Origin of the sequence: Paenibacillus sp. SORGH_AS_0306, assembly GCF_030819345.1 — a bacterium.
In the GTDB taxonomy this organism is placed as follows: domain Bacteria; phylum Bacillota; class Bacilli; order Paenibacillales; family Paenibacillaceae; genus Saccharibacillus; species Saccharibacillus kyungheensis.
In genome coordinates this window covers 2,652,886-2,768,228 of record NZ_JAUTBP010000001.1, presented here as the reverse complement: position 1 = coordinate 2,768,228, position 115,343 = coordinate 2,652,886, and the positions used below count along the sequence as shown (strand labels likewise).

Here is a 115,343-nt window from a genome sequence, read left to right as displayed (position 1 = left end):
AGACGGTGTTAATTGTGGATCAAGAGTAATCGTTATTGGACGCTGTTCTTCATCATAGAAGTTAATCAATTCGATCTGCTTGTCACCACGTTTTAGTTCATGGAGAGAAGCAAATAATAGTTCTCCTTGAATACGGAACTTTTCAGCGCCTTCAGCTTCTTTAATATCTTTTTGCAAGTTATCCAATTTTTTAATATTTTTGCTACGTTCATTTTGGAGAAAACGCAACAGATCGCTTGTTTTTTGCTTAACCGTATCGCGTTCGGCTTTGTCACCATAATAAGCTTCGATACATTGACTGATCGAATCATAGTGCTTTTCTTCTTCTTGAATCAATGTTAAAGGAACTGCTGAAAATACAATTTTGCCTTGTGCATTGAGACCGCTCACCGGAGCAAATTCCCCTTTGGATACTTGCTCCATTAAGCTGGAAAATGCTTGCCAGATATACGGTACATCTGGATAAGTGTTTTCATTTTCTCCATTAGCGCTAATATCAGCTTGTTGAGCACGATATACAATTTCTTCGGCAATCAATGGGCTTAGACCGCTAAATGTATTCAATAGAAAACGAGCAGGAGGATCGATATTTTCACGATGCTTCTCCATGAATTGTTGTTCACTGGTTTCTAAAGGATTTAATTTGTGCTGATCTGGTGGTTCTACATAGCTAAAGCCGGGCATAATCACACGATAGCTACTGATTGCTGGTGTAATATGATGAATTCCGTCCAGTATCGTATTGGTTGCAGGATCGATCACAATCATATTACTATGACGACCCATAATTTCAATAATCAATCGTTTGAAAGAAACATCGCCTAATTCATCCCGCTGACGTACATTGAAATGAATTACACGTTCCATACCTACCTGTTCAATCGATTCAATAATAGCACCTTCACAATGCTTGCGAAGCAACATACAGAACATAGGTGCTTCTTGTGGATTCATAAAGGATTGCTCGGTAAATTGAACACGTGGATAGGTAGGATTAACGCTTAGAATTAATTTGCGATTCCCGCGCTGTGCACGAATCTGAAAAACAATATCATTACCTGTCGGTTGGTGAATTTTATTAATACGTGCGCCTTGCAGAGATTGAAGCTCATGAACAATCGCACGGGTAACAATGCCATCTAATGCCATATCGAGTATTCTCCTATTCTTACTATCATAATCATCTTCTATCATGCCACAAAGCCATAGCAATTTATAGTGCCATCATGTATGCTTACCCAATAGAACGTGTTTTTCGGAGGAGAGAATCAATATGGAATTTACAAAAATGAATGGTCTGGGCAATGATTTTATCATCGTCTATGGAGAGCCATCCTTACCAGCAAATGTAGCAGAATTAGCGATTAAGCATTGCAATCGTTACTTTGGTATTGGTGCAGATGGATTGGTTTATATTTTGCCGTCTGCAAATGCAGATTTTATGATGAGAATTATTAATTCAGATGGATCAGAAGCAGAACAATGTGGGAATGCGATTCGTTGTGTTGCCAAATATGTGTATGATCGTGGGTTAACGCCTCATACTGAAATCACGATAGAAACGATGGGTGCAGGAGTTCAATCGGTTACTGTGCAAGCTGAAGACGGGATAGCTCATACAGTTCGTGTCGATATGGGAGAGCCTATTTTGGATAGTACGTTAATTCCTGTAGCAATCGAAGGCAATCCAGTAATCAATCAAGAGATAGAAGTGGAAGGTCAGATTTTCCATTTTACAGCGGTATCTATGGGTAATCCTCACTGCGTTATTTATGTAGAAGATGCTGTGAATATCGATCTGAATAAATGGGGACCACTACTTGAAAATCATCCATTATTCCCGCGTAAAGTCAATGTAGAATTTACAACGGTGCAAAGTCGTGATCGAATGGACATGCGTGTATGGGAACGAGGAGCAGGGCCGACACTTGCTTGTGGAACAGGAGCTTGTGCGACATTGGTCTCTTCTGTACTGAATGGATATTCTGATCGTACTGGTTATGTCTCGCTTAAAGGTGGAGACTTATATATTGAATGGGATGAGTCCAGTAACAAAGTATATATGACCGGCCCTGCGGCTACTGTATACACTGGAGAAACAACCGAATAATATGCTTGTTACGCGTCTGGTTATATAATTTAACTATACCACCGTTCAGACGTCTTATAGATCGTTTTTATATGATACATTAGAACGTAAATGACATACAGTGGGGTGGACTATACAATGAAGCCAGATTTGCGTTCCAAATGGACAGATCATGTAATTATAGGCGATGGAGCAATGGGAACCTATTTGTACCAATTAGGATTTCCTGTAGGTATTTCTTATGAAGAATTGAATTTGATTCGTCCACATATTATAGAAGATGTACATCGTCAATATGTAACTGCTGGTGCTCAAATGATCGAAACGAATACATTTTCTGCTAATTATGACCGATTATCTAAATATGGGCTTGAACATAAAGTAGATGAAATTAATCGCGCAGGTGTACGGATCGCCCGGGCAGCAGCTGGTGATCAAGCTTATGTTGTCGGTTCAGTAGGTGCGATTCGCAATGGTAAACGAACCAATATTCCGCGGTCTGAATTACGTCAGCATTTTAGACAACAAGTATCGTCTTTGTTAGAAGAAGGCGTAGACGGAATTTTGTTGGAAACGTTTTTTGAAGTAGAAGAGCTGGCGATTGCTTTACGGCAAGTACGCAAACTGACTGATATTCCGGTGATGTGTCAATTAACGGTAGAAGATGCGATTCGGACGCTGGATGGGTTTGCTTTGCCAGATGCGTTTGCTTTACTGACTGATGCGGGTGCAGATATGGTAGGGCTGAACTGTCGTGTAGGCCCTAACGGAACACTTCATGCACTGGAAGCAGTTCAAGGTAAAGTATCTTTGCCATTATCAGTGTACCCTGATGCAGGAGTAGCAGATTATGTAGATGGTGAATATCGCTATGGAGCAAGTCCGGCTTATTTTGGCCAGCGTAGTATTCGATTTGCCGAATTAGGAGCACGAGTGATTGGCGGATGCTGTGGAACAACACCTGAACATATCGCCGCTATTGCCAGAGCGCTAGAAGGATATGTACCGGAGAAGTTAGACTTTTCCAATGTCCAGACACCGACTCCTCAAATTAGTGTAACGATAGAGAACGCGATTATGGATGAAAGTGATCGTAATGGAGAAGATGTACCACCGACACTGGTAGATCTGGTGCGTGAACGTCCAACAGTGATTGTAGAACTTGATCCACCTCGTGATCTTGATATTACACGCTTTCTCAAGGGAGCAGCCGCACTTAAAGAAGCTGGAGTAGATGCGCTAACTCTAGCAGATAATTCGCTTGCGGTGACTCGTATGAGTAACATGGCGCTCGGACATATTGTGCAACGTGAAGCAGGGATTCGTCCGTTGATTCATATCGCTTGTCGTGATCGTAATATGATTGGTAGTCAATCTCATATGATGGGATTCGATGCTCTCGGTATTGATCATGTACTGGCTGTGACCGGCGATCCGTCTAAATTTGGTGATTTGCCTGGAGCAAGTTCTGTCTACGATATGACTTCATTTGATATGATCAAAATGATTAAGCAATTGAATGAAGGTATCGCATTCTCAGGCAAACCGCTCAAACAACGTGCCAAATTTGTAGTAGGCGCCGCTTTTAACCCGAATGTCAAACATCTGGATAAAGCAGTTGTTCGTCTGGAAAAGAAAATTGCGGCTGGTGCTGATTATATTATGACTCAGCCTGTCTATAATGTGCAGTTGATCGCTGATATTCGTGAAGCAACCAAACATTTAGATATTCCTATTTTTATAGGTATTATGCCTCTCGCTAGTGGACGTAATGCAGAATATCTTCATAATGAAGTACCTGGTATTCAATTATCCGATGAAGTACGCGGACGGATGGCAGGGCTGGAAGGCGAAGAAGGCAGAGCCACAGGCGTAATCATCGCCAAAGAATTGCTGGATGTCGCTATGGAACATTTTAACGGAATTTATATTATGACTCCGTTTATGTTTTATGATATGAGTGTACAGCTAACTGAATATATATGGGCAAAAGCAAAGCGCCGTCCAAACCCCTTGTTTCACAATAGATAATCAATTACAATAGGATAACGGATGTGATGCCGATGTCATTCAGTATGACCGGATACGGTCAGTCCGCCGTGCAATTTGGCGGCTACAAAGTCCAGATTGAAGTCAAATCCGTCAACCATCGTTATTGCGAAATTATGATGCGTTTACCACGTGAATGGGGTCAAATGGAGGACAGTCTCAAAAGGCTGATTCAAGATGCGATCAAGCGTGGACGGATAGATGTATTTATGAACAAAGAGCAAGATACAGGGCAAGTTCCGTCTTTGAAGCTCAACCATGCTAACGTTCAGTCTTACTTACAAGCCGGTCAAGAGCTTACAGAGCGTTATGGTGTGAATGGAAATTTGGATATCAATCAATTGCTTGCATTACCAGGAGTCATGACTACCGAGCAACCTTCGGAATTGGCAGATGAAGAAGAACAAGCACAGTGGCAACAGATTCTTGGACAAGGACTACAAGAAGCACTTCAAAATTTACTGCAAATGCGTGCACGAGAAGGGATTCATTTAGCTAACGATTTGCGGGAGCGGCTGAATCTGCTAGAGCAGTATTATCGCAGTATGTGTGAATTGGCGCCTACTGTAGTAGAAGAACATCGCATACGTCTAAAACAGCGATTATCTGAACTTCAGGATGGAAGTTATCATTGGGACGATTCCAGAATTAGCATGGAGATAGCTGTATTTGCAGATCGTTCTAATATTGACGAAGAATTGACGCGTTTGAATAGTCATTTTCAGCAGTGCAAATTATTGCTAGAAAGTAATGATGCAATCGGGCGTAGGCTTGATTTTTTGATTCAAGAAATGAATAGAGAAGTGAATACGATTGGTTCCAAAGCGAATCATCTGGCTCTCGTGAATCATGTCGTCGAGATGAAAGCGGAACTGGAAAAGATCCGTGAACAAGCCGCAAATTTGGAATGAATGCAAGTCAGCGACCTCATTTCGGCGTAAATGAGTCAAATGTATAGGGGGAAAAACCTGAAGATGGCCATCAAACTTATCAATATTGGCTTCGGAAATATTGTATCCGCGAATCGGATTATTTCTATAGTAAGCCCTGAGTCTGCACCAATCAAAAGAATTATTCAGGAAGCACGCGATCGTCATATGCTCATTGATGCCACATATGGTCGTCGTACCCGTGCTGTTATCATTACAGATAGCGATCATGTGATTCTTTCCGCAGTGCAACCGGAAACTGTAGCACATCGCTTATCGACTAAAGATGATGATCACGACGAATAAACAAAAAGAGGCTGTTGATCAATCCACTATGTACCGGACGACGCAACAGCCTAAAATGGAGTGTACCATGTCTAAAGGATTATTATTTGTGTTATCCGGCCCTTCCGGTGTCGGTAAAGGAACGGTATGCAGTGCTCTTCGGACGCGTATGCCTGAATTGATCTATTCTGTATCTGCAACCACACGTCAGCCTCGTGCAGGTGAAGTGGATGGAGTGAACTACTTTTTCAAAAGCCATGAGCAATTTCAAGAAATGATCTTAAACGATCGTTTGTTAGAACATGCAGAATATGTAGGCAACTTTTATGGAACACCACGTGATTTTGTAGAAGATACGCTGAATGCGGGTAACGATATTTTCCTTGAAATCGAAGTGCAAGGTGCTTTGAAAGTCATGGAGAAGTTTCCAGAAGGCGTATTTATATTTTTGACTCCACCTTCGTTTGAAGAATTGGAACAACGTCTGCATGGACGTGGAACCGAAACCGTAGATACGATTATGAATCGGATGACGGTAGCTGCTGACGAGTTGGAATTAATGAAGCATTATGATTACTCTGTAGTCAATGATGAAATTGATCTAGCGTGTATGCGAATCCAGAGTATTATTGTCGCAGAACATTGTAAGATTACAAAATAAGTCCTGTGAAATAAATTTCGCAGAACACGAAGAGGTGTGTGTATCTAATGTTATATCCTTCTATTGATGAAATGATGACTAAAGTCGACAGTAAGTACTCGCTTGTTGTTGCAGCTTCCCGTCGTGCTAGACAACTACGTGAAGGTAGTGTTAGTGAATTGAAAGATGCTCATGCGAGCAAATATGTAGGGATTGCATTAGAAGAAATCTATAACGATATTCTTCGTATCGAACGCAGAACTGAAACAGAGTATGACGACGAAAAATAAGTAACAGGCTACGGTAAAGGGGCCCGCTATAGAAGCTTAATTAAATACGGACCCCTGCGCCACTTGCTAACAACCGAAAGGTTGTTATTTTTTTTGAAAATATACTAAAACGATGGAATAGATTCCCCTTTTACGATAAAAAGCGGTATAATAAAGGGATGAATAATTGCAAAAATTAAACGAAAGCGGGGAAATAGAGATGCTGCAAGGTAAAAAGATTGTGCTGGGGATTACTGGCGGAATCGCTGCTTACAAAGCGGCAGCGTTGTGTAGCGGATTGGTAAAACAAGGGGCAGATGTGCATGTCATTATGACACGTTCTGCTTCCAAATTTATTACCGAACTTACATTACAGACGCTCTCTCGTAACCCGGTTCATATAGATACATTTGACGAACGTGATCCAGAAGTAGTCACCCATATTAACCTGGCTGATCTAGCTGATCTGGTATTAATTGCTCCAGCCACTGCCAATACAATTGCTAAAATGGCACATGGATTAGCAGATGATATGCTGTCTTCCACATTGCTTGCCACAACAGCTCCAATCATGGTCGCACCGGCAATGAATGTGCATATGTATCAGCATCCAGCAGTTGTACAAAATATGAATACACTGGTTAGTCGTGGTGTGTTGATGATTGAGCCAGGAAGTGGCATGTTGGCTTGTGGTTATGTCGGCAAAGGGCGTTTGGAAGAACCGGAGACGATTATTAAAGTAGTACAAGATTTTTTTCAAGCTCAAGCACACCGCAATCAGTTACGTCAGGTGTTAGCAGGTAAAAAAGTGACCGTTACCGCAGGTGCAACAGTAGAACGGATCGATCCTGTTCGTTTTATTACCAATGATTCCTCTGGCAAAATGGGAATTGCGATTGCCAAAGCTGCTCGTGATATGGGGGCATCGGTACGATTGATTGCAGGAACAGTACAAGTACCTTTACCTGAAGGCATAGAAACGGTGCGTGTTCAATCTGCTCAAGACATGTATGAAGCGGTATTAGGCGAATGGAATCATACTGATATTATGATTCAAACAGCAGCGGTAGCTGATTATCGCCCGCGAACTGTGTACGAGACCAAAATGAAGAAAAAAGACGAAGGACTTACACTAGAATTAGAAAAAACAGTCGATATTCTGGAAAGTCTAGGTCAACGTAAACAGGGGCAATTTTTGATTGGCTTTGCCGCAGAAACGAATGATGTCGCTGAACATGCTATGGGCAAATTAAAACGTAAAAACTGTGATCTATTAGTCGCTAATGATGTCACCGCAGTTGGAGCTGGATTTGGCACAGATACGAATCTTGTTCAGATTTATGATGCACAGGGATTAGTAGTGGATCTGCCGTTAATGAGTAAAGATGAAGTTGCCATCCAATTGCTAAGTATTGTAGCCAAACGGTTGAATGGAGTGTCTACCTTATGACTCTTATTGCTCAGGTGATTGTTGATGTACCTAGCCGGGGCACAGATCGTCCATTTGATTATATCGTGCCAGAATCGATGCGAGGATGGTTAGAAGTAGGAAGTCGTGTAGGTGTTCCTTTTGGCCCGCGTACATTGCAAGGATTCGTGATTGGATTAAGTGGAACATCTGAGACACCAGCAAATAAGCTCAAATCATTACAAGAATTACTGGATCTTGTACCTCCATTGTCCGAAGAATTGGTTGAATTGTCTGAATGGATGAGTGCCAAATATGCGTGTCACCGAATTACTGCACTTCAATCCATGTTACCTGCGGCTTTGAAAGGAAAAGCAGAACGGTATATTCGAGTCGCTGAACGTGAATCTTGGGTGGGAGAAGATTCTCTTTTTGATGCTACAGAGTCATTATTAACCGACGAAGAAGAACAGATTGTCTCTCATATTCAAAAGCAACAAGAAGTGCGGATGGAATTGTTAAGTCGTCGGTTTGGCGAACAAGCGCATATTATTAAATCGTTGTTGCAACGTGGCATTTTATTAGAAAGCCGTAGTATACGCGATAAAGTGCAAAAGAAAACTGTGAGAACTGTTTCTTTGCATTTGCCAGAAGATGAGATTCGTACCATTATTGAAGAATTTCCAGCCAAAGCCAAGCGTCAGCAAGAAGTACTGACTTATATTGCAGATACCGGTGGCGATGTACCACTCAAAGAGATCATGACAGTACTTGGCGTCACAGCCAGTACAGTGAAAGCTCTGGCAGACAAAGGGTATATCGCTATTATGGATATGGAAGTGTACCGTGATCCTTATCAAGATCGCAACTTTACACCGAGTACACCATTTACGCTCACAGATGAACAACAGCAAGTATATAACTCGATTATCAGCCGTATTAATAAACGTGAACAAGGCGAATATTTAATTCATGGGATTACAGGCAGTGGGAAAACAGAAGTGTATTTGCAATGTATTCAGCGTGTGATCGAACAAGATCGACAAGCGATTATGCTTGTGCCTGAAATTGCACTAACTCCGCAGATGGTTGAGCGGTTTAAAGGTCGTTTTGGTGATCGTGTAGCCGTGATGCATAGCCGATTGTCTAGTGGTGAACGTTATGATGAATGGCGCAAAATTCGTGAAGGTAAATCTCAAGTCGCGATTGGTGCGCGTTCAGCGATCTTTGCTCCTTTTTCCAATCTAGGCTTAATTATTATGGATGAAGAGCATGAGACGTCATATAAGCAAGAAGAAAGTCCCAAGTATCATGCGCGTGATGTAGCGATTCATCGTGCTCACCAGCATAATGCTGTTGTCATTCTAGGTTCAGCTACCCCTTCACTGGAAAGTTATTATGCAGCTCGATCGCAAGCGAATGATGAATTTATGCCAACATTATTGGAAATTCATGGACGGGCACTTGGAAGCGAACTTCCAGCCGTAGAGATTATTGATATGCGTGAAGAGTTAAAAGAAGGCAATCGCTCGATGTTCAGTCGACCTCTTCATCAAGCGATAGAAGATCGGCTGGAGAAAAAGCAACAGATTGTTTTACTGCTTAATCGGCGTGGACATTCTACATTTGTGATGTGTCGTACGTGCGGTTATGTCGCGGAATGTCCGAATTGTGATATCTCGCTCACCTATCATCAGCGTTCTAATAGTCTGCGTTGTCATTATTGTGGTCATGCTGAACCTGCTCCGCAAATATGTCCGGAATGTGGTAGTGAACATATTCGTTATTTTGGCACAGGAACACAGCGTGTCGAAGAAGAATTGGCGAAATTATTTCCCGGTATTCGAGTAGTGCGAATGGATGTTGATACAACCACGCAAAAAGGATCACATGAGAAATTATTAAATCAATTTCGTGATAAAAAAGCAGATTTACTGTTAGGTACGCAAATGGTAGCCAAAGGATTGGATTTTCCAGATGTTACGTTAGTAGGTGTCATTGCAGCCGATTCAGCGCTACATTTACCTGATTTTCGTGCAGCTGAGAAAACGTTCCAACTACTGACTCAAGTAGCAGGACGAGCAGGTCGTCATCATTTACCAGGTGAAGTGATTGTACAGACGTATAATCCAGAGCATTATTCAGTAATTCATGCGAGCCGTCACGATTACGGGTCTTTTGTGCGTGAAGAATTGAAGCATCGTCAGACACTAGGGTATCCACCCTATTGTCGCTTAGCATTGATTACTTTTTCACATGAAAAATTAGCCTTATTAGTACGTATCGCTGAAAATTATACACAGATGATTAAAGATCAAGCTTCTAAATTAGGTTGGTTAGGGAGTCTAGAACGATTTTCAAATGAAGCATTGGATGTATTAGGTCCTGTCGCTTCGCCAATACCACGCTTAAAAAATAGATACCGATTCCAATGTATGATAAAATGGCGTGGAGATATGGACGTTGCCAAGCTTGCTGAGCATGTGGCAGAACAATTGCAAGATAGTGTACGTGATAAAGAGTTATTAATCAGTATTGATGTAGATCCACAAGTATTAATGTAACAAGATCGAATGTACATGTAGAGAGATAATATAAAGGACGGGATAAAGAATGGCTATACGTATTATTGTAACGGAACCGGATGAAGTGCTTCACAAAAAAGCAAAAGAAGTGACCAAAATTACACCGAATGTACAGAAGTTGTTAACCGATATGGCAGACACAATGTATGATGCAGACGGGGTAGGTCTTGCTGCGCCACAAGTTGGTATTTTGAAACGTTTGATCGTAGTAGATGTAGGCGATGATAACGGATTAATCGAACTTATTAATCCTGAAATTATAGAAAGTAACGGCGAGCAGCTAGGTTCAGAAGGCTGTCTTAGTATTCCCGGTCTTAACGGTCAAGTTCGTCGTGCTTTGGAAGTAACGGTCAAAGGATTAGATCGCAATGGTGAAGAAGTGACAATTACAGGTCGTGATCTATTAGCACGTGCTTTTCAGCATGAGATCGATCACTTGAACGGTGTACTATTTACTGATATCGCAGAGCGTGTCTATGACCGTAAGCTAGACGAGGAAGGGGAATAAGTCTATCGTGAACATTGCATTTATGGGAACACCTGATTTTGCTGTGCATAGCTTAAATGTTCTGATTGAAGAAGGCATGAACGTAGTCTGTGTAGTGACTCAACCGGATCGCCCTCAAGGTCGTAAAAAAGTATTAACACCTACTCCTGTCAAAGCAGCAGCGGTAGAACATGGTATTCCAGTACTTCAACCGCAACGGATGAGAAATCCTGAATCTATCGCTCAACTTGCAGCATATAAGCCAGATTTGATCGTTACGGCGGCTTTTGGTCAGATTTTACCGAAAGCTGTATTGGATCTACCACGCTTAGGTTGTGTAAATATTCATGGATCATTATTGCCCAAATATCGCGGTGGTGCACCGATTCAGCGTTGTATTATCAATGGTGAAACGGTAACAGGCATTACGCTTATGTATATGGCAGAGGGTCTAGATACAGGAGATATGATCTCGAAGATCGAAGTGCCGATTACAGATGAAGATACATCTGGTACTTTATTTGCCAAAATGAGTGAAGCAGGAGCAACGATTCTGCGTCGAGAATTGCCACGATTGCTAGAAGGTAAAGTAGAAGCAGAGCCGCAAAATGATGAAGAATCCACCTATGCTCCGAATCTGACTCGTGAAGATGAACAATTGGATTGGTCGAAAACCAGTCGTGAATTATATAATCAAGTTCGTGGTCTTGTACCATTCTCTGGTGGATTTACATTATGGAATGGCGAAGTATTCAAAGTATGGAAAATAAGCAAGCCTACAGCGGATGCTACATTAAAAGGGGCAGCACTAGAAGCTGTACCGGGAACAGTTCTGGAATTATTGCCAGAAGGTATTGTAGTTCGTACAGGCGACAGCACAGTTACATTGACAGAGATTCAACCTGCGGGTAAAAAAGCACTACAAGCGTCTGACTTTGTACGTGGCACGTCAATGACTAAAGGTACGGTGCTCGGGTGAATAATCAAAATAATAGTCATAACAACAAATCCAAACGTCAACCGAATGCAGATAGCCCGTTAGCGAATAACACTAAGACCAAGTCTGATCCGAAAAGTAAATCGGTTCGTCCAACTACTGCTCGTGAAGTTGCGCTCGAAGTATTAACAGCAGTGGAAGAAGAAGGTTCTTATAGTAATCTTGTATTGAATCAAATGCTCAATCGTATTCGTCTAGAACGTGCGGATATTGGACTGGCTACAGAGTTAGTTTATGGTACCATTTCACGTCTGAATACGATTGATTATTTTCTTGGGCAATTTGTGGCGAAAGGCTTAAATAAGCTTCAACCGTGGGTACGTAATTTGTTACGGTTTAGCTTTTATCAAATTTATTATCTTGATCGCATTCCTGCGCATGCGGCTGTCAATGAAGCCGTTAATATCGCGAAGCGTCGTGGACATCAAGGCATATCAGGTATGGTAAATGGCGTATTGCGTAATGTAATTCGTCGCCGGGAAGAATTAGTGATTCCTCAAGATTTGCCACCTGCGAAAAGAATAGCATTGCAACACTCATTCCCTGAATGGATGGTAGCACGCTGGATCAAGCAATATGATGAAGCAACCGCTGAACAAATCTGTATTTCAAATAACGAAGCACCATCGGTAAGTATTCGTGTGAATACGCATCGTACTTCTCGTACAGCGATGTTGGAATTGCTGCAAGGTGAAGGATATGATGTAGAAATTTCTCCATTATCTCCAGATGGTATTCTGGTGCATGGTGGCGGGAATATGGCATTAACATCATGGTATCAAGACGGATTAATTTCAGTACAAGATGAAAGTTCTATGCTCGTTGCTGAAGCAGTGCAAGCGGAATCTGGTATGAATGTATTGGATTGTTGCGCGGCTCCTGGTGGGAAAAGTGTACATCTAGCTGAAAAAATGAATAATAGTGGTCATATTATTGCGAATGATATTCATGAACATAAGCGTCAGTTAGTGGATGATCAAGCAGAACGATTGCAACTATCTATTATTGAGACAACCGTTGGGGATGCGTTAACATTAACAGAACGTTATCCTGCCGAGTCTTTTGACCGAATCTTGTTAGATGCTCCATGTTCAGGTCTAGGGGTTATTCGTCGTAAACCTGATCTTAAATGGAATAAAAGTATGGCGGATATCAAAGAAATCGTACAATTACAACAACAACTGTTGCAGAATATTTCTACATTACTTAAGCCAAATGGCATTATGGTGTACAGTACATGTACGATTGAACGTAGTGAGAATGAATCGATTGTAGAATCTTTTTTACAGCAAAATAAACAGTTTGAATTGGTTCCTTTTGCACCTGTAAATACGAATCATGCTCAAATAGGGATTCAAATTTTACCGCAAGATTTCCATTCAGATGGATTCTATATTGCTGCACTACGTAAAATCAGTATGTAATCTAGTTTATTCTGATCTTCTAAATAGACACGATAAAAGTGGCTTGTTACTTATGGAGAGTATAGTTATCCTGAGTAAAGCCACTTTTGCTGTGTTTAGGAATAAATGCTAATCTATAATCAACCGATATAAAAAATATAGTAACAAATAGTAACGATATCTTAATGAACAGACCCTTTAGGGTTTGATTGTTTTATGCTAGAATAGTAAGGATGAAATTCAATGTTGACCGTCATATGATCCGTTGTATCAAAAAAATGAAAAGAATTTGAGAATAGGTGTGATAATTGTAATGAAACCTTTTATATATGATTATGCTTTGGAAGATCTACAGAACTGGGCAAAGGAAAATAATGAGCCTGCTTTCCGCGCAGGACAAATTTTTGACTGGCTGTATGTGAAGCGTGTGACTTCGTTTGAGGAAATGACTAACCTTTCCAAGGAACTTCGCGCTAAACTAAACGACCAGTTTTCTTTTGTTATGTTAGATGAGATTACTAAAATGCAGTCTAAAGATGGTACGGTTAAATTTTTGTTTGGTCTGCATGATGCTCATGCGATCGAGACCGTTATTATGCGTCACAACTACGGAAATAGTATCTGTGTAACCACACAGGTAGGTTGCCGTATCGGTTGTACATTCTGTGCATCTACATTGGGCGGATTGAAACGTAATCTTACCGCAGGTGAGATTGTGGCTCAGGTTGTTCAAGCACAGAAGATTTTGGATGAAACGAATGAGCGTGTAAGCAGTATTGTAATCATGGGTTCAGGTGAACCGTTTGAAAATTATGAAGCAACAATGACTTTTTTACGGATTATGATTCATGAAAAAGGATTGAATATCGGGCAACGTCATATCACTGTTTCTACAAGTGGAATCGTGCCGAATATTTATAAATTTGCAGATGAAGATACACAGATTAACCTAGCGATTTCTATTCATGCACCGAACGATAAATTGCGTTCTAAATTGATGCCGGTTAACCGTCGTTTTCCTTTTGATGATGTGATGGAATCTCTTCGTTACTATTTGAACAAAACCGGTCGCCGGATTACGTTTGAATATGCGTTGATTGGTGGCGTTAATGATCAACCTGAACATGCAGAAGAATTAGCAGATGTTCTCAAAACTATGATGTGTCATGTCAATTTGATTCCTGTTAACTATGTTCCAGAACGTGATTATGTGCGTACCCCGCGCAAAGATATTTTTGAATTCCAGCGTATTTTATCTGACAAAGGTGTGAATGTAACGATTCGTCGTGAGCAAGGACACGATATCGCTGCTGCTTGTGGACAGTTACGAGCGAAACACATGGAGTCGACTGCGAGGTGATCACATTTGATTAGAACAGCGCAACATAGTGATAGGGGACACGTTCGACAAGTGAATGAAGATTCAGTATGGATCGGTTCTATTCAACAGGAATATACACTAGGTATAGTCGCAGATGGTATGGGTGGACATCGTGCAGGCGATACAGCAAGTCAACTGGCTGTGCAGACCATTATCGGTGATCTGCAAGGGCTAGAAGCTGGCTTATCGCTGGAAGCTTGTCGTGCTGCTTTACATGATGCGATTTTACATGCGAATAATGTTGTTTTTCATACTGCTCAAATGGACGACAGTTACCACAATATGGGAACGACTGTTGTAGCTGTATTGCTACGCGGTGATAGCGGCATTATCGGTCATATCGGTGATAGCCGCGCTTATTTGGTAGGCGAAGAAGAATTACGTCTATTAACGCAAGATCATACACTGGTCAATGAATTACTCAAAAATCATCAGATTACTCAAGAAGAAGCAGCTGTGCATCCTCGTCGCAATGTGTTAACACGTGCACTGGGTACAGATGCAGAAGTCGTTGTAGAAATAGACGATATTCAGCTTAAAATCGGTGAAGTGCTTTTGCTATGTAGTGATGGATTAACGAATATGATTGGTAATCAACAGATCGAAACGGTTGCTCTGGCAGGTATTGCACTTGAAGAACGTGCGAAGCATCTAGTAGCTCTAGCACTTGAAGCTGGTGGCGAAGATAATATTACTGTTGCCCTATTCGAAATGGATGACTCTACGGTAGAGTTGAGCACGAAGGGGTGGGAACAATGATCGGACATACGCTAGGCGGCCGTTATGAAGTCATCGAGGAAATCGGTGGCGGCGGTATGGCGCTTGTATACAATGCGCGTGATGTGCTGCTTAATCGTCATGTTGCCATCAAAGTTTTGCGCCAGCAATTTGTATATGATGAAGAATTTATTCGCCGTTTTCGTCGGGAAGCTCAATCAGCGGCGTCCTTATCACATCCTAATGTGGTTAGCATCTATGATGTTGGACAAGAAGGCGATATTCACTATATCGTGATGGAATATGTACAAGGTTACAATTTGAATGAAGTGATCAAAGAACGTGCTCCTTTGCCTGTGGATGAAGCGATCCGAATTGCTTCTCAGATTTGCGATGCACTTGATCATGCACATCATAATCAGATTATTCACCGTGATATCAAGCCACATAATATTTTGATCGGTCGTAATGGACGGGTGAAAGTAACTGATTTTGGTATTGCTCGTGCGGTGACATCTACCACGATTACACAGACAGGTTCTGTTGTCGGTTCAGTGCATTATTTTTCACCTGAACATGCCAAAGGTGTAGCTACTGGTGAAAAGTCTGATTTGTATTCGCTTGGGATTGTGTTGTATCAAATGCTGACTGGGCGACTTCCTTTTCTCGGTGAAAGCCCGATTAGTGTAGCGCTTAAGCATTTACAAGATGAATTCGAAGAACCGCGGTTAATCAATCCGTTGATTCCGCAAAGTGTAGAAAATATCATTTTGAAGTCAATGCGTAAAAGCCCTTCAGAACGATACAATTCTGCTCATGAAATGTTACAAGATCTAGATACGTGTCTGTTACCAGAACGTCGTAGTGAAACGAAAGTATATTTCCCAACAGTAGACGATGAAGAGCAGACACGCGTCATATCAGCGATTCGTCCGACTTCGATTCCTGTAGGAGATGATGATCGTAAGTCAGATCGTGAAATGTCACGATCTTCTGCTCCTGCGAAGCAACAGCGTAAATGGGTAAAACCAACCATCTGGATATCGGCGGTTGTGATTCTGTTGGTATTGATGGGTCTTGCAACAATGTATGTACGTTCTACTCTCGATGTAGCCGAGGTGGCTGTACCCAATATAGTTAACCAAACGCAAGCTAGCGCTGAAAGTATGCTAGAGGCGCAAGGATTAGTTAGAGGTCAAGTAACAAGTGAATACAAAGAAGGACAGCCTGCTGGTATCGTTATCGCCCAGAGTAAAGACGCGGGAACGATGGTCAAACAAGGAGCTTCTATTGATATTACAGTCACCGCTGAAAAAGAATTATCCAAAATGCCTGATCTAAATGCCAAAACGTATGAAGATGCACGTAAGTTGTTGCTAGCAGAAGGATTTAAAGAAGATCAGATTACACGTGTCGATGAAAATAATGATAGTGTCGATAGTGGAACTGTATTTGATCAGACACCTGGAGCGAATGCAGATGTGGATCCTGCAACAACAACAGTCACTGTAACTGTAAGTAAAGGAACAGCGACGGCTTCTGTACCGGATCTCACAGGAATGAGTCAGTCTGATGCTCAATCCAAATTATCTTCAAATGGATTTACTGTAGGAGATGTAGGACAAGAGACAAGTTATACCGTAGCTAGCGGTAAAGTAACTCGTCAAAATCCGGCTGCTGGTAATTCATTAAGTAAAGGAAGTAAAGTATCGTTCTGGGTGAGTTCTGGATATCCACCAGAAGCATTTGACTTTACGTATTCTGTATCTATTCCACCAGCAACAGCAGGCAAATCTAGTAAAATCAATATCAAATACACCGATGCTACTGGTGAAAATAAAGATTGGGGAACCAAAACAATCAGTTCACGTCAATCTCTAAAAGTGAATATGGTGTTAGGACCGAATCGTGATGGTGCAGTATCGATCTATCGTGATGGCGAATTTATTGATACGTATGCGATTGGATACAATGAAGCGAAGCAAAGGCAGTGTACAGGAAACAGTTATCGAACCAGACGCTCCTGTTGAAGTTCCACCGGTTGATAATAGTGGAAATACGGGCACAGGAACAGGAACTGATGATCCTGCTGTAGATCCACCAACAGACGGTCAAGGAACTACACCAACAGATCCAGCGACAGATGGAACTACTCCGACAGATCCGACAACAGAAGAAGGATCAACAGATGGTGGAACGACCAGTACACCGTAATGTAGTGATCATTCATAAAAGATTAACAATTAATGAACAAACAAAAGAAATAAGCTTTATCCATGAGGGGACGGAATCACATGCTACAAGGCTTAATCGTCAAAGCTTTAAGCGGCTATTATTATGTGCAACAACAAGTCGATGATATAGCCTCGGGCGGGGATCACCGGAAAACAGTTCAGTGTCGTGGACGCGGTATTCTTAAGAAAAAAGGAATTGCGCCGTTAGTTGGCGATCAAGTACTGTATTCGTTAACAGAAAATGGAGAAGGCACAGTAGAAGAAATATTGCCTAGAAAAACAGAGTTGATTCGTCCACCTGTAGCTAATATTGAGCAAGCTGTGCTCCTTTTTTCGGTCAAAGAACCTGATTTGAGTCTGCATTTATTAGATAAATTTCTTGTTCATGTAGAAGATGCGAATCTAGAACCTTTGATTTGTTTTAGCAAAATGGATCTAATTGATCCAGAAGATACGCAAACGTTGACTGAAGTAGAGCAAGCACGTCAACTGTATGAACAAATTGGTTATAAAGTGATTTTAACCAGTGCTGAAGATGGCTCCGGTACCGCAGCAATTCGTGCCGAATTATCAAATCGACTGAGTATGTTTGCAGGACAATCCGGTGTGGGTAAATCTTCTTTACTGAATGCTATTATTCCGGGAAGTACAATCAATACAAGCGAGATTAGTATGCGTCTAGGACGTGGACGGCATACGACACGCCATGTCGAGCTCATTGAGCTGGATGGTGGCGGTTATGTAGCAGATACTCCGGGATTCAGTCAAATGAACTTTACACAGCTCGGTGTGGACTTAGAAGACCTGGGATCATGTTTCCGTGAGTTCAATGAATACTCGGATGGTTGTAAGTTCCGAGGCTGTACTCATTTGCATGAACCGGGCTGTAAAGTAACCGAAGCTTTGGCTAACGGTGAAATTGCAGAAAGTCGCTATAAGCACTATCAATTATTTTATCAAGAAATGAAAGATGAAAAACGGAGGTATTGAACTATGAATCCTATCAAAATCGCGCCTTCGATCTTGTCAGCTGACTTTGCCAAATTAGGTGCCGAAATCGCAGAAATCGAACGCAGTGGAGCAGATTGGTTACATGTTGATGTTATGGATGGACACTTTGTACCTAACATTACATTTGGTGCTCCTGTATTACAGGCTGTTGCTCCACATACAGGATTATTTGTAGATGTTCATCTTATGATCGAAAATCCAGAGAATTATATTGCTGATTTTGTAAAAGCAGGCGCACATATGATTACGGTGCATGCAGAAGCATGTGTACATTTACATCGTGTAATTCACTTAATCAAAGAACATGGTGTAAAAGCAGGGGTAGCTTTGAATCCTGCAACTCCAGTCTCTGCGATTGCAGAAGTGTTGGATGATTTGGATATGGTGCTTGTTATGACAGTGAACCCGGGATTCGGGGGACAAGCGTTTATCCCGCGTATGGTGGATAAAGTAAAACAACTACGTGATTGGGCTAATGCAAAAGGTCATACTGCTTTTCATATCGAAGTGGATGGGGGCATCTCGGCCACAACTGCGAAATTAGTAGTTGATGCAGGTGCAGACGTATTGGTAGCAGGAAGTGCGATATTTGGAGCTCCTGATCGTGCCAAAGCGATTCAAAGTATTCGAGATAGCTTGAATTAAATCATCCGCATTTATCATTAAGATCGATATTGATCTGATACTAAAAAAACCAGTAATCCGTATCGTATAGATATGAATTACTGGTTTTTTGTATCTATAAATTTAATCTTGTATTGTGATAGTGAAAAGACAACTGAGACATCAAAAAAAGACATCAAAAAAAGACATCAAAAAAACACCCCTATCGCTAGAGATGCTTTTCATCATTACATATAATACTTAATGTATTAGCCGTAAATTATACGCGAGTCACTTTACCGGATTTCAAAGCACGGGTGCTGACATATACGCGTTTTGGTTTACCGTCTACCAAGATGCGAACTTTTTGAACGTTCACGCCCCAAGTACGACGATTGCGGTTATTAGCGTGAGAAACAGTATTACCACTACCAGGTTTTTTACCTGTTACATAACATTTGCGAGCCATAGTTACACCTCCTATTTCCAAAAAAACTGCATGAAAACAACACTTCTACCATATTAGCATAACGATTTGGCTATAGTCAACAGTGTCAAATACTTTATTTATTTCTATGGTAGGTTATAGTACAATGTAAAATAGTTCGACGTGTATCTTTTTGTCGGCTATTAAAGGGAATGAACTTGATGATTTCAGAAGGCTTGAGAAGAAATCGTCTATTCTTTATACCTTCTCGCCTATTTTTGGTACTTGGTACAAGGACAAGGTTCTAATTTATAGGTATGGTGGTAATGGATAGAGTGGCATCTGTAGAGGCTAGTCTGTTATAGTCCATATGAAATACAAATATTGCTTTTTGACAAACTTAACTACAAATAAAAATGAATATCCTGACCGAAATATGAACCGGCAGGATGTATAGGTATGATGAGGAAGGGGAATTTTCATTGAGTAAGCGTTTTTTAAATGGGACTGATTTCACCGCTATGGTGCTTGCTGGAGCAGAGCGATTGCAACAACATGCAGAACACGTCAATTCCCTCAATGTGTTTCCGGTACCTGATGGAGACACAGGAACGAATATGAATTTGACTATGACTGCGGGTGTAACTGAATTAAAACGTAATCATTCAGCAGTAATAGGCTCCACTGCAACTGTATTATCGAAAGGGTTATTAATGGGCGCACGCGGTAATTCTGGCGTTATATTATCACAATTATTCCGCGGATTTAGTCGCTCTGTAGCTTCTTATGAAGAATTAAATGCTAATCAATTTGCCGCAGCACTTCAAAGCGGAGTAGAATCTGCGTATAAAGCGGTAGTCAAGCCAGTAGAAGGAACAATCTTAACTGTTGCCAAAGAAGCAGCCAAGCATGCGTTATATTATTCACGTCGCACGACTGATATTACCGAGTTGATGGGCGAAGTACTTAAACGTGCTCAAGAAACATTAGCACAGACACAAGAAATGTTACCAATCCTGAAGCAAGTAGGCGTTGTCGATTCAGGTGGACAAGGATTAGTCTACATCTATGAAGGATTCTACAATTATTTGCAAAACGGTTATGAAGTTAATCAAGATCAAGCAGATATCTATGCAAATATCGGAGAAAGTGTGCCTATACATGGTTCGAGTGTCGCTTTGGATAAAGCAAAAGGATTAGCGACGACTACAGATGCACATCTATCCACTCACGATCATTCTGCTCAATCACGCATCGAAACTGAAGATATCGAGTTTTTGTACGATATGGAGTTTTTTATCAATCGTCAGATCGGTGATATCAAAAATGCTCCTTTTCATGAAGAATCATTCCGTCAGGAACTTTCAATTAATGGAGATTCGATTATTGTGATTGCAGATGATGAAGTGGTCAAAGTACATGTGCATTCCAAAGCACCGGGTGAAGTATTGAATCTAGCATTACGTTATGGTGAAATTACACAGATTCATATTTTGAATATGCGCGAGCAACATCGTGATCTATTGTCAGCAGGGTTAGATATTGCTCCATCTCCAGATGTATTTGCGGAAATGCCAACTCAACCTTTAACTGCGCAAGAAACAGCGACACCGCCTGCGGAAGAAGTAGCACCTTATGGATTTATAGCGGTATCGTCAGGTGATGGTATTTCTGATATTTTCAAAAGTCTAGGTGTAGATGTTATCTTATCCGGTGGACAGACGATGAATCCAAGTACAGAAGACTTTGTAAAAGCGGTCGAAAGTATGTCCGCAGATCATATCTTTATTCTGCCGAATAACTCTAATATTGTACTGGCGGCTCAACAAGCTAAAGACTTATTAGAAGAAACGCATCAGATCACGGTTATTCCAAGTAAAAGTATTCCACAAGGTATAGCGGCTGCATTTGCTTTTCAAGAAGATGAAGAGGTCAGTGTGAATCAGAGCAATATGAATGAAGCTTTGCAACATGTGAAGTCTGGTCAGGTAACCAATGCTGTACGTGATACAGTGATTGAAGATATGAATATCAAAGAAGGACAATATATCGGGATTTATAATTCCAAAATTGTAGCTGCTAGTGATCTGATGCTTACGACCTGTCAGCAACTATTGTCCAAAATGATTGAAGAAGGACAAGAAGTAGTTACTGTATTGGTTGGTAACGATGCAGATGATCAAGACACGACTGCTCTGATGAGCTGGCTTGAAGAGACTTATCCTGATGCAGAGATTGAGATGCATGAAGGTGGTCAACCGGTATACCATTATTTATTCTCGGTGGAATCTTGAGAATAGGAACGATAGGAGGGAGAAACGATGGCACATACGATAATCGTGACTGATAGTACAGCAGATATTCCAGCTGCTCTAGCAGAACAGTATGGTATACGGATTATCCCGTTAAGTTTGTTTTTCGGTGAAGAAACGTTTGAAGATGGTGTAGATATTCAGGCGAATGAATTTTACCGTCGTCTGGTGTCTGTATCTGTATTGCCGACTACATCACAACCGGCTCCTGCCAAATTTGCAGAAGCGTACCAATCCATTCATGAGCAATATCCTGATGCTTCGATCGTATCTATCCATTTATCATCAGGACTTAGCGGGACGTATCAGTCAGCATTAATCGGCAAATCGATGATCGATCAAGATGATCATATTACGATACTGGATTCCAAGTCGGCTTCGTACGGGTTTGGAATGGCTGTAGTACATGCAGCTAGACTGGCTCAGCAAGGAAAAACAGTCGATGAGATTATAGACGGTGTAGAACATATTTTGAAAAGTCGTTCATTGTACTTTATCGTAGATGATCTGGAAAATCTGCGTAAAGGTGGACGGATTGGACGAGCATCAGCAGTTCTCGGAACATTACTGAATGTAAAGCCTATCTTATCGATTGATGAACAAGGTCAAATCTATGCTGTTGAAAAAGTAAGAGGTCAGAAAAAGGCAATGGCACGTATCGTAGAAATGATGCGTCAAGAATTAAAAGTAGATAAAATCAATCTAGCTTTGGGACATACAGCTGATCCACAGTCTACCGAGCCACTGTTAGCGTTGTTCAAAGAACATTATGAGATTGGTGAGCTGGTGCTACCAGACATTGGATCTGTAGTGGGAAGCCATACAGGAGCGCGTACACTTGGAATCTTCGCGTGGCCGGATCAGCCATAAACGAGGGATGAACATGAATATCAGTCTAGAACAGATTACAGTTCGGCAAGTGAACGGCGTGAGTGCTCTCAAAGAAGGAGAGCTTCACGCCTTTGGCGTCTATACGATACTTGATTTACTGGAATATTTTCCTTTTCGATATGAAGATTACCGTCTGCGGTCACTGATAGAAGTGAAAGATGGAGAAAAAATTACGGTACAAGCCAAAATTGTAGGTCTACCTGTACTACAACGATATGGCAAAAAGTCACGTCTAACCTGTAAAATGATGGTGGATGATTGGATGGTAACAGCCACATGGTTTAACCGTCATTATCTAAAAGAACAATTAACATCAGGTCGTGAAATTATACTTACTGGAAAATGGGATCAACGTCGTTCACAAATGACTGTACTTGATTCCGAATTTCCCGATAAAGGTACACAGCGTAGTGGTAGTCTTCAACCGGTCTATTCGGTAGGAGGCAATATTACACAGGGCTGGATGCGCAAAACGATAGGCAAAGCTTTGGATCAATATGGCGAAATGATTCCTGAGATTTTGCCACAAGAGATTATGCAACGTTATAAGCTTGTATCACGCAAACAAGCGATTCGTCATTTGCATCAACCGGGTGATACCGATGAAGGTAAGCAAGCACGTCGCCGGATGGTCTATGAAGAGTTGTTTCTATTTCAATTAAAATTACAAGCCTATCGCAATATTAACCGTAAGCGAAATGGTGGGATTGTGCATACGACAGATAACGCAACGATTCGGGAATTTGTTCGTAGCTTGCCTTTTGAATTAACCGATGCACAGAAACAGGTTGAATTGGAAATTCTGAAAGATATGCGTGCGCCGTATAGTATGAATCGTCTGCTTCAAGGCGATGTAGGTTCAGGTAAAACCGTCATTGCTGCCATCGCTTTATTTGCAACCGTACGTTCTGGTCATCAAGGCGCATTGATGGTTCCGACCGAGATCCTTGCAGAACAGCATATGCGTTCGCTCCAGCGTATGTTTGAGCCATTTGGGATAACTGTAGGGATGTTAACGAGTAGTGTCACTGGACGCAAGCGGAAGGATCTACTGGCTTCACTGCAAATGGGGATGATCGATATTTTGGTCGGTACTCATGCTTTGATTCAAGATGAAGTGTATTTTCGCAGTCTAGGGGTGGTTGTCACCGATGAGCAGCATCGCTTTGGTGTGAATCAGCGAAGTATTTTAAGACGTAAAGGCTTTGATCCTGATGTACTAACGATGACAGCTACACCTATTCCGCGGACATTGGCAATTACTGCTTTCGGAGATATGGATGTGTCGACGATTGCCGAACGTCCTAAAGGGCGCAAGCCGATCAATACGTACTGGGTAAAACATAATATGATGGATCGTGTCAAAGGATTTATCGCTCGTGAAATTGATCAAGGACGACAAGCTTATCTAATCTGTCCACTGATTGAAGAATCTGATAAATTGGATGTGCAGAATGCGATTGATCTATATATACAGATGGATCAAGATTTTCCGAATTACAAAGTAGGACTGTTACACGGACGTATGAGTGCAGCAGAAAAAGAAGAAACGATGCGTCACTTCTACAGTAATGATATTCAATTGTTAGTGTCTACAACAGTTGTAGAAGTAGGTGTCGATGTTCCGAATGCGACACTGATGATTATTATGGATGCAGATCGTTTTGGATTATCACAACTTCATCAGCTACGTGGACGTGTCGGTCGAGGAGAACATGCTTCGTTCTGTATATTGATAGCCGATCCCAAATCGGAAACAGGGCAAGAACGAATGCGTGCCATGACTGAGACTGAAGATGGATTTGAAGTTTCCCGGCGCGATCTAGAAATTCGAGGACCTGGTGAGTTTTTCGGTACTAAGCAAAGTGGACTGCCAGAGTTCAAAGTAGCGGATATGATGAGCGATTACGAAGTGTTAGAGATTGCTCGTGTAGATGCTGTAAAATTAGTGAGTAATGAATTTTTCTGGACTTCACCAGAATATGCTGCTTTACGGGATTATCTTGAAAAACAGCAAGTTTTTCAAGGCGAGTTAATGGATTAAATCTAGATCATAGCAAAACATCACAAACAAAAGGAGAGTACGATTATCGTGCTCTCCTTTTGAGTATACGTTATAACATACATATGAAAAAAGTGGATAAACAAGCGCTTTGGTAGCAAATTATTTTTTTACACATGTATATCTAATTATAGATTGACTTCCCATAGTCCAGCGCTTTAATATAGATTCAATATACATTTTCCCTATCACTTATATTCTTACATAGCACTGTTAATGATCCTCTGTGCTTGATTTTCAGCCTCTACCATATATTGTTCATATTGAGATTGTGTAATTTGACCAGCAGCTCGTTGTTGCTGCCAGATGATACTTATGTTAGTGATCAACACATCAGCAATTTTCGTTTGTTCCATACCTTGATGCTCGGCGATTTGAGCAATCGTATCTCCATCCTGCAAATGTTGCTTCAGTTCATGATTTGTCATTCCAAGTAGACTGGCTATCTCATCGAATAAGTTGCCCATACTCCATAATGAATGAGTAGATAGCAGACTATTTGGAGCCGATGAAGTGATCGAAACCGATGGTTTATATTGTTCTTGAATAAGCTGTTGCATATCACGCTTTGGAGTCTGATTATCGGATAACGGAGTAGCGATAGTGCGTTCCAGTCGACTAGGAATGATTTTGCTAATCGTTGATGCATGAGCTTGTGGACTAATGATTGCTGTTCCACTGATAGCTAGCGCCATCGCTATCGAACTGGTCGCTACGATTTTTTTCATATCCATTCAGGCTCTCCACCTTTCTCAATTGATGCTTTACGTTGAGGATACCGACTTAGCATAATCGATGTAGATGAGAATACTCTTAAAAGTAAATTAAAATACGCTAAGAATATTTCACCGAATGTGAAGTATAAAAAGATTCCTTTTTTTATACTCTTACTTTCATTAAGTAAAGTTGCAACGCATTCAAACGGCATTGTAGTTTGAATGATGCAGTTCAGTTTACTGAACATATACAGCTTAAGACTAGAGATGAGAGGGGTTACACGTCAATGAATTTGAAGCAGAAATGGATTTTACCTCTAAGTATGGTAATGATGATGTTGACAGCAGTAGGATGTAGCAGTAATGCAAATGAAGGTGCTTCTTCAGGAGATACAGGTAGCACAGATAGCAAATCGTACAAAATTGGTATCTCGCAAATTGTAGAGCATCCGTCTTTGGATGAGACACGTAAAGGTTTTCTAGCAGCTTTAAAAGATGCAGGGATTGTAGAAGGTCAAAATTTAACAGTTGATTATAAAAATGCCCAAGGTGATTCTACTAATAACTTATCTATTGCACAGACATTATCGCAAAGTGACAATGATCTGGTATTGGCGATTGCTACTCCTTCAGCGCAAGCAGTAGTAAGTCAGGTGAAAGATACACCGGTTTTATTTGCAGCAGTTACTGATCCATTAAGCGCCAAAATCGTAAGTGATCTACAAAAGCCGGGTAGAAATGTATCTGGAGCATCGGATACCAACCCAGAAGCGATCACAGAATTAGCTGACTTTATCGGTACAGAATTGCCTGATATCAAAACGATTGGTCTGGTCATCAATGAAGGTGAACCGAATGCTGTTATTATGGCACAGCGTGCAGAAGAAGCTTTCAAAAAACATGGTATTACATTAATCAAAGCAGCAGTAACAAATACTTCTGAAGTTCAACAAGCAGCACAATCGTTAGTCGGTCGTGCAGATGCTTTTTATATTACGCTGGATAATTCGGTCGTAAGTGCTGTTGATACAATTATTCAATTAGCGAATGAGAACAAAATGCCTTTCTTTTCAAGTGATCGGGATACTGTAGAAAAAGGCGCTTTTGCTACAGTAGGCTTCAAATATTATGATCATGGTTATCAAGTAGGGCAAATGGCTGTCGATGTATTGAAAAATGGCAAAAATGTAGGTGACTTACCTGTAGCGATGCAAGAAAAATTAGATTTGATCTTAAATCTCAAAGCCGCAGAAGCTCAGGGAATCAAAGTGACCGATGAAATGAAAGCCAAAGTGAAAGATCCAGAGAATAATTTGATTCAATAAAAAGATAAAACAGTGATATTAGATGCTAACACAATAAAATAAAGCTATAAGATCACATCGTATGGCCCTATTGCACCAGTCGTCAAAAGCAAATAAGATCATGCAAAATGGGATGAGCTTCTTTGGAGTTCATCCTATTTTGGTACATGATGTTGGATAAGATAAGCGTAACCAACAGCGATTAGCAATAGGCAGCATGAAGAAGAAAGGGGCGAGCTTATTTTATGGACTTAGTTTTGAAAATAGGTGAGGGATCGTTACAACTAGGGTTGTTGTATGCGTTGCTCGCATTAGGAGTATATATTACATTTCGCATTTTGGATTTTCCTGATTTGACGGTAGATGGAAGTTTTACAACAGGTAGTGCAATTACAGCCGTTATGATTGTGCATGGATATTCCCCATGGCTTGCCTGTTTAGGTGCTTTTGCAGGAGGGCTGGCAGCAGGAGCATGTACAGGCTTACTTCATACGAAAGGCAAAATTAATGGATTGTTATCCGGGATTTTGATGATGATCGCATTATATTCGATCAACTTGCGGATTTTGGGAAGTCCTAACGTATCTATTTTTGGCAATGCCATGGTATTTGATCATATTTCTCCGATTGCACTAATGTTGATAATTGTGATCGTATGCAAATTGTTATTAGATGCTTTTTTGCGTACCGATATGGGATTAGCATTGCGAGCGACTGGCGACAATAAGCAGATGATTCGTAGTCTGGGGGCGAATACTGACACTACTACTATTATTGGTGTGAGTCTGTCCAATGGATTAGTCGCTTTATCAGGTGCTTTTGTTGCTCAGACGTCTACCTTTGCAGATGCAACTTCAGGAATCGGGATGATTGTGATCGGACTTGCTTCTGTCATTATAGGCGAAGCGATATTCGGTGCCAAAACAGTATTTAGAGCTACTTTAGCTGTTATTTTAGGTTCGATTGTGTACCGAATTGTGGTTACAGCCGCTTTACGAATTGAATGGTTTGAAGCATCTGATCTCAAATTAATCACAGCAGTTATCGTTATTATTGCGCTTGTATTCCCGGCTATTCGTAGTAAAGTGAAGCAAAAAGGATTAGCTAAAAAGCGTTCTGCAGAATTACTAAGCAATATCCAGACCACTCCTTATTCCAAACCAACCGGAGGTGAACAGTAATGCTACATATCGAAAATGTATCTAAATTGTTCAACCCTGGTACAGTCGATGAAAAAATTGCTTTAATAGGAATTCAGCTTCATTTGAACCCTGGTGATTTTGTAACGGTCATTGGTAGTAATGGTGCTGGTAAATCAACTCTGATGAATATTATTTCCGGGGTAATAAAACCAGATACAGGTCTGGTGAAGATCGAAGGGCAATCTGTAGGGCATTTAGCAGAATATCAGCGTAGTCGCTGGATCGGACGTGTCTTTCAAGATCCTATGGCTGGAACAGCTCCTCATATGTCGATTGAAGAAAATTTAGCAATGGCTTATCGTCGTGGCAAAAATCGTGGCTTTGCTTTTGGAGTGACTTCGGCAAGACGTAATCTATTCAAGCAGGAATTATCACGTCTGGGGATTGGACTGGAAAATCGATTACGCGCCAAAGTAGGAATGTTATCCGGTGGAGAACGTCAGGCACTGAGTCTATTGATGGCAACATTTACCCGTCCACAGATTCTGCTACTTGATGAACATACAGCAGCGCTTGATCCTGCACGTGCAGATTTGATTACTTCACTTACCAAAGAAATTGTACGTGATATGAATCTAACGACATTGATGGTTACTCATAATATGGAGCAAGCTATCCGTCTTGGTAATCGTCTGATTATGATGGATAAAGGTAAAATTATTTTGGATATTGATGAAGAACGTAAAAAGGATCTTACGATCGAACGACTAATGTCTGAATTCGAACAGATTAGCGGAACTAAAATGGCAGATGATCGTGTTGTGCTTGGTTAACTGTACTCTCTAATATATTTCAATCTAAACCCAATGATTCTGTGATTAGCAGAGTGATTGGGTTTATTTTGAAAGGTGTCACAATCCATAGTCGCAAAATAGTGTACACTAGAAAAGATGTAGTAAATGAACATATGATCTAGCTTATACTTTGTGAAATTGATATTGGAGGAACAGATGCTTACCCATAACGTGACTGTGATTATTTTATTACAACTGTTTGAACGAGCAGCTTTGCTGTTGATCTGTTTATATTTTTTGACCCGTCTATCTCATTTTAGACAGATTTTTCAGAAAGATATTTTATTTAAAAAAGATTTATTGATTATTTCGATTATTTTTAGCGGTTTTGCTGTATTTGGAACCTATACCGGTATTAACGTCGAAGGATCACTGGTCAATGTACGTATTATCGCTGTGATGGCAGGTGGTATCCTTTTTGGTTGGCCTGTAGGTATCGTGACCGGGGTAGTGTCAGGGCTTCATCGTTATTTGATCGATATTGATGGAGTGACTTCGTTACCGTGCCTTATTACCAGTATTATTGCAGGGATTGTCTCAGGTTATATTCACAAAAAAATAAAACGCAATCGACGCTGGATTGTCGGAATTATCGCAGGTATGTTTTGCGAAGCGTTAACCATGTTTTTGATTCTAGTAATGGCAGAACCTGCTCAATTGGGTAGAGAAATTGTATCGATTATTGCTTTGCCGATGATTCTCGGTCAGGTGAGTGTAGGGTTGATTGTGTTATTTGTACAAGGAGTCGAAGGGGAAAAGGAAAATATAGCAGCAAGGCAAGCCAAATTAGCCCTTGATATTGCGAACAAAACGCTTCCTTATTTCCGATCGATAAACAGTGAATCTTTGCGCAAAATATGCGGTATTATCAAAGAAGATATTCAAGCAGATGCGGTAGCTATAACCGATACAAAGCTGATTTTAGCTTATGTAGGGCTTGGTGAAGATCATTATAATATTGGGCATGAAATTATAACCGATGCGACCAAGCAGACGATTCGCAGTGGCGAGATTATGATCAGTAATAACGATGCAGAAGGTAAAGTGCCTAATATCCAATCGTTAATTATTATTCCTTTAACCGAAAAAGGAGTCGTCACCGGTGCGCTCAAAATCTATTATCGTAAAGCTCATAAAATCACGTATTCTTTACAAACTTTAGCTGTCGGTCTGTCACAGATTATTTCAACATTGATGGAAGTATCCCGCATCGAACAGATGAAAGAAATGGCAAATAAAGCAGAGATCAAAGCGTTACAGACCAGTATTAATCCTCATTTTCTGTTTAATGCGCTGAATGCGATTGCTTCCTCTATTCGTATTGATCCGAATTATGCGCGCGAGATGATTATTAACCTTTCCGGTTATCTTCGTCATAGTTTGGAATGGAGTGACCAATTAATCGATATTAATAAAGAACTGGGTCAAGTAGTGAATTATGTAGAGATCGAAAAAGCACGATTCGGTAATAAATTGACTGTAATCTATGACGTGGATGAAGAAGTAGAAGTGAAAATTCCTAGTCTTATTATTCAGCCATTAGTTGAAAATGCGATAGTTCATGGTATTTTGAAAGGGAAGGGTTCTGGTACAGTGACCTTATCTGTAAAAGATCACGGCGATCAAGTGCTGATTAGTGTTGAAGATACAGGAGCAGGTATCGATCCAGAAATTATTCAAAATGTCTATAATGGTAAAATGCCTGAAAATCGAATCGGATTGTCTAATGTACATCAACGGGTTAAATTAATCTATGGTGAAGGATTACAGATTCAGCGTCTGGAACGAGGCACACGTATTCAGTTTAAAGTGAAAAAGGAGCTATCATGAAAGCAATCGTAGTGGAAGATGAATTTCTGGCAAGACAAGAATTAGAATATTATATTCGCACGTATAGTCAGATCGAGATTGTAGGTAGTTTTGACGATGGAATGGATGTATTGAAATATGTACAGGATCATGAAGTCGATGCTATTTTTTTAGATATTAATATCCCTTCGTTAGACGGGGTATTTTTGGCACATACGATTAGCAAATTTTCACGTAAGCCTTATATTATTTTTATTACAGCATACAAAGAACATGCGGCAGAAGCTTTTGAAATTGAAGCTTTTGATTATATTTTGAAGCCGTATAGTGAATCACGTATGACTTCGATGCTACGCAAGTTGGAAAGTACGTATGAACGTGATCATGGTGCACAGCCGATATTTTCACAGCCGATCGACAAAGAACCAGCTGATCATTCTTCAGAAGATTATGATGCGCATAAAGCACAACCATTGTTGGGACAATCAACAACAGCAAGTACCACTCATGTGCCGCATCATTCTCATGTGCTTCAAGGCAAAATCAGCTTATGGAAAAATGACAAAATTCAGGTGATCCCTGTAGATGATGTCTATTATGCATCTGCTAGTGAGAAAGTAACCAATGTATTTACCAAGCGAGCCGAATATACAGTGACATCCAGCATTTCAGAATTTCAAAATACGTTGCCAGACGAATATTTTTTCCGTTGTCATCGTTCATATATCGTTAATATTACCAAAATCCGTGAAATTGTACCGTGGTTTAATAACACTTATTTACTGCGTTTACATGATCTGGATTATGAAGTTCCTGTGAGCCGAAGTAAGGTCAAAGAGTTCAGGCAGATCATGAGTATCTAAAGGCATTTCATTCCGTATATACTGCATTTCATTCCTTTTTTGGAATGTGACATTAAAGGTAGGGTTATAATTTGGTCATAGGAAACAGAGAATTCTCCGAACCATATAACACTACAATTTGCGGTCCTTACGGAAAGGAACATCAATCATGAAAAACGTATCCAATCAAGCAGGCACAACTAACTTACAATCTACCAAACCTCCAGTCAATCGTTGGTTGATTGCACTCGGTACAATTATTGTACAAATGGGTCTGGGGACGATTTATACATGGAGTCTTTTTAACCAGCCTCTTGTTGATAAATTCGGTTGGGGTCTAAGTTCAGTAGCGATTACATTTTCGATTACCAGTTTTGCATTAGCATTTTCCACTTTATTTGCTGGGAAATTACAAGAAAAATGGGGTATCCGTCGTCTGATCGGTATAGCAGGTATTGTACTTGGTCTAGGCTTAATGCTTAGTTCGCAAGTTTCCTCTTTACCTTTACTGTATATGTTAGCAGGGGTGATCGTCGGATTTGCTGATGGTACAGCATATATCACTTCACTTTCTAATTTGATCAAATGGTTCCCGGAACGTAAAGGATTGATCTCGGGGATATCGGTCGGCGCATATGGAACAGGAAGTCTTATTTTCAAATACATTAATGGTGCATTTATCGGTTCTGTCGGTGTATCGGCAACCTTCTTATACTGGGGCATTATCGTATTGTTAATGATTGTGATCGGTTCTCGTCTGATTCGTGAAGCGAATGTATATGGTGCAACTGCTCCACAAGCTAAAGGTGCAGAACAACGTGTAGGGAATAGTCAGCCATCCGCAATCAAACCAACAACAGTTGTTGCTCATGATTACACAGTAAAAGAAATGCTCAAAACAAAACAAGTATACTTACTATTTATTATGTTCTTCACAGCTTGTATGAGTGGGTTATACTTAATTGGTATTGTCAAAGATATCGGTGTACAATTAGCAGGCCTGGATCTAGCTACAGCCGCAAATGCCGTTGCTATGATCGCTATTTTCAACACAGCAGGACGTATTATTTTGGGAGCTTTGTCTGATAAAGTAGGACGTATGAAAGTCATCTGCGGTACATTTATCGTAACAGCCGCTGCGGTTGCAGTCCTTAGCTTTATCCCGCTAACCTATAGTATTTTCTTTGCCGCAGTAGCTGCAATTGCTTTCTGCTTCGGTGGTAATATCACTGTATTCCCTGCAATTGTTAGTGATTTCTTTGGACTCAAAAACCACAGTAAAAACTATGGTATCGTATATCAAGGTTTCGGTATTGGTGCTTTAGCAGGTTCGTTTATCGCCGCTTGGATGGGTGGATTCAAACCTACATTTATCGTTATCGGTATGTTGTGTATCGTGTCCTTCTTGATTGCACTATGGATCAAACCTCCAGTAGCTGGTGCAAGCGAAGAAAAACAAACAGCAGACGAGAAAAAATGGACTGCCAAACCTCATACAGCACGTAGTTAATATGTTCTAAAAGCGAATACGTGCAAAGTTCATTCATAATCTAACTATATTATAAAAATCAACAGCTTCTCTTACACACTAAGGGAAGCTGTTTCTATATTACTTTTTCTTACATTTTTTAGCAAAATGATTCGTTTGTAGGCGGATATCGTTATACTTTAAGTAAGACTAACTCTATCCCATGATGTAAAGGAGGAGGTATTCGTATGAAAGATATTCGTTTATGTACCAAACCTAATCTACTTTTTCTTCATATATTGGAAGCGTTATCAAATTTACCGTATATAGCTAGGCTAGACATCAAACAAGATACCCATGAATATGCGACAGCAGAATATTTTACATTTGTGATGGAAGACCAGTCGACACTTGTTCATTTAATTAACGATCAATCTACCAGTATTCCGTATTTGTTGATTTCAGGACCTGCTTGCCAACAATTAGCTTATGATTTATATCAAAGTGGACTTGTATATTCAAGTAAAGATATTGTATATCGCTGTCTGCATGATCAACATGTCGATCAGAAAATTGATGCGATTTGTCGTCTTGGTATTGCTTCTTACGGAGAACCGTCTGCTGAAGTATTGCACATTTTTGAATTATATCTTCGTGATCCAGATGTACGTGTACGTCAATCCGCTGTATTTGCTACCAGCTTTATCGGATGGCAAGAGTTCGAGAAGATGTTAGTCTATACGGCTAGTCATGACCCTGATTCGCGAGTTGCTGAAATTGCAGAAAGTGCTATTCAGATTATGCGTGATAGTGATTGGCTATCTGAACGTGCGTAACCGATGTAAGATGAAGCTTGATTTGGGTATGCTGGAGTAACGTTGATAACGTTTATAAAATGGGAGATACTATAAATAAATGTTGATATTAGTCAGCAAAACAGCAAATATTCTGGGATTATGCAAAAAAACCAGAGTATTTGCTGAAATAAGTGAAATTTGTCAGAGAAATTGCTCACATTTGTTAAGTTTCATGCTAAAATGTCTGTGTAGACAGCCATATCTATGACTGTTATCCATATTCTTCACCGGCAGGGCGCATACATGGGGGAACCGCTATGCTGTGGGAAGGTGCGAAGGGGTGTAGAATGAATAAAATAATAGTCAATCCGGCCCTTGCCCGAAACCATACACTTGCGAATACATACCAGATTCGCAGGACATTATCGGTTAGTGAACTATCTATCGTCTATGTAGCAAGGCATATCGAGCAGGGTACACTTCATGTGGTAAAAGAATTTTTTCCAAGTGCAGTAGTACAACGTAAAAGAGATCGTCGAAATATTGATTGTCATGAACCAGGTCTGGGTTCTAAATATAGAGAAATGCTGGAAACGTTTCGATCTGAAGCTGAGATTCTAAGTCAGATTGATCATCAAGGGATTGTGCGTTATGTGCAGTATTTTGAAGAAAATGGTACGGCTTATTTAGTGACAGAGTATTGCAAAGGTATGACATTGGATCAATTTATTGAAGAACATCCTACAGAAATTACTAACGACTTTTTGTTAGAACGGCTTGGTCTGGTTATTCGTGCTCTAGAATACATACACAGTCTCGGTTATATTCATCGTGATATTCGTCCAAGTAATATTTTGATTGGGGAAGATGGACAGACCAAGTTGCTTGATTTTGGTTCGGCTGTACGTTATCAAGAAAAGACGCATACGATCCTTACGACAGCAGGATACTCACCGATTGAATTTTATTCGGGTCGTTCGGTGCAAGGCCCTGTATCTGATATTTATAGTTTAGCGGCTACCATGTATTTTTGCTGTCAGGGCAAAGCACCTATCGATGTGCCGAAGCGTTTGTTCCATGATACGTTAGAACCTTTGCGTGATATGACTAAAGTCTCTCCTATTTTAACAAGAGTGATTCATTGGGGACTTGCTGTATCCGCAGACAAACGTTGTGCTTCTCTCAAATGGTTCAAAGTCGCAATGCGTGCTGAACGTCTATGGGAGCGCAAATTTATTCTAATGAATGGTAAAAAGAAGCTGGCTAATCACCAGAAGCCAACTATTAAAAAGTAAAAATGTGTAAAGCCTGCACATGTATATGATGCAGGCTTTTTGTGTATTATAGTGATATATCCTATAAAGACAGAAATAGACAAGTACATTCATTTTTATCGTAATATCAATTGGAGGAATAAAAGTAGATGCTCAAAATTACACAGAAATTTATAAATGAATTGTATTCTAAACAAGATATTAATTATGAGAAATTTCAAGGGTATATAGGTACAATTATTCGTTATGGCGATCAACAAGATGCAGAAGCTTTATATTCTGTTTTTATCCAAGATCCTTTAGCTTATGAAAAAACTCAATTAATCGAGCCTATTATGAGATTAGGCGATAATTATCTAGCTCAAACATTATATGAATTTTCTATTGTAGATAATGACCTGACAGAAGAAGTGCCTTATGAAGTATTACATGCTTTGGGCTATATGGGATTAGAGCAAGTTGCACCTGTATTAATAAAATATGTGTTAGAAAGTGAACTTTGGGATACTTGTACAGTCGCTTGTCTGGGATTAGTTCATTTATCTATTGAAAAATACCAGCAAGAATTAAAAAATAGATTAGAACAATCTATCAATAAATCTCTATTTAATGAATTTTTGCCAATATTTAGTTTCCGTTTATATGATGATACTTTTGTCGAACGTTTGTATGAATGGGGAGATAAACATGCTTCTATCGATTGTAATGCAGGACTGATTCTAGGGATTGCTTTGTATGGCAAAGAGCAGAAAGAAACGATAAAGAACATCATTTGGAGCTCGAATTGGCAAGCTCATGATATGGGTACAGGCACAGGGAAATGGACTTATCAAGCAATGGGATATGTGGGTTTAACATTTGAAGAATTGATCGACGATATGAAGCGATTTTTGGTAGAGATTACATCTAATCGCGAATTAGAATATCGTTTAGATGTTCTACATTTTCTGTTAACGTTTAATTTAACGTACTTTTCCAAAGATATTAAATTTACTAATACTGATCATGATAATATTGAACTTCTCTATAAATTATTGTATTCAAGTAATAATGAAGGTACAGACGAATCCATATTGGAATGTTTAAAGAAACGTTTTGATCAGGATGAGCAGTTCAGTATTATTGAAAGCTATGAGCGACTAGAAATACAAATGAGTATGCAAATTCGGTTTGAAGTAGAACGTGAACAGCTACTTTTTTAACACAGAATATACATTCCCAGAAAATCTTTACACAAGCAAGCTGTTTAGCATTGCTGTTCCTGTGGTATAATTAATTTAGCTTTAGAATCTATTAACGAAAGGATCAGGATACCATGGGTCCCCGAAGGATACTTCCCCAAAGGACGGTTTGGAAACGTTATGATCTCTCTTATACTTAGCTCTTCCGTAGAGAACAAGTCACTATAGACCAACTCGAACGGAAGAGGGAATCATGTATGCGAAGGACAAAGTCCTCCAAGTTTGCCTCACGTAAGAGTCGGTCGATATCGATCAAACTTACGAGAAATAGAGGGAGCTTGTATGAGGAGAAAACAAATGGATAAAACAGTATTAAGGCAGATTGCCATAATACTGCTTGGAACTTTGATTTTAGCGTTTGCTTATTATCACATTAATGTTCAGAATCAATTATCAGAAGGCGGATTTGTAGGATTAGCCTTATTAGGAAAATATGCATTTGGATGGTCGCCGGCTTGGACAGCTTTACTGCTGGATATACCAGTGATATTACTTGCATGGTGGTTAAAAGGCCGCCGATTTATGCTATTTACACTGATTGGAGCACTATCGTTTTCACTATTTTACTCATTATTTGAGCAATTATCGTTGTTTGTGGTGGACCTGCACGGTAACCTGCTAGCAGCCGCTGTATTATCTGGGTTGTTAACCGGTCTAGGAGCAGGAATCGTTCTACGATATGGTGGGGCGACCGGAGGCGATGATGTGTTGTCCAAATTGATCAGTGACTGGAGCGGTTGGAAAATCGGTAATGTATTTTTTGCAAGTGATGCGATTGTATTGTTAATCTGTCTGTTCTATTTACCGCTTAAAGAAACCATATATACCGTTTTGGCGGTATGGATTGCAGGTAAAGTGATCACATGGACGATGACAACAACATGGCAAGTACGTCACTTATTGCCGATCAAACGTACATCCACATTAGCTGTATCTGTAAGTAAAGTAGCCGTCAAACCAATAACATCTACTCCGCAATCACTACAAATCAATCATAAAAGTATCAAAGTATAAAATAAAAGCCGTCAGGTAGATCATTAAGATCAACCGAACGGCTTTTTTTGTTATATCGTTTTGGTACCAGCTCTTTTTTCAACAAGATAATAACTAAGAATCGATCCCAAAATGCCAACTACAGCTACAGCACCACCGATCAGTGGTACATAAGGTAATCCAAGATGTGTAATCACCACACCCCCGAGAAAAGCACCACCTGCATTGCCCAAATTCAGTGCAGAGTGACTGGAAGTCGCTGCAAGTCTTGGTGCTTCATGAGCCAGATTCATAATTCGAATCTGGATACCTGGCATAATCCCGAATGCGGCTGCACCCCAGAGAAAAACAAATACTAACGTTAAAATCTGATTGTGAAGTACGCTTGATAGAATAACCAATAAGATCACAAGAATAGTAAACGTCGCAATCAGAGAAGGCATTAGCTTCCAATCTGCTAACCTACCGCCTATAATATTACCTAACGTTACACCTACACCGAACATCACCAGAATCCATGTTACACTATGTTCTTGAAATCCGCTCACATCTGTGAGTAAAGGGGTAATGTATGTAAAGACAGTAAACATACTCCCACAACCAAAAGCACCGGTGAATAGAATAAGCAGCACTTGTGGATTGATTAGACTACGGAATTCTTTGGCAAGACTCGAAGGTCCAGACTGCTCAATCTTCGGAATTAAGAAAAAGATACCGATTAGTGAGATCATACCCATAATCGTAATCGCACCGAATGAAGAACGCCAGCCCAAATACTGTCCGATAAATGTTCCAAAAGGAACCCCGATAATGTTGGCGATCGTAAGCCCGGCAAGAACCATAGAGACGGCACTGGCTCTTTTCTCCGGTCGTACCAGTCTAGCCGCTATAAGTGAGCTTGCTCCCAAAAAAGTACCATGTGCTAGAGCAGTCACTAACCTTGAAGCCATTAATAATCCATAGTTAGGAGCAATCACAGCCAGAGCATTACCCAGTATAAAAATAATCATTAACAAACACAGTAATTGCTTCTGCGGAATACGATGGGTTAATACAGTTAAGACAGGTGCTCCTACAGCTACGCCAAGTGCATAGCTCGTAATCAATTGCCCTGCTTGTGGAATCGTGACATGAAGGTCGTTAGCTACATTAGGTAGCAGTCCCATAATGACGAATTCAGTCATACCAATAGCAAAAGCACCAGCAGTCAGGCAGAACAGAGCTGCTGGAAAGCGGTCATTTTGAGGTGAAACTTGTTCTTTTGTTACAGATGGTTGCATACATGATCTCCTATTTTCTGAAATGAACTATTTTTCTCTAAAATGCTTGTACAATTTTCTGTATGTACATAGTAACATTTAAAATTCAAAGTGAGTATACACTTACTCAAAATTCATACTAAAGGAGCTTGGCGATGTTAACATCCAAACAAGAAGTACAATTAAGTAAATATATGAGTCTGATTTTGCGTCATACGCCTGAAGAATATGGAATCCTCTTAGATGCTCGTGATGGTTCGTGTACATTGGAAGAGTTAGTCCATGTGTTACGTGAGCAAAAAGGATGGAGCGAGATTACAGAAGGTGATATTCGTCAGGTAGTCACACAATCTGACAAGCAACGCTTTGAAATCAATGAAGATCGTATCAAAGCTAGATATGGTCATAGTCATACTCAGGTGCAATATGAACAAGGTACACCGCCTGAAATCTTATATCATGGTACACATGAGAAAGCATTACCACTCATATTAGAGCAAGGGCTTCTGTCTATGAATCGCCAGTATGTGCATTTATCAGCGAGTACACATTTTGCCGAATTAGCAGGTAAGCGCAGAGGCAAATTAGTCCTTTTACAAGTCGATACTGTGCGCGCGATAGAAGCAGGGGTGACTTTTTATTTTGCAGGGCATGAAGTCTGGTTGTCCGATCATATTCCTGCTCATTGTTTAACACAGGTATAAAGATGCACCTATAATAGATATAGTCAGCATATAAACAAAGATATAACTCTTATCGATCATTGATACAACACATATGCATATGACACGCAAATTAAAGGGGAGCGATAATGAGTCGCTCCCTTGTTGGTTTATTTTTTTACTTTTAGCAAATACAGATCCATTATACAGATAAGTATTTAATTAGGAGTCTGACAGCTATCAATAACTTATCAATGTACTTTCAATAGATAAGATTACGGTCAAATTACATAGCATATCAGAGTACAATTGACGAACATCACTGATTTAAGCTTGAAGATCAAAAGTTTCTGCTAACAAACGATATGATTTTAAGCGAGCTTCGGTGTTATGAATAGCGGAGACCACAAGTAATTCATCTGTCTGATAGTCTTTAGCAAACTGTAGCATTTTTTCTTTAACCTGATCAGGTGTACCAACAACACGGAAGCGGCGTGTATCTTGAATATGTGCTTTTTCTGAATCGGTATAAGGGTATTGCGCTGCTGTTTTGGCAGATGGTAAATAAGGCATTGGATTGTTCTGACGTAGCATTAAGAAATACAGATCATTGCTGCGCATATGGTATTCTGCTTCTTCCTCTGTGTCTGCACAAGAAACAGTAATGGCTGCAAGTGATTTTGGAGTGTTAGACATCAGTGAAGGTTTGAAGTTCTCTTTATAATGAGCAACTGCATCTTCACCACCGGCTGTCCCGAAAAATTGAGCAAATGCATACGAAGCGCCTGTCATTGCAGCCAGATCAGCAGTTCCACCACTCGAACCGAGTAACCACAACTCAGGAGCTGTCTCGATACTAGGTTCAGCTATCAATCCGGGGAAACGGTGATCCGCAGGTAGAGCATCATTCATATACGCAATGAGATCAACAATTTGTTGTGGATAGCGATCAGATGCATGCATCGATGGAAGTTTACCTTCTTGAAGTGCGCGTGTAGCCAGTGGCATACCACCAGGTGCACGACCAACACCGAGATCGATACGGTTAGGATAAAGTGCTTCTAATAGACGGAAATTTTCTGCTACTTTGTAAGCACTATAGTGAGGTAGCATAATACCGCCTGAACCGACACGAATTCGTGACGTCAGCGCGGCTACATGAGCAATTAAGACTTCAGGGCTGGAATGAGCCAGACTTGGAGAAGCATGATGTTCTGACATCCAGAATCTGGAGAAGCCTAATCGATCTGCTTCTTGCGCTAATTTTAATGTATTGGCCAAAGCATCTTTGGCATCTTCGCCTTCGTTAATATGGGATTGATCCAGTACGCCTAGTTTCAACATATATAGTCACCTCTGTTTGGGATAAAATGTGATCATCGTAACTTTTCGATACTATGTTACTTTAATAGTGTAACCTAAATCATTCATCTTGTCCCATTACACACAAAAAATCCACAAAAGGAGGGGAATCCTTCTGTGGATATTGTATGCTATTTATTTAGAAAGTAATCTATTCTAAATTAGCATGATTAGTAAACATAGCTGCTGAATCTCCGCCACGATGTTCCATTAAGCGAAGCATCAATCCATCGAAAAATAATAATACAGTCTGTTCGAACAATGAACCCATCGGTTGAACAGTCTCATATTGATTGTGATCGGCTGGATCTTTAGGAGAACCCGGCAATTTGACAGTTAGAGCAGACTTCTGACCGATTGTTGATTCAGGAAAAATGGTAACCGCAGCAATAGTCACTTCCGCTTTTTGCGCTTTTTCAGCCATTAGGACAAGACCTTGTGTTTCTCCAGAACCGGAAGCGATGATTAACAAATCACCTTTTCCAGCACGCGGAGTAACTGTCTCACCGACAACATAAGCATCAAGACCCAATTGCATCAAGCGCATAGCGAACGCTTTTGCCATTAGACCGGAACGTCCAGCACCAGCTACAAAGATTTGACGTGCTGTCAAAATTTGTTGTACCAATGCTTCTGCTTCGACTTCAGGAATTGCTGCAAGTGTACGTTCTAATTCTTGAATAATACGATCAAAATGTGTAGAGATTCCTGCTTGGTTACTCATCAAATTAACCTTTAGTGATCAAGTCGCGAATTTGAGAAGCTACGCCAGCTTTATCGTCTTGACCAGTAATTCCGCCACCAACGATGATTAGATCAGGGTTAGCTTTGATTGCTTCTGGCAATGTTTCTAATTTGATACCACCCGCGATTGCTGTTTTAGAGTTTTTAACTACACTTTTGATAGTCGCCAAATCTTCAAACGGATTTTGACCTGCTGCTTGACCGTCATAACCTGTGTGTACACAGATATAGTCTACGCCTAGCTCGTCCAATTCTTTAGCACGAGTTGCGATATCTTTGACATTGATCATATCTACCAATACTTTGCTACCTTGTTTTTTAGCTTCGTCTACGCAACCTTTGATAGTTAGGTCATTACTTGCACCTAGAACAGTTACGATATCTGCACCAGCTTCAGAAGCTTTCATCACTTCATAACCACCAGCATCCATGATTTTAAGGTCAGCAAGTACTTTCAAGTTAGGGAAAGCATCTTTCATTGCTTTTACAGCATGAAGACCTTCGTTAATTACGATTGGTGTACCAATTTCTACGATATCGATAAAAGGTTCTACTTCTTTTACAAGTGCAATCCCATCAGGGATGTTAACCAAGTCTAATGCTAATTGAAGTTCCATAATATATAATTCCTCCTAGTTGTATGTTTCGTTCGGTATAATAACTCGTTCGATGATTACTATCATGCTACATAGCGTAGACAGCTATCATCGACGTATTGCTAGTATAAAGTAAAAGGTGCTCTTTATGTAAGTACGCACTTTTTATTTACATAGTGTCTAAAAGTATACTGTGAACCTTTTTTCAGTTATAATAAAGGTAACGTAAAAAGGTAAATCCGTATAAAAACAATCCTTTAGCATATGTTATTAGCCGAATTGGAGGAATCTCAATCATGCGTGAACGTATATTTAATTGTGAAAAAGAACTAACTTTATCTGTGATCGGTGGTAAATGGAAAATGTTGATTTTGTGGCATCTGGGTAAAAGCGGAACAAAACGGTTCGGTGAACTTAAAGCATTGATCCCCGGCATTACGCAACGGATGTTAGTCAGTCAATTACGTGAACTGGAAGAAGATCTTATTGTGCATCGTGAAGTCTATCCAGTCGTTCCACCCAAAGTGGAATATTCATTAACCGAAATGGGCGAAACTTTAATGCCTATTCTGGATGCGATGTATAACTGGGGCAAACACTATATGGATGTGGCTGAGATCAAGCCTGTCGAGATCAAACCAGCTTCTTGGAATTAAATTTATATCAAAAACATTTGGGCGAGCATGAATTCGTAGCTAATGACGATGAATGCTCGCTTTTTTGACGTATAGTCATTGTTTTTTCTAATCAGAAACCTAAAGATTCAAGTACAATTTGAACACAGACAGAATAAATAGTATGTAATTGGGGTATACATAGTAAAGACCGAATCTTTTTTTGCCTATAGGAGGACACTAAAATGAATATCGCAATTATTGGAGCTAATGGACAGATTGGTAAAATCTTAACTACTCAATTAGCAGCAAATCAACATAAAGTCAGTGCCGTTATCCGCAAACCGGAACAAGCGGAAGCATTAGAAAAAGTAGGTGCTCAAGCTGTACTTGCAGACTTGGAAGGATCAGTAGAAGATCTAACCAAAGTGCTTCAAGGAGCAGATGCTGTTGTTTTTGCAGCAGGTTCTGGTGGTAGCACAGGTGCAGACAAAACGTTATTGATTGATCTAGATGGAGCAGCCAAAAGTATGGAAGCTGCTGAGAAAGCAGGCATTTCACGCTTTGTGCTAGTGAGCGCATTATATGCAGAAGATCGTACACAATGGCCAGACGATATGAAAACTTATTATGTCGCTAAGCATTATGCGGATAAAATGCTAGAAGCCAGTTCACTTGATTATACAATTATCCGTCCGGGTGGATTGTTGAACGATAGTGGTACAGGTAAAGTGAAATTGGTTGAACATTTAGGAGAAAAAGGCAGTATCCCACGCGAAGATGTCGCTTCAGTGATCGCATCCATTTTAGATCAATCCAGTACGTATCGTCGTTCCTTCGACCTTGTGTCTGGTGATGATGCTATTGAAGAAGCGATTCAGTCTGTATAAACATTGATTGAATATGGAATAAGTATTGAAGCTATTTTATAAATGAATGAAAAAGAGGCACAGACGATGTATTAGTCTGTGCCTCTTTTGTATATTCTTCACATTTATAGTATTTTTGTCGATAAGAATAGTGATAAAAACTTATCAACTACATACATTACATAGTAGCAAGGAGTACGAATAATGAATGGATTTTTAGCAAACTACGGATGGATTATTATATTTTGGATTGTAGCAAGTATATTTTTTTTACCAGGTTTGATCATTATTTGCACAGGGATAATCAAGTTATATAAACAATCTAAATTTGTTTACATCCGCAAAATTAAAGTAATTATTGATGTTCAAAATAATAATCTTATGGAGGAAGTTGAAGAACTGTTAGAACACTCTAATCATATCTTAAAAAATAAAAGTGGAATTACTCAAAAAGATGCTTTATTAATATATAGTATATTAAAAGAAACACTCGATCAGTTAAAAGATATTGAAATTGAGATTAAGTTACCTTGGACATCATTCTTTTGGGATTCATTAGAACTGATAGAAGAATTAAAAAAATATTTGCAGAAACATAAAACGATTCAAGAACAAATTAATTTAGATCGTGTCAAAATAAATGAATTACTAGAAGCAGAGCAGTACACACAAGATTATTATACTCATTGGAAAGATTCCTTTAAGATACTAGAACAACATATTTACCATTTTACCACTGAAATAGGATCAAGTTTATCCAAGTGGTCTAGGCAACAAAAAGAAATTCAAGAGTTACTCAGCAAAAGTAAGCAATGGCAGTATTCAGATACTATTCAATCATTTCAACTTTTAAAAAAAGTAGAGCAAAAAGTGAATATATTGCAAAAACAGTATGAACAACTAAAAATATATTATCAATATGCTATTGAGTTTGAAGACAAAATAAAAGCAGTACGCCTTGAAATTCATAATTCTCTAGAGAAGCATAGCTTATTAACTGTTGAGATTGATCCCTATCAATGGATAAATAAAAGCATTAACACTTTAGAAGCCTTTCATTCTTCTATTCGTCAGGCTGATCTATTGCAAGCCCAATCCTTGTGGAATCAATTAGAAGACTCTATTGAGAAATCAATTGTTATTATTGAGAATAGAATAGCTCTGCAAGAAAAAGTTCGAGAACAGCATAGAAGAGCACATGAACGGTTGCAAGTATTAAAGAGTATTGAATTAGAATTATCTGTAACATGGGTTTCAGCTCGTCAAGATTGGAAATCTTCAGTCTGGAATCATACATTTAAAAATTTTGAGAAAGCATGTAGAGCCTTACAAACGATTGAATCAGATTTAGAGCATATTCAACAGTATCTTCATGAAGATATTCAAAAATATATAGAAGCTGAAAAACACCTTATACCATTAGATTCTAAATTAATCTATATCGAACAGGAATTACATGCTAGTCAGGAGCAATTGCAATTGTGGCAACAATTACAACAACAGCTTCCTGAAAAAGTAAAGCAAGCTGAGTATAAATTAAAATATAGTTATGCTAAAGCTGAACAAGAAGCGATCAAGTGGAATATGAACACAATGTTAGATGAGGAGTATCAATCTATACAGAAACAACACGATAAAGTGCATGATCTTTTCTCAGAATCCCCCCAAAATTTAAATCTATTGCAACAGCAATGTACAGCCTATATTGAATCTATTGAACAATGGGTTAGTACAATCAATACCTTAATAGATTACCGTGATGATGCTGTGCCCCTTAGGTTAAGATTAGAAAATGATTTTAAGCTTCACTATCGAACAGTAAAATGGTATCTACCCATGGGAGCAAGTGAACGTTATAAAAATTCTTTTAAAAAATTTATAAAAGATTATGAAGATTTAACAATGAATGGTCAGTACGAATCTGCATTTGCATCATTACAAAATATAAAAGGTATTATTGCAGAACTACAACTAGCTTATGATCAAATAACAGCGCAACAACAAGCACTAAAAAAAGCAAAAACAGAAGAACGTTATCGTACACGTCAATTACAAAATCAAAAGAATAATACTAAAGTAGTCAACCATTATCATACTCATACTTCTAAAGGGATTACTTTATTCGGGTCTAGTTCTTCTTCATCCAAATCCAAATCCAATATTGCATACAGAGATGATGACACTTGGGAAGATGACGATGATGAATAATATCTATATCGCTATATGTAATAAAATTTTCATAAATAAAGATATTAATGAAAAAACGATTGAACATTGTGTTCAATCGTTTTTTTATCATTAGATCATTATTTAGGATGATCTTTATCCCATTCTTCAGCTTTGGCAGTCGCAATCGCGATTGCTCGACCTTCTTCATAACCTTCATCTAGTAAAGCATTCGCGATTTCAATCGCTTTATGACGTACACGAGTATCTAAATTTTTCATAGATGGGGGATAATCTCCGTTAGTCCACGGCATCATAAACACTCCTTATCAGTAAAATAGAATAAAAGACAACGATCACTAATTATTCAACCATTTAAAAGGATGAATAAGAAGGATTCCATGTAGTTCATTTACCCGTCTATGCTTAGACGAAACGGTAGCCGGGCATAATAAAAGGCTCTCACCTTAGCGGTAAGAGCCTTTATTGATGAATCTAGTATTATGCTTCTTGGAACATTGCTTTGTACTCGCTGTATCCTTCAGCTTCTAGATCTTCTTTAGGAACAAAGCGTAGAGCAGCCGAGTTAATGCAATAACGCAATCCATTTGGACCCGGGCCATCATCGAACAAGTGACCTAGATGAGAGTCTGCTTCACGACTACGTACTTCAGTACGAACCATAAAGTGGCTCAAATCCATATTTTCTTTCACTTGATAATCTCGAATTGGACGGGTAAAGCTTGGCCATCCGCAACCGGAATCATATTTGTCGAGTGAGCTGAATAAAGGCTCGCCAGAAACGATATCGACATAGATACCTTCACCATGATGATCCCAGAACTCATTTTTGAAAGCAGGTTCTGTACCATTTTTTTGAGTAACATGGTATTGGATTTCGGATAGTTTGTTTTTTAGATCACTTTTATCAAGTTTGGTAGACCAGTGTTCGTTGATAAAAGCGTCCCGACCAGAACCTTTACGATAGCGTTTGTAATGTCCTGTATTTTTTTTGTGATAATCTTGGTGATATTCTTCTGCTTCATAAAAAGTCTGAGCAGGCTCGATCGGTGTTACGATCGGTTTGTCAAAGCGTCCGCTAGCAGCTACTTCTTGTTTGGAGATTTCTGCTAACTCGCGTTGCTCATCTGTATGATAATAGATCGTTGTACGGTAAGAAGAACCACGATCGTAGAACTGTCCACCTGCATCAGTAGGATCTATTTGTTGCCAGTATAATTCTAGCAATTTAGTATAAGGAAAGATTTCTGGATCATATACGATTTGTACAGCTTCTGCATGTCCTGTTGTTTCGGTACATACTTCTTTGTACGTCGGATTCTCTGTATGTCCACCTGTATATCCGGAGCGAATACTGATGATGCCTGGTAGTTCTTCAAAAGGGGATACCATGCACCAGAAACATCCGCCTGCAAAAGTAGCCTTTTCATATTGTGAGTTGCTCATTTATCGTTCACTCCATTTCTTTGAATAAATAATTAAAATTTAAAGAATACATAATATATCTTACACTATATAAAACCCAAAAAAACAGGGTATTCAAACATTAGATACGTATAAACTGTTCATTTGGATGACATTTATTTATAAATAAAGGGACAAAAACCGCTGACATGTTGGCATGTGAGCGGTCTATAATCATATTTTGGTTTTTATAAGATATCCGGTTGGCCGATCAGATGGATCAATCTTATTTTTGTGGAATAGTCAATTGGTATCCAGCAGGTAAAAGATTGTTAGCAGCAATCAATTCATCTACAGTTACACCGTATTGAGCAGCGATTTCAGTCAAGCTAGCACCTTGTGGAACAATAACAGTTGTTGCATTTTTAGTTGGTGTTACTGCTGGAGTTGTTGGTTCAGTTGGTGTTTCTTTAGCTGTTCCAAACATAGCTTCTACTTGTTGAGATACTGCTGTTTGGTAAGCTAGGTTATCTGCACGTTGTTCTGCTTTGTCTTTTGCTTTTTGGTGATTACTTGTATCAGCAGCAGCCGATACTTGGCTTGCTCCCATAGGTGCAACAAGAGCAACAGCTCCCAGGCTAGTAGCTAAAGCAGTAGACAATAAGACTTTTTTAAATGTTGTGTTCATGATATTTTCTCCTCTGTAATTACATAATTTTTTATAACTTACTTTCATTTAGTAACTTTATGATATAAATATACCACCATGATTCGACAATTGCAATAGATGATGTATATTTTTTTGATGTTATTTTTAAAATATTTCTTCTGTCATGTTGTATACTCTTATTATAAGCTTTGCGATTAAATTCACATGAGTTATAGCTTAAAACCATATGAAATTTCAAAATAAATACAAAAAAAGATAAAATTTAAAAATCGCTTTTATCTTTTTGATATTGCTTCTATAGTAGAAGTAGTGCTGAGATAGATACATATACTTGTGATCGAAGGAGATTAGATGATGACAGAACACGAGAATAAACATATAAAACGCAAACGGATCGCTTTGATCGGAATAGGGGATATTGCTCGTAAAGTGTATTTGCCATTGCTGATCAATCGTGTAGATATAGAAGTCGTAGGAATTATCAGTCATTCAGAGCAGACTGTGCGCCAGACGATGGATACATTTCGACTGACAAAAGGAAGTACTGACATTGAAGATATTCAAAAGTGGGAACTGGATGCGGTATTTGTACATAGCCCAACTTCGACGCATTATGATATTGTAATGAAATGTCTGCAATATGGATTGCCTGTATATGTGGATAAACCGTTATCTTATAATATAGAAGAAGCACGCCAGATGACCTCAACAGCAGAGCAAAAAGATTTGTTGCTTGCGGTTGGATTTAATCGTCGTTTTGCTCCATTATATATGAATGCTTATGCCTGGCTAGCTGAAGCAGGCGGGTTTGAATTGTGCGAAGTGGTCAAACATCGTACTCGTTTACAAAGTGTACCTGCTAAAGAAACGGTATATGATGATCTGATCCACATGTTGGATTTATTAATGTGGTTGGGTAATGACACGTATACGGTTATGGCTCATCAGCTTCGTCAGCAAGGAAATGGCAACGGTCCGATGCTTCACGCTTCTGGCATGTTGTCGTTAGGTAATGGACGATACGGAAGCTATACGATGGCTCGCAGTGCAGGGATAGATATGGAAAGATTGATTTTGCATGGTGGCGGACGTTCTGCCGAAGTGATGAATATGGATAGTGCTTATTTATATGAAAAAGATATGTTACCTCAACAGCAACAATTTGGTAGCTGGGAGACAATATGGGAACGGCGCGGATTTATGGGAGTGGTTGATCATTTTCTAGATCGTTTATCAACGCCTGAACAATGCAGTATACGCGCAGATCTGGTATTGGAATCACATATTTTAGCAGATCGATTAACGTCTGATTTATAAACAACAGAAATAGTTCACCTCGAAAGGATGCAATATGATGGATGATTATGATTACGACAACCTAACAAGCAAAGAGCAACAGAAATTAAGAGAAGAGCAGATTGTACAAAGCTATCGTCAAGATGAAGATATGATGATTCTGGTATTTGCTCAGTGGTGTGTAAATCGTGGATTTGATGCTAAAGAATTGTACCAGACCGCTTATCCAGATCAGGTAGATAATCCACGTCTACAACAAGGCATTAATTTGACAGTGCCCAAAGAAGAAGCAGGCGATATTCCTGATGACACATTATTCGGTGTATTGTCGATGTATGGAAATGAAGATCTTGCTCTGGTTATTAGCGAAGCGATAGATACAAGAGCAGCTACAGAGCGTCGATTGGCTTCACAAGAAGGCGAAGAAGAGTAGAATAACCATGTATACAAAGCTTTTGTTATTTCCTGAAAATTAAAGGAAATGACAGAAGCTTTTATTTATTTTTGCAAATTTGAAAATTTTAACTTGGCATATTACACTGAATATGATTTAATAATAACTATTACGATTTGAAAAAAATGTAGAAAATTGTAGAATGATATATAATAGTGTCATATAGGGGTTATACTAGTATATAATTGGAGGAGAAATAACATGATGAAAGCAACTGGTATTGTAAGAAAAGTAGACGAATTAGGACGGGTCGTTATTCCAATCGAATTGCGCCGTGTAATGAATATTGATGTAAAAGATGGTTTAGAGATTTTTGTCGATAGTGATCGTATTATTTTGAAAAAATATGAGCCTTCTTGCATTTTCACAGGCGATTCAGAAGACCTTATCTATTTTAAAGGTAAAATGATTAGCCGTAGTGCTATTGAAGAATTGATGGAAGCTTACCGCACGCAACGTTAAGACTCAATATTCACTGTAACACAGTCATAATAAATGATAAAAACCTGAGGCGATACACCAACATAACGTTGGTTCGCCTCAGGTTTCTTTTTGATAGTTAGGATGAGATGGTGTAAGTCACTTGCATAATAGAATGTTCATTTGCTTGAACTTGCTGAGGTTCAGCAGGTTGAATCAGCTGAATATGTTCGATACCATCGGGCACAATAACAGGTGTGATGACAGAGAGATTAGAAGATTGGATCATAGCGATATCAAATTCAATCAACAATTGCCCTGCTTGAATAGAATCACCTGATTTCACATGTAAAGTAAATGCTTGTCCTTTCAAAGACACTGTATCCAATCCAATATGAATTAATAATTGTACACCACTAGCATGTTCGACAATAATAGCATGTTTACTTTTATCCATCACATGCGCCACCGTTCCATCGAAAGGCGCATATAATTTACCTTCGTTCGGTTCAATCGCTATACCTTCACCCATATGCTTACCGGCAAAAGCAGGATCAGGCACATGTTCTAACGGAACCAGTGTTCCACTAATCGGAGCTATAATATTCAATACAGCGGTATCAGTTGGAACGTCACTAATTACATTAGAGCTAGCAGAAGCAGAAATTGTATTATTGATAGCAGATGAGCTTGATTCAATAGAAGAAGTGGATGGTTCTGTATAATCAATAGAATCAGCAACAACGGAATCTGTTGCAGTAATCACTACTTTATCTTTGTATCCGAACAACCATGTGAGTGTAAATGCGATCGCAATCGCTACTACGTTACATAAGATATACAGTGGAAGTTGACTGTTCAAGTAAAGCAAAGTTCCTGGAATAACGGTAATCGCCATTCCTGATCCTGCTAAATGGAACAAAGAAGCCATAAAACCACCAATACCGCCACCGATTAATCCCATAATAAATGGCTTCATATAACGTAAGTTGACTCCAAAAATAGCCGGCTCAGTAATCCCTAGAAAAGCAGATAAAGAAGAAGGAAGTGCCAATGCTTTGAGCTTATTGTCTTTGGTTTTGAGACCTACCGCTAGACATGCGCCACCTTGAGCTGCCATCGCACAGGTGATAATAGCATTAAATGGATTGACACCTGTTCGTTCTAACAATTGAATTTCTAAAAAGTTGAAAATATGATGAACACCAGTTACCACAATAATTTGATGCAAAGAACCGATCAATAGCCCTGCAATTCCATAAGGCATATCCAATACATAAATGGTCGCATTCAATACAACAGATTCCAGTGAGTGGAAAATAGGGCCAATTGCAAATAGTCCAAGCGTAATCATAATCAATAACGTTAAAAATGGTGTTAAAATCAGATCAATCGCTTCAGGAATCCGCTTACGCAATGCTTTTTCTAACTTTGCTCCAATCAGACCAATAACAAATGCTGGCAATACAGAACCCTGATAACCGACAACAGGAATAAAGCCGAACAATGTTAACGGATGCGCAGATCCATCGGCCACAGAATAAGCATTAGGGAGCGCAGGATTGACTAACATCAGACCAAGTACAATCCCTAATACTGGACTTCCGCCAAACACACGGAAAGCAGACCATGCTACAAGTGCTGGTAAAAAAGCAAAGGCTGTATCGGTTAACACTTGCGTAAATAACAAAAAGTTAGCTGAGATATGATCAGGTGTCATACCGAAAAGAGCCAGAATTTGAGGTTGTGTTAACAATCCTCGTAATCCCATAAATAAACCTGTAGCTACAAGAACAGGAATAATAGGAACAAAGACATCACCAAATGTACGAATTGAGCGTTGAAAAAAGTTCCCTGCATTTTTACTCTGACTTTTGATATCGTCTTTGGAAGTACTTTCTACGCCTAAGTTTTCAACTTCTTCAAATATACGATTTACTGTACCGGTACCAAATATAATCTGGTACTGACCTGAATTGAAAAAAGCACCTTTTACTTTATCTATGTTTTCGGTACGTTCTTGATCGATAAGCTCTTTGTTATGTACCATAATCCGCAAGCGAGTAGCACAATGAGCAAATGAGGCGATATTGTCTTTACCTCCGACAGCTTCGATTACCTGTTGAGCAATTTTTTGATTTTCAGACATGATTATTGTTCCTCCTTAGCTAACAAATCCCATTGTGTAACATCAAAGCATGCGCTTCCATCTTCTGCAAATAACGATATTCCTGTGCTATCAGGTTGAGGGAAGATACGAGCTGTTAATACTTTACGACCATCATTAGCGAAAATTTCAATCGAAGATGTATCTACAAATAGATGCAGTGTTAGTGTGCCTTCATCTAGAGATAAGCTACAACTTCGTGTTGTTCCATATTCAAGCGCTAGAGGTTGACCGGATAATGAGCGATCTAGAGTTAATTTCTCAAGTTCCGGTTGATAATACAGAACGGTTTTTTCATTGTTGCCTACGCGTAACTCTATGCCTATTCGGGTAGCTTGAATATCACTGATCTGAACAAGCATTTCATAATGTACGCCTTGCATAGAAGATAGCAGATGGTGTTGATTATCGACTGTATGATTAACATAATAACGTTGTCCACGTAGCTGAGTAAGCTCTTGAACAGGACGTTGTCGTAGTTCCCCTTGTTCGATCGTTAATTCACGTGGCAATGTGAGACAGTGCGCCCATCCTTGATGATCTGTAGGATAATCAATCTCTGGCATACCTAGCCAACCAACTAACAATCTACGTCCATCCGGTGCAAGTGTCGTCTGTGGAGCATAGAAATCGAATCCATGATCTAACTCGCAAAAGTCTCCATGATCAAATTCACATGTATTCAGATCCAAAGGAGTGCCAATCATATAACCGGACTGATAAATATTTTGAAATGAATCTGCAAACGGTTCTATTCCTTGCGGTGAAAATAACAATATTCCTTGTTGGTTGAGTTCAAAGTAATCCGGGCACTCCCACATATAACCGAATGAAGGTAGGGATGTCTGTAATTCTCCTTGAAATGTCCATGTCTGTAGATCAGGCGAACGATACATAACCGTACACCCGGTATGATTGATTCGTTGAGCGCCAATGACACAGTAGTAATATTCTCCATCTTGCCAGACTTTCGGATCACGAAAATGATCACTATATCCATCAGGTACACGCTCAATCACAGGGGGTAGCTTTGAGATATGACCCTGTGTGTTCATCACAGCCATACATTGAAATGGATAACGCTTCCAATCCTTGTTACGCGTATTACCTGTATACATCAGATATAACAGATTGCCTTTTTCTATAGCGCTTCCAGAATAAGCTCCATGAGAATCATATATAGTATCAGGAGCAATCCCGATCCCTTGGTTACGCCAATGAACCAGATCAGTAGAAGAAGTGTGATACCAGTATTTGATACCATGTTGTGTTCCTAATGGAAACCATTGATAGAAAAGATGATATTCTCCGTTAAAAAAGCAAAATCCATTCGGATCATTAAGTAGTCCAGCTTCAGGTTGAATATGAAAAGTCTGACGCCACGGGCTTTGATCGGCTAATACCTTCAGTGCTTCCCATTCTCCAACATCAGCTTGATCTAAGGTGCGATATAACTGTGTTCGACTCATTTTCATAAATTATTCTCCATCGCTATTGATATATTCTTTCTACGGAACCGGTTCCAATTTGAATTAAAAAAATACACCGGAACCGGTTCCAATGTATTATAAGTCGGTATTTAACGATTGTCAACGCTTTCTCGGACAATAAGTTCGCAAGTTGAAATCGTTGTTTTTTGAACAGAATCTCCATGAATCATCTGAATAAGGTTGGTAGCGGCTAACTGCCCGGCTTCTTTGTAGTGAAATTTGACTGTTGTCAAAGCAGGATGCATAATCTCTGTAATATCATAGTCACCGAACCCTGTGATCGATAAAGTAGTCGGAATATCAATCTGTCTGGAGAGGGCTGCTTTGAATACACCGATCGCTATATTATCAGTAGCAGCGACAACAATAGAAGGGTTCCATTGATCTAGAAGATCATTAGCAGCGATGACTGCTTGATCCATTCGAAAGCCTGATTCATAGTAACGGATATCATAATCAGTCGTGTGTTCAAAAGCTTGCTGGAATCCTAGTTTACGCTGGATACCTACTGCATCATCTTGTTCAGTCACCCCTAGATAAGCGATCTGGCGATGCCCTTTGGATAATACATATTTGCCTAACATATAACCAGCCTGACGATCATCATGAATAACACTATGTAACAGCGCGTCATCTTGACCAATAAGTACAACAGGGATATTGCATTTCGCAATAGCCTGGCGATGTTCATCTGTAATTTTGGTTGCCATAAACAGCAATCCCGAAATCTTTTGACGGGAAAATTCATAGATCGCTTCGATCTCACGAGCTGTTTCTTGATTAGCATTAGCAAGTAACATCTGGTACTGTTCTTGGCGCAAAGTATCATCAATACCTATTAACATTTGAGATACAGCAAAGGAATCGAGTCGCGGTACAATAATCCCGATAATACTTGTTTTTTTGGCTTTTAAGCTGCGAGCAAATGTATTAGGGACATAGTTATATTGTTTAATAATGAGTTCGATTTTTTCTCTTGTTTCGTCACTGACCGAGCCGCCATTCAGATAGCGTGATACTGTACTTTTGGCAACACCGGCAGCTTGAGCAATATCGATAATCGTTTTCATAGCTGTAAGCTCCTTATAAAGATCCAAAATATTGAGATAGCTCATAAAAAAATGATAGAACAAGCGCTGAACTGATTTATCAAGCAATGAAATGCTCTATCAAGTGATGAAATAATCTATAATGTGTATTCTGTTTATTATACATGAAAAAAGAGAGGTTCTTTAGATCAAAGAATCTCTCTACCTAATAGATGATCCGTCCGTAAAATCTTGGCGTAACTGTTACCTATTTAAGTGATATGTTCACGCTTTGAGATCCGAAATTCTTTGGGTGACATGCCAAAGCGAGAACGGAATACCCGGTGAAAATACGTATAATTTGCAAACCCAGAAGATTCAGCAACTTCTTCCAGTGGCATTGGACTAAATACGATTCGCTCTTGTGCCATATTCAGCCGAACATCAAGGGCATATTGCATAATCGTTGTATCAAATGCTTCTTTGAACAAATGAACAGCCCGCGAAACACTAATTCCTACATACATTGCTACATCATCTAATTTGAACGCAGTAGACGCATTTTCCTCAATATAATTTTTGATTTGATATGCAAGATAGGTTTTTGGACCACTGCTAGGCTGTTCGGATAAATAACGATCGATCGATAAGCACAGAATTTTCATATAATAAGACAAAATCTCAGGATAAGGATCATCAATTCGTCTTTTTTCCATTGAAATCTGACGTAATAAATCAACGATATTATCACTAAGCGGAATTTTTATTTTAGCAGGTCGCTCTGTACGCTTCCACCATTTGTCTGCCCATTCACCACCGAAAAAGATATGATAGTCGCCGCTTTCTACCATAGGTAAGCCTGCCGCATTAGGCGTATAATCAATTTTTAACTCATACGGTTCATCAGGTGCATACAGATGTAGATCACCTACTTCGACTTCATCCATACCTCCTTTGTAACGGAGCAAACAGTTTCCTTCGGTTTGAAAACGGAATAAGTAACTTTTGACACCTTCGGGCTCATTCATATAAAAAGGTTTTCGATGAAACGAATAACCTGCGGTGTAAACTTTACAAATTTCTCCACTTAATTCCATTAAAAATCCTCTTTTCAGCAACAAATTTAAAATTTGACCAAATAGTTCATGTTTTAATCATATTATTCATTTTAATTGAAACCAAATAGTAATACTATTGTAACGAGCTTATAAAACATCAAGATTACATCATCAACAAAAAAGGACAATGGTATGTATAAGTCCATCATACATAAAGGGTTTATCATAGCATTGCTAGATTGTCGTTATGCAGGGCAATCCTAGATATACTTATCACCAGAGGAAAAGCTTTTCTGCACCTAGAAAAACAGATGCCCAAAGGAGGATCACCTGTGGAACGAATGAAAGCTGGCTTAATCGGATGCGGTAACATCAGTGAGATCTATTTAGAAAATTTACAATCAAGTCCAGTTGTTGAAGTGGTAGCATGCGCAGATATGGTGATTGAGAAGGCTCAAGCAAGAGCTTCACAATTTAACATTGCAAACGCATTCACTCCGGAGGAATTATTTCAACAGGAAGATATTGAATTAATTATCAACCTGACGATTCCTGCGGCACATGCTTCTGTCAATCTGGCGGCACTAGCAGCAGGCAAACATGTCTATGCTGAAAAGCCATTTGCAGTATCGCTAGAAGATGGTCAACGTACACTGTTACGAGCCAAAGAAGTAGGTCGCCGCGTAGGCAGTGCACCGGATACATTTCTCGGCTCAGGCATAGAAACAGCGCGCAAAGCGATCGACGATGGATTGATCGGTCGACCGATTGCAGCTTCTGCTTTTATGATGAGTGGTGGGCCTGAATCATGGCATCCTGATCCTGAATTTTTCTATGCGCCAGGTGGAGGACCAATGTTCGATATGGGGCCTTACTATTTGACAGCATTAACAAGCTTGTTAGGATCGATGACTAGAATTAGCTCATCAGCCGGTATACAGATTCCTGATCGTCATGTTCATAGTGGTCCCAAAGAAGGTACGCCATTACGTGTACAGACACCTACACATCTGGCAGGAACGATCGATTTCGAAAACAGTGCAATCGTTACCATGATCACCAGTTTTGATATTAAAGGAGGCTCTCAACTGCCTCGGATGGAAATCTACGGTACAGAAGGTACATTAGATATTCCAGATCCTAACTTTTTTGATGGTGATGTTCGCTTGAGACGTGCAGGTTCAGAAGAGTTTGAGATTGTGCCTCCTGTATTTGAAGGAACTCGTAATGAACGTGGTAAAGGTCTGAACGAAATGGTAACAGCGATTCGTAACAATCAACCTCACCGCGCAAGTGGTGAACTAGCATACCATGTACTTGAAGCGATGCATGCATTCCAACGTTCTTCATTAGAAGGCAAGCATGTGATTATCAAAAGTCGTGCAGGCTACAGACAAGGTAACAGCTATTAAATATCATCATCCTATACAACTATCATAAATTGTGGGAGTGAATGGAGCAATGGTTAAAGTTGGACTGCAATTATACACAGTACGAGACGATTTAGAAAAAGATTTTGAAGGTACAATTGCTAAAGTTGCATCGCTCGGATATCAAGGTGTTGAATTTGCCGGATTTTACGGACGTACTGCTAGTCAAATTAACGAATTACTCAAAAAACACAACCTTGAAGTTGTGGGTTCTCATACCCAATATACAGAATTATTACAAGATGCACAGTCTTTAATCGATTATAACAAAGAAATTGGCAATCGTTATATTATTGTACCATTCTTGTCTGAAGAGCACCGTAGTAACTGGCCAGAAGTTTTTGCTAATCTACGTAAGCTTGGAGAACTGTGCAATCAAAACGATGTAGTGTTGTTATATCACAACCATGAATTTGAATTTACTGAAAAATTAGGGGAACATACTGTATTTGATGCGATGTATACTGAAGTGCCTGCATCACTATTGCAAGTTGAATTAGATAGTTGTTGGGTACAGTATGGTGGATATGATCCTATTGAATATATTCAAAAATACGCTGGACGCTTACCGATTGTTCACTGGAAAGATTTCAAACGCACGGATAAAGGTGCACAAACGGTTGAACTTGGTGAAGGTGAAGTGCCTGTTGCAGCGATAGCCGATGCTACTGAAAAAGCAGGAGCAGAGTGGTTAGTCGTAGAGCAAGATTCATGCCTACAACCGCCTTTGCAAAGTATCGAGCAAAGCATCAACTGGGTGAAATCATACGGTGCTAAAGGTGGAAAAGTAAGCGTGTAATCTAACTCTTACTGTTCAATCCTAATAATTGTACTAAAATGGATATAAATCGCAATTTAGGTGAACTTTATGACATGTTTCGACGTATTATTTAATAATAGAGCATTTACACTATTCTCAACTGTCTGATAGGACAAATACAGAACTCACCGTTCGCTCTATTGATTAGATTCAAGTGATAAGTTCACCAGATTGCATTCATAAAATTAACGAATGAAGCTGGAGGATGGACAAATGAAATTAGGCGTATTTATGGTATTGCTCAACAATATGAGCTTTGAAGAAGCATTGGATTATGTAGCTGAAAAAGGCGTTAAAATGGTAGAGCTTGGTTCTGGCGGTAATCCAGGTAATGTTCACTGTAAGCCTGACGAATTACTTGCAGATGAAGGTAAGCTTAGAGCATTCAAGCAAGCGATCGATTCTCGTGGTTTAACGATTAGTGCATTAAGCTGTCATGGTAACCCTTTGCATCCGCAAAAAGCGATTGCCAAAGAATCCCATGAAGACTTTATCAAATCCGTTCAACTGGCACAGAAGTTAGATGTAGCGGTTGTAAATACATTCTCCGGTTGTCCGGGTGATAGTGATGATGCGAAATACCCGAACTGGCCTGTAGCACCGTGGCCGAATGATTTCCAGGATCTTATGAAATGGCAATGGGAAGAAAAAGTCATTCCATACTGGACAGAGAATGGTAAATTCGCTGCTGATCATAATGTAAAAGTTGGTTTGGAACTGCATGGTGGTTTCTCTGTGCATACTCCAGGTACACTATTACGCTTGCGTGAAGCTGCTGGTGAAGTGATCGGAGCGAACCTTGATCCGAGTCATATGTGGTGGCAAGGGATTGATCCGGTACAAGCGATTAAAATTTTAGGGAAAAATAATGCAATTCATCACTTTCATGCTAAAGATACGCTCGTAGATACCGATAATGTTAATATGCACGGTGTAACAGATATGCAAGACTACACCAAAATGCAAGATCGTGCATGGCAGTTCCGTACAGTAGGCTTTGGTCATGATAACAAAACATGGGCTGATATTATCAGCACATTACGTCTAGTTGGATACGATTATGTTGTAAGTATAGAGCACGAAGATGGTCTAATGTCAGTAAATGAAGGTTTCACAAAAGCTGTCCATAACTTGAAGCAGGTTTTGATTGAGGAAGAACTTGGTGAGATGTGGTGGGTCTAATATAGAGGAGGAAGTTTTTTATGATTAATGTAACGGTCTGGAATGAGTTTGTACATGAGAAAATCCGTGATGATGTCAAAGCAGTATATCCTGATGGGATTCATACTGTTCTGGCGGATGGGCTATCGAAGGAAGGCTTTGCCTGCCGTACAGCTACACTCGATCAGCCGGAACATGGTTTGACAGAGTCTGTGTTGAATTCTACCGATGTGATGTTATGGTGGGGACATACAGCTCACGAATTAGTAGATGATGATATTGCAGAAGCGGTAGCAAGAAGAGTCAATGAAGGTATGGGATTAATCGTTCTTCATTCAGGGCATTTCTCCAAACCATTTAAACAATTAATGGGAACCAGTTGTGATCTAAAATGGCGTGTAGCCGATGAGCAAGAAATTCTATGGTGTGTGAATCCTACGCATCCTATCGCTCAAGGTGTTAACCCTTCAATCACATTGGATAAAGAAGAAATGTATGGTGAATTTTTCGATATTCCTGCTCCTGATGAATTGGTATACTTGAGCAACTTTGAAGGCGGAGAAGTATTCCGTAGCGGTTGTACGTATCGTCGTGGACATGGTAAAGTGTTTTACTTCCGTCCAGGTCATGAGACGTATCCAACGTATTACAATCAGGATATTATGCACATTATCTCTAACGCTGTACGCTGGGCGTATCCTGCAATAAATACACGTCCTGAATTCGGTCGCACAGAACCTACACGTGCACTTGGTAGTAAAGTAATGGCGTAACAGCTATACCAAACAAACTGAGTTCCAGACAGTATTAATCATAGAAAATAAATCTTTCAAAAGTGCGCGTGTATGGTTAATAGCCTACAGGCGTACTTTTTTTGGGATTTTATCCAGCAAGATCGCTATTATACACTGATGAAAGCACTCTACCATGTAGATTAGTGATAGAAAGGAGTGCATGGATGTCTAAAGCACAAAGAGAATCACAGATTGGCAATGTTCCATTATCGCCAACACGAATTAGCGAATGTTTGGAGCGAGTAGCCGGACATCGGTTAGAAGGATTTTTAGGTGGTTATGGTAAATTTCCGGGTGGATTGATGATGGTAGGGGAAGCACCGGGAGCAAATGAGGTTGAAAAAGGGATTCCTTTTTGTGGACAAGCAGGTAAAGTGTTAGATGGTTACTTTGATGCCTTGAATATCACAAGAAATGATCTATATATTACAAGTACTGTACGTAGTCGTCCATATAAAGACAAAATGATTCAAGGTAAACATACAGCCGAACGATCAAGTCGATCGAATCGTACGCCGACTTCGTATGAAGTATTTGCGTTTGCACCTATTTTGGATACTGAGATTGAAACGGTACAACCGCAAATTATTATTACGCTTGGCAATATTGCTTTACAACGATTACTAGGCAAAGGATACCAAGTCTCTCAGGTTCATGGTCAAGCACGGCGCAGTCATATTCAACAAGTCGATGCCGATCATATGGATCAGGGATATCATTGGTCAGAACAGGAATACTGGATTTTTCCTATGTATCATCCTGCGGCAGTATTGTATAATAGATCATTGACAACTATTATTGTAGAAGATCTGGTCATTTTGCGAGAATTGATCGATTTAACGCTACAATCATAATATAATGTTGAAAGATTGAGCATTAATCTGTAATTATGTAATGTTTTCGTTCTCTTTTCAGGTAAAATATGCTAAAATATATGTACTAACTAATCGTAAGTTAACATCGTAATATGATGAAATACGAGCTTATGACTATCCGATCCCGTGTTTCGGAACAATTGAAGAGGTGAGAGAACATGGAGCAACACCAGTTGGGATTATGTCCCCGTTTTGAGACCGCGTTTTCATTTTTAGGAAAAAGATGGAACGGTCTAATTATTCAATCATTAATGAGTGGTCCTAAACGTTTTAAAGATATTTCTAATCTGATTCCGATGATGAGCGACAAAATGCTATCTGAACGAATGAAAGATCTAGAAAGCAGTGGAATTCTGATTCGTCAGGTATATCCAGAGACTCCTGTTCGAATCGAATATGAGTTAACAGACAAAGGTCGTGCACTTAAGCCGGTTATGGAGCAGATTCAGAACTGGGCAGAGCATTGGGTAGAATAGTACGCTATGAATGAATCAAAAAAAGCTTTCCGCTATGAGTAACACACGGAAAGCTTTTTTGGTATCTTTAGTTGTCTAAACAGGTAAGTGTATAGAAGATACTGAATATTCATTAGATTCTGCATATTTCTTTAGGGCATAATTCACAGTGACATACTTCTTGTAAAGCTTCAAGATCATGGATAATGATCATACCGTGTTCATATTCGATACTTTCTTTTTTACGTAGATCGCTAAGCATCCGGTTTACACTTTCACGAGTAGCACCAATCATATTCGATAAGTCTGTATGCGTGATTTTTTTGTTAATCAAAATAGAACCTTGATCATTGTAATCTTCACCATACGTATTGCTTAAACGAATCAATGTAGAGCAGAGTGCACCTGGTTTACCATATAACATCAAGTCGCGCACTTTAGTCTGAGTCAGACGGTGATGCGTTCCCATCCATTTCATAAAGTCGATTGCAAAGTCGCAATACTGACAGATCATTAATTCTAATTCTTTATGTTCGATCACAGCAACTTCTGTATCTTCTATTGCTTCTGCTGTAAATCCAAGGCGTGTACCAGAGAATGGGTCAGCTTGACCGATCATATCTCCTGCTTGATACATATATAGAATCAATTCTTTACCTTCATCGGTTGATTTCGTTAATTTAACGCGTCCACTTTTAAGGAAATATAATTTATCGGATAAATCGCCTTCCCAGAATAAATGAGATCCTGCTGCGATACTACGTTCTGTAGAATGGTTAAGTAATCGTTCCTGATTAATTTCCGAAAAGCATGCTGTATTATGACGTGGTTGAGTTTCTTCTAAAGACTTGTTCATTATTATTCGCCCCTTTATTTCAATTATACGTGAAATTAATCATAATGCATAACATTTTAGGAAAAAAATTGGAAATTAAATGATTAGTTAAATTCTACATTATATAGTAATAATGATGACTTACAAATGAAGAAAAGCTTCTTCGTACTTTGTGATTAATTTCACTATTATCATACATCTTTTTATATTAAAATGCAAAAGGAAAAAATGAAATAGAATAAATTTAAAAAATAAAAATTGATTGTGAAAAATATCACATTATGATTTATGTCTCTATGCTATGATCAGTGCGTAGACAAAAGCAATACACATTCTGAGGAGGATGAGAGAAATGGCTGTAAAAAATGATGCTAGTCGCAACGTGGAATTGAGTGCACAGGAAGAAATTCAAAAATTAATTGATAAAGCTAACAAAGCGCACGCTGCATTTATGAATATGAATCAAGAACAAATTGATAACATCGTACAAGCAATGGCGTTAGCTGGTCTGGATCAACATATGTATCTTGCTAAACTGGCTGTTGAAGAAACAGGTAGAGGTGTATATGAAGATAAAATTATCAAAAACATGTTTGCTACTGAATATATATACCACAGCATCAAAAATGATAAAACAGTCGGTGTTATTGAAGACAATGATTATGAAAGCTTCCAAAAAATCGCTGAACCTGTCGGAATCATTATGGGGATTACACCTGTAACGAATCCAACATCAACAACGATGTTCAAATCATTAATTTCAATTAAAACACGTAACCCTATCATTTTCGGCTTCCATCCATCTGCACAGAATTGTAGTAAAGAAGCAGCTCGCATTTTGCTTGAAGCAGCTGTAAAACATGGTGCACCTGCAGATTGTATCCAGTGGATTGATGCGCCTTCAATGGACAAAACAAACGCTTTGATGAACCATCCTGATGTAGCCATGATCTTAGCTACTGGTGGTGGCGCAATGGTTAAAGCAGCATATAGCTGTGGTAAACCTGCACTTGGCGTAGGTCCTGGTAACGTTCCTGCTTTTATCGAGAAAAGTGCTGATCTACAACAAGCTGTTAATGACTTAATTCTTTCCAAATCGTTTGATAATGGTATGATCTGTGCTTCTGAACAGGCTGTAGTTATTGAAGAACCTGTCTATGAAAAAGTGAAAAAATTAATGATCGATAACGGTTGCTACTTTGTAACAAAAGAAGAAGCAGGCAAATTAACAAACGGTGCAATGAATACAGATAAATGTGCAGTGAATCCTTCTATTGTAGGACAATCTGCTGTAAAAATTGCTGAACTTTGTGGAATTACTGTTCCAGCAGACACCAAAATATTGGTTGCTGAACTGGAAGGTGTCGGTACGAAATTCCCATTATCTGCTGAAAAATTAAGCCCTGTGTTGGCTTGCTATAGAGTTAAAAATGCGGATCAAGGGATTGAACGTGCTGCACAAATCGTAGAATTTGGCGGTATGGGTCACTCTTCAGCTATCCATTCTAATAATGATGAAGTTATTCAAAAATTCGCTAACCGTCTACAAACTGGACGTATTATCGTGAACTCTCCTTCTACACACGGAGCTATCGGTGACCTTTACAACACTAACTTACCATCTCTAACACTAGGCTGTGGATCTTATGGTCGTAACTCTACTTCTTCTAATGTAAGTGCAGTGAATCTGATTAATGTGAAAAGGGTGGCTCGTCGTACTGTGAATATGCAATGGTTCAAAATACCTTCTAAAGTTTATTTTGAAAAAGGTGCAACTCAATACCTTGCTAAAATGCCTGATATTAGCCGTGTTGTGATCGTAACAGATGCGATGATGGTACAACTTGGTTATGTAGAAAAAGTACAACATTACTTGCGTCAACGTCAGACTCCAGTAGTTGTTGAAGTGTTCTCTGATGTAGAACCAGATCCATCTACAGCTACAGTTGAACGTGGTCGTCAAATGATGGAACGTTTCCAACCTGACTGCATTATCGCTCTTGGTGGTGGATCACCTATGGATGCTGCTAAAGGCATGTGGATGTTCTACGAATACCCTGATACTGAATTTGATAACTTAAAACAAAAATTCATGGATATCCGCAAACGGATTTACAAATACCCACATTTGGGACAAAAAGCACAATTCGTAGCTATTCCTACAACTTCGGGTACAGGTTCTGAAGTAACATCGTTCGCAGTTATTACAGATAAAGAAAAAGGTAACACTAAATATCCTTTGGCTGATTATGAGTTAACACCAGACGTAGCGATTATCGATCCTGAATTTGTATACTCTTTACCTCGCGTAGCTGTAGCTGATACAGGTATGGACGTATTGACTCATGCGATTGAAGCTTATGTATCTGTAATGGCAAGTGACTTTACCGATGGACTAGCAATCAAAGCGATTCAACTGGTATTCCAATATCTAGAACAGTCTGCTCTAACAGGCGACAAACTGGCTCGTGAAAAAATGCATAATGCTTCTACGATTGCAGGTATGGCATTTGCGAATGCATTCTTAGGTATTAACCATAGCTTGGCACACAAATGGGGTGGACAATACCATACAGCACATGGTCGTACCAATGCGATCTTGTTGCCACACGTTATCCGCTACAATGCGAAAAAACCAACTAAATTCGCATCGTTCCCTAAATATTCTCACTTTATCGCTCACGAACGTTATGCTGAAATTGCACGCATCCTAGGATTGCCAGCACGTACAACTGAAGAGGGCGTAAACAGCTTGATCAATGCTATCCGTGACTTGAACCGTAAATTAGGTATTCCAGAAACATTTGAAGCTTTGGGCTTTGATGCAAAAGACTTTGAATCTCGTGTCGATTACCTTGCTGACCGTGCATTTGAAGATCAATGTACAACAGCGAATCCTAAATTACCTTTAGTGACTGAACTAGCTGATGTATACCGTAACGCATTCTACGGTAGATTTGAATAAGTATACTTTTGAAATAGTAATCATGTAGATTGAAAAAAGGATCACTCCACAAATGCTTTTATAGCAGAGTCGTTGGAGATGATCCTTTTTTTCTTCTTATTTAAATGGTATCTCTAAAAATAGGCTCTCAAGATATGCTATTGAAAATAAAAAATAAAGCAAATATGGAAATTCACCTCATAACAAAAGAACGATCTCCTAGTTTGCGATATGAGCAGAACTAATGAGAGTCGTTCTTTTATTCGTAGAGAGGAGTGATGCAATGTCCAACATTATTCTATAGTGCGTAGATAGAATAATACAGAAATAGTGTGATATATTTCGTTGTTAGAAGTCGTATATTCCGGTATTATGCTACAGTTATTTGTTGCAAAATCTTATGTATATTTTTGTATTAGTAGATTGATATTACTGTGTTTACAGCATAATTAGTTGCTTGCTTATGCTGTAAAAGGATTTCTGAATATCTGTAATAGTTATTTTTAAAAACTGTTATAGATACAGAATGTGATAAAAATCATAATAAAAATGCGATTTTGTGATAAATGTCACATACTCTGCTTATGAATTACATCATAATAAAGACATAGCCGGAGGGAGAAAATAACAGCTTCCGGTATCGTACAGGCGAGACAAGCATTAGCTTAAACGCTTTTGTGATTTTATTCACAATAATGGAGGGATTATCAATGTCAGTTATCGAAAGAAATGTACAGGATAATTTAAAAAAAGATGCATGGCGCAATTTCAAATCAGGTAAATGGGCAAAACATGTAGATACTCGTGATTTTATTGAGCAAAACATTAGCGCATATCAAGGAAACGAAACATTCCTAGCTGGCCCTACTTCAAATACAAAAGACTTATGGGATATTATTTCTAAACTATCTAAAGAAGAGATCGAACGTGGCGGAGTATGGGATGTAGATGCTGCAACACCTTCTACTATCACTTCACATGGTCCTGGATACTTGGACAAAGACAAAGAACAAATCGTCGGTGTTCAAACAGATGCTCCTTTCCGTCGCTCGCTTCAACCGTTCGGTGGTATCAAAATGATGATCGATGCTTGTAAAGCGTATGGCTTTGAAGTACCAGAACAAATCATTGATATCTTCACTAATATTCGTAAAACGCATAACCAGGGTGTATTCGATGCTTACACTTCCGATATGAGAGCAGCACGTAAAGCAGGTATCATTACAGGCTTGCCAGATGCTTACGGTCGTGGACGTATTATCGGTGACTATCGCCGTGTAGCATTATACGGTGTAGACTTCTTGATCAATGAAAGAAAACAAGATTTGAATGACATGGAAGTTGACGTAATTGATGAAGAAGTTATTCGTCTTCGTGAAGAAGTATCTGAACAAATTCGTGCTCTAGGCGAATTGAAAAAAATGGCTGAAATGCATGGCTTCGATATTTCCAAACCTGCACAAACAGCTAAAGAAGCGTTCCAATGGGTATACTTCGGTTACCTTGCAGCAATCAAAGAACAAAATGGTGCAGCGATGTCTCTAGGACGTGTATCTTCTTTCCTTGATATTTATATCGAACGTGATGTAAAAGAAGGCACATTAACAGAACAACAAGCTCAAGAACTAGTTGACCATTTCGTTATGAAATTGCGTATCGTTAAATTCTTGCGTACTCCAGACTACAACGAATTGTTCAGTGGTGACCCTACTTGGGTTACAGAATCTATCGGTGGTATGGCTGTAGACGGCAAAACATTAGTAACTAAAAACAGTTTCCGTTTCTTGCACACATTATACAACTTGGGACCTGCACCAGAACCTAACTTGACTGTATTGTGGTCAGAACAATTGCCAGAAGCTTTCAAAAAATTCTGTGCTAAAGTTTCAATCGAAACAAGTTCTATCCAATACGAAAACGATGATCTTATGCGTCCGATCTATGGCGATGATTACGGTATTGCTTGCTGTGTATCCGCTATGCGTATCGGTAAACAAATGCAGTTCTTCGGTGCTCGTGCTAACCTTGCCAAAGCATTATTATATGCAATTAACGGTGGACGTGACGAGAAATCAGGCGTTCAAGTAGGACCTGAATATCCTGCAATCACTTCTGAAGTGCTTGAATATGACGAAGTCATGAAACGCTTCAAAGCAATGATGGAATGGTTAGGCAAATTGTACATGAACACATTGAACGTTATCCATTACATGCATGACAAATATAGCTACGAACGTATCGAAATGGCATTACATGATCGTGATATCTTACGTACAATGGCTTGTGGTATTGCTGGTCTATCTGTAGCAGCTGACTCATTGAGCGCTATCAAATATGCAAAAGTAACACCTATCCGTGACGAACGTGGTATTGCTGTAGACTTCAAAATTGAAGGCGAATATCCTTGCTATGGTAATAACGATGATAAAGTCGATCAAATTGCTGTTGAATTGGTAGAAACATTTATGGGTATGATTCGCAAAAACAAAGCATACCGTGGTGCAACACCAACACAATCAGTACTAACAATCACTTCTAACGTAGTATACGGTAAAAAAACAGGTACAACACCAGATGGACGTAAAGCTGGCGAACCATTCGCACCAGGTGCTAACCCTATGCACGGAAGAGATACAAAAGGTGCACTTGCTTCTCTAAGTTCTGTTGCTAAATTACCATACGAAGATAGCTTGGATGGTATTTCTAACACATTCTCTATCGTACCAAAAGCATTAGGTAAAGAAGAAGAAATCCGTAAATCAAACCTTGTATCTATGCTAGACGGATACTTTGGTAGCAACGCTCATCACTTGAACGTGAACGTGTTTGCTCGTGAACAACTACTAGACGCTATGGAACACCCAGAAAACTACCCACAATTAACAATCCGTGTATCTGGATATGCTGTTAACTTTGTGAAATTGACTCGTGAACAACAAATGGATGTCATCAACCGCACATTCCACGGATCAATGTAATACAAATTTTTAAAAATAATAAAGCAATAAAACTAACCAAAGCTTTTAACTGCTAACCAACAATGAATGATATAAGTTATATCTGAAAATGTAACTCTATCTGCTGAGTGAAGGCTATAGAATTATTTTGAAGAAGCGAAGCGTTCGCCTTTAAGATTCGGATATCGACTGCGAAAGCAGTTCATTCCAGATATCCGATCTTAACAGCGATCGTAAAAATAATCTATTGACGTAACGGAGCATGCTAGAGCGATACATTTTCACATAACTTATATACATCAACTCAGACGAAAGGGGTGATTGATCATGGTAAAAGGCCGTGTTCACTCGCTAGAAACGTTCGGTACCGTCGATGGCCCGGGCATACGATTTGTACTATTTATGCAGGGTTGTCTGATGAAATGCCAATACTGTCATAACCCTGATACATGGAATTTGGACGGAGGTAAAGTGATGGAGCTAGAAGAAGTGCTAGCTGAAATCGAACCTTACTTGAGTTACTACCGTTCTTCTGGTGGAGGATTGACTGTATCCGGCGGCGAACCAACGTTGCAAGCTCCTTTTGTTAGAGAATTGTTCAAAGCAGTCAAAGAACGTTGGAATCTCAGTACAACACTCGACAGTAATGGATTCAACGAACCTGGTAAAATCCATGAACTGCTTGAAGTCACAGACCTAGTCATGCTAGATATTAAGCATATTAACAATGAAAAGCACAAAAAATTGACTGGTGTATCCAATGAACGCACTCTACACACTGCACAATGGCTGTCTGACAATGGACGCAAAATGTGGATACGCCATGTATTTGTACCGGGAATTAATGATGCTGAAGAAGATTTGATCGCTTTAGGCGAATTTATCGGTACATTAAAAGGAGTAGAGAAGTTCGAAATTTTACCTTATCATCAGATGGGCATCTACAAATGGGAAGCGCTGGGACGCATCTATCCGCTGGATGGGGTTCCTTCGCCAACCGAAGCTGAAGTAGATCGTGCTTATCGTCTGATCGAACAAGGTCGTCGTCAAGTCTCTTGTGTCTAATCCTCCTCTTTATGAAAATAGATAGAATAACAACCATAGTCAGTAAAAAGGGTATACGAACGTGAAACCAGAAGTCCTTTCCAGTGTAATCAGGGAAAGGGCTTTTTGGTATGTCTTTTTGGTGTGTATAGGTATGTTATATATTTCGCTAGCTATACAGTGTCCTTACTTAAAAAAATTCCCCAAAACCCAAACTTTATCCGCTTGTTGCCTTACATATAGTTATCTATACTTAAATAAGGATCTAGCTAGTCATTTCATGCTCGGATAAAGACATCTTTTCAAAATAGGCTCAAGCTTAAGGGGGATACATATGAAAACGATTCAATTATCAGACCTGACCTTAGACCAGAAAATCGGGCAATTGTTTGTATGTGGATTTCATACAAATGTACCGAATGAACATATTACTGAATTGATAGAGAAATATCATATAGGTGGAGTGATTTATTTTCGCCGTAATATAGGAACAGCTCGTCAGATTACAGACCTTTCAGCAGGATTGCAACAGATTGCTCACAGGCAAGGATTACCTCCATTATTGATAGCAATCGATCAAGAAGGAGGAATGGTCAGCCGAATTGACCAGGACGAGATGAGTCTGATTCCAGGCAATATGACATTAGGAGCTGTAAATGATGTAAGTCTGACTTCTGCGGCTTCAGCGATAAGTGCACGCGAACTACGCACACTTGGAATTAATGTTAATTTTGCCCCATGTGTAGATGTAAATAATAACCCGCGTAATCCGGTTATTGGTGTGCGTTCCTATTCAGAGAAACCAGAAGTAGTAGCGAATCATGGAGCGGCTGCCATTCAAGCGATTCAACAAGAACAGGTAGCCGCTACAGCCAAACATTTTCCAGGACATGGAGATACAGAAGTTGATTCTCATTACGGCTTGGCTTCGGTGCCTCATGACAAGGCTCGTTTGGAACAGATAGAATTACTTCCTTTTCGGGCAGCTATACAAGCAGGGGTAGATATGATTATGTCTGCACATGTGATTTTTCCAGCGTTTGAACCAGAGTCGATTCCAGCAACTTTATCGCGTAAAGTATTGACTGATTTGCTTCGGACTGAAATGGGTTTTGACGGATTGATCGTAACCGATTGTCTGGAAATGCATGCGATTGCGAAGCATTTTCCGATTCCACAGGCAACAGTGATGGCGGCGCAAGCAGGAGCCGATCTATTACTGGTTAGTCATACGTTAGAGCATCAGATCGCTGCGATTGAAGCAATCAAAGAAGCTGTTCAACAAGGTCATCTATCTGAAGCACAAATTGATGCTTCGGTCGAACGTATACTTGCGCTCAAAGCAAAGCATCAAATGAACGCAGAACCTTACCCGGTAGAAGAGTGGACAGAGCGGTTAGGGCCGTCAACGATCGAACCGATTTTACGTGATATTGCAGAACGAAGTATTACACTTGTCAAAGATGAAGGGCAATTGCCTTTACAAAAAAACGATCAGGTATTAGTGATCTGGCCACAGGTCACCCGTCTAACAGAAGTCGATGAACCAACAGGGCATGATATCAGCTTTGCTCAAGCGCTTCGTAGTTATGGCATTAATGCTACGCAGATTATTATCGATTCTAGACCAGAACCAGAAGAGATTCAGCACGTGTTAGAGCAAGCTATTTATTATCCTAAAGTGATTTTTGCTGCGTATACATCATCAGGACTGTTACCTCTTGGACAGGCAGAACTAGCTCGTCAGTTATCTTTGTTATCAGATACAGCATTGATCGTAGCTTCTGTACGTAATCCTTATGATATAAATGATCTACCTGAGATCAAGACGTATATATGTAGTTATGAAAATCGAAAGTATGCTGTAGAAGCATTAGCCGCTGTAATCGCAGGAGTGAAGCCAGCACTTGGCAAGTTACCCGTTAGCTTAAACGATCAATATCAGATTCAATTATAGAACGTGATATCGTTTATTTTGTGCCTAGGATATGGTTCTATCTATAGCTGATAGGTAATATCTATCGCTAAAATAGGTTATTGGATTTATTTGTGGTAAAGTATAACTAATGACGTTTTCTGAGCACATCATGTAGTCAAAAACAGTCTATTCATCGCTGATGGATAAGGCTGTTTTTTATGTGATTTTTCGTTGTAATAGATGTGGCTGAAGTGTGAACAGATACGCATGTTGTAAGGTTTCTTCAACAACAGAGAAACTTTTTAACGTTTGGTGCGTCTTATTAATGTGCCAATTCGGGGGAAAGACCAATGTTTTTAGATGTACAAGACAGTAAATTGCTATGAGAAGGAGCCTAATAATGAAATTCAAGAAGACGTTACTAATTGCATTACTCGCTGTAGCTCAGACTGTTGCGACTGTTCCAGGAGCACAAGTTCATGCTGCTGAAGGCGATGTGGATAGCAGTATCGTACAAGATGTATACAATGATACTCAAGGTGCTGTAGGAGACGATACTACAGTGACTGATCCTAATGCAGTTACAGATCCTAACGCAGTGACTGATCCGACGACAGATCCTGCTGGTACAGTACCCACTGTTCCGACAACACCACCTACTACAGTTACACCTCCAGTAACTACACCGACAACACCTACTGTGGTGACTGATGTGTATTCTGCTGGTCCTAACAAAGTGATTTTTATGATGAACTCTAACCAGATTTATCAAGATGGTAAATTATACTTTTCAGATCAACCTATGGCTGTGAAAAGTGGAGTATCTTACGTATCGGTTCGCGCACTTGTGACCCGTGTCGGTCTGAAGCTTACATATGATGCTAAGACCAAAGAAACCATTATGCAAAAAGATGGTAAAGAATTACGCTTCAAAACAGACAGTAAGTACTACACTGTAAATGGTGTGAGCACTTTGATGAAAGGCCCAGCTTTTCAACAAAAAAATGTATTTATGGTTCCTTTGACTTCGATCACTCAAGCATTAAATATTCCTTATACTGTACAAGGTAAATTAGTGGTATTGGATCTAGTTGTCAAACCAACAGCTTCCTTTACTGTTTCACCTACTGCTATTTATGCAGGTCAAACATTGGTAACATACAAAACAAAATCTACCACTTCTGATGGAAGTCCTATCGCTAATGAGACATGGACAGGACGCGAAGATATTTTTGCAGAAGCAGGTCCTCATGTGATCACGTATTCTGTAATGGATTCATCTGGTCAATGGAGTGATCCGTACACGGTTACGATCAACGTACTTCCTCCTAACCAACCGCCAGTAGCGATGTTTAATACGAATCAAGAAACATATAGCATGGGTGAATTGGTAACTTACACGGATATGAGTACAGATGATGAAAATGCGATTACTCAAACAAAATGGGATAATAAGCAATTAGCATTCTTTACACCAGGTCCACAGACGATTACATTAACAGTAACTGATAAACATGGTGTAACTGGCACATATAGTAAAACGATCAATATAACAGATCAAACATTGTATACAGCAGAAGATTTCTATCCGCTGTTTACACCAACTGGAGATTCTTTCGACTTTAACGGTTCATTGATTCCAACATGGGCAACAGTAACAAATGCTCAAGTAAACGATGATCCAAGTCGCCTGATTCGTAGTAATAGTCCAGAAAGAGTGTTAACACACGGAATTGTATATCAAGAATATGCTTCTGGACCAACACGCTTTATGGTGCATCATTTGAACGAAACAGGTAGTACTCAAAAAATGTATGTAGTAGCAACGAATCCAAATGCTACGCCTGCAACTTTGAATATTCAAAATCAAGGTTTTGCTGGACCGGTTGCTTATGCTACAGCAGCAGGTAAAGTATCTGTTCAACGTTATTTCCAATCTATGCAAAGTGGAGCAGATGCACAAACAGTTGTTTTGCAACCAGGACAAAGCCAAGTAATCTTCAATAAACTTAATGCATCTGCAATGAAGAATGATACCGTTATTTCATTATTCGGTGATCTAGTGAGTGATTCTAATGTACAATACACAGTGATGATGATTGACGAAAATGCAGATCCTATTGCGGCACTTGCTACAGAACCTAAATTGGATCGCGATGGTATTCATAACCGTGGTACGTATGATAATTCTGTACGTAATATTCATGTAGCTGATTTGATCGGTAACACAACAGTTCGTATGCCTATCGGAGACAATAATAGTGATCCTAACTTAATGGGTACAGATCCAATGTCAATGACTGAAGCTTCTAACGCAGGTAACTTCGGTGTGTTATACAAAATCAAGTTAGATATGGTTGCACCTAACACAATGATTTCCTTTAATGCTCGTGGTGGTCGTTACTCTGGTTACATGTATGTAAATGGAGCAATCACAGCAATTAAAAATAATGGTGCAGCAACAACAGCGAATGATAATGTTGTGCTTTATCGTACAGGAACATTAGATACAGAAGCAGTAGAATTGTGGTTTACAGCAGCGCCTGGTAGTAACTTGCCAGTCAACTTGTTATTCACACAATTGCCAGCTAAAAAACAATAATCGTTTTATCAAAAAGCTCGGGTCAGTTTTTACTGATTCGGGCTTTTTTGCTTGTTCTGATATAATCATTAACTTTTACTAGAATCAATTGACGATTGTGTTCAAATAAGGCATGATGGAGAAATGTGTAATGATGTTCCAATACGCTTCAATTAGTAACGTAATCGCCATAAACTTTTGACGAATAATTACGCATCGCACACCGTTATGTTGTATAATAGTTATTATTACGAATAATACAATAATTCATGTAAACGATAAAAGATAGATTAGGACAGGAGGAATAACTCATGCTGTCGACAGAACAAATCATCGATACGATGTCAGCACAAGGGTTGCGAATTACAGATCAACGTCGCACATTAGCACGTTTATTTGCAGAAGCTCCCGGTTATCTGACCGCTAAAGATGTATATGACTATATGGGTAAAAAGTACAGTGGGCTTAGCTTTGATACGGTCTATCGCAATTTGCGTGTGATGCAGGAGCTAGGTGTATTAGAACAGATCGTTTTTGAAGATGGTGTCAAATTTAAAAGTCATTGCAGTCAAGACCATCATCACCATCATATGATCTGCTTACAATGTGAAAAAACGTATCCGATTGCTTTTTGCCCGATGGATATGACAGATATGCCTGAACAATTTGAAGTGGTCAAACACAAATTTGAAGTGTTCGGATATTGTAAAGATTGTCGTCAAGAAATGGGTGCTGGAGATGGCAAAGAAGGTCCCACTCTACATCTCAAACCATCTAAATTGATTGCTCATGAATATGATACTCATGAGCCTGCAGGTAAAAGCCAGTGAAGCGCAAATTGAGTCGTCGTGCGGTTCAGGCGCCGATCCATGTGTATCGCAAATTCATTTCACCACTCAAACCACCAACATGTCGCTTTTATCCGACTTGTTCTCAGTATGCTTTAGAAGCAATTGATATTCATGGTGTCGTCAAAGGTGTAGGATTAGCTGCCAGACGGATAGGGAAATGTCATCCTTTTCATCCAGGAGGATTTGACCCTGTACCGCCTGCCAAATCGAAGGATACATCTTTTTCAGTCACTAATCAGGAACAGCAAAATGCTTGACAGGTGATTTGGAAGTTCGGTATATTCATAACATCAAATATTATTTCCTGTGAATGGATAAGTAGATGAAAAATGCACCAGTACAGAGAGCCGGAGTAGCTGGGAACCGGTATGGTTAGCGTCATCGAATATGGTCCGGGAGGAACTGTAGTCAAGCATATGTCACGTATACATATGTAAGGCTTCAGCGTGAACCAGCGTTAATGGGCAGTCTGCAAAAGACTGAAAGAGTCTACTTCTGTAAAGGAGTAGAGAATTTGGGTGGTAACGCGTGAGTCTATGCTCTCGTCCCATATAGGGGCGGGGGCTTTTTTGCGTCCAGATATGGAAATGAGAACATAGCAATTTCAACATATTTAAGGAGGAATTATAATGTCAGCCAAACCTACTTTTTATTTGACAACACCAATCTATTACCCGAGCGACAAATTGCATATCGGTCATGCATATACAACTGTAGCCGGTGATGCGATGGCTCGTTACAAACGCCTAAGAGGATACGATGTTCGTTATCTTACAGGAACAGATGAGCATGGACAAAAGATCGAACGTAAAGCGTTAGAAAAAGGACAGACTCCACAACAATTTATTGATGGTGTAGTAGAAGGAATCAAAAAATTGTGGGATCAATTAGATATTTCGTATGACGATTTTATCCGTACCACTGAAGAGCGCCATAAAGTTGTAGTTCAAGAAATTTTTGATCGTTTGCTCAAACAAGGTGATATTTATAAAGGTGAATACGAAGGCTGGTATAGTATTCCAGATGAGACCTATTATACAGAGACGCAAATTGTCGATATTGAGCGTAATGCAGATGGCGAGATTATTGGAGGGAAAAGTCCGGATAGTGGACATCCTGTAGAATTAGTTAAAGAAGAATCTTATTTCTTCCGTATGAGCAAATATGCAGACCGTCTATTGAAATACTATCAAGATAACCCTGAATTTATTCAACCTGAATCTCGTAAAAATGAAATGATCAACAACTTTATCAAGCCGGGACTTGAAGATTTGGCCGTTTCTCGTACTACGTTTGAGTGGGGCGTACAAGTCAAAGGAGATCCTAAGCATATTGTGTATGTATGGATCGATGCACTTTCTAACTACATTACAGCATTAGGCTATGGAACAGATAATCCAGAATTATTCAACAAGTTCTGGCCAGCAGATATTCACCTGGTAGGTAAAGAAATCGTTCGTTTCCATACAATCTATTGGCCGATTATGTTGATGGCGCTAGATCTACCATTACCTAAAAAAGTATTTGGACATGGTTGGTTATTGATGAAAGACGGTAAAATGTCCAAGTCTAAAGGCAATGTGGTTGATCCGGTAACTTTAATCAATCGTTATGGTCTAGATTCTCTGCGTTATTATTTGCTACGTGAAGTACCTTTTGGTTCTGATGGTACATTTACACCGGAGAGTTTTGTCGATCGTGTCAATTCAGATTTGGCGAATGATCTAGGTAACTTGCTTAATCGTTCGGTAGCTATGGTCGATAAGTATTGTAGTGGTACTATTCCTGCTTATCCAGGTCGTCTACTTGAAGTGGATGGAACATTAGAAGATATCGCTGCACAGACGATCGAGAAAGTAGAAAATGCGTTTGAAAATCTTGAATTTTCTGTAGCTCTAACAGCGATCAGTCAGTTGATTAGTCGTACTAACAAATATATTGATGAGACGCAACCGTGGGTACTTGCCAAAGACGAAGCTAATCAACCGCAATTGGATTCGGTGATGTATCATCTTGTAGAAACTTTGCGTATCGTTTCTGTGTTATTGCAACCATTCTTAACACGTGCACCGAAAAAAATCTGGGCACAACTTGGCATTACAGAAGGCGAACTTACCGCTTGGGAAAGTATTCGTACGTATGGTCAGATTCCAGCAGGTACGACTGTTGTTAAAGGTGACCCTATTTTCCCTCGTCTAGATAGCAAAGAAGAAGTAGCTTATATCGTAGAAGCGATGGGTGGCGTATTAACAGCAGCAACTGAAACTACACCAGCTTCTGCACCTGTAGAAGTAGAAGTAGAAGAGTCACAAGCGCCTGAGATCAGTATTGACGACTTTGCCAAAGTCGAACTGCGCGTAGCTCAAGTGATCTCTGCTGAACCAGTTAAAAAGGCAGACAAACTGCTTAAATTACAATTGGATCTAGGTACAGAGCAACGTCAGGTTGTATCTGGTATTGCGAAGTTCTACACACCGGAAGAATTAGTAGGACGCAAAGTCATCTGCGTCACTAATCTTAAGCCTGTGAAATTACGCGGAGAAGAATCTAAAGGTATGATTTTAGCAGCTTCTCATGGCGATCAATTGACACTAGCTACAGTTCCAGACGGTATGCCGAACGGTGCTATTGTGAAGTAAAAGTATTTTCAAAAGATAAGTAAAGACCTTCCATGGAACAGCATATATGGTGTACACATGGAAGGTTCTTTCTATCGTTTGAATCGCGTGCAAAACTTGCCAACTCATGCGAATTAAATGTATGATTATTGAATCAATATTTGCTAAATGAATACAGTACGTAGTGAAAAAGGGGGAGCAAGATGCCAACGCCCAGTATGGAGGATTATTTAGAGCGCATTTATAAATTAATCGATCAAAAGGGATATGCGCGTGTCTCGGATATTGCAGAAGGGTTAGAAGTACATCCTTCGTCCGTTACAAAGATGATCCAAAAATTAGATAAAGATGAATATTTGATTTATGAGAAGTACCGGGGATTAGTGCTGACAAGCAAAGGGAAAAAGATGGGCAAACGCCTTGTAGAGCGCCATCAATTACTCGAAGATTTCCTGAATGTTATCGGTGTTAACCCGGATTATATATACAAAGATGTAGAAGGTATAGAGCATCACCTGAGTTGGAATTCGATCACTCAAATTGAAACATTGCTAGAATACTTCCGTCGTGATCCGTCACGTGTGGAAGCGCTACAGAATCTACAAAAAGAGCTGATTAGCGACTCGTAAGGCAGACATCTGTCGATCACTTGGCAGATGTCTTTTATTTTGTTCGCAACTTTGGTAACTGTCAGTCGTCTAATGTTATAAGCACCAAGCAACGATTTACTGGAGGTTTGAATTTATGAAAATGGTTCGTTTTATCGCTGTATTTTTAGTCATGTTGATGATTGTCCCTTCGATCAGTAGTACACTTCACGCCGCAGATTCGGATATTAAGATTATGCTAGATGGAGAACAGATACAAGGGGATGCTGCTCCTTACATAACCAGCAAGAGCAATGTAACGATGGTTCCTTTGCGCTTAGTGAGTGAAAATTTAAAAGCCAAAATCGGCTGGAATCAATCGACAAGTACTGTTACGATTACCAGCGATAAGCAAGTGCTGGTACTGACTTCCGGTCAGAATGCCGCTACGATCAATAACAAATCGGTTAGCTTAGATGCTTCGGTTGAAATGAAAAATGGTCGTGTGATGGTTCCGCTACGTTTTATCGGGGAAGGTCTTGGTCTTGATGTTAATTGGGATCAAGCCAACCAAACGGTAAATCTAGCAACAAGTAGCTATCAAGGTACAGGTAGTAAAAATAACAGTAGCAAGCCTTCTACAACTCCTACTACCAATACAGGAACAACAGATAATAGTAATAGTGGAAAAGCTCCAACGAGCACTGTAGCCAAAGATGGGCTTCGTGGTGCATGGATCTCTACTGTCTACAATCTAGACTGGCCGGCTACATCCGGTGCAACCAAGCAAAAGCAAGAATTTTCAAAATTGTTAGATGATCTACAAGGTATGGGGATTAATGCAGTATTCGTACAGGTTCGTCCTGCTGGAGATGCATTGTACAAATCTTCACTGATGCCATGGTCAAAATATCTAACCGGAACACAGGGCAAAGATCCTGGATATGATCCATTAGAGTATATGGTTGCTGAAGCTCATAAGCGTGGTATGGAATTCCATGCATGGTTTAACCCGTTCCGCGCAACAACCGATGCGAATACAAGCAAATTGGCAAGCAACAATGTAGTACTCAAACATCCTGACTGGGTGATAAAGTTCGATAATAAATATTATTTGAACCCGGGAATTCCAGCTGCTCGTCAATCGGTTATTGATACAGTGATGGAAGTTGTGAATAACTATGATATTGATGGTGTACATTTGGATGATTATTTCTATCCATATTCAGAGACCGCTTCGAACAAGTTCGGCGATGATAGCACCTATGCTAGTTACAACAGTGGTAAGTTCAAAACAAAAGCGGATTGGCGTCGTGGAAATATCAACAGTTTTGTTCAACAACTAAATACATCGATTCACAATTCCAAACCTGCTGTGAAGTTCGGAATCAGTCCATTCGGTGTATGGCGTAACAAATCTTCAGATATTACAGGTTCAGATACCAAAGCAGGCGTAACAGCTTACGATACAACGTATGCAGATACCCGCACATGGATCAAAAATGGTTGGATCGACTATATTGCTCCGCAAGTATACTGGAGCATGACACTTCCTGTAGCTCGTTATGATAAAGTAGTAGACTGGTGGGCAAATGAAACCAAAAATACAGGTGTCGATCTGTATATCGGTCAGGCGCTTTACAAAATCAGTACACCAGAAATCGGCTGGAACAGTTCTAACGAAATCATTAACCAGCTCAAATACAATGAGAAATACAGCAATATCAAAGGTAGTATTTTCTTCAGTGCTAAAGATTTGAAAAAGAATCCGCAAGGCGTATTAGCAAAATTACGTTCATACTGGGGATTGTAAGATAATATAAGATTACAAAAAAGGGATTTTATCAGCCAGATACTGAGGCGATAGAATCCCTTTTTTTGATTAAAAAAGTAATATGAATAAATATAGAACATTAAAATCTGAGAACATAATACCTAGATAGCAAACAAAAAGCATGATCTGTTCCTCGGTCAGAAGGAAAAGTCATGCTTTTTTTATAGATATAAATAGCTTTATGATAATAATTGCTATAGTGAACGGATCTGGATTCTATTCATTAATCTAGTGAAATTTAGGAGCTTCATCATCATCTTTTCCTTTATTGCCTTGAATCACTTGAAAAGGATAGCTCTTTTTCGGTTTGGATGAATGACTGCTAGATGGTCTAGCAGAAGTTGTTTTGTAGCTATTTTTCTGTGATCCATTCATTTTAGCCATAGTGCGTGCAGAAGGTTTGACTTTGGGGCCATTGTAACTTCGACCAGACATACCAGAAGTAGAACGCAGAACCAAAAACAATACAACAATTAAGATGATCGGTACAATAAGATTCGCCCAATTATATGTTGCAGGAGAAGCCACCATTTGGAATATTTCAAGAAACAGCCCGACCGCACCCAGTAACATAGCTACTCCAAAAACAATCAGTTGAACAGGTGATTTTCTCATTTTTATCATCCTTTCACAGGGTCAGGCGAAGAAGTGGTAACAGCAGAATGAACATGCTGTTGTTCAAGAGCAGCATCTAATTCACGCATGCGGTTGAATGAAGCAATAGAGACTTCAATTTGATCCAGTGTCGGTTCTTTTGTTGTTAACAATTGTAACCACAATCCGGGATATCCCAAATAGCGCAATACAGGTACTTCACGCAAGCTATTCGTAAATTTTAAAAATTCAAACGATACACCAATTACGACAGGCAACAAAACGATACGTTGGATAATACGCTCAGTTAGACTATCCCAACTGAATAGTGCATAGATAATCACTCCGATAATAACGGTTAATATAATAAAACTGCTTCCGCAGCGATAATGCAGACGACTATACTTTTGCACATTTTCCGGTGTTAATTCTTCACCATGTTCATAAGCTGTAATGACTTTGTGTTCAGCACCATGATACTGAAACAGTCGCTTAATCATAGGTGTCTGTGAGATCGCCCAGAGGTAGATCAACAGCAGAACAATTTTGATAACCCCTTCAAGCAACGTATGCAGTGCATGATTGTCAAAAGCTTTTCCAAATAATAAACTTTCGACAAATACAGGAACCAGTGTAAACACAAGCTTACCTACGATTAAAGAAAGAATACCGACTACTGCCACACCAAGCATCATACTAAGACTCATTTTCGATTCTTCTTTTTGCTTCTGCTCTGCGTATTCTTCAGGGCTCATCTGATCTTCGGAATAAGCATCAGCAGCATAATTCAGATGTTTGGAGCCTTTGGCACTTGAATCAATCAAACTTATAATTCCTCGCAACAATGGAATGCGGCGTAATGTTTTGACCCATGACTTATCCTGTCTAGGTACTTCTAAAAAGGTGATCTCACCATCTTTACGTCTTACAGCGGTCACATTCACATTTTTTCCACCGAACATAACGCCTTCTATTACTGCTTGGCCGCCATAGCTCGGAGGAGCAGATTGTTTTGACAAGTACAGTCACCCTTCCGTAGTTCGACATTATCGTGACTCACGAAATGCCTGATCAAGCTTATCTGTTCATTGATCATAGATAGAAATAAGCTTATCCTTTAATTGTAGCGGATTTAGCTGATTTTTACCAGAATACACTATGAGAAAGCCTAGAGAGAACAGATAAGATATTGTACTGCCTATTCTCAAAATTGCAATTGGTATGGTAAAATAATTTTTGGCTATTTCTCAGTTTACATTTGTCCAAAATGATCACAATACGACGATACAAAGAACCAAGCGAAGGTAAGATATTTTGTTTTGCAAAAATTATTTTTGATTTCACTAGCAGACGTCGTATTTTATTCTAAAACGCTGAAGGGGAGAGATGTAATTGAGTACACAACGTTTAAATAAGTTACGTCAAGCGATGCAAGAGCAACAATTAGAGGCATTGTTAATTACAAGTAGTGTGAATCGCAGATATTTGACAGGGTTTACAGGTTCTGCGGGTTATGTGTTAGTGACTGCACAGGAAGCTTACTTATTGACTGATTTCCGTTATATGACTCAAGCGCCAGAACAAGCCACAGCTTTTTCAGTTGTCGAACATTCGGCAAATGTAGTCGATACGATGAAAGAATTGTTGTCCAAAGGCAATATAAGTAAGCTTGGATTTGAACAAGATTTGGTGCCTTATAGCAGATATGCAATGTACAGCAAACATTTAGCACCGGTGGAGCTGGTTCCTGTATCCGGCATCATGGAAGAGATTCGTAATTTCAAAGACGCTGAAGAAATTGCTATTATCGAAAAAGCGACTGATATCGCAGATCGCACATTTAGCCATATCCTGAACTACATCAAACCAGGTGTAACAGAGCAAGAAATCGAACTTGAAATGGAATCCTTTATGCGCCGTCAAGGAGCAACAGGGACTTCATTTGAGACGATTGTCGCTTCAGGTGAACGTTCTGCTTTGCCTCATGGCGTAGCAAGCGAAAAAGTAATCGGTGAAAATGAATTTGTTACTTTAGACTTTGGTGCAATTTATCAAGGCTATGTATCTGATCTAACCCGTACTGTATTTGTAGGTACACCAACTGAAAAGCATCTTGAAATTTACAATATCGTTCTAGAAGCACAACTGAATACGCTTAAACATTTAAAACCAGGTATGAGCGGTAGAGATGCAGATGCACTGGCACGTGATGTTATTGCTTCTCATGGTTACGGTGAAGCATTTGGACATAGCACAGGTCATGGTATCGGTATGGAAGTGCATGAAGAGCCTCGCTTGTCTAAAATGAGCGATACGGTATTATCTCCGGGTATGGTCGTAACCGTAGAACCGGGCATTTATATTCCAGGGTTTGGCGGCGTGCGTATTGAAGATGATGTATTAATCACAGAAGATGGCATTCGAGTATTAACTCATTCCACCAAAGAACTTACGATTTTACCGGTATAACGAAAAGATTGTTCTGTCATGCAGGATGATGACTATCTTTTGCCGAATAAAATACCTGTATATGATGATATAGTATCCGATTGTTATGGGGTATAGTACAATATATAGGCTTCATAGAATTATGCAAGAGACCAGCTTTACCACATCTGAGGAGGCGTTATTTTGATTTCAGTAAATGATTTTAAAACAGGTTTGACCGTAGAAGTAGAAGGTAATATTTATTCCGTTTTGGAATTCCAACACGTAAAACCAGGTAAAGGCGCAGCATTCGTGCGTTCTAAATTGAGAAACTTGCGTAACGGTAACGTAGTAGAACGTACTTTCCGTGCAGGTGAAACGATCGCTCGTGCTCAAATCGAGAACCGTGGAGTTCAATACTTGTATGCAAGTGGTGACGAGCATGCATTTATGGATAACGAAACTTACGATCAATTCGAATTGAACTCCAAGCAATTGGAATGGGAATTGAAATTCTTGAAAGAAAACATGACAGTTAACATCGTTAGCTATCAAGGTGAAATTCTTGGAATTAACTTGCCAACAAGCGTAGAGTTGGCTGTTACAGAAACAGAGCCAGGAATCAAAGGTAACACTGCAACAGGCGCAACTAAAAATGCAAAATTAGAAACTGGACACACGGTTCAAGTTCCTATGTTTATCAACGAAGGTGACGTTCTAATCATCGATACTCGTGAAGGTAAATACGTTTCTCGCGCGTAGTACTTACTATATGTACCATCAAAAGAATGAGTGGCTTTATTGCCTGCTCATTCTTTTTTTAGAATAAAATACAATAAGGAGTATAGAAGATGGATAATCTTGAAGTTGTGTTTGATATACATATTTCTTATATAGATAAGCTATTAACAGATGAACTAGACATTATCTCAGCAAATATAAAATCTTCCCACTTCTATGATCAAGCGACTACTAAAGATATAGAGTTTGATGATATATATTCCTTCTCGGCATTTTTATTAAATCCAGGTACCGGAACAATATTGTTTAAAGTTCTTGAACTAGGAACAGAGTTAAAAGAGGTATTGCTTATCATTTCTTCAGATGCAGAATACATCACTGTAGAATTTAATTTTGTTGAGACTGAGTTGAGTTACGAAGGTGTATTAGACACGATGAAATGCTTACATATGCTTAATTATTTTCAAAAATTAATACAACTTTATCATATACCGTCTATCAAATTTGGTTATGAACCTGCTACTGATAAAGATATGTGTCTAATCGAGATTACAAAACATACTGATCTATTACCATCAGTTAGAAATCAATGGAAATTAAATAGAAAAGGATTTAACATAGAGTAAACATTCTAGTGTAGCTTTTTTAATTTACGGGTAGTACTTAACGCGTTCTCGTATTATACTGTTAAAGACTAAGCATGTTCATGCATTATTATGTATGAAACGCCTAAATACGCTGTTCAATCCGGGTAAAATATTGTAGAGATAATATACCCGTATCAAGTAGGGAGTGAAGAGGTCTTGGCTTTGTATGTCATGAAATTCGGCGGTAGTTCCGTCGGGGATACCGAGCGCATGCAACGTGTAGCAAAGCGCATTATTGAGAAGCAAGATGAAGGACACGACTGTGTAGTCGTTGTTTCGGCAATGGGAGATACTACAGATGATTTGATTGATCAGGCACGTCTGCTCAATCCGAATCCACCTGCTCGTGAAATGGATATGTTGATGACGACAGGTGAACAGATCTCGATGGCGATGTTATCGATGGCGATTCAGCATCTAGGTAGAGAAGCCGTATCGTTTACCGGCTGGCAAGCAGGTTTTGAGACAGAAGCGGAACATGGCAAGGCACGCATACGTAATATTCAGCCTGAACGTGTACTTAAAGCGATCGGAGCAGGTAAAATCGTGATCGTAGCGGGATTTCAGGGAATCACAGCAGAAGGCGAGATTACAACATTTGGACGCGGAGGATCAGATACAACAGCAGTTGCACTTGCAGCAGCTATTAATGCCGATACTTGTGAAATTTACACCGATGTTGATGGTATTTATTCCACTGATCCACGTATTGTGAAATGTGCTCGCAAACTGCAAGAAATATCTTATGACGAAATGCTAGAACTGGCGAATTTAGGGGCAGCGGTACTTCATCCGCGTGCTGTAGAATACGCCAAGCATAACAATGTACGCCTCGTTGTGCGCTCTAGCTTTAACTATAATGAAGGAACCGTTGTGAAGGAGGAGACAACTATGGAACAGGGAGCAGTCGTTAACGGCATTGCTTATGACAAAAATGTAGCACGTCTTACAATCCGTGGCGTTGCTGATCTACCGGGAGTACTTGCGAAAATGTTTGGAGAACTCGCAACTGCCAAAATAGACGTTGACCTTATCGTACAGAGCGGTGTGTTGGATGGCAAAGCAGACTTTTCCTATACAGTAAGTCTAGCAGATCGTGAACGTGCACTTGCAGTTATGGAAAGCTTGCGTAGCGAACTTCCTTTCAGTGAAGTCACTTCTGAAATTGATCTAGTCAAAGTATCGATCGTGGGTGCAGGTATGGTCAGTCATCCGGGTGTAGCTGCGCAAATGTTTGCTGCCATCTCTGCACAGGGAGTTAGTATTAAGATGGTAAGTACATCTGAGATCAAAGTATCCTGTGTAATCGAAGCAAGTCGCTTGCAAGATGTAGTGGCTGCACTTCATACAGCATATGGTCTGGATACCGAAGAACAAGCATTTGTAGGCGGCCCTCAAGACCGTCGTTAAATGAATTGTATTGCGATATAACTGCATAATAAAGCATAACATTTATAAAATTTGAAAGAGATTATTCCGATGCAAGGCTAACCTGAATGCAGTACTGTTTATAAGGGAGGAAGCTGTATGAATCATTATTCCGTTCCAATTATAGCGAGCCAAGACCTTGATAAGAGTGAAGCTTTCTATAGACGATTAGGATTTGATGTACTCCATGATTATGGTCATTACCGTATTCTGTCTGATAGACGCGGTTGGCATCTGCATTTGAATTATGTACCAGATTGGCCCAAAACAGTCGAAGACAATCCTTTCGGTTTATATTTGTATGTGGAAAATGTAGATGAGATAGCTGCACAGGTAAGTGATTTGATTATCGAAAAAGGAACACCTTGCGTAAAACCCTGGGGAGTATACGAATTTGCAGTGAGTGATCCTAGTGGTCTGCTTGTCCGCATCGGTCGAATAATTCCGCAAGATGAAGAGTAGAGCATTGGTTAATCTTCCAATCGCAAAATTGAAAATCAATAAGGAGTTGTTTACCAGATAACTGGTAGATGGATTCTTTATTAAAAAGGCGTGAACAAAGATGTTCACGCCTTTTTAATGAATGTGCTATAATACATAGCGTTATGTGTAACTTTCCGTGTACAACGGGCAATGAAGCTAAAGGAGTGAAAAATAGATGTTTAACTTAAATGAAATTAAAGAATTGATTCAATTGGTAGACGAGACATCTGTACAAGAAGTAGAAATCGAAAATGAAGGATCACGTTTAGTGATTCGTAAGCCAAGCAAAGCTGAGACTGTCTATGTACAGCAAGCGGCAAGTGCACCAGTAGCTACACCTCAAGCGGTGCAAGCGCCTGTAACAGCACCAACATCTGCTACCCCAGCGGCAGCACCGACTACTCCGGAAGTAGACCCTTCTTTACATACCATTGTATCGCCTATGGTTGGAACGTTCTATCGTTCTTCTTCACCAGAAGCGGCTCCTTTTGTAAGCACGGGTGATCAAGTCAACGATAAATCGACTGTATGTATTATCGAAGCGATGAAGCTGATGAATGAGCTTGAAGCAGAGACTAAAGGAACAATCGTAGAGATTTTGGCAGAAAACGGACAGCTTGTTGAATACGGACAGCCATTATTCTTAGTAAAACCGGAATAAGCAAGACATTGCTTTTGCCAAATCCCGGAGGAGGAAACGTAAAATGAAATTTCATAAAATACTGATAGCGAATCGTGGAGAAATTGCGGTTCGTATTATCCGTGCTTGTCGCGAACTAGGCATAGCTACTGTAGCTGTCTATTCTGAAGCAGATCGCGAATCATTGCACGTACGGTTGGCTGATGAAGCATACTGCATCGGGCCGACTTTATCCAAAGATAGCTATCTAAACTTAACCAACTTAATGAGTGTTGCGACATTGACTGAATGCGATGCTGTTCACCCGGGTTATGGTTTCTTAGCTGAAAATGCAGATTTCGCAGAGATCTGTGAATCTTGCAATATTACGTTTATTGGACCATCACCAGATGCGATTACACGTATGGGTGATAAGTCTGAAGCGAAGCGTACGATGATTGCCGCAGGCGTACCGGTTATTCCGGGTTCTGACGGAATCGTAGAAGATATGGACGAAGCGATCGTGATCGCGCGTGAGATTGGTTACCCTGTCATTATCAAAGCTACCGCAGGTGGTGGAGGTAAAGGGATTCGCCTTGCAGAAGACGAAGAATCACTGATCAAACAAATCACAGCTGCTCAACAAGAAGCGCAAAAAGCGTTTGGTAATGGTGGCGTTTATTTAGAAAAATATTTAACGTCGATGAAGCATGTGGAAGTGCAGATTATTGCAGACAAACATGGTAATGCAGTTCATTTAGGTGAACGTGATTGCTCGGTACAACGTCGTCGTCAAAAATTGGTTGAAGAAGCACCTTGTCCTGTATTATCTCCTGAATTGCGCGAAGAAATGGGAGCGGCGGCTGTACGTGCTGCTGTTGCTGTTAATTATTCAGGTGCAGGTACACTGGAATTCTTGCTTGGAGAAGATGGACAATTTTACTTTATGGAAATGAATACTCGTATTCAAGTCGAACATCCAGTTACTGAAATGGTAACGGGAATAGATTTGATTCAGGAAATGATTTCTGTAGCAGAAGGCAATCCACTTTCTTTCCGTCAAGATGAAGTAGTGATCAACGGATGGTCTATGGAATGTCGTATCAATGCCGAAGATCCTGAACGTAACTTTATGCCAAGTCCAGGTAAGATTGATTTTTACTTACCACCAGGTGGTCCGGGTGTACGTGTAGATAGTGGCGCATATCCAGGATATACGATCAGTCCTTACTATGATTCCATGATCGCGAAGTTGATTGTCTGGGCTCCAACTCGTGAGCAAGCTATTGCCAAAATGAAACGTGCTTTAGATGAATTTGCGATTGAAGGTATTTATACTACGATTCCTTTCCACATGCGTCTATTGAATCATGAGACATTTGTACGTGGCGATTTTGACATCAAGTTCCTTGAGGAAAACGAAGTCTAAGCTTGTTTGTCAATGAATCATTCACATGTTATATTTAGTTTACTTAGCAGGAGGTGTATAGATAAATATGAGTACGTTACCGACTGAATTTGAGCGGACAGATATAGGTGAGATTCAGATTGCTCCCGAGGTCATTGAAGTGATCGCAGGTCTAGCGACAATTGAAGTAAAAGGTGTAGCAGGCATGAGTGGCGGCTTTGCCGGTGGTATTGCTGAATTGCTCGGTCGCAAAAATCTTTCTCGTGGTGTGAAAGTAGAAGTAGGACAACGTGAAGCAGCTGTAGATGTCTCTGTGATTGTTCATTATGGACATCGTCTACCTGAAGTGGCAGCTGAGATTCAGCGTAATGTCAAACGTTCTATTGAAACGATGACTGGTCTAACTGTAGTTGAAGTAAATGTACAGATTCATGATGTGCATTTAGAGACGACAGAGAAGAGCAGAAGCGAAGAAGTAGAATTTTCACAGCGGGTCAAATAAGCACGAAAAGCAATCATAAACCCCCGACGTAACAGTCAGGGGTTTACTATGTTTACTATAATGTAAAGGGGCTGCACACTCTTGGCTAAAATTATAGACAGACTGCTTTTATTTATTTACAGTCTGAGCATTGGAATCTTGTCTGTGCTTGCAATCCTTTTACTAAGTGGCAAAGTGCCTGTAGAATTGAATGATCGTAACGAACAAAATCTGTATATTACGATTGTGATTGTAGCTGTAATCTTATTTTTGCTAAGTATCCGCTTTTTCTATCTATCTGTGCGTTCAGAGCGTGGACATCATCATTCGGTGCATCAACGTACAGAATTTGGGGATATTCAGATTTCACTGGAAACGGTAGAAAATATGTGCCTCAAAGTAGCCGAACGTTCGCGTGGTGTACGTGATGTCAAAACGCGTGTGCGGGTGATCGAATCGGGTCTTGAAATTATGATTAGAGCGATCGTAGACGGAGAAAGTTCTATTCCAGAACTGACGGAAAATATGCAAAAATCGGTTCATGATCAGGTCGAAGAAATTACAGGTATTCCGGTATCCTCGGTATCGGTGTTTATAGCGAATATCGTTCAATCTCCTGCATTCAAAAGCAGAGTGGAGTAGAAGGGAGTTCTCCTTATGATATGGAAAGCGATCTGGGAAACTCATGGAGGACGGATAACAGGTGTAGCCGCAGGTCTTTTGTTCGGAGTATTATATGTGGTAGTTGGTTTTTGGGATATGTTGTTCTTTGCACTGTTAGTGTTCATAGGCTATAGCGTCGGCAAGCATAAAGATATGCGATTAGGCTCTGTCATTCCCTGGGAACGGGTGAATGCGTGGATATCGGATCGCTGGCGCCCGTTTAAATGAACCTGTCATACCTCATTCCCGGACTACGTATTGGATCATAAATTATACAGCCGGGCATGATGTACGACAGGTTTTTTGGTATGCTAGAAGATATGAACTTGAAAGATCGATAGATGCGAATAGGTTGTCGTGAGTACAATAAATGAATTGAAAATAATAAGGTACACAGGATAGTAGGCTGAATGTAGATATAGCTGCTTATCCATACCGGGAGGAACCCAAGAATGAAAAGAAGATTAGCACGTGAGATCGTTGTACAAAGTCTGTACCAAATGGAAATGAACGATGTAAAAGCAGAAGAAGCGATCGAAATGTTGCTGGAAGAAGCAGCACAAGAAAACGAATCTGAAGTTGAAATTCGTGATGAAGCCAAATTAAAAGCATATGTACTTGATATCGTAAACGGTACATTTACGAACAAAGAAGCGATTGATCACTTATTGGAAGAGTATTTGAAAGGCTGGCAGATCAGCCGTCTATCTCGTGTAGACAGCCAGATTTTGCGTCAAGCCGTCTATGAAATGGTATTCCATAATGATGTACCTGCCAAAGTCGCTGTCAATGAAGCGATCGAATTGTCCAAGCATTTTGGTACAGAAGAATCCGGTAAATTCGTTAACGGTGTACTGGGTAAAATGATTCAAGATCTGGATAAATTAAAAGAAGCGCGTACAGAAGCAGAATAATCATTTTTTTAGAGTAAACGATCATCAGACATCAACGATAAACGTCAAGCAGTTGAACGATAAAACTTAATTTTCCGAACAGGTAAAGGAGCGATTATCATGACAGCAACAATTATCAATGGTAAACAAATAGCAGAAGACATTCGTGAAGGTATCCGTCAAGAAATGGAACAATTGAAAACAACAGGTTTCCAACCAGGGCTCGCTGTTGTACTGGTAGGGGAAGACCCTGCTTCACAAGTATATGTGCGCCATAAAGAAAAAGCTTGTCATGATCTTGGCTATTACTCTGAAGTACACCGTCTACCATCTACAACTTCGCAAGAAGAATTGTTAGCGATGGTCGATCGATTGAATAAGCAAGAAAATATTAACGGCATTTTAGTGCAACTTCCATTGCCAGAGCAGATTGAAGAAAAAGCAATTATCAATGCGATTTCTCCAGAAAAAGATGTCGATGGTTTTCACCCGATCAGCGTAGGAAATCTGGTTATTGGTGACGATAGCCTATTGCCTTGTACACCTGTGGGCGTAATTGAATTAATCAAGCATGCAGGCGTTGAGATTTCGGGTAAACATGCTGTAGTCATTGGACGCAGTAACATTGTAGGTAAACCAGTATCTCTGTTATTACAACGTGAAAATGCAACAGTAACGATGTGTCACTCCCGCACAAGCAATATGAAAGAATTAGCCAAACAAGCAGATATTCTGGTAGTAGCGATCGGAAAAGCTAACTTTGTCGATGCTAGCTATATCAAGCCCGGTGCTGTCGTTATCGATGTAGGGGTAAATCGTCTGGATAACGGTAAGCTTGCAGGCGATGTTGATTTTGAAAGTGCGAAGCAAGTATCCGGTCCAATTACTCCTGTACCCGGCGGTGTAGGCCCAATGACGATTACGATGTTAATGCAGAACACTCTGGTCGCTGCGAAACGTGCTCACGGCTTGAAGTAAGGAAGGCGGCTGATGGTATGCAGCAGCAAAAAGTCTATTCAATCAAAGAAATAAACAAATATATTCGGATGAAAATGGAATCCGATCCATTGTTGTCCGAGGTGTGGTTACGCGGTGAAATTTCGAATTTCACCCATCATTCCAGTGGACATATGTATTTTACGTTAAAAGATGAAAGCAGTCGTATCAAAACGATTATGTTTGCTTCTCACAATCAGCGTCTTCCTTTTATACCTAAAGAAGGCGCTAGAGTGATGGCAAAAGGAAATATCTCTGTATTTGAGCGGGACGGACAGTATCAATTTTATGTGACGCAAATGCAACCGGATGGCATAGGAAGTCTATATCTTGCCTATGAACAGCTCAAGCAGAAGTTAGAACATGAAGGTCTTTTTGATTCTACACGTAAGCGTCCATTACCTCTGTATCCCAAAGTGATCGGTGTGATTACTTCCGGTACAGGAGCAGCAGTGCGAGATATTTTAACAACGATTCGTAGACGATATCCGATCGTTAAGATTGAAGTCTACCCTGTACTGGTGCAAGGAAAAGGAGCAGGAGCTTCTGTCGTCAAAGCGATCCAAAATTTCAATCGTATGCAAGAAGCAGATGTATTGATTGTCGGTCGTGGTGGTGGATCACTCGAAGAATTATGGGCGTTTAATGAAGAAATCGTGGCACGTGCTATCGCTTCTTCAACGATTCCTATTATTTCTGCGGTCGGTCATGAGACTGACTTTACGATTGCTGACTTTGTAGCCGATCTTCGTGCTGCAACGCCTACAGCGGCGGCAGAGCTAGCTGTACCGAATATCAATGAACTACGCGCTCAAGTAGAACAACGGCGTAGACAACTTAAGCAAGGGCTGTTACGTCTATCTCAGCGTCAACGTGAACGACTAGAACGTCTACGTCGTGCACCTGTGTTGTTACATCCGCAACGTCATCTGGTTCAACATATGACGAGATTAGATATGTTAGAAAGACGGTTAAGTAGCAGTCTACAGCGTCGTGCTCATATTCAGCGTGATCGTCTGGGACGATTCAACCAGCGCTTAGCCCGTCATAATCCGCAAGAACAATTGATTTATGCTCGTCGTCGTACAGACGTAGCACGTCAACAACTGGAACTTCGTATGAGCAGTATTTTACGGCAAAAGCAACAAAAGTTGGGCTTCGGTATGAAGCAATTGGATGCGCTTAGTCCGCTTAAAGTGATGGCTAGAGGGTACAGTCTGGTGTATGACGAAAAAGAACAATTGGTCAAATCTGTACAGCAGGTGCAACAAGGCGATGCTATTATCGTCAATGTAGAAGATGGACAATTGAATTGTCAGGTGACAGAGATCAAGGAGGCGGCAACCGATGGCAAAAGCTGAAAAAGAAAAAGAGTTAAACTTCGAAGAAGCAATGGATCGTCTGGAAGAAATCGTCTCCGAACTGGAAAATGGAGATGTTCCATTGGAAAAAGCAATCGACCTTTTTCAACAAGGAATGAAATTGTCTCAAGTCTGCGGTTCGAAATTAGAGCAAGTGGAACGCAAAATCGAAATGATCGTAGAGGAAGATGGCGAACTGCGCAAAAAGCCGTTTGATGCATCAGAAAGCGGTGGCAGTATTGACTAATCGTCCGGATCTACAAACATATATGCAAGAGATTGCTACTTATGTGGGCGATCAACTGAAATTTGTTTTACCGATTGAGTGGAGTGTACCGGTCAATCTACAAGAATCGATGCAATATTCATTAATGGCAGGTGGCAAAAGACTGCGTCCATTATTCGTGATTGCCGCCGCTGAAGCTTTGGGTGGAAGCCGTCAAGCAGCTCTTCCTGTAGCTTGTGCTGTAGAAATGGTGCATACGTATTCACTTGTGCATGATGATCTACCAGCAATGGATAATGACGATTATCGTCGTGGTAAATTGACGAATCATAAAGTATACGGAGAAGCGATGGCGATTTTAGCGGGTGATGCGCTGTTAACGCAAGCGTTTTACACCGTAACCGAAGCAGCCAAAGCCGGTGTGCCTGCTGAAGCGGTATTAGCGATTATTAGCGATATGTCTGAATATGCAGGACCGCGCGGGATGGTAGGCGGTCAGGTGGCTGATATGGAAGGCGAGCAAGGTATGACCGAAATTGCTCAACTGGAATATATTCATTTGCACAAAACAGCCGATCTATTTATGTTCTCTTTGACTGCTGGTGCACGTACAGCGGGTGCAACTGAAGAACAGCTAGATGCCTTACGACGCTTCGGTTCTGACCTCGGTCTAGCGTTTCAAATTCAGGATGATATTCTGGATGTGATTGGAGACGAGGCATTACTGGGTAAAAAGACACAAAGCGATATTAAAGCTCAAAAAGTGACGTATCCTTACTTTATAGGACTCGAAGCTTCTCAAGCTGAGGTAGAACGCTTAACGGAAAGTGCGAAGCAAGCATTAGCAGAAGCTAATCTAGCAGATTCACAACGACTAGCCGAAATTGCAGATTATTTGATGAAAAGAGATCATTAATCGCAAGGTATGATCATTTTTGTTCGTCTATACGTATATAGGATAGACATTCATTATTCAGATACATCCATTTAGGCATTTTCGAAAAAAATGGAATGTTGTGATATAGTGAATAATAATATAAAAGATAGATGAAAAGTTAGGCAAGGTAAACATTATAATTTTAAAACCAATTGGATGTAGATAAGCATTCAACAAGGAAAGCGGGGAAATGGTGTGCTGCTTCCACAGATTCATCAACCAAGTGATCTTAAAGATCTAACAACAGAGCAATTAGCCGATTTAGCAGGTGAGATTCGTCAATTTCTGATCGAAAAATTGTCAGCAACTGGCGGGCACCTTGCTTCTAATCTGGGTGTAGTGGAGCTCACCCTGGCACTTCATTATTTGTACGATAGTCCAAAAGACAAAATGATTTTTGATGTTGGACATCAAGCGTATGTGCACAAAGTATTGACAGGACGGATGGATCGTTTTGATACATTGCGTAAATATAAAGGATTGTGCGGATTTGTCAAACGGAATGAAAGTGAACATGACGTATGGGAAGCTGGACATAGCAGCACTTCTTTATCTGCGGCTATGGGTATGGCACTTGCACGTGATTTCAAAAAAGAAGATAACAAAGTTATCGCGATTATTGGTGATGGTGCGTTAACAGGCGGTATGGCATTTGAAGCATTGAACCATATCGGTCATGAGCAACGTAAATTGACAGTTATTTTAAATGATAACGAAATGTCGATTGCTCCAAATGTAGGCGCAATGCACAAATATCTAGGCAAAATTCGCTCGGATAAAAATTATTTGCGTGCTAAAGATGAAATGGAATCATTGATCAAAAAGATTCCAGCAATCGGTGATAAAATTGCCAAAACGGCTGAAAAGCTTAAAGATACGCTGAAATATGCTATGGTATCGGGTGTACTATTTGAAGAATTAGGATTCACTTATCTAGGACCTGTCGATGGTCATGATATTCCTAAATTGTTGGAAACGTTGCAACAAGCGGATAATGTAGAAGGCCCGGTAATGATTCATGTCGTAACGATCAAAGGTAAAGGATATCTACCAGCAGAAGCGGATTCCTACAAATGGCATGGAATTACACCATACAAAATTGAATCCGGTCAAGTACTCAAAGCAGCAGGCGGTCATCCGATGTATACTGAAGTATTCGGTCAGACATTGATCGAACTTGCAGAGCAAGATGAGCGGATTGTAGCAGTGACACCAGCGATGCCAGGTGGTTCAGGATTGTTCCCATTTGCAGCGCGTTTCCCTGATCGTATGATTGATGTAGGGATCGCAGAGCAACATGCAGCTACGATGTGTGCGGCACTTGCAATGGAAGGCATGAAACCTGTCTATGCGGTATATTCTACATTTATGCAACGTGCGTATGATCAGATTGTGCATGATATTTGTCGTCATAATGCAAATGTAATGTTTGCCATTGATCGTGCTGGCTTTGTCGGTGCAGATGGAGAGACTCACCAAGGGGTATATGATATCGCATTTATGCGTCATATCCCGAATATGGTCATTATGATGCCGAAGGATGAAAATGAACTTCGTCATATGATGAAAACAGCTCTTGATTACAATGAAGGCCCTATCGCTTACCGTTATCCACGTATTAACGGCTTAGGTGTTCCTTTGGATCAAGTGTTAACAGCTATTCCTATCGGACAATGGGAAACGGTACGTGAAGGGGAAGGTTACGCGATTCTAGGTTCTGGGCCGATGGTTCAGCTTGGATTGGAAGTAGCCGATGAACTGAAACGTGACGGTATGAATGTGTCTGTAGTGAATGCGCGCTTTATGAAGCCGTTAGATGAGCAATTATTGCTTGATCTAGCTGCAAAAGGTACACGTATGCTTGTTGTCGAAGAAGCTTCCCAAGCAGGTAGTATGGGTAGTGCTGTGCTTGAATTCTATGCTTCAAAAGGATTACACGATGTTGCTGTAGGCATCATGGGTGTACCGGATGAATTTATCGAACATGGCAGTATCAAAGACCAACAACGTGAAGCAGGATTAACTACTGAAAATATCGCTACTGCTCTCAAAGCGCTTGCGCCAGGCGAAGCGATTACATTTCACAAAAACTCAGTCTAATCTTTTTATAAATACACCATAAGATCAACAGAAGCGAAGCGGAGAGTATTTTGTCCGCTTCGTTTCATGTTGTTATCTCATTTTGCAAGCTAGGAGATATCCAATCATGGCAAGTGATAAAGAACGAATTGACGTCTTACTCGTCGAACAAGGCTACTACGAGAGTCGTGAGAAAGCCAAAGCAGCCATTATGGCTGGATTAGTCTATGCAGGCACAGAACGTCTGGAGAAGCCCGGCATGAAGATCGCTCGGGATACAGATCTTAATGTCAAAGGTTCTGTTCATCCATATGTAAGTCGTGGCGGATTGAAGCTAGAGAAAGCACTCAAACATTTTGAAATCCCGATGACAGGACGAACGATGCTTGATATTGGTTCTTCAACAGGAGGATTTACCGACTGTGCATTACAACATGGAGCCGAATATGTATATGCGATTGATGTTGGTTACAACCAGCTTGATTGGTCACTTCGAAATCATCCACAAGTACAGGTAATGGAGCGGACGAACTTCCGTTATATGACACCGGATCAACTGGAAGGTCCACGACCTAATTTTGCAAGTATCGATGTATCCTTTATCTCGCTACGATTGATGTTACCACCGCTCAAAGACTTGCTAGATCGTCCTGCTGATATTGCAGCACTAATTAAGCCTCAATTTGAAGCCGGTCGTGACAAAGTGGGCAAAACAGGCGTTGTACGTGATCCGAAGATTCATGAAGAAGTATTGCTACATGTGCTTACTTTTGCCAGAGAAATCGGATACGTATTGAAAGGTGTTACTTTTTCACCGATTACCGGGGGAGAAGGGAATATTGAATTTCTAGCTCACTGGTATCTGCCTTCCGGTGAAGGAGACGATACTGCCGAGCAACTGGATGTTATCGATATTCCTGCACTTGCTTCGCAGACGGCGCTTGAAGCGGCTCATACGTTTCGCGGGGGTTCCGCTAAAAAGTAAAAATAATAAAGATCGATCGATATGGATTCAAACACAACAAAGACCTGATGTTCGGTGTATGTTACTGAGCTCAGGTTTTTTTGTTCGTATGTATTGATTCAACTGGAAGAAAAAACTAATTCCAAAAGACTATTGATTTACGAACAGGTATTCCTATATAATGAGAACGAACGTTCCGACTATAGCGCTTAGCACTATCAGTGTAGCCTATATGCTTCATAGCGAATTGACTCAATTGAGATCGCTGAAGCTTGGACCTTCTCGTTCTGGATGTTACAATAGGATAATCTGTTCGGCTAATGATCAATGATCCTCATATCTACAGTATTTTCCATTCACAAAAAGGAATATACGTATATGTTCACGAATAAAGATGTGAGCATGTTCTGTGTATGGTGCATAAATACACACAGATAGAGATAGCGGAAGGTTAAGACTATAGAGAGCACATCACAAACGGAGGTCTTTATGAAGGGACAACGACATATCAAAATACGGGAGATTATCACCCATCAAGATATCGAAACTCAAGACGATCTAGTCGAAGCATTGCGTAATGCAGGCTTTCAAGTAACACAAGCAACCGTATCACGGGATATTAAAGAACTATTACTAATCAAAATTCCAACGGATGACGGAAGGTATAAATATTCATTACCAACGGATCAACGTTATAACCCGGTGCAGAAGTTAAAGCGTGCATTGGTGGACAATTTCTTGCAAGTAGATTTTACAACTAATCTGGTGGTTATGAAGTTCTTACCAGGTACAGCGAATTCAATCGCAGCGCTTATCGATAATATGGAATGGCCTCAGATTATGGGAACTATTTCAGGAGACGATACGCTACTGATTATTTGCCGTCAACCGGAAGACAGCCAACAGGTGATTGATCAAATTATGAGCTTTATCTCGTAATCATCAATCTCGTTGTAATGGATACATTAATGTTCGGCTCGGCACACAAGCGGTCAGCCTAACAGCATGAGCTTGATCCATCTCGGTCTAAAAGCGTTGCTCTATAGTCTTTTATACGAAGAGGAGTGAGGCTCATGCTAGTTATGCTGAGCATTAAAAACCTGGCTGTTGTTGAAGAAATCGACGTTTATTTTCATAAAGGATTCCATGTACTGAGCGGTGAGACAGGTGCAGGTAAATCAATTATTATTGATGCATTAGGTCTAATTGCAGGTAGTCGAGGTTCAGCGGAATTGGTACGTTACGGAAATGATAAAGCTGAGATGGAAGCGTTATTCGAGCTACGTGGAGATCACCCGGTATGGGATACGATGTCACGGCTTGGCATTCAGGGAACCGCAGAAGAACATCTAGTCATTCGCCGTGAAGTGACAGCGAGTGGTAAGAGTACTGCGCGTATTAATGGACAGTTAGTGAATCTGACGATGTTGCGTGAGATCGGTGAGCAACTGGTCAATATTCATGGACAGCATGAGCACCAATCTTTGATGAAGCCAGAACGTCATCTGAGCTTGCTAGATACATTCGGATTTGCTGATATCAATCCAGTGAAAATTCAATATCAACAACAATATGCAGACTATGCCAAAGTAGAACGTGAATTACGTGATCTACAAGAAACCAGTCAGAAAACATATCAAATGCTAGACCTATACCGTTTCCAACTTGAAGAAATTGCGTCAGCAGAACTTGAAGTAGGAGAAGATGATCTATTACAAGAAGAACGTCTACGTCTATCTCATAGTGAGAAAATGATGGAAGCGATCGTAGGTGGATATCATTCGATCAATGGAGACGGCGGTATGGGTTCTGTAACGGTCGCTATTTCACAGCTAGAAGATGTAGCTCGTTACGATTCCAAAGCATTAGATCCAATTTTAGAGCAGTTACAATCGGCTTTTTATCAGTTGGAAGATGCTGCTTATCAATTGCGTAGCTATCGTGAAAATATCGAATTTAATCCAGGTCGTCTGGAAGAAGTAGAGACTCGTCTGAATCAGATCTCTGGTCTGCGTCGTAAGTATGGAGACAATGTAGAAGAAATTCTGACCTACTATGAGAAAATTCAACATGAGACAGATCTGCTTGAAAATAAAGACGAACGTCTGGCTGAAATGACAGAACGTCGGGATCGCTTACGGGATAAATTGCTTCAGACTGGTGAGAAACTAAGTAAGATTCGCCGTAAAGCAGCAGATGAACTGGCTAATCAAGTCGAAGCAGAGCTTAAACATTTGCAAATGGAACGTACTTCACTACGTGTCAATATGGATTATATTGATGATCCTAATGGAGCAGAGTGGAATGGACGAACAATTCGCGTTACCCGTCAAGGGATCGATAATGCAGAATTCCTGATCTCTCCTAACCCGGGTGAACCTTTACGTCCACTGGGTAAAATTGCTTCCGGTGGTGAGTTGTCACGTATTATGCTTGCACTGAAAAGTATCTTTGCTCGTCATGATCAAGTCCCTGTACTGGTATTTGATGAAGTTGATACAGGGGTGAGTGGTCGGGCAGCTCAGTCGATTGCAGAGAAATTGTTCAAATTATCTGCTGATTGTCAGGTATTCTCGATTACTCACTTACCGCAAGTAGCTTGTATGGCAGATCATCAATACCTGATCGAAAAGAATATTATTGGAGATCGCACAGCGACTCGTGTGACTTCGCTTCATGAAGATGGACGTGTCGGTGAACTGGCTCGTATGCTAGGTGGAGTAGAGATTACCGAGAAAACGAATCATCATGCTCATGAAATGTTGAAGCTTGCTGAAGCGCGTAAAGATAGTTCTACGTATGCAGTACACTAAGCAAATGCACAAGTGATGCTCAAGTCAAAAGGAAGAGCTTAAAGCTCTTCCTTTTGTGTTATACATATAGATAAGGTCTGTTCATCAACCAAGTTAGCAAATATGGAAAAATAATCCGCTTTTTTACATTCGACAGCAGGAATACCCTTGTTGATGTCGAAAACTATACTAAAGAGTCCAAAACAGTCAAATTTCTGTAAAGACTTTGTGATCACTGTGATTAAAGTTCAAATATAGTCTTCAATCATTCCCAAACAGTCTAATGATGCAAGTCCAACGAACCGCTATATCATAGTCAAAGAAAACTCATAAGGAGGAATTATACCGTGTCAGATATCAAAGTATTATTAGCGGACGATAATCGTGAATTTACCAATATGCTTGCTGAATATATTTCCAATCAAGAAGATATGGAAGTAGCAGGTATCGCATTTAATGGGGAAGAAGTATTGCAGATGATCGATCAATTACCAGATCTTCCAGATGTGTTGATCCTGGATATTATTATGCCACACCTCGATGGATTGGGCGTACTAGAACGCTTGCGGGATATGAATCTATCTCCAGCACCGAAGATTATTATGCTGACTGCATTCGGTCAAGAAAATATTACACAACGTGCAGTACAACTGGGTGCGTCTTACTACATCCTCAAGCCTTTCGATATGGAAGTACTGGTAAGTCGTGTGCGCCAATTGGTAGGATCGCCGATTACCAATAGCGGTGGCAATATGCAACCAGGTAATAGCAGCAATAGCATGGGCAACAAAGTCAATAACGGTCTACCGCCTGTAACAAGAGGCAAAAATCTGGATGCGAATATTACAGCAATCATCCACGAGATCGGCGTTCCTGCACATATCAAAGGCTACCAATACTTACGTGAAGCGATCACGATGGTCTACAACAATATCGAAATTCTAGGGTCGATCACCAAGACCTTATATCCTGCAATCGCAGACAAGTTCAAAACAACCCCTTCCCGCGTAGAACGCGCCATTCGCCACGCCATCGAAGTGGCTTGGACAAGAGGGAATATTGATAGTATCAGTCATTTGTTCGGCTATACGATTAATATTAGTAAGAGTAAGCCTACTAACAGTGAGTTTATTGCGATGGTAGCAGATAAGTTGAGAATTGAGCATAAGGTTCCGAATTAAATAGTAATAATACACTAATGAAGTAAATTAAAAATAGCACTTATTTCTAAGATACTATTTCTTAGAAATAAGTGCTATTTTAGTATTCAAACTAGTACTGTATTGAACTATGATATCATATATGATATCATTATTTTAAAGGAGGAGTTGTTATTTATGGCATCTGTTGAAAAAATAATAGATAAGATGAGAAATCAACCAAGAGGTGTATCATATAGCGAAGCAGCAAAAGTTTTAATCTATTATGGATATGAATTAAAACGTAAAAGAGGTTCTCATAGAATATATGGAGATTCTAATGGAAATGTATTTGTTTTAAAAGAAGAAGATCCTTTAAAGATTTCATACATAAAAGAAATGATAGATCGATTATTATAAATGTATAGATATTAAATAGAAGGAGTGAAAAGGAATGAGTAAAGATATAGAGTATTATATGAATCTTCCTTATACTATAGAAATTACTAAAAGAAATGATGGGGATGGTATCTATTACTTTGCTAGAATTGAAGAACTTTCTGGCTGTCACACTGATGCACCTACCATTGCAGAAGCAATTGCTGAATTAGAAGAAATACAACGTGATTATTTAGAAGTTAAATTGGAGTCTGGTGCAGAAATCATAGAGCCCAACGAGGATTTGCCATCTGGACAAATACCTTTACGTATGCCTAAAACTATGCACAAGCAATTGCTAAATGCCGCTAAAAAAGAAGGCGTATCGGCTAATCAATTTGCTGTTGTTCATTTAGCTCAAGCATTAGGATTGCCCAAAAATCTTGGTGGAGAAAAGTTGAAATTATAGTAGTAAAGCAAAGTAAAGACCAATGCTAATAATAGTATTGGTCTTTTTTGTTTATATAAATTTTTCTACTTTAAAGAAATATATTAAATATTATTTTATATAATGTTAATCATTGTCTTATTTTGATAATTAATATATATTGTAACCAAAATTAACTGTTTATTTTTTATTATATTTCAGACGGGATGATTGTTTATGGAAATTTCTATTTATAAAGAAATCACTACTGAAAAAATATTTTTAGAGTATCTAATCGAAAAAAAACTTAAACAAGTAGGAAAATCTAAAGTATACAGTAGTAAAATTTTTATTGATGATAAAGAATTAATCAAAAAAATGCAAATTAAATTTTTCTCAAAAGTCGAATCAGAACAATCTCAAATTGAGTGGTTAAATTATTGGGGAACTTTTTTTGGAGGTAGCGCTAGTAACTCTAAAACTATAGAATCAGCATATGGCATAATATTTATAAAAATACAAAGAGAAATTTATGTTATATCATTAGGTCGTGGACATCATTATGCTAGTTCATCCGCTGATTTTGATTTCGGGTTTGATATTGCAGAAATTATACATGATGATGCTTCAATAGATGTTAAATCCTCTAAATTTTTCAAACAATCCAAAAATAAGTCGCTAACTCAGTATAATAGTAATTCATTTGTAATGACTGAAATTGGAGAAAGTCATGAATTGCTAATTAGTAAAATAATTATGAATAAAAAGTTCTCTAAATTTTTGCTATATAAATATGAGAATAAAATGAAATTTGGAGTATCTGTTAAGTTAGAAATTAATAATTACAACCCACCTGAAATTTTTGATATTGTGCATGAATTACAATGGATTCTAAAAAATGAGAAAAAATCGGGTCAATTGCCTAGAATGAATATTTTAAAAAATAATATTGACAATAAACCTATGATTGCAGATTTAAATAAGGAATTATTAGAAAGTCTAAAAAGCTTAAAATCAAGTGTTTCACTGTCTTACTTTGTTGAAGAAAATGGCGATATGTTAAGCGAAATAGTAATGGATGATACCGTGCAATTAGTATATAACAAAGCTTATGATATTCCAGTTTATAATATGGAAAATATCTCTAAATTATTAGTAGAAATTAATTGTGAAGATATAAATTCTGTTAAAATAAGACCAAAATCAGATAAAAATAAACATATAAAATTAGTTCGTTTATTGGATTTCAGTACAGTTTATAGAGGGAAAAATTATTGTCTTTATAAAGGTAAATGGGCAAATTTTAATAAATCTTATTTAGAGTTTATTCAACAAGAAATTCTGAATGTAAATGAGATTGCTTTATATAATGAAGAATTCAATCTTACAGATGATGTCTTACTAAAAGGAAGAAAAATTCAAAAAGCTGATATAGAAAAATATGATCAAGTTTCGTATGCTGAATATCCTTTCAATATTTTTTTAGAAAAAAATTACAACTATAAATTGCTAGACCGGGTAAAAGGTCAAGAATATTATAAAAGTGTAGAGTTTGCCGATTTGTATGATGATACGAGTCAAGCATTGATACATGTTAAGATAGGCGCTACACCAGATTTAAGAGTCTGTATTCAACAATCTACTCATAGTGCAGAGATACTAAATACTCAAGAAAATGCACTAAAATTTCATAATATTACCAAAGTCAATAAAATATCAATGCTTTTAATTTTAGACTCTTTTAGAGTAATTTTGGAAGATGGAACTATTGATTTCTCAAAGAATTCATCTATATATTTTAAAATAGAAGTTATTGAATGGCTAATTAAAATTAGAACTTTAGGATATGTACCTGAGATTATAATTGCTAAAGATTTAAGAAAGAAGATACCTAAAAAAAAGATCAAGAATTCTTAATCTTTTTTAATAACTTTATTGTTAAATCGATTATTTCTAAAATTCCAATATAATTACTTGATAAAAAAGAATTCAGATAGTTGTATTTGAGTAAGATTTCTTTTCTAAATAGCTTCTTTATAAAAGCATATTAACTCTCAAAACTATTATCTTCGACAAGATCCATAAGTTCAGATATATCTTTAATATCCATCGCATCTGCAATCTTTTCAAGATTAGCAATATTCAGTTCTTGATAGTTATTATTACAAAGCATTGAAATTTTAGATTGAGGGACACCAGAAAGAGCTTCGAGTTCTTTTTGAGTCATTGATCTATCTTTTAATGCTTGTTTTAGTTTGATAACAAGTTTGACCATATTTCCTCCTGAAAGTATTGACTATATATCGATATCGTGATATTCTTTGAAAGAAGGGAATATATCGATATCGGTATATTGAAATGGTGTAATTGTATGTACAGCTTATGCAATCCTGGTAATTAATCATGCAGAAAGTAGAGGTATAATATGACCCAACTACTACATAGAAAAGCCCAAATCAAAGAAGCCTTCAATCAGTTCATATCCACACGTATGGATCAAGTGAGTGAGGATGCTATTTCGCCTTCGCCTGAGTATCAAGCTCTCACTACCGAATGTACAGAACTATTTGCCACTATCTATGATCAACTTCCGTCAGATATCCAAATTCTGTTCACCCAATACGAAGAAGTGGTGACGCTTATTCAAGGATTAGCAGAATCGACGATGTATGAGCAGGGGATCAAAGATGGCTTGCAATTAAGTCAGGTGTTGTACAGTTATTGAATTTGCATATCCTCTAAAATAAACATGTCCTACATATGTATATCAGCCAAATCATAACGTACAATTGCATATTTTTCAATTCCGTTTAACCTCATTATAAGCTTTTAATACTTTTTGTACTCTATTAACCAACAATCCCGATATTCACCTTCATGCCATTCATGGTTGGGTAATAATTTTACTTTTTGGAATCCACATTTTTCATAACAATGGAGTGCTCTCGTATTCCATGTCTGAGGGTCCATTGCGATGCGGTGGGCTTGTTTTTGCTGTGTGAGGAAGGTGATCATTGTCTGGATGAGTAGAGTACCAATACCCCGATTCCAATAGTCTGGTTCGCCGATAAACTGATCCATCCCATAGATCACTTCATTAGAGTCATGATATCCGTATGTATCTCTGCTCTCTTGATCTAATAGGTAATATTGAATATAACCTATCGGTACACCATCATATTCAATGATAAACTGAACATCTTCATTATCTGGATCGTAAAAGATTTCAGTGACTTTGTCCAGATCCAGAGGTTTATCTCGACCTTGATAATATTGCAAAACTGTAGGATCGGACATCCATTTTGCAAGGTTATTTTTATCTTCAATGGTAAGAGAACGAATTGTTAAATGATCATATGAAATAAGCATAGCATTCTCCTTAGAAGTAATTAATAACTTATACATTATATTTAGTATAATATACTTTTAAACTATCATAATACGTAGAGGAGTATATTACTTATGATCAGTGAAGCAGTATTCGAATCTTTTTTCAACAAGGTAGCTACTCGCTTAAAACGTTATCAAAATGCTCCAAACAATCTAATTACTGAAGATTGTATTCGATATGATTTCTATGCTACTTTGCTTCAATATTTTGCAAGTGATGATCTGATTACTGAATATCCACATGATCATGAATTGTTAAAGAGAAAAGAAATTGATCTAGTCGTTAATAATGATGCTTATACTGCTATTTTTGAATTTAAATATTATCGGAAAATACCTAGTCAAAAAGAAGATCGAACTTCAAGACTTGCAAGTATTTATATCGATATCATCAAATTAAAATTATCTTCTATTAGCATCCATAAATTTTTTGTATTATTAACAGATCAAGTCATGTATAAATATATTTTAAATAATGGATATGAATATATCTTTTCTAATCAACAATCAACTCCATTTGATTTCTATTTATCCCCTAAACATCTAGAAGGTAAGCATTTTAACAATCAAGCTATCAAAAAATTAGGTAAAGATCATAATTTTAATGAATTGGTATCTTTAAGTAAAGTGTATGAGAATAACGTAACCAATACTTATTTATATATCTATAAAGTACATTGAAAGATGGAAATTGCAGTACATGATGAGTAATAGACACCAACGTTACGACCATTCTTTTCGGTAACTAAGCGGGGTGCAATTGACTCTGGCTTTGAATAAATTGATAAAATGAGATACATTGTCTACGCCGACTTCATTGGCGATTTCTTGGACGCTTTTGTCGGAATATTGTAGCATGCCTTTGGCAGCATTGATCCGAATATGGATCAGGTATTCGATCGGAGGGAGTCCGATATATTGTTTGAAATCTTTGGTTAGTTGAAATTTGTTCATCCCGTATTGTCTGGCAAGCTGGTCGAGTGTGATCGCTTGCGTGTAGTTATGTTCGAGATAAGTTTGCATATTCAGAATTTTGGAAGGGATGCTGTATGTATTGTCTTTGGCATAGATCGTCGTTAAGATGACCTCGGTTAACAATTGGGTGAGGAGTTGAGCATTCAGAAGCTCTGTTTTCTGTGTACGTGTGTATTGCAGATTGAGTAATTGTTGAGCCAGCTCCAGGATAAGCGAAGACGATTGCGAATGATATACCGGCATCTGATTATTGTCATATTGATCATAATAGCCCGCTATTGTGGCTCCATACATATGGATCGATAACGTTTCCCATGGTTGTTCGGACTTCGCTTCATAGCGGTATTCTTCTTTGCAATCGATCCAGAAGAAATCACCTGATTGTAATAGAAAAGACTGTCCTCGATAATACAGACAACCACTACCGGACAATGTATATAAGAACAGATAGGACGCAATTTTGGCATGCTTAATAGAAGAAGATGAATCGATATAATGATACCCGATTTCTTGAATATACAGATAAGTGGATTGAGCGACAGGAGAAGGGGTGAGAATAAAGCGGATAGGCTTTTGAGAGAAATGATGTAAGTCGTTTTCGCTGGATATCATTATGAATGTACCTCCTGCGTTAAAAAATAGATAGCTAATTGAATATTAATATTACATATTGTAAGCGTTCTCTTAAAAGTTGGCAATTATTTTTCACAGGGTGTATAGAAATAGATGTACCAAAGTAGAGAAATTAAATAATAACCCTCTAGCTTCTGCTTATGATAACAAGCGTAAGTCAGAGGGTTATCTATCTGTATGTTATACGTTTTTAAAATGAGTTGTAGATATTATCGTTAAGAAGCAAAATAGTGTACCGATATTTTTTGGTGAGATGTTTGTTGGATATTGAATCCTGCTATCACAAAACGGAATTGAACAGCACCACGACCACCATCTGCATTAGGGTCTGGAGCCAGACTGATATCACTATTATAAGAATAATCGTATACGTTTACATTAACAGGAACCCATTTTTTCTTAACTACATCATAGCCTTCATAGGATAAAACGATACGTTCATCCGAACGAAGGGTAAGATCAGCTGTTGCTGATACCAGATCTTTATAAGAAGGGAATGTACTCGATTTGACAACAGAGTTTCCTTTTTGAAGCACAAGGTCGAAATTGAGATCAATATTCTGACTATCGATCGAAGAAGGAGTAGTTTCTTGAGTTGCTGTAGAAGTAGCCGCATAAGCAGATGAATGGAAAGGAACTACGAGCGCTAGTGCTGTCACTGTTGTAAGACCCAATGTAACCCATGTTTTTTTCATTATTTATTTCTCCTTTGAATACTAATTTGAACAGCATATGCCTAGTAAATAGAATCCCTTTTTCACGTTTCACTCTCTAACTGAATTTACTTTATCCATACATACAGGATAATATAGAAAAAGAATGTTCCAACAATGAATAAAAAAAGACAAAAGGAGAACACAAACATGATTGAATTTGAATATATTCATCATATGAGTTTGGCAGTACGTGATATTAATAGATCTCGTGTCTTTTATTCTGACGTACTTCAATTGAAAGAAATTGAGCGTCCGCCATTTGATTCTGTAGGAATATGGTATGCAATAGGTGAGCAACAGTTGCATTTGATACAGCAACCGCAAGGAGAAACATTACGTGAGGGGAATATTGATTCAACAGATGGACATCTAGCTATCTGGGTAAGGAGTTATCGTCAGACATTGGAGTGGTTAGATCAACAAAATGTATTCTATGAAGCACGTCCCCATAGTTTGGCCGGCTTTGCACAGATTTATATTCTTGATCCTGATCATAATATTATAGAGTTGGATGCTCCCTATGAAGAGTAGACAAACAGAAAGAACTATACGCATTTAAATGAAAGTGCAATCTATCGTTTCGTCATAAACCTCCTTTGATGTTACGGATACCCTATATTCAGGAAGTTATTTGGCTTATGTAATAGGATTTAACTTCATATTAACATAGTTTCCTTAATAAGTTAGTTTTATATGAAAAAAAATATGAATTACTCGGAAAAATATTTTTTTGCATATAAAAAGACCACCCGAAGGTGGTCTTTCTAACCCGATGGCGCTAATTGAAATCTTTGATCCGCATCCCGCGCCTCCGAAGTTCGTGTAGTTTAGACAAGAACCTCGGATTGGGTAAAGGACGCGTTCAACATGTTAATCTGAATGTTGACGCACCTCCTTTCTGTATGGACTAATATTACCATAGGTTTACATAAACAGCTAGTGTTTTTGACAAATATTTATAAAATAAGTGGATAGACCTAATGCTGTTATTTCCTCATTCCAAAGTCTTGATTCATTACTCATACTTGTAAAAAAAGTGCTGATTTATGATTCATTTCATGTATAATGCAAACGAGAATAATATTGAAGGAGGTTGTTATGCGGTTTGTAGAAAAAGACTGGACGACTTCTGTTATTCAGCATAAAAGAAGGCATACCGGTTGGATCATAGCCGTTGTTCTACTAATAGTAGTAACTGCACTGGCTGGCGTATTGTGGATAAGCAATCAGAAGCTTTATACAACCATATACCAGAGTGAGCAGAGCAATCAGGCGCTAACCAAGAAGCTTGAGAGGTATCAACAAGAGTTAACAACCGTCCAAAAGAATGTGAGGACAATAGAAGAAGATACCGCTATTCATGATATGACCCATCAGATCGAAGATTATGTGGCGACAGATGATTTTGTAGTCAATAAAATTTACTTTTACAAAGATCCATCTCATCAATTAGAGTATCTATATATTGATATTTACAATCAACCGAAGATGGAACCGTATTATAGCGCGCAGGGGGTATATAATTTACCAGATCAGCAGGTACAAGCCAAATGTGAGCAGATGATTGACGATGTCCACCAATTATATGCAGAAGGTGAATATTTACCGACGTGGAATAAAAAGACGGTTGTATATATGACGATCAATAATTATGAGATCGGTAATAATATCAACGGCAAATTTCAATTAACTGTCAAATAAAATGATCCAAATCTACATTTCTTAGATTTAACGATTTCAAAAAACGAATAATTGATATATAATGATCAAAAGTTTAATCGTATTAATTATGTATGTTGAATCAAGTTCTAGTCTTGCCTTAATGTTAACATTAGTGTTATAAATTATTAACATTAGTGTTATAATCTAAGGAAGCTCAAAAATGATTGGGTACAGGAAACTTCTATGAATCATAATGAATTAAAGTTAGAAATAGAATTAATTCCCGAATCGACAATGCACTTGAATCTTCGTAATCGATTAACTTCTTATCAGTGGCGACAATTCAGCCAGGATATTCAAAAGCGTGATCAGTATACCTGCTGTATCTGTCATCGTGTCAAAGGGGATACGATCGATAAGCTACATTGTCATGAGATATGGACATTTGATACAGACGCACAAGTTCAGTACCTGAACGGGTTTCAGTCGTTATGTTTCCAATGTCATATGATCAAGCATATTGGCTTTGCTACGATGAATGATTGGGTAGAAAAATATCAATTAATAGAGCATTTTTGTACTGTAAATGAGGTCTCCCGTAAGCAATATGCTCAGCATTTTCATGATGCTGTCCAATTGTGGATTGCCCGCAACCAGATAACTTGGCATGTCGATCTGGGCGATTATATAAGTTAAGCAATGGTACATAATCATCGCGAATAGGGGGGATAGGCTAGAAAGTAGGGTCCGATGCTTGCTGACTTATTTGTAACAAAAATGTAATAATCCGTTTTACCGGGAATAAAACGGCATATATGTACTAGCGAATTCAATATCATGGGATTTTAGTTAATTTCGTGCTTTGATAAAAACGATGATTTATAGTACATTAGCTTTGAAGAAAGAGGAGGTTTCTAATGTACTCAAGCAGACCAAGCGATGCTTTGCACATCATGACATACACCTTGAACAGTGGTATAAAAGGTACTGTACCTTTATCGAACCAGCAGATCGAGGAATGGCTTGAAAGTTATAGAAGCAATACGCGTTATGTGACTAATATAGGTAAAGAATTTTTTGGGTTGAATCCCGAATTAGTTGCTGATTTTAAAGTACAAAATCAATTCTCTGATCATCAACGTGTGATTGTTCCGATTCAGCCGGAAGAACAACATCCTGCTGAGGACTTGAGCACTGCTTATAAAGCGAATGAGATTTTGATCAAAGTGGATTGTAAATGTGGAACAGCTTATACTACAGATTCACCATTTATGCGTACCAAATGGTATTGCACAAAGTGTAAAGAGATTGTGTTCCTTGATCCGAAAAAAGGAAAAGTGGAAACATCACGTGGTGAAGCTTTCTATATGACAAATAAATATTTTGTAGAACGTGCTCCTATCGAATAGAATAAGAATTCTGTAATTGCAACGTGAAAAATGACTGTTTGTCTAGACAAGTTTGTACTTGATAAATAGGTTAACGACTAGCTAGTATGTTTGATTAAAGACACGATAGGGTCGATAAGATAAAAACATACTAGGATAGCCGTATGTGCTGAAAAATACATAGTGTAATAACCAAAACAGTCTGGTAAAGATCGGGCTGTTTTTTGATATGTTGCTTTGGACAGTGGGATGATCAGATGTGCAGGATATGATATACTATGCTGCATATGTTTGGAGGGATAAGCTGAATGAGTTCTATCTATAGTAGTCGAAAATTTCCGTACGTTCGCTGGATCATATGGACGGTACTGGCGTTAGCATGGATGGCTTTTATTTTTTACAAATCCAATCAACCGTATATTGAGCAGGATTTGAAGCCGTTTTTGGCAGACTTGATTCCAGAGTCCACGTTGTCTACATTTACACCTACGATTGAATTTTCGTATGATGGTTATCTGGTAAGTGGCACATCGCCTTATGATTTTTTTGAATTTTTTATTCGTAAAATAGCGCATGTGGTTGAATTTGCAATTCTGGCGTTTTTGTTATGTCGTGTGTTTTCTCCACTGACACGCCGAGAGTATGCGCCGATTATCTGGGCAGGTATTGTATCTTATCTATATGCGTTGTCGGATGAATGGCATCAGACATTCATATCAGGACGAACAGGGCATTTTACAGATACATTAGTCGATGGAATTGGGATCGTATTGGTTATGTTATTTTATATTTTGATCCGTAGACGCAAGCATAAAAAGAGCGGACTTCGGTTTCGCTAGACATCTATACCAATAGCATTTAATACAAAAATAGCATGCAACACAAAAAGTCGCTTTGATAAAAAAGCGACTTTTTATTTGCCAAAAATGATTATTCTATATTTAAAAATGCAGAATGATATCATGAATAGTTACATCATCGTAGGCGATGTATGTTATTTACTGATATTGATATAACGACCTACTAATTCACTAATTTTAGCTCTAACGATTAGATCCGAATTGCTACGATTATTTAGGATTAAATAGACATGTTTGATAAAATCATTTTTTTCCTCGTCGGTCAAGGTAGTAATATGTTGTTCCAACTCAATATTTACACTCATCATTATTCCTCCAATTCGGTATATATTTTTATATAGCATAACCTATAATGCTCAAATATCCAGTCATTTATAATTATTTCATTATATGAAAAATTCATAATAGATATACATTTATCGTTGAAAGCGTTATCTTCAAAACAATCAACAACTATTCTATCTAAGGGGTGAATATTATGAATATTTCTACCAAGTCCTCTGCTTTACTATGGGGGATAGATGATCTGGAAAAGCGAGTACAACATACATTAAGCAATCCTAACTATGCAGCATGGTGGACAGAGTTACAGCATTTAGCGAATGAAGCGTTGATTCTTCCGATCCCTGTACTGTCGTTTGAAGCTTTTCGTGAATTTGCTGATCATGGAGGACGGGAGCAGTATCAACAGCTTTATTTTGAAAAAAGAGGGCGTATCGGAGCGTTGGCGATCATAAGCCTACACACAACCGATGAGAGTACATCGTACATAGAAGCATTAGAAGAAGCATTATGGGATATCTGCAATGAGTATACATGGTGCTTACCTGCACATTTGCCACAGTCCAACCAACACGCACAACGACCGGTATGGGAAGAGATTGATTTGTTTGCAGCAGAGACAGCCGGTATGTTAGCGGAGCTAAGTACGTTATTTCGGAGGCGGTTAGATGATCGCATTATAGAACGGATCGAGTCCGAAGTGCAGCGACGGATATTCAAGCCATTGAGCGAACCTAATCCATTATTCGGCTGGGAGACCGCAGATCATAATTGGTCGGCTGTCTGTGGATCAGGATGCGGAATTGCCGCTTTATTATTACTGAAGCAAGATGATCCTAGACGGGTTCAGATTCTGGAACGGATGATTCAAGCAATGAGTCACTTTTTATCAGGGTATGGTGAAGATGGAGGATGTGCAGAGGGATTAGGGTATTGGGTCTATGGATTCGGTTATTATACTTATTTTGCAGATATGTTGATACGTGCAGAACCACAATATGAACATCTATTGCGTTCTACTAAGATTGCACAGATGGCGGCTTTTCCAGAACATCTTCATTTGTCAGACGGAGTATTTGTTAATTTCTCGGATAGTGATGAACAAGAGATATTGCCACCTGGATTATTATCGCAATTAGGCAAATGGACAGAGCATGAGTATTCGTTACCTTTTCAGATCAATCTATTGGTAGATGATCCTTGTCGCCGATGGGCGCATTTGATTCGTAATTTGTTATGGTCAGATGAAAGTTACTTTGCGTCTGATGATTCTGTGCAGGTCAATGGACAGGAAGGTGGGATCTATTTACCTGATCTGAATTGGATGATCTGCAAAAGTAATCTTTCCAAGTCTGATATGACGATAGCGCTGGCAACCAAAGGCGGGCATAATGATGAACCTCATAATCATAATGATCTGGGTTCGTTCATTATTCATGCTGGTGGAGAAAATATATTATCTGATCTTGGAGCAGGGTTTTATACACAGGCTTATTTTGCACCTGGCAGAGAACAGATTTTGAATATTTCGTCAGCAGGGCATTCGGTTCCGCAGATAAATGGTCAGGAGCAACAAATTGGACGTGAAGCAGAGTCTCATGTGTTAGAACAGCGTCTATGGAGAGAGGGGCAGACAGATCGTGCGATATGGAAGCTAGATATCACCAAAGCATATGCACATCCGACTTTACAACAGTATACTCGTGATCTGGATTGGTCTGTTTCACAAGATCAAGCAGAAGCCACGTTGCAATTGATCGATCGATTTACATTTAATCTTCAACCGCAGGGAGAGAAGAATAGATTTAGTGCACAGGAAAGTAGTACTCATTCACTAGATCACGCTACGCCGCCAATTGTTGAACGATTTATGAGTACTATAGAGCCGATTATAGAAGCTGATACTGTGCGCTGGATTGGCAACAAAGCAGAAGTCTGTGTAAAGCTTGCCCAAGCTCAAGAAAAGGTCACAGTGGAAGTGATCCAACATGTCGATCATCATGGTGCGGCAATCGTATTGTATCGAACATCGATTCAGCATGTTGCTTCTATAGAACAAGGAATACAACAACAATCTATAGAGCAAAAGAGTATTACAGCAAATAACCCTTCGTTAGAAGGCATCTCACATTCAGAACATACAATCACTGTAGTAATCGATCTATCATTTGTAATTACATCTATTCCATCTTTAGCATGATAACCAGAGTCAAGATTGTCGCTTAATCAGTCAAATCTGTGAATCTTATCGGATCAAGCAAGGTGCTACACTGAACTCATGAAGAAATAGACGTAATCATGAACTATCAAAAGACCGAAAGAAGGTGTTATTTTGAAACAGTGGAATAGATGGAATCCATCTTCTTATGGGTGGGCAGATGAGGCACGTGAATATGAACAATTATTGCATCAAAGTCAGCCTTTACCTGCATCGGATTGGACACATGAACGCAAAGTGAAGATGCTCAGTCAAATGGTAGATTATTATGCGACTCATCAGCAAGCCGATGGAGCGATTATCGATCCTTATTCGCAAGCCGAACGTTATTATTCGACACCTTCGTATGCTCTTGCGGCGGCGGTGTTAGTGAGTAGCGGACGAGAAGACTTAATTGATTCTGCGGCGTCTGCGTTAACTCATAGTATTGAGTTGTTAGTATCGGAGCGAACACCGGATCAACATCCTGATTTTTTTATTGTAATGATTATGGGAGCTTATCGTATTCTTAAAGAAAAAATGCCAGCACAAGCCGAACGGTGGCGACAAGCATTGGCAACGATTGAACCGGAACAGACTTATTTATTTACGATGAGCAAAATGAAAAATCCGAATCGTATGATCAACTGGAATGCGATTATGTTGTCTGGAGAAGTGATACGGCAAGCCGAAGGTATAGCTTCTAAGGATACAACATGGATAGACGACTATTTGCAAAAGTACCATCTGCCTCGCTTTACATCACTTGGCTGGTATGAAGATGGGCCGCTAGATCGACCCAATAGCCCGTTTGCTTACGATATTGCGACTCGTTATCATCTGGGTGTGATGATGTTATCGGGATATGCTGGCACAACAGCAACCGCTTTGCAAAGTCAGTTACAGCATGGAGCGATCAGTTCATTATTAACATTATCACCACTTGGAGAATTACCTCCGCGAGGGCGCAGTGCACAGCATCAATGGAATGAAGCGGCAGCAGCATTTGTATTTACGATGCAAGCCCAGCAAGCGTATGCAGATGGAGCATTACAATGGGCTGGAGCATTTCGGCGTGCAGCGGATAAGACATGGGCAGCGATAGAAAAGTGGCAAACTTCTGAAGGATATGTGCAGATCGTTCGTAATCATTTTCCGGCAGAGCAACGACATGGATATGAAGTGTATAGCAATCATACGACGTATAATCTATGGACAGCGGCTGCACTGACCTATACGCTCTGGTATGAACAAACAGAAGAGATTACACCTTATCCTATTCCGGCAGAGTTAGGAAGTCGTACTCTTCAAGCAGATGGTTGGTTTGAGACGGTCTTTAGTTCAGTACCAGATCAGCAGATAGTCATTCATACTGCGCTGAATGATCCGTATATCATTCCAGGTATAGCACGTATTCAGCGTGCCGGATTACATGCGAATCTAGCTACTTCTTCTCCCGGACATAGAGATCAAGGATTTACAGAGTTTAACGCAGGTGATATTTTCCCGCTTATTCATATGCCTGCATGGCAGACAGCAGATAACGTATGGCATCATCTAGCAGAAGGAATACCGACTGCGATTCCTTTTGATCGTGATGCAGGAGTTGATCCGTCTGATGGTGGAGGTTCTTATCGTATTGAGCAATCTTCGACCAACGCAGATCATAATCATCTGGTCATACGATGGAAGGGACCATTACAAGGCATTAATCATGTAGTTGCGACCCATGAACAGTCTCCTGGACATATCGTGGTAACGTATGAAGTTGTTGCTAATGATGAAGCAGAGCATGATCCATCTACAGAACAGATCAAGCAGATCGGAGCGTGGATTCCTTTATTTCTATCTGACGGACAAGCATCGTCTGCGATTAAGACAGAACGAATCGATCGTCAATCATTAATAGCTCGTGCAGAACAATCAATGAATGAACGGGATACAGCAGATACGGCAGGGGCATCGTCAGCAACGATGATAGAGCAAGAACAGGTAGAAGTGATTACAGTGACTTATCGTGATCAGTATATACGAATCGTACCACGTACCCCGCAAGCAACGATTACGTTTCCTAACGAAGCGAATGAGGTAGCCAGTCGTAACGGATTATTACGAGGAGCAAGAATTCAAGCCACAGGTTCACGTATTTCTTTTGAACTCTTTTTATAATCAGATAGGATTGAGCATAAAATATAGTCTAGCTGATGATGCTTATACAGAAAGTAGTCTGGATACAATAACCAGACTGCTTTTTTTGTTGTCTATTTTATTATCTATAGTTGTGAAGACACTTAATATAATTTTTTGCTGATAAACAACTAATAGATCCTAATAATAGTTCATAACAGAAAAAT

Annotated in this window: 107 protein-coding genes and 1 other annotated feature (1 of these 108 running past the window's edge); of the genes, 85 read left to right on the top strand and 22 right to left on the bottom strand. The window is 39.3% G+C overall.

From position 1 onward, the window contains the following. Positions 1 to 1,149, bottom strand: the 5' portion of a protein-coding gene (locus QE450_RS12010; protein ID WP_307299500.1) for an Rqc2 family fibronectin-binding protein. 612 nt of this gene lie to the left of the window's left edge; 1,149 of the gene's 1,761 nt are visible here — the first part of the coding sequence; the start codon lies at positions 1,147 to 1,149; the stop codon falls past the left edge of the window. Between the two features lie 124 nt (positions 1,150 to 1,273). Here QE450_RS12010 and dapF point away from each other — a divergent pair, with 124 nt between their 5' ends. The 17 genes from dapF (at position 1,274) to rpe (ending at position 19,129) form a co-directional block, all read left to right on the top strand. Further along, positions 1,274 to 2,110 carry a diaminopimelate epimerase gene (dapF, locus tag QE450_RS12005; RefSeq protein ID WP_301263185.1) on the top strand — a complete coding sequence of 279 codons (837 nt, stop codon included), beginning with the start codon at positions 1,274 to 1,276 and terminating at the stop codon, positions 2,108 to 2,110. Between the two features lie 117 nt (positions 2,111 to 2,227). Then, positions 2,228 to 4,120 (top strand): bifunctional homocysteine S-methyltransferase/methylenetetrahydrofolate reductase, encoded by a 1,893-nt coding sequence (locus QE450_RS12000; protein ID WP_273613013.1) that lies wholly within the window; start codon positions 2,228 to 2,230, stop codon positions 4,118 to 4,120. Between the two features lie 32 nt (positions 4,121 to 4,152). Continuing rightward, the gene (locus tag QE450_RS11995) at positions 4,153 to 5,049 is read left to right on the top strand and encodes a YicC/YloC family endoribonuclease (RefSeq protein WP_273616331.1); all 897 of its coding nucleotides are present in this window, start codon (positions 4,153 to 4,155) and stop codon (positions 5,047 to 5,049) included. A gap of 63 nt (positions 5,050 to 5,112) precedes the next feature. Further along, a complete protein-coding gene (gene remA, locus QE450_RS11990; RefSeq protein WP_020615370.1) occupies positions 5,113 to 5,373 on the top strand; it encodes an extracellular matrix/biofilm regulator RemA in 261 nt (86 codons plus the stop codon). Positions 5,374 to 5,440: 67 nt separating this feature from the next. After that, positions 5,441 to 6,013: a guanylate kinase gene (gene gmk, locus QE450_RS11985; protein WP_273613012.1), complete on the top strand. Its 573-nt coding sequence runs from the start codon at positions 5,441 to 5,443 to the stop codon at positions 6,011 to 6,013. A gap of 47 nt (positions 6,014 to 6,060) precedes the next feature. Next, positions 6,061 to 6,282, top strand: coding sequence for a DNA-directed RNA polymerase subunit omega (gene rpoZ / locus QE450_RS11980; protein WP_204823367.1), 222 nt, complete (start codon positions 6,061 to 6,063; stop codon positions 6,280 to 6,282). Between the two features lie 199 nt (positions 6,283 to 6,481). After that, a complete protein-coding gene (coaBC, locus tag QE450_RS11975) occupies positions 6,482 to 7,711 on the top strand; it encodes a bifunctional phosphopantothenoylcysteine decarboxylase/phosphopantothenate--cysteine ligase CoaBC (protein WP_307299499.1) in 1,230 nt (409 codons plus the stop codon). Beyond that, positions 7,708 to 10,233, top strand: coding sequence for a primosomal protein N' (gene priA, locus QE450_RS11970; RefSeq protein ID WP_307299497.1), 2,526 nt, complete (start codon positions 7,708 to 7,710; stop codon positions 10,231 to 10,233). The genes coaBC and priA overlap by 4 nt, the downstream gene beginning before the upstream one ends. A gap of 49 nt (positions 10,234 to 10,282) precedes the next feature. After that, positions 10,283 to 10,762 carry a peptide deformylase gene (gene def / locus QE450_RS11965; protein WP_274172322.1) on the top strand — a complete coding sequence of 160 codons (480 nt, stop codon included), beginning with the start codon at positions 10,283 to 10,285 and terminating at the stop codon, positions 10,760 to 10,762. 7 nt (positions 10,763 to 10,769) lie between these two features. Continuing rightward, a complete protein-coding gene (gene fmt / locus QE450_RS11960; RefSeq protein ID WP_307299496.1) occupies positions 10,770 to 11,720 on the top strand; it encodes a methionyl-tRNA formyltransferase in 951 nt (316 codons plus the stop codon). After that, positions 11,717 to 13,162: a 16S rRNA (cytosine(967)-C(5))-methyltransferase RsmB gene (gene rsmB / locus QE450_RS11955; RefSeq protein WP_307299495.1), complete on the top strand. Its 1,446-nt coding sequence runs from the start codon at positions 11,717 to 11,719 to the stop codon at positions 13,160 to 13,162. The genes fmt and rsmB overlap by 4 nt, the downstream gene beginning before the upstream one ends. Before the next feature lie 292 nt (positions 13,163 to 13,454). Continuing rightward, complete coding sequence (gene rlmN / locus QE450_RS11950) at positions 13,455 to 14,501, top strand: dual-specificity RNA methyltransferase RlmN (protein WP_273613006.1); 1,047 nt, start codon at positions 13,455 to 13,457, stop codon at positions 14,499 to 14,501. A 6-nt stretch (positions 14,502 to 14,507) separates the two neighbouring features. Next, positions 14,508 to 15,281 (top strand): Stp1/IreP family PP2C-type Ser/Thr phosphatase, encoded by a 774-nt coding sequence (locus tag QE450_RS11945; RefSeq protein ID WP_301263189.1) that lies wholly within the window; start codon positions 14,508 to 14,510, stop codon positions 15,279 to 15,281. Beyond that, complete coding sequence (gene pknB, locus QE450_RS11940; RefSeq protein WP_373461976.1) at positions 15,278 to 17,269, top strand: Stk1 family PASTA domain-containing Ser/Thr kinase; 1,992 nt, start codon at positions 15,278 to 15,280, stop codon at positions 17,267 to 17,269. The genes QE450_RS11945 and pknB overlap by 4 nt, the downstream gene beginning before the upstream one ends. Beyond that, complete coding sequence (locus tag QE450_RS23565; protein WP_373461975.1) at positions 17,211 to 17,453, top strand: hypothetical protein; 243 nt, start codon at positions 17,211 to 17,213, stop codon at positions 17,451 to 17,453. The genes pknB and QE450_RS23565 overlap by 59 nt, the downstream gene beginning before the upstream one ends. Positions 17,454 to 17,533: 80 nt before the next feature. Further along, positions 17,534 to 18,463 carry a ribosome small subunit-dependent GTPase A gene (gene rsgA / locus QE450_RS11935; protein ID WP_273613003.1) on the top strand — a complete coding sequence of 310 codons (930 nt, stop codon included), beginning with the start codon at positions 17,534 to 17,536 and terminating at the stop codon, positions 18,461 to 18,463. Between the two features lie 3 nt (positions 18,464 to 18,466). Further along, the gene (gene rpe / locus QE450_RS11930; RefSeq protein WP_273613002.1) at positions 18,467 to 19,129 is read left to right on the top strand and encodes a ribulose-phosphate 3-epimerase; all 663 of its coding nucleotides are present in this window, start codon (positions 18,467 to 18,469) and stop codon (positions 19,127 to 19,129) included. A 238-nt stretch (positions 19,130 to 19,367) separates the two neighbouring features. On the opposite strand, the gene rpmB is transcribed toward rpe, so the two are convergent. After that, positions 19,368 to 19,556, bottom strand: a complete 189-nt coding sequence (gene rpmB / locus QE450_RS11925) for a 50S ribosomal protein L28 (protein WP_069329046.1) — start codon at positions 19,554 to 19,556, stop codon at positions 19,368 to 19,370. Between the two features lie 440 nt (positions 19,557 to 19,996). Here rpmB and QE450_RS11920 point away from each other — a divergent pair, with 440 nt between their 5' ends. The 3 genes from QE450_RS11920 to recG are packed head-to-tail and all read left to right on the top strand — an operon-like array spanning position 19,997 to position 24,761. Further along, positions 19,997 to 21,808, top strand: coding sequence for a DAK2 domain-containing protein (locus QE450_RS11920; protein ID WP_307299494.1), 1,812 nt, complete (start codon positions 19,997 to 19,999; stop codon positions 21,806 to 21,808). A 27-nt stretch (positions 21,809 to 21,835) separates the two neighbouring features. After that, positions 21,836 to 22,696, top strand: coding sequence for a DegV family protein (locus tag QE450_RS11915; RefSeq protein ID WP_301263192.1), 861 nt, complete (start codon positions 21,836 to 21,838; stop codon positions 22,694 to 22,696). Positions 22,697 to 22,709: 13 nt separating this feature from the next. After that, positions 22,710 to 24,761, top strand: coding sequence for an ATP-dependent DNA helicase RecG (gene recG, locus QE450_RS11910; RefSeq protein WP_273616330.1), 2,052 nt, complete (start codon positions 22,710 to 22,712; stop codon positions 24,759 to 24,761). A gap of 218 nt (positions 24,762 to 24,979) precedes the next feature. On the opposite strand, the gene QE450_RS11905 is transcribed toward recG, so the two are convergent. Continuing rightward, the gene (locus tag QE450_RS11905; RefSeq protein WP_307299493.1) at positions 24,980 to 25,513 is read right to left on the bottom strand and encodes a hypothetical protein; all 534 of its coding nucleotides are present in this window, start codon (positions 25,511 to 25,513) and stop codon (positions 24,980 to 24,982) included. A 269-nt stretch (positions 25,514 to 25,782) separates the two neighbouring features. On the opposite strand from QE450_RS11905, the gene QE450_RS11900 reads away from it, so the two are divergent. The 10 genes from QE450_RS11900 to QE450_RS11855 all read left to right on the top strand — a co-directional run bounded on the left by QE450_RS11900 (position 25,783) and on the right by QE450_RS11855 (position 37,240). Then, positions 25,783 to 26,820, top strand: a complete 1,038-nt coding sequence (locus tag QE450_RS11900) for an ABC transporter substrate-binding protein (RefSeq protein WP_307299492.1) — start codon at positions 25,783 to 25,785, stop codon at positions 26,818 to 26,820. A gap of 224 nt (positions 26,821 to 27,044) precedes the next feature. Further along, entirely contained in the window at positions 27,045 to 27,980 is a 936-nt protein-coding gene (locus QE450_RS11895; protein ID WP_301263195.1) for an ABC transporter permease, read from the top strand. Beyond that, positions 27,980 to 28,774 carry an ABC transporter ATP-binding protein gene (locus QE450_RS11890; protein ID WP_274172331.1) on the top strand — a complete coding sequence of 265 codons (795 nt, stop codon included), beginning with the start codon at positions 27,980 to 27,982 and terminating at the stop codon, positions 28,772 to 28,774. Before QE450_RS11895 ends, QE450_RS11890 begins: the two co-directional genes overlap by 1 nt. 177 nt (positions 28,775 to 28,951) lie before the next feature. Beyond that, positions 28,952 to 30,625, top strand: a complete 1,674-nt coding sequence (locus tag QE450_RS11885) for a sensor histidine kinase (protein ID WP_307299491.1) — start codon at positions 28,952 to 28,954, stop codon at positions 30,623 to 30,625. Then, positions 30,622 to 31,467: a LytR/AlgR family response regulator transcription factor gene (locus tag QE450_RS11880; RefSeq protein WP_273612994.1), complete on the top strand. Its 846-nt coding sequence runs from the start codon at positions 30,622 to 30,624 to the stop codon at positions 31,465 to 31,467. The genes QE450_RS11885 and QE450_RS11880 overlap by 4 nt, the downstream gene beginning before the upstream one ends. A gap of 148 nt (positions 31,468 to 31,615) precedes the next feature. Then, positions 31,616 to 32,956, top strand: a complete 1,341-nt coding sequence (locus QE450_RS11875; protein WP_301263197.1) for an L-lactate MFS transporter — start codon at positions 31,616 to 31,618, stop codon at positions 32,954 to 32,956. Positions 32,957 to 33,162: 206 nt separating this feature from the next. After that, positions 33,163 to 33,750, top strand: a complete 588-nt coding sequence (locus tag QE450_RS11870; RefSeq protein ID WP_307299490.1) for a hypothetical protein — start codon at positions 33,163 to 33,165, stop codon at positions 33,748 to 33,750. Positions 33,751 to 34,058: 308 nt separating this feature from the next. Next, complete coding sequence (locus QE450_RS11865) at positions 34,059 to 35,006, top strand: serine/threonine protein kinase (protein ID WP_273612991.1); 948 nt, start codon at positions 34,059 to 34,061, stop codon at positions 35,004 to 35,006. A gap of 128 nt (positions 35,007 to 35,134) precedes the next feature. Then, positions 35,135 to 36,187, top strand: a complete 1,053-nt coding sequence (locus QE450_RS11860; RefSeq protein WP_307299489.1) for a hypothetical protein — start codon at positions 35,135 to 35,137, stop codon at positions 36,185 to 36,187. Positions 36,188 to 36,523: 336 nt separating this feature from the next. Further along, entirely contained in the window at positions 36,524 to 37,240 is a 717-nt protein-coding gene (locus QE450_RS11855) for a YitT family protein (protein WP_273612986.1), read from the top strand. A 50-nt stretch (positions 37,241 to 37,290) separates the two neighbouring features. On the opposite strand, the gene QE450_RS11850 is transcribed toward QE450_RS11855, so the two are convergent. After that, on the bottom strand, positions 37,291 to 38,499 hold the full coding sequence (locus QE450_RS11850; RefSeq protein ID WP_307299488.1) for an MFS transporter: 1,209 nt from the start codon (positions 38,497 to 38,499) through the stop codon (positions 37,291 to 37,293). Positions 38,500 to 38,633: 134 nt separating this feature from the next. Between QE450_RS11850 and QE450_RS11845 the strand changes: the two genes are divergently transcribed. After that, positions 38,634 to 39,182 (top strand): RNA 2'-phosphotransferase, encoded by a 549-nt coding sequence (locus tag QE450_RS11845; RefSeq protein ID WP_307299487.1) that lies wholly within the window; start codon positions 38,634 to 38,636, stop codon positions 39,180 to 39,182. Positions 39,183 to 39,467: 285 nt separating this feature from the next. On the opposite strand, the gene QE450_RS11840 is transcribed toward QE450_RS11845, so the two are convergent. The 3 genes from QE450_RS11840 to hxlA all read right to left on the bottom strand — a co-directional run bounded on the left by QE450_RS11840 (position 39,468) and on the right by hxlA (position 41,863). Beyond that, complete coding sequence (locus QE450_RS11840; protein ID WP_301263204.1) at positions 39,468 to 40,484, bottom strand: LLM class flavin-dependent oxidoreductase; 1,017 nt, start codon at positions 40,482 to 40,484, stop codon at positions 39,468 to 39,470. A gap of 169 nt (positions 40,485 to 40,653) precedes the next feature. Beyond that, the gene (gene hxlB / locus QE450_RS11835) at positions 40,654 to 41,226 is read right to left on the bottom strand and encodes a 6-phospho-3-hexuloisomerase (protein ID WP_273612982.1); all 573 of its coding nucleotides are present in this window, start codon (positions 41,224 to 41,226) and stop codon (positions 40,654 to 40,656) included. A gap of 4 nt (positions 41,227 to 41,230) precedes the next feature. Beyond that, positions 41,231 to 41,863 carry a 3-hexulose-6-phosphate synthase gene (gene hxlA / locus QE450_RS11830; RefSeq protein WP_273612981.1) on the bottom strand — a complete coding sequence of 211 codons (633 nt, stop codon included), beginning with the start codon at positions 41,861 to 41,863 and terminating at the stop codon, positions 41,231 to 41,233. A gap of 266 nt (positions 41,864 to 42,129) precedes the next feature. Between hxlA and hxlR the strand changes: the two genes are divergently transcribed. The 3 genes from hxlR to QE450_RS11815 all read left to right on the top strand — a co-directional run bounded on the left by hxlR (position 42,130) and on the right by QE450_RS11815 (position 45,533). Further along, positions 42,130 to 42,498 carry a transcriptional activator HxlR gene (gene hxlR / locus QE450_RS11825; protein WP_274172899.1) on the top strand — a complete coding sequence of 123 codons (369 nt, stop codon included), beginning with the start codon at positions 42,130 to 42,132 and terminating at the stop codon, positions 42,496 to 42,498. Between the two features lie 203 nt (positions 42,499 to 42,701). After that, positions 42,702 to 43,346 carry an SDR family oxidoreductase gene (locus QE450_RS11820; RefSeq protein ID WP_307299486.1) on the top strand — a complete coding sequence of 215 codons (645 nt, stop codon included), beginning with the start codon at positions 42,702 to 42,704 and terminating at the stop codon, positions 43,344 to 43,346. A gap of 183 nt (positions 43,347 to 43,529) precedes the next feature. Continuing rightward, positions 43,530 to 45,533 (top strand): coiled-coil domain-containing protein, encoded by a 2,004-nt coding sequence (locus QE450_RS11815; protein ID WP_307299485.1) that lies wholly within the window; start codon positions 43,530 to 43,532, stop codon positions 45,531 to 45,533. 98 nt (positions 45,534 to 45,631) lie between these two features. Here QE450_RS11815 and QE450_RS11810 read toward each other — a convergent pair whose 3' ends face one another. From QE450_RS11810 to QE450_RS11800, 3 genes are all read right to left on the bottom strand, one after another. Then, positions 45,632 to 45,805 carry a DUF2188 domain-containing protein gene (locus QE450_RS11810; RefSeq protein ID WP_273612978.1) on the bottom strand — a complete coding sequence of 58 codons (174 nt, stop codon included), beginning with the start codon at positions 45,803 to 45,805 and terminating at the stop codon, positions 45,632 to 45,634. A gap of 187 nt (positions 45,806 to 45,992) precedes the next feature. Continuing rightward, positions 45,993 to 46,958, bottom strand: coding sequence for a peptide-methionine (S)-S-oxide reductase MsrA (gene msrA, locus QE450_RS11805; protein WP_274172341.1), 966 nt, complete (start codon positions 46,956 to 46,958; stop codon positions 45,993 to 45,995). Between the two features lie 244 nt (positions 46,959 to 47,202). Continuing rightward, entirely contained in the window at positions 47,203 to 47,604 is a 402-nt protein-coding gene (locus QE450_RS11800) for a LysM peptidoglycan-binding domain-containing protein (protein ID WP_273612976.1), read from the bottom strand. Positions 47,605 to 47,940: 336 nt separating this feature from the next. On the opposite strand from QE450_RS11800, the gene QE450_RS11795 reads away from it, so the two are divergent. From QE450_RS11795 to QE450_RS11785, 3 genes are all read left to right on the top strand, one after another. After that, positions 47,941 to 48,903: a Gfo/Idh/MocA family protein gene (locus QE450_RS11795; RefSeq protein ID WP_307299484.1), complete on the top strand. Its 963-nt coding sequence runs from the start codon at positions 47,941 to 47,943 to the stop codon at positions 48,901 to 48,903. 37 nt (positions 48,904 to 48,940) lie between these two features. After that, positions 48,941 to 49,315, top strand: a complete 375-nt coding sequence (locus QE450_RS11790; protein ID WP_273612974.1) for a hypothetical protein — start codon at positions 48,941 to 48,943, stop codon at positions 49,313 to 49,315. Positions 49,316 to 49,537: 222 nt separating this feature from the next. Continuing rightward, entirely contained in the window at positions 49,538 to 49,798 is a 261-nt protein-coding gene (locus QE450_RS11785) for an AbrB/MazE/SpoVT family DNA-binding domain-containing protein (protein ID WP_273612973.1), read from the top strand. Positions 49,799 to 49,895: 97 nt separating this feature from the next. Here the strand turns inward: QE450_RS11785 and QE450_RS11780 are convergent, their stop codons facing one another. The 4 genes from QE450_RS11780 to QE450_RS11765 form a co-directional block, all read right to left on the bottom strand. Then, entirely contained in the window at positions 49,896 to 51,905 is a 2,010-nt protein-coding gene (locus tag QE450_RS11780) for a sucrose-specific PTS transporter subunit IIBC (protein ID WP_307299483.1), read from the bottom strand. 2 nt (positions 51,906 to 51,907) lie between these two features. Continuing rightward, entirely contained in the window at positions 51,908 to 53,398 is a 1,491-nt protein-coding gene (locus QE450_RS11775) for a glycoside hydrolase family 32 protein (protein ID WP_307299482.1), read from the bottom strand. Between the two features lie 104 nt (positions 53,399 to 53,502). After that, entirely contained in the window at positions 53,503 to 54,483 is a 981-nt protein-coding gene (locus tag QE450_RS11770; protein ID WP_307299481.1) for a LacI family DNA-binding transcriptional regulator, read from the bottom strand. A gap of 230 nt (positions 54,484 to 54,713) precedes the next feature. Beyond that, entirely contained in the window at positions 54,714 to 55,538 is an 825-nt protein-coding gene (locus QE450_RS11765; protein WP_273612969.1) for an AraC family transcriptional regulator, read from the bottom strand. A 293-nt stretch (positions 55,539 to 55,831) separates the two neighbouring features. Here QE450_RS11765 and QE450_RS11760 point away from each other — a divergent pair, with 293 nt between their 5' ends. From QE450_RS11760 to QE450_RS11735, 6 genes are all read left to right on the top strand, one after another. Beyond that, positions 55,832 to 56,911: a Gfo/Idh/MocA family protein gene (locus tag QE450_RS11760; RefSeq protein WP_273612968.1), complete on the top strand. Its 1,080-nt coding sequence runs from the start codon at positions 55,832 to 55,834 to the stop codon at positions 56,909 to 56,911. 49 nt (positions 56,912 to 56,960) lie between these two features. Beyond that, positions 56,961 to 57,728: a sugar phosphate isomerase/epimerase family protein gene (locus tag QE450_RS11755; RefSeq protein WP_307299480.1), complete on the top strand. Its 768-nt coding sequence runs from the start codon at positions 56,961 to 56,963 to the stop codon at positions 57,726 to 57,728. A gap of 234 nt (positions 57,729 to 57,962) precedes the next feature. Beyond that, entirely contained in the window at positions 57,963 to 58,931 is a 969-nt protein-coding gene (locus QE450_RS11750) for a sugar phosphate isomerase/epimerase family protein (RefSeq protein WP_273612966.1), read from the top strand. Positions 58,932 to 58,951: 20 nt separating this feature from the next. Further along, the gene (locus QE450_RS11745; RefSeq protein ID WP_273612965.1) at positions 58,952 to 59,683 is read left to right on the top strand and encodes a ThuA domain-containing protein; all 732 of its coding nucleotides are present in this window, start codon (positions 58,952 to 58,954) and stop codon (positions 59,681 to 59,683) included. A 185-nt stretch (positions 59,684 to 59,868) separates the two neighbouring features. Then, positions 59,869 to 60,558 (top strand): uracil-DNA glycosylase, encoded by a 690-nt coding sequence (locus QE450_RS11740; protein WP_307299479.1) that lies wholly within the window; start codon positions 59,869 to 59,871, stop codon positions 60,556 to 60,558. Positions 60,559 to 60,737: 179 nt separating this feature from the next. Further along, a complete protein-coding gene (locus tag QE450_RS11735) occupies positions 60,738 to 61,055 on the top strand; it encodes a winged helix-turn-helix transcriptional regulator (protein ID WP_273612963.1) in 318 nt (105 codons plus the stop codon). Positions 61,056 to 61,167: 112 nt separating this feature from the next. On the opposite strand, the gene QE450_RS11730 is transcribed toward QE450_RS11735, so the two are convergent. After that, complete coding sequence (locus tag QE450_RS11730) at positions 61,168 to 61,890, bottom strand: Crp/Fnr family transcriptional regulator (protein WP_273612962.1); 723 nt, start codon at positions 61,888 to 61,890, stop codon at positions 61,168 to 61,170. Positions 61,891 to 62,221: 331 nt separating this feature from the next. Here QE450_RS11730 and adhE point away from each other — a divergent pair, with 331 nt between their 5' ends. From adhE to QE450_RS11680, 10 genes are all read left to right on the top strand, one after another. Further along, the gene (adhE, locus tag QE450_RS11725; protein WP_273612961.1) at positions 62,222 to 64,834 is read left to right on the top strand and encodes a bifunctional acetaldehyde-CoA/alcohol dehydrogenase; all 2,613 of its coding nucleotides are present in this window, start codon (positions 62,222 to 62,224) and stop codon (positions 64,832 to 64,834) included. A 689-nt stretch (positions 64,835 to 65,523) separates the two neighbouring features. Beyond that, complete coding sequence (pflB, locus tag QE450_RS11720) at positions 65,524 to 67,791, top strand: formate C-acetyltransferase (RefSeq protein ID WP_273612960.1); 2,268 nt, start codon at positions 65,524 to 65,526, stop codon at positions 67,789 to 67,791. Positions 67,792 to 68,097: 306 nt separating this feature from the next. Then, positions 68,098 to 68,835, top strand: coding sequence for a pyruvate formate-lyase-activating protein (gene pflA / locus QE450_RS11715; RefSeq protein ID WP_273612959.1), 738 nt, complete (start codon positions 68,098 to 68,100; stop codon positions 68,833 to 68,835). Positions 68,836 to 69,148: 313 nt separating this feature from the next. Next, positions 69,149 to 70,771 (top strand): beta-N-acetylhexosaminidase, encoded by a 1,623-nt coding sequence (gene nagZ, locus QE450_RS11710; RefSeq protein WP_307299478.1) that lies wholly within the window; start codon positions 69,149 to 69,151, stop codon positions 70,769 to 70,771. Between the two features lie 361 nt (positions 70,772 to 71,132). Then, entirely contained in the window at positions 71,133 to 73,334 is a 2,202-nt protein-coding gene (locus QE450_RS11705) for a stalk domain-containing protein (protein ID WP_307299477.1), read from the top strand. 290 nt (positions 73,335 to 73,624) lie between these two features. After that, entirely contained in the window at positions 73,625 to 74,143 is a 519-nt protein-coding gene (locus tag QE450_RS11700; protein WP_307299476.1) for a Fur family transcriptional regulator, read from the top strand. Then, positions 74,140 to 74,421, top strand: coding sequence for a membrane protein insertion efficiency factor YidD (gene yidD / locus QE450_RS11695; RefSeq protein ID WP_307299475.1), 282 nt, complete (start codon positions 74,140 to 74,142; stop codon positions 74,419 to 74,421). The genes QE450_RS11700 and yidD overlap by 4 nt, the downstream gene beginning before the upstream one ends. Before the next feature lie 40 nt (positions 74,422 to 74,461). Then, positions 74,462 to 74,717 (top strand) — a binding site (T-box leader). Between the two features lie 76 nt (positions 74,718 to 74,793). Beyond that, positions 74,794 to 76,803: a methionine--tRNA ligase gene (metG, locus tag QE450_RS11690; RefSeq protein WP_307299474.1), complete on the top strand. Its 2,010-nt coding sequence runs from the start codon at positions 74,794 to 74,796 to the stop codon at positions 76,801 to 76,803. 182 nt (positions 76,804 to 76,985) lie between these two features. Next, a complete protein-coding gene (mntR, locus tag QE450_RS11685; protein WP_069329089.1) occupies positions 76,986 to 77,411 on the top strand; it encodes a transcriptional regulator MntR in 426 nt (141 codons plus the stop codon). Between the two features lie 115 nt (positions 77,412 to 77,526). After that, complete coding sequence (locus QE450_RS11680; protein WP_307299473.1) at positions 77,527 to 79,182, top strand: family 10 glycosylhydrolase; 1,656 nt, start codon at positions 77,527 to 77,529, stop codon at positions 79,180 to 79,182. A gap of 249 nt (positions 79,183 to 79,431) precedes the next feature. On the opposite strand, the gene QE450_RS11675 is transcribed toward QE450_RS11680, so the two are convergent. Both QE450_RS11675 and QE450_RS11670 read right to left on the bottom strand, forming a co-directional pair. Further along, a complete protein-coding gene (locus QE450_RS11675; RefSeq protein WP_273612952.1) occupies positions 79,432 to 79,818 on the bottom strand; it encodes a hypothetical protein in 387 nt (128 codons plus the stop codon). Positions 79,819 to 79,823: 5 nt separating this feature from the next. After that, positions 79,824 to 80,816, bottom strand: a complete 993-nt coding sequence (locus tag QE450_RS11670) for a DUF1385 domain-containing protein (RefSeq protein WP_274172352.1) — start codon at positions 80,814 to 80,816, stop codon at positions 79,824 to 79,826. Between the two features lie 373 nt (positions 80,817 to 81,189). Here QE450_RS11670 and QE450_RS11665 point away from each other — a divergent pair, with 373 nt between their 5' ends. From QE450_RS11665 to QE450_RS11555, 23 genes are all read left to right on the top strand, one after another. Further along, a complete protein-coding gene (locus QE450_RS11665) occupies positions 81,190 to 82,266 on the top strand; it encodes a M24 family metallopeptidase (protein ID WP_273612950.1) in 1,077 nt (358 codons plus the stop codon). A gap of 162 nt (positions 82,267 to 82,428) precedes the next feature. Then, positions 82,429 to 82,986, top strand: coding sequence for an elongation factor P (efp, locus tag QE450_RS11660; protein ID WP_069329094.1), 558 nt, complete (start codon positions 82,429 to 82,431; stop codon positions 82,984 to 82,986). A gap of 89 nt (positions 82,987 to 83,075) precedes the next feature. Next, positions 83,076 to 83,591, top strand: coding sequence for a hypothetical protein (locus tag QE450_RS11655; RefSeq protein ID WP_307299472.1), 516 nt, complete (start codon positions 83,076 to 83,078; stop codon positions 83,589 to 83,591). A gap of 177 nt (positions 83,592 to 83,768) precedes the next feature. Then, positions 83,769 to 85,022: an aspartate kinase gene (locus QE450_RS11650; protein WP_273612948.1), complete on the top strand. Its 1,254-nt coding sequence runs from the start codon at positions 83,769 to 83,771 to the stop codon at positions 85,020 to 85,022. Positions 85,023 to 85,139: 117 nt separating this feature from the next. Then, positions 85,140 to 85,502, top strand: coding sequence for a VOC family protein (locus tag QE450_RS11645; RefSeq protein ID WP_273612947.1), 363 nt, complete (start codon positions 85,140 to 85,142; stop codon positions 85,500 to 85,502). A 196-nt stretch (positions 85,503 to 85,698) separates the two neighbouring features. Then, entirely contained in the window at positions 85,699 to 86,184 is a 486-nt protein-coding gene (gene accB / locus QE450_RS11640) for an acetyl-CoA carboxylase biotin carboxyl carrier protein (RefSeq protein WP_273612946.1), read from the top strand. 43 nt (positions 86,185 to 86,227) lie between these two features. Further along, positions 86,228 to 87,571, top strand: a complete 1,344-nt coding sequence (gene accC, locus QE450_RS11635) for an acetyl-CoA carboxylase biotin carboxylase subunit (RefSeq protein WP_204823426.1) — start codon at positions 86,228 to 86,230, stop codon at positions 87,569 to 87,571. Positions 87,572 to 87,638: 67 nt separating this feature from the next. After that, positions 87,639 to 88,052: an Asp23/Gls24 family envelope stress response protein gene (locus QE450_RS11630; RefSeq protein ID WP_204823427.1), complete on the top strand. Its 414-nt coding sequence runs from the start codon at positions 87,639 to 87,641 to the stop codon at positions 88,050 to 88,052. Positions 88,053 to 88,133: 81 nt separating this feature from the next. Further along, a complete protein-coding gene (gene amaP / locus QE450_RS11625) occupies positions 88,134 to 88,673 on the top strand; it encodes an alkaline shock response membrane anchor protein AmaP (RefSeq protein ID WP_273612945.1) in 540 nt (179 codons plus the stop codon). 15 nt (positions 88,674 to 88,688) lie between these two features. After that, entirely contained in the window at positions 88,689 to 88,922 is a 234-nt protein-coding gene (locus QE450_RS11620; RefSeq protein WP_204823429.1) for a DUF2273 domain-containing protein, read from the top strand. Positions 88,923 to 89,146: 224 nt separating this feature from the next. After that, positions 89,147 to 89,608, top strand: a complete 462-nt coding sequence (nusB, locus tag QE450_RS11615) for a transcription antitermination factor NusB (RefSeq protein WP_273612944.1) — start codon at positions 89,147 to 89,149, stop codon at positions 89,606 to 89,608. Between the two features lie 99 nt (positions 89,609 to 89,707). Continuing rightward, positions 89,708 to 90,565 (top strand): bifunctional methylenetetrahydrofolate dehydrogenase/methenyltetrahydrofolate cyclohydrolase FolD, encoded by an 858-nt coding sequence (gene folD, locus QE450_RS11610; RefSeq protein ID WP_307299471.1) that lies wholly within the window; start codon positions 89,708 to 89,710, stop codon positions 90,563 to 90,565. Positions 90,566 to 90,582: 17 nt separating this feature from the next. Further along, positions 90,583 to 91,944 (top strand): exodeoxyribonuclease VII large subunit, encoded by a 1,362-nt coding sequence (xseA, locus tag QE450_RS11605; RefSeq protein WP_307299470.1) that lies wholly within the window; start codon positions 90,583 to 90,585, stop codon positions 91,942 to 91,944. Then, positions 91,931 to 92,191: an exodeoxyribonuclease VII small subunit gene (gene xseB / locus QE450_RS11600; protein ID WP_273612941.1), complete on the top strand. Its 261-nt coding sequence runs from the start codon at positions 91,931 to 91,933 to the stop codon at positions 92,189 to 92,191. The genes xseA and xseB overlap by 14 nt, the downstream gene beginning before the upstream one ends. Beyond that, positions 92,184 to 93,086, top strand: coding sequence for a polyprenyl synthetase family protein (locus tag QE450_RS11595; RefSeq protein ID WP_373461974.1), 903 nt, complete (start codon positions 92,184 to 92,186; stop codon positions 93,084 to 93,086). The genes xseB and QE450_RS11595 overlap by 8 nt, the downstream gene beginning before the upstream one ends. A 216-nt stretch (positions 93,087 to 93,302) precedes the next feature. Continuing rightward, entirely contained in the window at positions 93,303 to 95,207 is a 1,905-nt protein-coding gene (gene dxs / locus QE450_RS11590) for a 1-deoxy-D-xylulose-5-phosphate synthase (protein WP_273612940.1), read from the top strand. A gap of 106 nt (positions 95,208 to 95,313) precedes the next feature. After that, positions 95,314 to 96,171: a TlyA family RNA methyltransferase gene (locus QE450_RS11585; RefSeq protein WP_301263226.1), complete on the top strand. Its 858-nt coding sequence runs from the start codon at positions 95,314 to 95,316 to the stop codon at positions 96,169 to 96,171. Between the two features lie 468 nt (positions 96,172 to 96,639). Beyond that, on the top strand, positions 96,640 to 97,089 hold the full coding sequence (gene ahrC / locus QE450_RS11580) for a transcriptional regulator AhrC/ArgR (RefSeq protein ID WP_069329109.1): 450 nt from the start codon (positions 96,640 to 96,642) through the stop codon (positions 97,087 to 97,089). A 134-nt stretch (positions 97,090 to 97,223) separates the two neighbouring features. Continuing rightward, entirely contained in the window at positions 97,224 to 98,963 is a 1,740-nt protein-coding gene (recN, locus tag QE450_RS11575; RefSeq protein WP_307299469.1) for a DNA repair protein RecN, read from the top strand. A gap of 326 nt (positions 98,964 to 99,289) precedes the next feature. Further along, positions 99,290 to 100,123 (top strand): sporulation transcription factor Spo0A, encoded by an 834-nt coding sequence (gene spo0A / locus QE450_RS11570; protein ID WP_204823437.1) that lies wholly within the window; start codon positions 99,290 to 99,292, stop codon positions 100,121 to 100,123. A gap of 156 nt (positions 100,124 to 100,279) precedes the next feature. Next, positions 100,280 to 100,501: a type II toxin-antitoxin system HicA family toxin gene (locus QE450_RS11565; protein WP_307299468.1), complete on the top strand. Its 222-nt coding sequence runs from the start codon at positions 100,280 to 100,282 to the stop codon at positions 100,499 to 100,501. Positions 100,502 to 100,535: 34 nt separating this feature from the next. Beyond that, positions 100,536 to 100,928: a toxin-antitoxin system HicB family antitoxin gene (locus tag QE450_RS11560; RefSeq protein WP_274172359.1), complete on the top strand. Its 393-nt coding sequence runs from the start codon at positions 100,536 to 100,538 to the stop codon at positions 100,926 to 100,928. Between the two features lie 195 nt (positions 100,929 to 101,123). After that, on the top strand, positions 101,124 to 102,803 hold the full coding sequence (locus QE450_RS11555) for a DUF6119 family protein (protein ID WP_307299467.1): 1,680 nt from the start codon (positions 101,124 to 101,126) through the stop codon (positions 102,801 to 102,803). A 130-nt stretch (positions 102,804 to 102,933) separates the two neighbouring features. On the opposite strand, the gene QE450_RS11550 is transcribed toward QE450_RS11555, so the two are convergent. Beyond that, on the bottom strand, positions 102,934 to 103,161 hold the full coding sequence (locus QE450_RS11550; RefSeq protein WP_307299466.1) for a helix-turn-helix domain-containing protein: 228 nt from the start codon (positions 103,159 to 103,161) through the stop codon (positions 102,934 to 102,936). Between the two features lie 150 nt (positions 103,162 to 103,311). Here QE450_RS11550 and QE450_RS11545 point away from each other — a divergent pair, with 150 nt between their 5' ends. Further along, complete coding sequence (locus QE450_RS11545) at positions 103,312 to 103,611, top strand: hypothetical protein (RefSeq protein WP_273612935.1); 300 nt, start codon at positions 103,312 to 103,314, stop codon at positions 103,609 to 103,611. A gap of 104 nt (positions 103,612 to 103,715) precedes the next feature. Here QE450_RS11545 and QE450_RS11540 read toward each other — a convergent pair whose 3' ends face one another. Continuing rightward, positions 103,716 to 104,255: a GNAT family N-acetyltransferase gene (locus QE450_RS11540; RefSeq protein ID WP_307299465.1), complete on the bottom strand. Its 540-nt coding sequence runs from the start codon at positions 104,253 to 104,255 to the stop codon at positions 103,716 to 103,718. A 93-nt stretch (positions 104,256 to 104,348) separates the two neighbouring features. On the opposite strand from QE450_RS11540, the gene QE450_RS11535 reads away from it, so the two are divergent. Continuing rightward, positions 104,349 to 104,957, top strand: coding sequence for a hypothetical protein (locus QE450_RS11535; protein WP_307299464.1), 609 nt, complete (start codon positions 104,349 to 104,351; stop codon positions 104,955 to 104,957). Between the two features lie 42 nt (positions 104,958 to 104,999). Here QE450_RS11535 and QE450_RS11530 read toward each other — a convergent pair whose 3' ends face one another. Next, positions 105,000 to 105,863, bottom strand: a complete 864-nt coding sequence (locus QE450_RS11530; RefSeq protein ID WP_307299463.1) for an AraC family transcriptional regulator — start codon at positions 105,861 to 105,863, stop codon at positions 105,000 to 105,002. 236 nt (positions 105,864 to 106,099) lie between these two features. Then, the gene (locus QE450_RS11525; RefSeq protein ID WP_307299462.1) at positions 106,100 to 106,579 is read right to left on the bottom strand and encodes a hypothetical protein; all 480 of its coding nucleotides are present in this window, start codon (positions 106,577 to 106,579) and stop codon (positions 106,100 to 106,102) included. Positions 106,580 to 106,747: 168 nt separating this feature from the next. Between QE450_RS11525 and QE450_RS11520 the strand changes: the two genes are divergently transcribed. The 5 genes from QE450_RS11520 (at position 106,748) to QE450_RS11500 (ending at position 110,489) form a co-directional block, all read left to right on the top strand. Next, entirely contained in the window at positions 106,748 to 107,131 is a 384-nt protein-coding gene (locus tag QE450_RS11520; protein ID WP_273612930.1) for a VOC family protein, read from the top strand. 567 nt (positions 107,132 to 107,698) lie between these two features. Then, positions 107,699 to 108,301, top strand: coding sequence for a hypothetical protein (locus tag QE450_RS11515; protein ID WP_307299461.1), 603 nt, complete (start codon positions 107,699 to 107,701; stop codon positions 108,299 to 108,301). Positions 108,302 to 108,505: 204 nt separating this feature from the next. Continuing rightward, entirely contained in the window at positions 108,506 to 108,958 is a 453-nt protein-coding gene (locus tag QE450_RS11510) for a hypothetical protein (protein ID WP_274172370.1), read from the top strand. Positions 108,959 to 109,179: 221 nt separating this feature from the next. Then, entirely contained in the window at positions 109,180 to 109,671 is a 492-nt protein-coding gene (locus QE450_RS11505) for a hypothetical protein (RefSeq protein WP_273612927.1), read from the top strand. A 287-nt stretch (positions 109,672 to 109,958) separates the two neighbouring features. Then, a complete protein-coding gene (locus QE450_RS11500; RefSeq protein ID WP_307299460.1) occupies positions 109,959 to 110,489 on the top strand; it encodes a VanZ family protein in 531 nt (176 codons plus the stop codon). Between the two features lie 155 nt (positions 110,490 to 110,644). On the opposite strand, the gene QE450_RS11495 is transcribed toward QE450_RS11500, so the two are convergent. After that, positions 110,645 to 110,815 carry a hypothetical protein gene (locus QE450_RS11495; RefSeq protein WP_273612925.1) on the bottom strand — a complete coding sequence of 57 codons (171 nt, stop codon included), beginning with the start codon at positions 110,813 to 110,815 and terminating at the stop codon, positions 110,645 to 110,647. A 173-nt stretch (positions 110,816 to 110,988) separates the two neighbouring features. Between QE450_RS11495 and QE450_RS11490 the strand changes: the two genes are divergently transcribed. Next, a complete protein-coding gene (locus QE450_RS11490; RefSeq protein ID WP_307299458.1) occupies positions 110,989 to 112,992 on the top strand; it encodes a heparinase II/III domain-containing protein in 2,004 nt (667 codons plus the stop codon). A gap of 132 nt (positions 112,993 to 113,124) precedes the next feature. After that, positions 113,125 to 115,158 carry a glycosyl hydrolase gene (locus tag QE450_RS11485; protein WP_307299456.1) on the top strand — a complete coding sequence of 678 codons (2,034 nt, stop codon included), beginning with the start codon at positions 113,125 to 113,127 and terminating at the stop codon, positions 115,156 to 115,158. Positions 115,159 to 115,343 lie beyond the last annotated feature (185 nt).

Coding starts and splice junctions, on each gene's coding strand:
- QE450_RS11525 (WP_307299462.1), bottom strand. CDS start 106,579: ATGAAAAAAACATGGGTTACATTGGGTCTTACAACAGTGACAGCACTA.
- QE450_RS11565 (WP_307299468.1), top strand. CDS start 100,280: ATGGCATCTGTTGAAAAAATAATAGATAAGATGAGAAATCAACCAAGA.
- QE450_RS11520 (WP_273612930.1), top strand. CDS start 106,748: ATGATTGAATTTGAATATATTCATCATATGAGTTTGGCAGTACGTGAT.
- QE450_RS11505 (WP_273612927.1), top strand. CDS start 109,180: ATGTACTCAAGCAGACCAAGCGATGCTTTGCACATCATGACATACACC.
- QE450_RS11645 (WP_273612947.1), top strand. CDS start 85,140: ATGAATCATTATTCCGTTCCAATTATAGCGAGCCAAGACCTTGATAAG.
- pflA (WP_273612959.1), top strand. CDS start 68,098: ATGGTAAAAGGCCGTGTTCACTCGCTAGAAACGTTCGGTACCGTCGAT.
- QE450_RS11530 (WP_307299463.1), bottom strand. CDS start 105,863: ATGATATCCAGCGAAAACGACTTACATCATTTCTCTCAAAAGCCTATC.
- QE450_RS11785 (WP_273612973.1), top strand. CDS start 49,538: ATGATGAAAGCAACTGGTATTGTAAGAAAAGTAGACGAATTAGGACGG.
- QE450_RS11860 (WP_307299489.1), top strand. CDS start 35,135: ATGCTCAAAATTACACAGAAATTTATAAATGAATTGTATTCTAAACAA.
- QE450_RS11885 (WP_307299491.1), top strand. CDS start 28,952: ATGCTTACCCATAACGTGACTGTGATTATTTTATTACAACTGTTTGAA.
- QE450_RS11870 (WP_307299490.1), top strand. CDS start 33,163: ATGAAAGATATTCGTTTATGTACCAAACCTAATCTACTTTTTCTTCAT.
- priA (WP_307299497.1), top strand. CDS start 7,708: ATGACTCTTATTGCTCAGGTGATTGTTGATGTACCTAGCCGGGGCACA.
- ahrC (WP_069329109.1), top strand. CDS start 96,640: ATGAAGGGACAACGACATATCAAAATACGGGAGATTATCACCCATCAA.
- metG (WP_307299474.1), top strand. CDS start 74,794: ATGTCAGCCAAACCTACTTTTTATTTGACAACACCAATCTATTACCCG.
- QE450_RS11780 (WP_307299483.1), bottom strand. CDS start 51,905: ATGTCTGAAAATCAAAAAATTGCTCAACAGGTAATCGAAGCTGTCGGA.
- QE450_RS11875 (WP_301263197.1), top strand. CDS start 31,616: ATGAAAAACGTATCCAATCAAGCAGGCACAACTAACTTACAATCTACC.
- QE450_RS11550 (WP_307299466.1), bottom strand. CDS start 103,161: ATGGTCAAACTTGTTATCAAACTAAAACAAGCATTAAAAGATAGATCA.
- QE450_RS11680 (WP_307299473.1), top strand. CDS start 77,527: ATGAAAATGGTTCGTTTTATCGCTGTATTTTTAGTCATGTTGATGATT.
- QE450_RS11510 (WP_274172370.1), top strand. CDS start 108,506: ATGAATCATAATGAATTAAAGTTAGAAATAGAATTAATTCCCGAATCG.
- QE450_RS11705 (WP_307299477.1), top strand. CDS start 71,133: ATGAAATTCAAGAAGACGTTACTAATTGCATTACTCGCTGTAGCTCAG.
- QE450_RS23565 (WP_373461975.1), top strand. CDS start 17,211: ATGAAGCGAAGCAAAGGCAGTGTACAGGAAACAGTTATCGAACCAGAC.
- nusB (WP_273612944.1), top strand. CDS start 89,147: ATGAAAAGAAGATTAGCACGTGAGATCGTTGTACAAAGTCTGTACCAA.
- xseB (WP_273612941.1), top strand. CDS start 91,931: ATGGCAAAAGCTGAAAAAGAAAAAGAGTTAAACTTCGAAGAAGCAATG.
- adhE (WP_273612961.1), top strand. CDS start 62,222: ATGGCTGTAAAAAATGATGCTAGTCGCAACGTGGAATTGAGTGCACAG.
- QE450_RS11820 (WP_307299486.1), top strand. CDS start 42,702: ATGAATATCGCAATTATTGGAGCTAATGGACAGATTGGTAAAATCTTA.
- dapF (WP_301263185.1), top strand. CDS start 1,274: ATGGAATTTACAAAAATGAATGGTCTGGGCAATGATTTTATCATCGTC.
- QE450_RS11755 (WP_307299480.1), top strand. CDS start 56,961: ATGGTTAAAGTTGGACTGCAATTATACACAGTACGAGACGATTTAGAA.
- hxlB (WP_273612982.1), bottom strand. CDS start 41,226: ATGAGTAACCAAGCAGGAATCTCTACACATTTTGATCGTATTATTCAA.
- QE450_RS11630 (WP_204823427.1), top strand. CDS start 87,639: ATGAGTACGTTACCGACTGAATTTGAGCGGACAGATATAGGTGAGATT.
- coaBC (WP_307299499.1), top strand. CDS start 6,482: ATGCTGCAAGGTAAAAAGATTGTGCTGGGGATTACTGGCGGAATCGCT.
- QE450_RS11865 (WP_273612991.1), top strand. CDS start 34,059: ATGAATAAAATAATAGTCAATCCGGCCCTTGCCCGAAACCATACACTT.
- QE450_RS11735 (WP_273612963.1), top strand. CDS start 60,738: ATGGAGCAACACCAGTTGGGATTATGTCCCCGTTTTGAGACCGCGTTT.
- mntR (WP_069329089.1), top strand. CDS start 76,986: ATGCCAACGCCCAGTATGGAGGATTATTTAGAGCGCATTTATAAATTA.
- gmk (WP_273613012.1), top strand. CDS start 5,441: ATGTCTAAAGGATTATTATTTGTGTTATCCGGCCCTTCCGGTGTCGGT.
- nagZ (WP_307299478.1), top strand. CDS start 69,149: ATGAAAACGATTCAATTATCAGACCTGACCTTAGACCAGAAAATCGGG.
- QE450_RS11995 (WP_273616331.1), top strand. CDS start 4,153: ATGTCATTCAGTATGACCGGATACGGTCAGTCCGCCGTGCAATTTGGC.
- QE450_RS11540 (WP_307299465.1), bottom strand. CDS start 104,255: ATGCTTATTTCATATGATCATTTAACAATTCGTTCTCTTACCATTGAA.
- QE450_RS11740 (WP_307299479.1), top strand. CDS start 59,869: ATGTCTAAAGCACAAAGAGAATCACAGATTGGCAATGTTCCATTATCG.
- QE450_RS11810 (WP_273612978.1), bottom strand. CDS start 45,805: ATGCCGTGGACTAACGGAGATTATCCCCCATCTATGAAAAATTTAGAT.
- rpoZ (WP_204823367.1), top strand. CDS start 6,061: ATGTTATATCCTTCTATTGATGAAATGATGACTAAAGTCGACAGTAAG.
- QE450_RS11795 (WP_307299484.1), top strand. CDS start 47,941: ATGACAGAACACGAGAATAAACATATAAAACGCAAACGGATCGCTTTG.
- QE450_RS11765 (WP_273612969.1), bottom strand. CDS start 55,538: ATGGAATTAAGTGGAGAAATTTGTAAAGTTTACACCGCAGGTTATTCG.
- QE450_RS11730 (WP_273612962.1), bottom strand. CDS start 61,890: ATGAACAAGTCTTTAGAAGAAACTCAACCACGTCATAATACAGCATGC.
- QE450_RS11555 (WP_307299467.1), top strand. CDS start 101,124: ATGGAAATTTCTATTTATAAAGAAATCACTACTGAAAAAATATTTTTA.
- QE450_RS11775 (WP_307299482.1), bottom strand. CDS start 53,398: ATGAAAATGAGTCGAACACAGTTATATCGCACCTTAGATCAAGCTGAT.
- QE450_RS11620 (WP_204823429.1), top strand. CDS start 88,689: ATGATATGGAAAGCGATCTGGGAAACTCATGGAGGACGGATAACAGGT.
- pknB (WP_373461976.1), top strand. CDS start 15,278: ATGATCGGACATACGCTAGGCGGCCGTTATGAAGTCATCGAGGAAATC.
- rsgA (WP_273613003.1), top strand. CDS start 17,534: ATGCTACAAGGCTTAATCGTCAAAGCTTTAAGCGGCTATTATTATGTG.
- recN (WP_307299469.1), top strand. CDS start 97,224: ATGCTAGTTATGCTGAGCATTAAAAACCTGGCTGTTGTTGAAGAAATC.
- QE450_RS11815 (WP_307299485.1), top strand. CDS start 43,530: ATGAATGGATTTTTAGCAAACTACGGATGGATTATTATATTTTGGATT.
- hxlA (WP_273612981.1), bottom strand. CDS start 41,863: ATGGAACTTCAATTAGCATTAGACTTGGTTAACATCCCTGATGGGATT.
- QE450_RS12000 (WP_273613013.1), top strand. CDS start 2,228: ATGAAGCCAGATTTGCGTTCCAAATGGACAGATCATGTAATTATAGGC.
- rpmB (WP_069329046.1), bottom strand. CDS start 19,556: ATGGCTCGCAAATGTTATGTAACAGGTAAAAAACCTGGTAGTGGTAAT.
- def (WP_274172322.1), top strand. CDS start 10,283: ATGGCTATACGTATTATTGTAACGGAACCGGATGAAGTGCTTCACAAA.
- QE450_RS11585 (WP_301263226.1), top strand. CDS start 95,314: ATGGCAAGTGATAAAGAACGAATTGACGTCTTACTCGTCGAACAAGGC.
- QE450_RS11890 (WP_274172331.1), top strand. CDS start 27,980: ATGCTACATATCGAAAATGTATCTAAATTGTTCAACCCTGGTACAGTC.
- QE450_RS11515 (WP_307299461.1), top strand. CDS start 107,699: ATGCGGTTTGTAGAAAAAGACTGGACGACTTCTGTTATTCAGCATAAA.
- QE450_RS11675 (WP_273612952.1), bottom strand. CDS start 79,818: ATGAGAAAATCACCTGTTCAACTGATTGTTTTTGGAGTAGCTATGTTA.
- QE450_RS11700 (WP_307299476.1), top strand. CDS start 73,625: ATGCTGTCGACAGAACAAATCATCGATACGATGTCAGCACAAGGGTTG.
- QE450_RS11790 (WP_273612974.1), top strand. CDS start 48,941: ATGGATGATTATGATTACGACAACCTAACAAGCAAAGAGCAACAGAAA.
- QE450_RS11900 (WP_307299492.1), top strand. CDS start 25,783: ATGAATTTGAAGCAGAAATGGATTTTACCTCTAAGTATGGTAATGATG.
- QE450_RS11545 (WP_273612935.1), top strand. CDS start 103,312: ATGACCCAACTACTACATAGAAAAGCCCAAATCAAAGAAGCCTTCAAT.
- folD (WP_307299471.1), top strand. CDS start 89,708: ATGACAGCAACAATTATCAATGGTAAACAAATAGCAGAAGACATTCGT.
- QE450_RS11535 (WP_307299464.1), top strand. CDS start 104,349: ATGATCAGTGAAGCAGTATTCGAATCTTTTTTCAACAAGGTAGCTACT.
- QE450_RS11895 (WP_301263195.1), top strand. CDS start 27,045: ATGGACTTAGTTTTGAAAATAGGTGAGGGATCGTTACAACTAGGGTTG.
- msrA (WP_274172341.1), bottom strand. CDS start 46,958: ATGAGCAACTCACAATATGAAAAGGCTACTTTTGCAGGCGGATGTTTC.
- QE450_RS11905 (WP_307299493.1), bottom strand. CDS start 25,513: ATGGATATGAAAAAAATCGTAGCGACCAGTTCGATAGCGATGGCGCTA.
- QE450_RS11855 (WP_273612986.1), top strand. CDS start 36,524: ATGGATAAAACAGTATTAAGGCAGATTGCCATAATACTGCTTGGAACT.
- recG (WP_273616330.1), top strand. CDS start 22,710: ATGAATATCAGTCTAGAACAGATTACAGTTCGGCAAGTGAACGGCGTG.
- QE450_RS11750 (WP_273612966.1), top strand. CDS start 57,963: ATGAAATTAGGCGTATTTATGGTATTGCTCAACAATATGAGCTTTGAA.
- pflB (WP_273612960.1), top strand. CDS start 65,524: ATGTCAGTTATCGAAAGAAATGTACAGGATAATTTAAAAAAAGATGCA.
- QE450_RS11495 (WP_273612925.1), bottom strand. CDS start 110,815: ATGAGTGTAAATATTGAGTTGGAACAACATATTACTACCTTGACCGAC.
- QE450_RS11770 (WP_307299481.1), bottom strand. CDS start 54,483: ATGAAAACGATTATCGATATTGCTCAAGCTGCCGGTGTTGCCAAAAGT.
- remA (WP_020615370.1), top strand. CDS start 5,113: ATGGCCATCAAACTTATCAATATTGGCTTCGGAAATATTGTATCCGCG.
- accC (WP_204823426.1), top strand. CDS start 86,228: ATGAAATTTCATAAAATACTGATAGCGAATCGTGGAGAAATTGCGGTT.
- QE450_RS11490 (WP_307299458.1), top strand. CDS start 110,989: ATGAATATTTCTACCAAGTCCTCTGCTTTACTATGGGGGATAGATGAT.
- rpe (WP_273613002.1), top strand. CDS start 18,467: ATGAATCCTATCAAAATCGCGCCTTCGATCTTGTCAGCTGACTTTGCC.
- accB (WP_273612946.1), top strand. CDS start 85,699: ATGTTTAACTTAAATGAAATTAAAGAATTGATTCAATTGGTAGACGAG.
- xseA (WP_307299470.1), top strand. CDS start 90,583: ATGCAGCAGCAAAAAGTCTATTCAATCAAAGAAATAAACAAATATATT.
- QE450_RS11655 (WP_307299472.1), top strand. CDS start 83,076: ATGGATAATCTTGAAGTTGTGTTTGATATACATATTTCTTATATAGAT.
- QE450_RS11500 (WP_307299460.1), top strand. CDS start 109,959: ATGAGTTCTATCTATAGTAGTCGAAAATTTCCGTACGTTCGCTGGATC.
- rlmN (WP_273613006.1), top strand. CDS start 13,455: ATGAAACCTTTTATATATGATTATGCTTTGGAAGATCTACAGAACTGG.
- QE450_RS11840 (WP_301263204.1), bottom strand. CDS start 40,484: ATGTTGAAACTAGGCGTACTGGATCAATCCCATATTAACGAAGGCGAA.
- QE450_RS11915 (WP_301263192.1), top strand. CDS start 21,836: ATGGCACATACGATAATCGTGACTGATAGTACAGCAGATATTCCAGCT.
- QE450_RS11850 (WP_307299488.1), bottom strand. CDS start 38,499: ATGCAACCATCTGTAACAAAAGAACAAGTTTCACCTCAAAATGACCGC.
- QE450_RS11800 (WP_273612976.1), bottom strand. CDS start 47,604: ATGAACACAACATTTAAAAAAGTCTTATTGTCTACTGCTTTAGCTACT.
- QE450_RS11845 (WP_307299487.1), top strand. CDS start 38,634: ATGTTAACATCCAAACAAGAAGTACAATTAAGTAAATATATGAGTCTG.
- QE450_RS11560 (WP_274172359.1), top strand. CDS start 100,536: ATGAGTAAAGATATAGAGTATTATATGAATCTTCCTTATACTATAGAA.
- QE450_RS11745 (WP_273612965.1), top strand. CDS start 58,952: ATGATTAATGTAACGGTCTGGAATGAGTTTGTACATGAGAAAATCCGT.
- QE450_RS11880 (WP_273612994.1), top strand. CDS start 30,622: ATGAAAGCAATCGTAGTGGAAGATGAATTTCTGGCAAGACAAGAATTA.